We start from the raw sequence: 115,343 nt of genomic DNA, 5'->3' as shown, positions 1-115,343 counted from the left end.
CCGTACAACACCTATTTGGTGAATCTGGCTTTGGTTTTGGCGCAAACGCCACCGTAGTTGATGGCGACGTTGGTTTTAACAATGAAAGCCTCGAGCAACAGGCACCGCTGGTCGGTCTCAGTGACTCGGCCAACCTGCAGTTATTCTATGAAAACTATGGTTGGTCTGTACGGGCGACTTACGCGTGGCGTGACAGCTACTTATTGGGTGTCGGTCAAGCGCAGGGCTCTTCTGATGCACCACCGCAATACGCGCGTGCCTTTGGTCAGTGGGATCTGAGCGTTAACTACGACGTAACCGAACAACTGACGGTGTTCTTTGAAGGTATCAACCTGAACAACGAAACCGAGCAAGGCTACGGTCGTTATGAAGAGCAATTCCTGTTTGCTCGTCAGTACGGTCCTCGCTATGCATTAGGTGCACGTTACACCTTCTAATACAGCAAGCACTAAGGCGCTGCCTTTTCCCTGGGGGTAGCGCCCATTAAAAAGGGCCTACATCCAAGGATGTCGGCCCTTTTTTATAGCCTTAAGGGGGAAACTAGTTCCCCAAACAAATAACGTCCTGTTGTGGCTGTGCCTGCGTCATGCGAATGTCGCGAATGCGTACTTCGGCTTGTCCAGCCGTTTGCAGACGGAAGATCTCGCCAAGTTTGGCCACATCAACACCGTCATCGGCCAGACAGGAAACCGAAAAATCGAGCTGCTGCCACTCGGTTTGCTGCGGGTTAATACCATCTTCAGCCAGGTATTGACGAATATTGTATTGTCCCTGACAAGCATCAGCGCCACAATTAAAGGCAAGATCTAATGCCTCGTCATCGGCAAAGCTTGCATCAAGCGTTACCGACAGCACCCCTTGCTCGTTGGCAAAAGCCCGTAAATCACGCGGGAACGGACTGACAAAGGTGAAAAAGCCCGGCTGTTGCCCGTCAAAACGGAATAACCTTGCGTCTTCCTGCACACGATCATCGAAGGTTTCGGTGGTCACACCGTTCAATGACTGAATGCTGCTGGTGACTTCAGTGCGGCCTTCAGCGTGGCCAATATGCAAGCTCCACGGATCTTGCGGAGCGCGTTCAAACACCACCGCATCAGCCTGCGCTACGGCATCACCAAAATCCGTTGGCAAGGTATCTGAAACCTCAGTACTGTCGTCGTAGCTCAAACCATAACCCAGCTTAAACAGCGGATCATAGGGTTGCTGGTCGGCATTCAGGCGCCCTTGTGCTGGTGTTTTTGGCCAGGAGAACGGTAATTTTCCACGTACCGGATAACGGGCTTCGCCGTTTTCATCGGCAATGATCACGTCCGCGACACCCTGCCCTTCGGAGCCCGGTAACCAAGCCGCAACGAACGCATCTGACGCATTAAGTTCTGGATTAACGTACATCGGACGACCGCTGATAAACACCGAAACCACAGGGATCCCCTGCGCTTTCAATTGTTCCAGCAGCGCTTGGTCGGTTGGGTTACCGCGTTGATAATCAACGTTATCGATATCTCCGTTACCTTCCGCGTACGGCGTTTCACCGTAAACGACCACCGCGACGTCAGGCTTTTGCTGGTACTCGCCATCCACGGCCAACTCTACCGAGCCACCCATACCAGTGACCGCGTCGGCGATGCCCTGATAAATGGAAGTGCCGCCCGGAAAGTCATCGTTGCTGTTACCGGTACCCTGCCAACTGATGGTCCAGCCACCGGACTGCTGACCGATATTATCGGCTGCCGGGCCGGCCACCAAAATGCGCTGATTGGGATTGAGCGGCAACAAGTTTTCGTTATTTTTCAACAGTACTAACGACTCGCGAACGGCTTGACGCGCGATTGCTCGATGTTCTTCTGCACCAATTAACTCGGTTTTTCCGGACAACGGACGTTGCGCCGGGCTTGGCTTATCAAATAAACCAGCACGGATTTTAACCCGCAGGATACGGCGCACCGCATCGTCAACCCGGGCTTCGCTAATCGTACCGTCTTTAACCTGAGCAATCAGGTTCTCGTACAGCGGCTTCCACGCTTGGGTTGGCACCATGTACATATCCAGACCGGCATTTGCCGCCTGTGGACAGTTGTCATTGCGACAACCCTCAATTTGGCCATGACCGTTCCAGTCGCCAACGACGAAACCGTCAAAGCCCATTTTTTCTTTAAGTACGTCCGTTAACAGGTACTCATCACCATGAATTTTTTCGCCATTCCAACTGTTAAAGCTGGCCATGACCGTTTGTGCGCCGGCCTGCAAACCGCCGACGTAACCTTGTGCATGGTAATCGAACAACTCCTGTTCCGAAATCTCGGTGTTGCCCTGGTCGATACCGTCGGTGGTGCCGCCATCGCCAATAAAGTGCTTAACGGTACTGATGACATGGCGTTCATCAAGAAAGTTTTTACCGACCTCGCCTTGCAACCCTTTGACGATTGCTGCCGAATAATCGTGCACGATTTGTGGATCTTCCGAGTAGCTCTCGTAGGTGCGCCCCCAACGTACATCACGGGCAACGGCAACCGTCGGCGCAAACACCCAATCGATACCGGTTACCATCACTTCGGTTGCGGTGACACCGGCAATGTCTTCAATAAGATCCGGGTTGTTCGCAGCCCCTAAACCGATATTGTGCGGAAAAATCGTTGCGCCAATTACGTTATTATGGCCGTGAACCGCATCGGTGCCCCACATGGTCGGAATATCGATACCGTCAACGCTGTCATCGACCGACGCCTGATACATGGATTCAGCCAGTGCAATCCAATCTTGCGGTGTCGCGTACTTGTCGTTGTTCGGGAACGCTCCACCACCGTTAAGATAGGAACCAAAGCCATACTTACGCATGTCCTCGACCGTGATGTCACGGATCTCTGGCTGGATCATCTGCGCCACTTTTTGTTCCAGTGTCATTTTAGCCAGCATCTCATCGATGCGTTGTTCGACCGTTGGCTCTTGAGCAACCGGTAACTTAAGCTGCGGCCAAATGTCGTTGCCGGCGCTTTGGGTGTTGGTCGCGTCTGAGCAGCCGGCCACTGCCGTCGTTGCCAGGGCAATGGCCGAGTAAAGATACGAAAGCTTCATTAAGCCGTCTCCTTTTCATCCAGCATACGTTTGAAGGCACCCGGTCGATGGCCACGAAAACCGTAAAACGCAATGTAGACATAACACAGCAATGGCAGAATGAAGGCGAATTGGACACTGGTCATGTCCGCCAGCACACCCTGCAACAACGGCACAATGGCACCACCGACAATGGCCAGACACAAAATGCCGGAGCCCTGACTGGTGCTTTCTTTCAAGTTATGTAGCGCAAGACTGAAAATGGTCGGGAACATAATGGAGTTACACAAACCGACGAACAACAACGACCACATCGCCAGTGCACCGGAACTGTTCATGCTGATGGCAACCAATGCAACCGCGCAACTGGCGTTAAACAGCAGTACCCGATTACCGGCAAACTTCTGCATCACCGCAGCACCGATAAATCGGCCCACCATAGCGCCACCGAAATACCAGGAAATGTAATGCGATGCTTGTGAACTGGACATATTGCCGATATCTGACTGCGACAGGTAGATCGCCAGGAAGCTGCCGATACCGACTTCGGCACCGACATAAACAAAGATACCAATGGCTCCCAGCACCAAGTGCTTTTGTCCCCAGGCGCCGCCTTTTGTTGGTAACGCCGCGGCTTGGTCAACTTTGCCCATCTCCGGCAATTTTAATTTTACAAACACGATGGCCATCAATACCAGTGTCGCTGCCAGAATGAAGTACGGCAGGGATACCGTGTCCTTGCTAACGCCGGATACTTCCGGATCAGCAACACCACCAAAAATTAACCAGGCGCCAAAAAACGGTGCCACGGTGGTGCCCAGCGAGTTGAATGCCTGCGTCATGGTCAGGCGACTGGACGAGGTCTTTTCCGGCCCCAGTCGGGTCACGTATGGGTTTGCCGCAACTTGCAGAATGGTCACGCCGGAGGCGAGAATAAACAGCGCCAATAAAAACAGGCCATAAATTTCCAACATCGCAGCAGGATAAAACAGTACGCAGCCTGCACCGGCAATTAACAGCCCGGTGACAATCCCCATCTTATAACCAATTTTTCCGACCATTAACCCGGCCGGAATTGAAATAATGAAATAGGCTCCGAAGAAACAGAACTGGATCAACATCGACTGCGTGTAGTTCAGGTCGAACAATAAACGCAGGTATGGAATCAGAATATCATTGAGACAGGTAATGAATCCCCAAATAAAAAATAGCGAAGTGAGCGCAGTCAGAGCAAAACGATAGTTGTTATCGCTGCCCTCGCCTACTAGCGCCGAGGTTTGCGGCGTTGTCATAATTCCCTCTTAATATTATTTTATTTTTTTGACGATGGTTAAAACACCATCTACTATGATGTAAGCGCTTTCATGTATAGCATATTTGATTCGTTTCGCAATGAAAACCCGTTTATTTCGCAGGTGAATATGAAAAAAATAACGATTAATGATCGATCCCCCTTATTAACGTCCGATTTTGTGTTTGGGGTGGCTACGTCTTCCTTTCAAATCGAAGGCGACAGCGACGGGCGAGCCACCTGCATTTGGGATACCTTTTGTCGCCAGACCGGCACAATCAAAGACAACAGTAACGGTGATCACGCCTGCGAACACGTCAAATACTGGCAACAGGATGTCGAACTGATTGCCAGCCTCGGTGTCGATGCGTATCGCTTATCGATTGCCTGGGGACGAGTTATCAACGAAGATGAAAGCATAAATCAACAGGGGCTGCAATTCTATCGCAAGCTTGTACAAGCACTGGCCAGCCGCGGTATCAAAACCCACGTTACCCTATACCACTGGGACTTACCGCAGTATTTAGAGGATAGAGGCGGCTGGCTTAATCGCGAAACGGCTTATCGCTTTGCCGAATACGCCGAGGCGGTCGCACAAGCGCTTGGTAACTCGGTAGCCAGTTACGCCACCATCAACGAACCTTTTTGCAGTGCTTACCTGGGCTATGAAGCCGGTATTCATGCGCCGGGACCACAGCCCGGTAACCGTCGCAAGAATGGCCGCCAGGCGGCGCACCATATTCTGCTGGCACACGGCCTGGCCCTGCCCAAACTCCGTCAACACGCACCACAGGCGCAACACGGTATTGTGCTGAATTTCAGCCCCTGTCATGCGGCTTCCGCTGCTGAGCAGGATAAACGTGCCGCCAAACAGGCACACGCCTACCATAACCTCTGGTATCTACAACCGCTGTTACAGGGCAGCTACCCGGACCTGTTACAACAGTTACAGCCCGAAGAGCGGCCTGAAATTATCGACGGTGATATGGCGGTGATCGCCAGGCCGATCGATTTCCTCGGCGTTAACTATTACACCCGCACTACCTTCAAAGGCACCGAAAATGGCTGGTTCAAAGACATCCCGCCGAGCGGTGATGGACTTACCACCATGGGCTGGGAAGTCTATCCGCAGGGCTTGACAGAGATCCTGACAGAGCTTACAAAGACCTATGCGAATCTGCCTCCGATTTACATCACAGAAAACGGTGCGGCTTACCCGGATCCGGTCATCGATGGCAACATTCATGACCCACAGCGCATCGACTATTTCCAGCAGCATTTGACGGCAGTCGAGCAAAGTATGCAGCAAGGGGTTGATATTCGTGGCTACTTCATTTGGAGCCTGATGGACAATTTTGAATGGGCCGAGGGTTACACCCAGCGCTTTGGTATCGTGCATGTTGATTTTAAAACGCAACAACGACGCCTTAAAGACAGTGCAAAAGCCTGGCAACAACTCTTACTTGAGAGAAAACATAAGATGATTGCAACGGAACCATGTTAACGCGCCGCGAAAAAGTAGCCTACGGATTAGGCGACACTGCCAGCAACATCATCTTCCAGACGGTTATGTTGTTTCTGGCTTTTTTTTACACGGATGTTTTTGGTATCCCGGCGGCGGCCGTTGGAACCATGTTTTTGCTGGTACGGCTTCTGGACGCCGTCACTGATCCGTTAATGGGGCTGATTACCGACCGTACCCGTTCTCGCCATGGCCAATTTCGTCCTTACCTATTGTGGATGGCCTTACCTTTTGCTTTTTTCAGTGTGCTCGCGTTTACCACACCCGACTTTTCCACCAACGGCAAAATTGTCTATGCCTACGCCACCTATGGGTTGTTAATGCTGGCTTATACCGCCATTAATATCCCTTACTCGGCGTTAGGCGGCGTTTTAACCGCTGACCCACTGGAACGCGTTTCGGTGCAGTCGTATCGATTTGTGTTCGGTATGCTGGGGGGATTACTGGTGACAACCACCACCCTGCCGTTGGTCGAATGGCTGGGCGCCGGCGACAATGTCAGTGGTTATCAGCTGACCATTGCCGTACTCAGCGCACTGGGCGTGGTGCTCTTTATTCTGTGCTTTGCCGGTACCAAAGAACGGTTAACCGCGCGCCATACCGGCAATATGAAATTAACGGAAGGGCTGGCACTACTCTGGCACAACCCACAGTGGCGCCGCTTATCACTGGCAGCACTGTTGGTGCTGACCGGCATTGCACTAAAAAACACGCTGGCCATTTATTACGTCAAGTACTACCTGTTACGCGAAGACATGGTGACGATGTTTGTAAGTATTGGCATGGTCGGCAACATTTTAGGCTGCGCCAGTGCCCAATGGATAACCCGATACATTGACAAAGTGACAGCTTATATCAGCATTCAGGTTGTTTCCGCCATCATCTGCGCAGCCGCCTTCTGGGTACCGGCAGAGCAGTTCGTGCTGGCTACCGCACTGTACTTCTTCTGGGGCTTTTTCCTGCAAATGGGGACACCAATGCTGTGGGCCAAAATGGCTGACGTGGTTGATTACGGTTTCTGGAAATTTGGCGTCCGCGCCACCGGTATGGTGTATTCGTCGGTTATTTTCTTTATCAAACTCGGTCTGGCACTCGGTGGCGCCATTGCCGGCTGGTGGCTAGCCTTTTATAACTACGTACCCGATCAGCTACAACCCGTTGCCACGCAACAGGGTATTCTGATCGCCTTTGCCTTATTGCCGGCCTTAGCCTCGCTGCTTGTCGCTTATGTGATGCGCGGGTACACTCTTACCCAACCCAAGGTTCAGGAAATTAACCGAGTTCTGGATCTCAATGCAGGGGAGCAAAACTGAACATGGCGACCATTTACGAAGTATCCAAACTTGCCGGCGTATCACTCGCCACGGTATCGCGTGTGCTGAACAAAAACACGCCAGTACGCGAGGAAACACGACTCAAAGTATTAGCGGCCGTCGAGAAACTAGGCTATCAGCCAAATTCAGTGGCACAGTCACTGGCCTCAAATCGCTCAAACAGTATTGGTATTGTCGTACCTGAACTCAATGGTCCGTTTTTCGGTACCCTGCTCAGCGATATCGAGAACCGTTTTCGACAGGCGGGCAAACACGTCATTATTGCCGCCGGCCACAGTGACGAAAAACTCGAAAAGGACAGCATCGCGTTTTTACAAAGCCGTAACTGTGATGCCCTTATTCTGCATGTTGAGGCAGTCAGCGACGACTACTTGGTTGAATTAATGCAAAAGAAGGTGCGTTTTGTCTTGATTAACCGCTTTGTCGCTCCGCTTTACGATCGCTGTATTACCTTAAATAACCAACACGGCGGTTATCTCGCAACTCGGCATATCCTCGAGCACGGTCACCGACACATTGGTTATATTTCGGGGCCTATGTGGAAGCACGACGCCGACCAGCGTTACAAGGGGCATATTCGAGCCTTGACAGAGTTCGGCTTAGAACCCTCCGAACAACGGTTTTATGAGGGCGACTACCATGAGAAAAGCGGTGAAACCGGCGCCCGTATCCTGTTAGAGAATGATCCGTCAATTACCGCATTGGTTTGTGCCAACGACGAAATGGCGGCCGGTGCGCTGACAGCGGCACGCGAGCTTGGCCGTGAGTTACCGGCGGATTTGTCGATTATGGGTTTTGATAACGTGAACTTTTCACACTATACCCATCCAAAACTGACGACTGTAAATTATCCGGTCGGAGGTATGGGGGAAATGGCGGCGCAGTTAATCCTAAAACGCGTTTATGACCAAAAAGTAGACGCGATTCAAACGGTGTTTGAACCGCGTGTGATTGAGCGTTGTTCGGTAGGCCCCGCTCCAGACGAGGCCTAACCGTTAGTGGCTGTTTAAAGTGCCTTAAACATCAAAGCGATCGGCATCCATTACTTTCACCCAGGCTTTGACGAAGTCTTTTACAAACTTCTCCTGGTTGTCGTCCTGCGCGTACAGCTCCGAATACGAGCGCAGAATTGAGTTGGAACCGAACACCAGATCCACCCGTGACGCCGTCCACTTAACCTCGCCGGTCTTACGGTCGCGTACTTCGTAATGATCACCCGCTTTTTTCCAAACGTTATTCATGTCGGTTAAGTTAACAAAGAAATCATTGGTTAACACACCAACACGATCGGTAAACACGCCCTGTTTGGATTCACCGTAATTCGCGCCCAACGCGCGCATACCACCAATCAGCACGGTCATCTCCGGCGCCGTCAAGCCCATCAACTGAGTGCGATCGAGCAGTAGCTCTTCAGCCGGCACCTGATAGTCTTTCTGCAGGTAGTTACGATAACCGTCATGCAATGGCTCCAGCGGTGCAAAACTCTCGGCATCGGTCATCTCATCGGTTGCATCACCGCGTCCCGGCGTGAACGGTACTCGAATATCGTAACCGGCATCTTTAGCGGCTTTTTCCACCGCCGCCGTGCCACCGAGCACGATCAAATCAGCAATGCTGACGTCTTTATCGAGCGACTGGCGAACCTCTTCCAGTACCTGCAATACTCGTTGCAGTTTCTCCGGCTCATTACCGTGCCAGTCTTTCTGTGGTGCCAAACGAATACGTGCACCGTTAGCGCCGCCACGATAATCTGAACCGCGGAAGGTACGCGCGCTGTCCCAGGCCGTAGAGATCAATTCATATGAGCTGAGGCCACTGTCAAGCAACTGCTGTTTAATACCATCAACCTCGGTGTCGCTCAACTGATAATCGACTTTTGGAATCGGGTCCTGCCAGATTAAATCTTCCGCCGGCACATCCGGCCCCAAATAACGATCTTTGGGTCCCAAATCGCGGTGCGTTAACTTGAACCAGGCACGCGCAAACACATCAGCAAAGTAATCCGGATCGTTATAAAACTTCTCGGCTATTTTGCGATACGCCGGATCCACCTTCATTGCCATGTCGGCATCGGTCATGATCGGGTTATGCCGAATAGACGGATCTTCGACATCAACGGGCTTATCTTCTTCCTTAATGTCGATGGGTTCCCATTGCCAGGCTCCCGCTGGGCTTTTCTTCAACTCCCACTCGTAATTAAACAGCAAGTAGAAGTAGCCGTTATCCCATTGGGTTGGGTTGGTGGTCCACGCGCCTTCGATGCCGCTGGTCACGGTATCACGGCCCATACCTTTACCGCCGCTGTTGCGCCACCCGAAACCTTGCTCTTCGACATCGGCAGCTTCCGGTTCTGGTCCCAGATTTTCTTCCTTGCCGTTACCGTGACATTTACCGACGGTATGCCCCCCGGCCGTTAAGGCAACGGTTTCTTCGTCGTTCATGGCCATACGGGCAAAGGTCTCACGGACATCCTGAGCGGTTCTCATCGGATCCGGATTACCGTCAACGCCCTCAGGGTTCACGTAAATAAGCCCCATTTGCACGGCCGCTAATGGATTTTCCAGCGATTCACGTTGTTCATCCGAGCTGTAGCGATTTTTGGTTTCAGCCAACCATTCTTTCTCGCTGCCCCAGTAAATATCTTCTTCGGGATGCCAAATGTCCTCACGCCCACCGGCAAATCCAAAGGTTTTCAAACCCATCGACTCATACGCCATGTTACCGGCTAAAATAAACAAGTCGGCCCATGACAATTTGTTGCCGTACTTTTTCTTGATCGGCCACAGTAACCGCCGCGCTTTGTCGAGGCTGACGTTGTCCGGCCAACTGTTCAACGGCGCAAAGCGTTGGTTGCCGGTACCGCCGCCACCGCGGCCATCGGCCAATCGATAAGAGCCTGCCGAGTGCCAGGCCATACGAATCATTAGACCGCCGTAGTGACCCCAGTCAGCCGGCCACCAGTCCTGGCTGTCTGTCATCAGGTCTTTAAGGTCTTGCTTTAATTCTTCCAGATCGATTTTTTTAAATTCTTCAGCGTAATTAAAATCCTCGTCCATTGGATTTGCTTTTCTGTCGTGCTGCCGCAGAATTTCCAGTTTTAGCGCGTTCGGCCACCAATGGGTATTGCTTTTGCCTTCATTGGTCATGCTCCCGTGCATGATTGGGCATTTACCTGCACTCATATGATTCCTTCCTTTGTTGTTTAAATCGTTGTCTAAAATTCGTTGATGCTGACGATTAGCTACGTCAGTAAACCGTAATTAGATTTATAACAGCTGCTAAGCAATTGACCAAAGTAATTAAAGCGGTCGTTTTAATCGACTCAAGCGATGGATGAGTCAACGACAACGACTTCAGCGATGAACTCCGGCGCTGGCATCCACACGACCGCATGCTGATCAAACCCTCTGGCCAACACACTTAACGCCTCCATCGATAAATTAGCAACCAAAAACCCTCTTTCATCGGGCCATTGTTGATTTGGATCCTGTGCCACACTGGTCGCCATGATGTCAGCGCCGGGCACCGCATGGATTGCCGTTCGCAGGCGTTGGTGTGCAGCGGCATTAACCGCGTCGGAAACCCTATGACTGCGCGGGTTATAACCGGTAATGATACTGAGCGACCGAATAGCTGTTGCGCTTTTAAGTAGCGCACGCGCCGACTGACCGATGCGAACCGTAACCGGCGGTTGAGTGTCGATAACATAGTTGGTGGCTTGATAAGCCTGCATCAGCTGTTTATCCATTACCTATAACTCCGAACATTTATCACCGTTAGTTCGGTGATTATTTGTAAAAAATCGGTAAGACTCATTGGACAACGCCCACTTTCGCCTAAACTCAATGAGGCATAGCGGTAAAGTGTCATCCTTAAACAAGGCGAAACATGCGCGTTCAACAACGGTCAATCATTGTACTTTTTGTGCTCTCCTTGAGCTCGTGCGAGTTTCCGCGCGCGGCCGAGGATTATCTGCATAAGCTTGAACAACTGGCAAACAAAATTGAACAACTGGCCGACCAGCAGCGCATCTGTATGAGTGCCATTACCAAACTTGAACAACGCTACGATTATCTGGCTCCGGGCAAAAACAGTTACCTCGAATTTGACTTTACCGATCAGGAAGCGGAACGCTTCGAGCAGCTCAACCGCCGCATCGAACAGGCCAATCGGAAAATTGTTCAAAAAGGCAACGCTGACTGTTAAATGGGCTAGCGTTTTGTAAAAAATTCATTGAGATCTATCGGTCCCCCTCTATACTGAATTTGTAAACCTATGTAATCTATTTAGAATAGTTTGCGTAGTATTGTTTACACTTATTACAAAGGGGATAAGGAATGACCAAAAAAGAAGAAGAAGTGCTCGCCGGAGAAAAAGATCTGGAGCGCGAGCGCCAGGCAAATGACCCCATGATTCCGGACGGTGAGGTCAATCCCATCAACACCGACTACCAAGTAGGACAAGACAACGTGGTGATGAAAATCGGTCCGTTTGGACTGGACTTTCATAACCGAGTTTTCGCCATTTCCGGTTTAGCCATTGTCGCGTTCGTGTTGCTGACACTGATGTTTCAGAACAGCGCCGAACCGATGTTTACCGGCATGCGCAACTGGTTAACCGGTAACCTTGACTGGTTCTTTATTATTGCCGCCAATATTTTTGTCATCCTCGCTATCGTATTGATATTTACACCGCTAGGACGCGTGCGATTGGGTGGTACTGAAGCGACGCCGGACTTCTCATACCTTGGCTGGTTTTCGATGCTGTTTGCCGCCGGTATGGGTATTGGTCTGATGTTTTACGGTGTCTCCGAACCGATGTCACATTTTAGTACGGCATTGGGCGGCACCAGTATGGAAGACGGTGTGCGCACCGACTGGGCGCCACTTGGCGGTGCCGGCGGTAACGAAGCCGAAGCAATGCGGCTGGGCATGGCGGCCACCATTTTCCACTGGGCACTGCACCCGTGGGCCATTTATGCCATTTTGGCATTGGGACTGGCATTGTTCTCGTTCAACAAAGGTCTGCCGCTGACCATCCGCTCAATTTTTTATCCGATTCTGGGTGAGCGCGTATGGGGCTGGCCAGGTCACATCGTTGACATCATTGCCATCTTAGCAACGCTGTTTGGCCTCGCGACATCGCTTGGTTTGGGGGCATCGCAAGCCGCCGCCGGTCTTAACTTCCTGTTTGACCTGCCAAAAGGTGAAACCACTCAGGTATTACTGGTTATTGGTATTACCGCGGTTGCACTGATGTCTGTATTGGCTGGTCTTGAAGCCGGTGTTCAGCGTCTGTCGCAAGCCAACATGCTATTGGCGGCGCTACTGATGTTGTTCGTCATCATTGTCGGCCCTACCGTTGCTATTTTCATGGGCTTCTTTAACAACCTGGGCGCGTATTTAGTCGAGTTGCCGGCACTGTCAAACCCATTCGGCCGGGAAGATAAGAACTTTGTCACCGGTTGGACGGCCTTCTATTGGGCGTGGTGGATTGCATGGTCACCGTTTGTCGGTATGTTTATCGCGCGGGTTTCACGTGGTCGTACCGTGCGTGAGTTCCTGATATCGGTGTTGATCATTCCATCGGTTGCCTGTGTCTTCTGGATGACCGTGTTCGGTACCGCAGCCATGGATCAATTCCTGGCCGGCGCGAAAGAAATTGCTGATGCAGAACTGGCATTGCAATTGTTCGTCATGCTCGAGGGATTACCGTGGACCGGTATTACGTCGTTCATCGGTATCATTCTGGTCATGGTGTTCTTTATCACCTCGTCGGATTCTGGTTCACTGGTGATTGATACCATCAGTGCCGGTGGTAAAGTTGAAGCACCGGTACCACAACGCGTGTTCTGGTGTACTTTTGAAGGTCTGGTAGCCATTGCCCTCATCCTCGGTGGCGGACTGGTTGCCTTACAAGCCATGGCCGTGTCAGCGGGCTTGCCATTCACTATTGTGTTATTGGCCTCCTGTTTTGCGGTTGTTCAGGGCTTGCGTTCTGAACCGCGAGTTGGTAAAACCAGCAAATAATCGAAAAAGCGACACCCAGCGTTGGGTGTCGCACCTACTTAAGGTGCTTATATGGAAGCTGAGCACGTCGAAATCCTCAATTTTCTACGCCGATTTCCACCCTTTAATGAACTGCCCGAAGAAGAACTCAGCATTGTCGCTCAGCACACCAGCGTCGGCTACTTCAAAGCAGGAACACAGATACTGGAGTTCAATCAGCTGATTGACTCTTTGCATGTGATTCGCAGCGGTTCCATCGAAACCTATCAACGCAATGGCGAGTTATTTAACCGACTCACCGAGGGCGGTTTTTTTGGTGAAGCCGGGCTACTGCGTAAAGGGCGTGTCCGCTATCCGGTGAAAACCATTGAAGACACGTTAATCTACTACATTCCCGGCGAGCTGTTTAATCGCCTATACGACCAATACGATGCCTTTGCCGATGCCGTCGAGGTGGAAGAGCACCGTCGTGTCAGCCATGCCGTAAAAGAGCGTGAAAGCCGCAACAGTTTGCTGTCTGCCCGTGTCGAAAAGCTCATTGGTCGTGAACCGGTAGCGATCGATAAAAGTGCCTCTATTCGCGAAGCCGCTGTCAAAATGACCGACGAAAAAGTGTCATCACTGCTCATCTACGATGAGACTCAGCGCGATAAGCCGGTAGGTATCATTACCGACAAAGATCTGCGCAAACGCGTGCTTGCCAGTGACAAGGATCCTGCCGCGCCAGTTGCTGACATTATGTCCAGCGATTTGGTTTTCGTACAGCACGACCAACGGGTATTTGAAGCCCTGTTGACCATGCTGCGCACTAACTTACACCATTTACCGGTGCTTAACCGCAGCAAGGTCGCTGGGGTTATCGCCTTGTCCGACGTTGCCCGGCATGAATCGCAAAGCAGTCTATTTGTGGTATCCAGTATCTTCAAACAAAACAGTATTGAAGAGCTGTCGCAACTGGTTCCGGACGTGCACAGAAGTTTTGTGCGGATGGTCGAGGAAGATGCCAATTCGCGCATGATCGGCTCTGCCATGGCAACCATTGGCCGTAGTTTTAAACAACGCCTGCTGGAACTGGCGGAGCAGGAATACGGCCCTCCGCCGGTGCCCTACTGTTTTCTCGCGTTAGGTTCAATGGCCCGCGATGAACAAACGGTGGTGACCGATCAGGACAACGCCATGATTCTGGACGACCGGTTCGATCCCATCGAGCATGACGAGTATTTCCTGAATATCGCACAGTTCGTCTCCGACGGCCTCAATGCCTGCGGCTACACTTATTGTACCGGTGATATCATGGCGACCAACCGTGAATGGCGGCAGCCGCTCTCTCATTGGAAGCGTTATTTCACGGATTGGATTGAGAATCCGTCGCCGAAGAAGTTATTGCATTCTTCAATTTTCTTTGACTTAGACGGCGTCCATGGTGAAACCCAGTTCGCTGATGCATTAAACCGTTTAATTCGCGAGAAAGCACCGCGCAACAAACGTTTCCTCGGCTCAATGGCGAGAAACGCATTGAACCGTACGCCACCCCTCGGCTTTTTCAAAGATTTTGTCATGGAAAAGGACGGTAAACACCGCGACAGCATCAACACCAAACGTCGTGGAACCGGCCCGGTCGCGGATTTGATTCGGGTGCATGCACTGGCGATTGGCTCAGCCCAGCGCAACTCGTTCGCTCGTCTCGAAGACATTGTGAAAGCCAATATTTTACCCAAAGGCCGGGGCCCGGATTTGCGCGATGCGCTGGAGTTAATTTCTATGGTACGCATTCGCCATCAGGCGCTGGCACTTGAAGCCGGTGAGATTCCCGACAATAACGTCGCACCGGAAGACCTGTCCGATTTTGAGCGGAAAAACCTCAAGGACGCCTTCCAAATTCTCAGTAATGCGCAAAAATACCTGCGTTATCGCTATTCGGGGAACTAATATGCTGTATTTAGCCCCACAAAAGGATAAACAGCATGACCGCCAGCCGTTTAATTGGCCTAAACGCTTCGCTGATCTGGCTCAGCGCGCCAAACATCCGGCCTTAAAACGGTTTTATCAACAGGGTATCGCAGCCGCTGAAACACCGATCAAAGAGGTGCCAATGGTTGCGGTGGATTTCGAAACCACCGGTCTTGATCCCAGACAGCACGGCATCATCAGTATTGCCGTTATCCCAATGACGCAACAACGTATACACCTCAATGAGGCCCAACAATGGATTGTTAAACCGCGTCGTAGCCTTACCGAAGAGTCCATTACCATCCACGGTATTACCCACAGCGCCATTGCCGAAGCACCGGATCTCTCAAACATTATTGAACCGTTGCTGGAAGCCGTAGCCGGTAAAGTCTGGGTGGTGCATTACGCGGGCATCGAACGGCCATTTTTACAGGATGCTTTTGTCGAGCGCCTTAAGGAGACGATTCATTTCCCCGTCATCGACACCATGGCGATCGAAGCACGGTTTCACCGGACCCGGCGCAGCCTGTGGGATAAGATCACTGGTAAAAAGCCCGCCTCTATTCGACTGGCCGACAGCCGTGACCGTTATAACCTGCCATTTTACGCGCCACACGACGCCCTGACTGATGCCTTAGCCTGTGGCGAATTATTGCAGGCACAAATTGCCCACCATTACGACGCCGACACCCCACTCGGCCAGATTTGGTTACCCTAGTCTATACCTCCCTGGGGTTACCCACGAAACCTAAGTGACGCATTGAGATACCCTGTTGTATCCTATGGGGTCATTTAGTAACGCCAGAGCAAGAGGGACTATGAACTGGTTACGAAATCTTTCCATGCGCAATAAACTGCTACTGTTGGTATTGCCCACCCTGTTGCTTATGATCATTCTGGCCGCAAGCAATGTACTAACCACTTACAACCGTTACCAGGAAGCACAAACCGTCGAGCGCTTTGCCGATCTTACGGTGGCCAGCGCACCGGTGATTACCGCATTACAACGCGAGCGCGGCTTAAGCGCATTGACCATGGCGTCAGGCTTTGCCAGTGATAACGTCCAACAGTTGCGACAGCAACGCCAGCAGACTCGCGACGCCATCCAGCAGTTTATCGCCAGTGCACGACAAATAGCGCAGACGCTGGACTTAACCCCACAAACCCAGGCGCGTATCGATAAGTTACAAACCATCGCCCTTGATGACTGGCGCCGTCAAATCGACAGTGGTTCCATGCAACGCTCTGCCATGCTGCGTAACTACACTCAGCTGATCAGTTCCGTCATGGGTCTGATTGATGACGTTGTCAGCGCGTCAACGGACGCTCAGGTCGTCCGCCAACTGAGTATTTATTCGTTAATTGCCAACGCTGCCGAATCAGCCGGCCGGGAGCGCGCCAGTATTGCTGCGTACCTGGCGGGAAAACAATTTACCATTGACCACCTGACCGATTTGCAACACTATGCCGGTCAACAACAGGCGCTCATCGATAATGCCTATTACATCGCGAACGCCGAGTTACAGCAGACGATTGATGCACTGAGAACGTCGGCAGAACTTAACGCCGTGAATCAGCTCCGCGCGCAGCTCACCGATCGTCAGGTTTTTGAGCGTGTCGACAGCCGCCAGTGGTTTGACGCCAGCACCCGTTATATTTCGTTAATACACAGCAAAAATCAGCAGGTTCTCGCCAGTGTCAGCGCTCAGGTCAAGCAAACCGGCGAACAGACGCTGCAGTCATTGGTGATTATGTCGCTGCTGACCATCACCGTCATCCTGGTGATTATTGCGCTAACGGTATTAATTCTGCGTGGTATCTACAGCCAGGTGTCGGAACTACTGCGCGGTATCGATTTCGTCATGACTCACAAGGATTTGCGTCGTCGCGTGGAAAGTAAAAGCGCAGACGAGCTCGGCCGGATCGGTAAAGCATTTAACGAGTTGCTGGCTAAATTCAGCGATTCGCTGCAGAAAATTGACCAAATGAGTGTTCAGCTTGCCACCGCGACCGAGGAAACCAGTTCGACAGCGGAACAAAATGCCGAACAAATTGGCAAACAGCAAAAGCAGATTGAACAGGTTGCGACCGCGACCGAAGAAATGAGTACGACAGCAGAAGAGATCAGTGAACACATCCAACGCGTTGCTGATGCGGCGGACAATTCACTGCAGAGTAAAGAAAAAGGCGCTGCCGCAGTGCGCGAAAGCATCACATCAGTACGCGCGCTGGCACAGGCCATCGGCCATGTCGGAGAGGTCATTACGCAATTACAAACCCGTAGCGTTGATATCAACCGCGTCATCGATGTGATTAACAATGTGGCTGAACAAACCAATCTACTGGCCCTCAATGCGGCCATTGAAGCGGCCCGAGCCGGTGAACATGGTCGTGGTTTTGCGGTCGTTGCGGACGAAGTACGACAGTTAGCCAGCCAGACCCGTAACTCAACCAACGAGATTGCTGAGATGTTAGCAAGCTTCCGTTCACTGTCGGACAACGCTTATGACAGCGTTAACCAAAGCCAGTCAATTGCACAGGCAACCGAGGAGCAGGCGCGCGAACTGGATAATGCGTTCCAGATTATTGCCGCCGACATCACCAGTATTTCCGAGATGTCCACGCAGATCGCAACAGCCTCGGAAGAGCAAGTTGCGGTCACTAAAGACATTGCCAATAACATGGAATCGGTCAATGAGGTGTCGTTACTGACCTTAACCGGCTCTCAGGAAATCCAGGCAGTCACCCAGGATCAGGCCAAAGCCGCCCGCACCCTACAGGATTTGGCGATGGAGTTTAAAACGGCCGACGCTTAAGCAAATAATCCGTAAAAAAACTGGTCAGGTGCACGTGTTCATGTCAGCGTTAAACCGGTAACATGATTCAATCTACGATCAGCTATTGGGTTAAACATGAACAAATTGATATTGATGGCGTCTGCTTTGATTACTTGCGCGAGTCTGCCGGTCGCGGCTCAACAGGTGGTAAAGCCGGCTCCGCGAGTGACGACTCAGGCTCAGGCCGATTTTTTTGCGGCGATTAATCAACATTGTGGTAAAGCATTTGCCGGCGAAGTGACGGTCGATACGCCGGCCAGTGACGGCTTTGAAGGCCCGCTCATTATGCACGTACGCAAATGTGGTGACCAACGCATTGAAATTCCGTTTCACGTTGGTGATGATCATTCGCGCACCTGGATCCTCACGCAAACCGGTTCCGGCATCAGTCTAAAACACGACCACCGTCAGCCCGACGGTAATTACGATCCGCTGACCATGTACGGGGGTCATACGGTTGAGCGCGGCTACGCGAGCGCTCAATCGTTCCCGGCTGATGCTTATTCGAAAGAGCTGTTTATTGAACTGGGCGCACCGGAATCCAACCGTAATATTTGGCAAATGTACATTGCAGAAGATACCTTCACCTATCGGCTGATCCGTGAAGGGCGGGAATTCCGGGTCGATTTTGATTTGACCTCACCGGTCGACACACCACCTACGCCATGGGGTTACGCTGACTGAACATTATGGTGGGTTACTTTATTCTATCCTGCCAATGCGTATTTTTATTATCACGCTCCTCGCGTTCCATCAGCAGCAGTGTGAGATAAATTTTTGTCGGTAGCGAGAGAATAATCCCGACCGCATTCATAGCAGCACCCAGAATGTAACCACGAAAATCAATGTTGTCATTGCCAAACGTGACAATAAGAACAACATGACCCAGTAAAATCAGAGTGATACCGGTAATCATTGCTGTTTTCAGTAGTTTTATCTGGGTGCTTTGTTGCATTATTTTTTCATCAATACTCCGAATGGTCGCGCCAGAGCGCGACCTAGAGTACGTCACCGGGTATGCGCACATGGCCTTCCATCAATACCCGCGCGCTGCGGCTCATGATGGCTTTAACGGCTGTCCACTGCCCGTTTACCTGTTTACATTCCGCGCCAACCTGCAGCGTGCCCGACGGATGACCAAAATTAACCAGGGTACGATCGCCACCACCGGCGGCCAGATTAACCGTGGTTCCGGGAATTGCTGCGGCTGTGCCAATGGCTACAGCAGCGGTGCCCATCATCGCATGATGCAATTTGCCCATCGACATGGCACGCACCAGTAAGTCAATTTCGTTCGCTTCGACGACCTTGCCACTGGATGCGGCATAGCCTTTCGGTGGTGCGACAAACGCCACTTTCGGTGTGTGCTGCCGCGCCGCTGCCTCACTGACGTCGTTAATCAGCCCCATTTTAACCGCGCCATAAGCGCGAATGGTTTCAAAACGCTCCAGCGCAGCCTCATCACCATTAATGGCTTCCTGCAACTCAGTACCGCTGTAACCAATATCCTCGGCATTCAGGAAGATGGTCGGAATACCGGCATTAATCAGGGTCGCTTTGAGCTTACCGACACCCGGAACGTCCAACTCGTCGATCAAATTGCCGGTCGGAAACATCGACTCGCCGTCTGCTGACGGATCCATAAATTCAACCGCAATCTCGGCTGCCGGAAAGGTAACGCCGTCCAGTTCGAAATCGCCGGTTTCCTGAACTTCACCGTTGCTGATCGGAACCTTATTGACGATGGTTTTACCGATATTGGCCTGCCAGATACGAACCTCACAGATACCGTTTTGAGGGATTTTATCCGCATCAATCAAACCGTTTGCAATGGCGAAAGGCCCCACTGCTGACGACAGATTGCCGCAGTTACCACTCCAGTCAACAAAGGGTTTATCAATGGATACCTGACCAAACAGATAGTCCACATCGTGTCCGGGTTGAGTGCTTTTTGAAACAATCACCGTTTTACTGGTGCTTGAGGTGGCTCCGCCCATGCCATCGGTGTGCTTAGCGTAAGGATCCGGACTGCCGATCACCCGCAACAACACCGCATCACGGGCCGCACCCGGTTGCTGCGCTGCTTCGGGAAGATCCTGCAGCCGAAAGAATACGCCCTTGGAAGTACCGCCACGCATATAGGTGGCGGGAATCTTAATTTGCGGTTTATGTGCCATACGACGACTCCTTAAACAGCCTCGGCTTCTAAAAAGTCCTGGGCAAAGCGCTGCAGAACACCACCGGCTTCGTAGATAGAAACCTCTTCTTTGGTGTCCAGACGGCATTGAACCGGCACCTCCAACTGCTCGCCATTGGCACGATGAATAACCAAGGTCAATTCGGCACCGGCGGCAGGCGTGCCTTTCACATCAAAGGTTTCGGTTCCGTCGATGTTCAGCGTTTTACGCGTGGTACCCGCTTCGAACTGCAACGGTAGAACGCCCATACCAATCAGGTTGGTACGATGGATCCGTTCGAAGCCTTCCGCCACAATCACCTCGACGCCGGCCAGGCGTACACCTTTCGCCGCCCAGTCCCGTGAGGAACCCTGGCCATAATCGGCACCGGCAACAATGATCAGCGGTTGCTTCTTCTCCATATAGTGCTCAATGGCTTCCCACATACGCACCACTTGGCCTTCCGGCTCGATCCGCGCCAGCGAGCCCTGTATCACCTCGCCGTTCTCATCGCGAACCATTTCGTTAAACAGCTTCGGATTCGCGAAGGTTGCGCGCTGCGCGGTCAAGTGATCGCCACGGTGGGTGGCGTAGGAGTTAAAGTCTTCTTCCGGCACACCCATTTTCGCCAGGTACTCTCCGGCGGCGCTGTCGGCCATGATGGCATTCGACGGCGACAAGTGATCGGTGGTGATATTATCACCCAGTACCGCTAACGGTCTCAGTCCTTTCAGCGTGTTCTCACTGACAAATTCACCTTCCCAGTATGGCGGCCGGCGAATATAGGTGCTCATTGGACGCCAGTCGTACAGTGGGTTGGTCTTATCACCGTAGTCCACGCTCAGGTTAAACATCGGGTCATAAACTTTGCGGAACTGCTCCGGCTTAACGCTTTGTTTGACGATTTGGTCAATTTCTTCATCGCTTGGCCAAATATCTTTCAGCGTCACCGGATTACCATCGGGATCATAGCCCAGAACGTCTTTTTCGATATCAAAGCGAATGGTTCCGGCAATGGCGTAGGCGACCACCAAGGGTGGTGAAGCCAGGAAAGCCTGTTTGGCATACGGGTGAATACGGCCGTCAAAGTTCCGGTTACCCGACAGCACCGCCGTCGAGAACAAGTCACGGTCGATGATTTCCTGTTGGATGTTCGGATCCAACGCCCCACTCATACCATTACACGTGGTACAGGCAAACGCGACCACGCCAAAGCCCAGACTCTCCAGCTCTGGTAGCAGCTCCGCTTCTTCCAGGTACATTTTTACGGTTTTCGAACCCGGTGCTAACGAGGATTTTACCCACGGTTTACGGGTTAGTCCCAGCTTATTGGCGTTGCGGGCAATAAGGCCAGCCGCAATCATATTACGAGGGTTACTGGTATTGGTACAGCTGGTGATCGCCGCAATGATAACGGCACCATCAGGCATTTTGCCGTCTTCGGGCTGCTCGATGTGCTTGGCAACGCCACGAGCACTTAATTCAGCCGCCGGCAACAACGCGTGCGGGTTCGACGGTCCGGCCAGATTACGTTCAACCTTCGACAGGTCAAAACGCAGCACACGTTCGTACTCAACATGCTTCAGGCTGTCACTCCACAGACCCGTTTCTTTCGCAAATTTCTCAACCAGCGCAACCTGGTCATCATCACGACCCGTCAGTTTCAGGTAATCAATGGTCTGCTCGTCGATATAGAACATCGCCGCCGTTGCACCGTACTCCGGAGTCATATTGGAGATGGTTGCACGATCACCAACCGTCAGTGCGTCAGCACCCTCTCCAAAGAATTCCAGGTAGGCACCCACCACGCGCTCGCGGCGCAAGAACTCGGTTAATGCCAATACCAAGTCGGTACCGGTGATGCCCGGACGTAACTTCCCGGTTAATTCGACACCGACGATGTCCGGCAGGCGCATGTAGGATGCGCGGCCAAGCATCACGCTTTCAGCTTCTAAGCCGCCAACACCGACCGAAATCACGCCCAGCGCGTCCACCATCGGGGTGTGGCTGTCTGTACCAACACAGGTGTCGACAAACGCGACGTTATCGCGAACTTGCACCACCGGCGACATCTTCTCCAGGTTGATCTGGTGCATGATGCCGTTACCGGGCGGAATAACATCCACGTTTTTAAACGCGGTTTTGGTCCAGTTAATAAAATGAAAACGGTCGTCGTTGCGACGGTCTTCAATCGCACGGTTCTTTTCGAAGGCGTCTTTTTCAAAACCGGCGTGTTCAACGGCGAGCGAGTGGTCGACGATCAACTGCGTCGGTACTACCGGGTTCACTTTGGCCGGATCACCGCCCTTCTCAGCGATGGCATCACGCAGACCGGCCAAATCCACCAACGCCGTCTGACCTAAAATGTCATGACAAACAACGCGTGCCGGAAACCATGGAAAATCATGTTCGCGTTTACGATAAATTAACTGCTCGAGGGATTGTGTCAAAATTTCCGGTGGACAACGACGCACCAGATTTTCTGCTAACACCCGCGACGTATAAGGCAATTTATCGTAGGCGCCGGGTTCAATCGCTTCAACGGCTGCCCGAGTATCGAAATACTCGAGCGTGGTACCGTTTAGCGTTTTACGGTATTCAGAATTCATACAACTCTACCTGTTTGTTAACAGCAAATTAGCGATCGCCGATGGCCGGCACCGGACGGGCTTCTGGACCCGTGTAGTCCGCTGATGGACGGATGATACGGTTGTTGGCGCGCTGTTCTTTTACGTGCGCGGTCCAGCCGGTCACTCGTGACATAACAAAGATAGGGGTAAACAGTTTGGTTGGAATGCCCATGTAGTTGTAGGCTGAGGCATGGAAGAAATCCGCATTCGGGAACAGTTTCTTCTCGCGCCACATCACTTCTTCACAACGCACAGACACATCGTACAGGCGGCTGTCGCCAACTTCTTCAGACAGTTTCTTCGACCACGCTTTTATGATGTCATTGCGAGGGTCGAATTCACGGTAGATGGCATGACCGAAGCCCATGATTTTTTCTTTACGCTCCAGCATCCCCATCAGGGTTTTTTCAGCATCGTCAGCATCTTTCATGTTTTCGATCAGTTCCATCGCGGCTTCGTTTGCACCACCGTGCAAAGGTCCACGCAAGGAACCGATGGCACCGGTCACACAAGAATGGATATCCGATAGCGTTGATGCACATACGCGCGCGGTAAAGGTTGATGCATTAAACTCATGCTCTGCATAAAGAATCAACGAGGTGTTCATGACGTCGGCGTGCAACTGAGACGGTGCTTTGTCGTGCAACAGACGCAGGAAATGTGCACCAATAGAATCTTCTTCTGAGTCCGTGTCGATACGTACGCCGTCGTGGGTAAAACGGTACCAATACAGGACGATGCCAGGGAACGTCGCCAGCATGCGTTCAATATGGTCATCCGCCTGATCGAAGCTGGTTTCGGTTTCTAAGTTACCCAGCATCGAGCAACCGGTACGCATGACGTCCATCGGGTGGGCTGTTTTCGGAATCCGCTCAAGCACGTCTTTCACTTCTTGCGGTAACACACGCAGCGATTTCAAACGCTTGCGGTATTCATCTAACTGTGACTGAGTCGGCAGTTCGCCTTTGGCCAGAAGATAAGCAACTTCTTCAAAGCTGACCTTTTCTGCCAGTTCTTTGATGTCGTAACCACGGTAGGTTAAGCCCGAGCCGGTTTTACCGACGGTACATAATGCGGTTTCGCCTGCTGATTGTCCGCGCAAACCTGCGCCACTGAGTTTTTTATCTGCCATGATTTGATTCCTTCTTAATTTGTTATTGATGCTTGCGCCAAAGGCGCAAGCTACACTAGCTTATCGGGTGACTTATTTTTTAAATAACTGGTCGAGTTTTTGCTCGAAGTCATGATAGTTCAAGAAGTCGTAAAGTTCGGCACGCGTCTGCATGTCGTCCACCACGGCTTTCTGATCGCCGTGCTCTAAAATACTATTGTAGACATTCAGCGCGGCTTTGTTCATCGCGCGGAAAGCACTCAGCGGATACAACACGATTTCGACACCGACCTCTGCCAATTCCTGTTTATTAAACAGCGGCGTTGCACCAAATTCTGTAATGTTAGCAAGCACCGGCACATCCAGTGCGTCGGTGAAGGCTTTATACTGATCCAGCGTATGCACCGCTTCCGCAAAAATGGCGTCAGCCCCGGCTTCGACACAAGCTTGTGCACGTTCAATAGCTGCTTCAAGGCCTTGTTGTTGTAACGCGTCGGTACGCGCCATGATCAAAAACTGATCATCAATACGGGCATCCACCGCCGCTTTGACGCGATCAACCATTTCTTCTTGAGTTACGATTTCTTTGTTCGGGCGGTGACCGCAACGCTTCTGCGCGACCTGGTCTTCAATATGGAAACCCGCAGCACCGGCTCGTGTCATTTCTTTCACCGTGCGGGCAATATTAAACGCACCACCCCAGCCGGTGTCAGCATCAACTAACAACGGTAAATCACTGGCTCCGGTGATACGACGAATGTCTTCACACACATCGTTCAATGAAGTCATCCCCAGATCCGGTAAGCCGAAAGACGCATTGGCAACACCGGCACCGGACAGATAAAGCGCCTTATGACCGACTTTTTCTGCCATCATCGCTGTGTACGCGTTGATGGTACCAACGATCTGCAATGGCTTCTCATCGGCGATAGCGCGGCGCAATTTGGCGCCTGGACTGTGTAGTTGAGTCATGATACTTCCTTATGTGCTGATAGTTTTTGTTCAATGTTTTTACGTGACGCGCTAATGTGTCGGCGCATCAATAAATCGGCAAGCTCGCCATCTCGGTTGGCGATCGCGTTAATGATCGCTTTGTGCTCATCAAAGGCTCGTGACACACGTGGCCCATTCATGCCCAGTTGTACCCGGTACATACGCACCAAAAAATACAACTCATCACAGAGCATGTTGATGAGGTACTGATTCTTGCTCGCTAAGATGACGCGATAATGAAAATCGACATCACCCGCTTCCTGATAATAACTTTCACCCTCACGCACTCGCTGACTGGCCAGATGTTGCTCGAGTAATTTGGACAACGCCTCAATTTCTTCGTCCGCCATCCGCTCCGCGGCCAAACGACAGGCTAACCCTTCCAGTTCTTCACGTATTTGATAAAGCGCAATTAAGCCGTCATACGTTAGCGTAACAACACGGGCTCCGGCATTGGGTGTGCGTTCTACCAGGTGGCAGCGTTCCAGTCGCGCAAGCGCTTCTCGTAACGGCGCGCGGCTGACGTTAAACTGCTTGGCCAGTCCGGTTTCGGTAATTTTACTCCCGGCCGGCAGTTCGCCTTCTACGATAGCCTGTTGCACCGCGAGTAATACGCGATCGGCCGATGTCACCGGCTGATTCAGGTGGTGTTGTGGATCGTATACGAGATTCATGTTTGACGTCTGCCACCTTGCTTGTCGACAATAAGCATAAAGAATAGCCTTGATGACGGTTAATTTCAATCGCAACCCACAAGATTGTCGACAATTAAGAAGAATTGTCAGTATCAAACAACACGCCGCTTGTCGAACCCGCCGTTCAGTCGCATAGTATGCAACATCATCATTGGTTAACCACTTGTTAGGGATCGTTATGTTTGAATGGATTTATATGCCGGAGGCGTGGATTGCCCTTGCCACCCTGACCGCACTGGAAATCGTATTGGGTATCGATAACATTATTTTTATCTCCATTTTGGTTGGCCGTTTGCCGGAGTCGCAGCGTGACCGCGCCCGCACCATTGGCTTAACCCTGGCGATGGTATCGCGACTGTTGTTGCTGTTCTCACTGACCTGGATTATGACGCTGACACAACCCTTGTTCAGCGTGCTCGAACACGATATTTCCGGCCGCGATCTGATCTTGTTGTTGGGTGGTTTGTTCTTATTGGCAAAGAGTACGCTCGAAATCCATCACGCCCTGGAAGGTCCGGAAGACAACAAACAATCGGTTGTGGGCGCATCCTTTGTGTCAATACTGCTACAAATCACGCTACTGGATATTGTCTTTTCACTGGATTCGGTCATTACCGCCGTTGGCCTCGCTGACCATTTAAGCGTGATGGTGATTGCTGTTGTCATTTCGGTAGCCATCATGTTGTTGGCTGCTAAGTCGGTTAGCCAATTTGTCGAACGCCACCCGACCATAAAAATGCTCGCGCTCAGCTTTCTTATCTTAATCGGTATGACGCTGGTCGGCGAAGGGCTCGGCTTTCATGTACCTAAAGGCTATGTGTATTTTGCCATGGCGTTTTCACTGGCTGTCGAAATGCTCAATATTAATGTGCGTAAGCGCCGTAAAGACGAGCAACCGGTGCACTTACGGAAAGCAATACCCGGTGACAAACAACTCAAAAACGATTGATTTCGTCGTTTCCGGTTCCAAAATCCGGCGCTGGCTAGTAAAGTAAGGCGTCATTTTTCGGCTCCTACTTTAGTCGAATACATTGCTAGTTAGTTAAATAGTTGTTTTTAAATAACAAATTGGATAACAAGAATGGATCCTAAAAATATCGTTGATAAGGATGCAAGTTTCTTCGGTCAGCCGGGCGGCTTGCAAACCTTGTTTTTCACGGAGATGTGGGAGCGCATGAGTTATTACGGCATGCGCGCGCTGTTAGTACTATTCATGACGGCAAGCCTGCAGGAAGGTGGTTTAGCCTTAACGGTTGCTTCTGCGACCGCTATTTACGGTTTATACACCGGTGCTGTTTACTTTATGGGGCTGCCGGGCGGCTGGATTGCTGACCGTTTATTGGGTGGTCAACGAGCTACCTGGTATGGCGGCATCATCATCATGCTGGGTCACATCGTACTGGCGATTCCAAGCGAAGCCGGCTTTTTTATCGGTATGATCCTGGTGGTACTGGGTACCGGTCTGCTTAAGCCCAACATCACCGCGATGGTCGGCCAGCTATACAGCTCCGATGACGATCGTCGTGATGGCGGTTACACCCTGTACTACATGGGCATCAACATCGGCTCAATCATCGGTTACTTTGTTACCGGTTACCTACAGGAAACTGCCGGTTACCACTGGGGCTTTGGTGCAGCAGCCGTCGGTATGGCACTGGGTCTGATCCAGTACAAATTGACCCAACCAAAACTGAAAGGGGTTGGTGCCGAGCCACCGAAACCGTTGAGCCCTGCCGCCGCCAAACGCAGTTGGGGCATCATCGTTTCGTTGTTGATCATGCTTGCCGTGGTCACTTTCATGGCGCTGACTGATGCCATCGTGATCGACCCAACCGCGGTCGCTGAAAACGTTGCCATTATCTTTACGGTTATTTTCTTTGCCTATTACCTGAGCATTTTCGTGTTCGGCAAACTGACGCGCAGCGAGATGAAGCGTCTCGGAGCCTTGTTTTTGGTGTGTATTGCCTCAACCATGTTCTGGGCCGGTTTTGAGCAGGCAGGCTCTTCCTTTAACCTGTTCGCCCGTGATTTAACCGACCGCATGATTGGCGATTTTGAGATCCCGACGACTTGGTTCCAATCGCTTAACTCAATCTTCCTGGTCACCCTTTCGCCGTTCTTCGCAGCGCTTTGGATTAACTTAAGCAAGCGCATGATCAACCCGTCTTACGGCTTCAAGAGTGCCCTGGGTCTGATCATTATGGCAACGGGCTTTATCGTGATGTTTTTCGCGTCACAAGCGGCTGCCAGTGGCCTCAAGGTTGCGCCCTACTGGCTGGTTGCGGTTTACTTTATCCACACCGTGGGTGAATTATGCTTAAGCCCAGTTGCACTAAGTGCGGTCAGCAAACTGTCACCGAAACGGATGGCCGGTCAGCTGATGGGTGTGTTTGTGTTAACCTACGCCATGGGCAACGTCATTGCCGGTTTGTTGGCGGGTGGCCTCGACCCTGAAAACCCTCAGGCAATGCCTGAACTGTACTGGACCATTTTTGTGTTCGGAGTCAGTGTCGGTGCGGTGGTCTTTGTATTGGCGCTGTTTACCCGTAAATGGGAAAAACTGGCACCGGACGATGGTGAAGATGACCATCCGGGCGCCGTCATTGACGCGAATGAACCGGTCGGCAAACCTTAACGAGTTGACCCTCATCACGCAAAAGGCCAGCATCATGCTGGCCTTTTTTGTGCGTCGTTGATGCCGCCGGCTAGCGCGGTTACTTTTTAGCCGAAATATAAATAATGATCTGACCTTTAGCCACCAAGGTGCCGTCATCTCGACGTGCTTCTACCGTAATCGGTTGATCCCCGACTTGCCAGGTAGCAGGGGTGGCTGTCGCTTCCACCGTTACATCGGAAGTGGTTTTTGCCAGATACTCGACATTCATCCCCTTCGGCAACCAGCGTAACGAGGCAGGAATCGATGCTTCTGCCAGCGCCCCCATTGCCATTTCCATGCCATTACACACCGCAATGGCATGCACGGTACCAATATGATTTTGTACCGCTCGGCGTTTTTTAAAGGTCAATCGGCAATAATTGGGCCGTAACTCCTCGATATAGGGTTTAATCGACGCGAAGTACGGTGCTTTGCGCGCAAACATAACCGAAAACAACCATTTACCCGCCGGGTATTTGGTGCACTTGTGGTACAGCTTTAGCAAATAGTTATCGCTCATTGTTGCTCCATCACGACGGCATAATGTCGCAGGGTATGGTCATACGTTCATCGTCGCTTTCAAACGGGATGGTTCCGTGCCAGCAAAAGCTCGGAAAAATCACACACATTCCCGGTTGCGGACACACCGCCAGATCAATCGATTCTTCATCCCCCAGGTTAAGTGACGTCTGGCCAAACTTAATCCAGCCTTTGCGCTCGGGATCATCCTCACGAACGTCGTTGGGCACCGTCAGATAGGTACACATCGACAGCCAGCCCTGCGGATGAACGTGGTTGGTATGAAAGCCCTGACTCGATAACTTCACCGACCAGCTTCCACTGAAATGATAGCGACCGGTATGCCGGGCAGTCACCGGATGTTTGGTATCCGCAGGAAGGTTAGCGAGGTAATCATCAATGAACTGTTGCAAGCTCTCTTTATAGGCCTGAATAACCGGATCCTTCATCGACAATAACGCGCCGACCGTCTGCGTTCCCCCGCGAACCGATTGATCCAGCGGCTGATGTTCGGTTTTATGCAAAGCCTTAATGCGAGCGACCAGCCGTTCCCAAAACTGCTCCAGTGAATCATAGCCCGGCGGTGTTGGTAACTGCCCCACTTTGATGTAAGTGTCATAGTCATTTAAATAACCGGCTTTTTCGGTGTCCCCTTTTAGTTTCCAGCATAACCCTTTGAAGGCGTGCACTTCCTGATCCAACGGGCGATTTTCATGCGCCCGATCCAGCAACGCCAACGCCTCATCGTAGCGCGCCTGACGCAGATACACATTAGCCAGGTCGATCAGATAACGCGGGTGTCGTGGTTGTTGTTGCACAGCCTGCTCTAGTTGCTCCTCAGCAGCTTTCAGATCGCCCGCTCGCAAGGCCATCGATCCTCGCATATGGATAAGACTGTGGGTGTTACCAAACTGATCCAAATAATCGTTTAGCAAGCTATCGGCTTCTGATGTACGTTCTGCCCGGTAAAGATGTGAAAGATACGAATAGACTAAAGCAAGTGACTGTGGCTGTTTTGCCAACGACTGCTTAAACGAGCTCAGAAACTGAGCTTGCCGACCATGTTCCCAATAAAGCTTATTCAGCGCCTCGTGCGCCGGGACAAAGTCATTCTGCTGTTCAATCGCCTGCTGCATCAATTGTTCGGCATCATCAAGCTGTTCTTCGTCATAGGCAAGACAGCCAAGCTGAAATAACCGCTGCGCTTCGTTAAACTTCCCTTTCAGCGCTTGTTGGATGCTACGGGCCTGGTCAACCTCTTCGGCGTAACGATGCACCAGTGCCTTGTTGAAAAGTAACGTCGGTTCATCAGGCCACTGCCGCAGCGCCTCCGTGAACGTCTGCTGCGCTTGCGGATAGAGCTTGTACTCAAGTTCGGCGCGACCTTTTAGAATCCATGCCTTCAGATAGTCGCTTTTCAGCGCTAATGCCTTAGCTGCGGCATGTTTGGCCGCTAAATAATCCTGGCATTGATAGTGAACGGAAGCCAGGTTATACCAAGCGTCGATCAAACCGTCATTAAGTTTTAGCGCGCGCAGATAATATTGCTTAGCTGCCCTCAACTGCTGACTCGACTGCAAAAAGTTTGCAAAATTGGACAACACAGACGGTTGATTAGGGTTAATTGCCAGGCTGCGCTCGAAGTAATCCAGCGCCCGACCCGGATCGGACTGTTTCGTTGCTAGCGCGAGTAAATGCAAAATATCAGGGTGATTGGGTGACTGTTGATCCAGCTGCGAAGCAATGCGTTCAGCTTGTGCAAATTGCATCTGTTGCAGCGCAGCAACGGCTTGTTGAAACTGCTGTGCTAATTGAGACATAGAGAAATTGTTATCGTTGTCGTGACTTCTTGTTAACAATAACATAATTTCTACAAAAAAAGGGGCAGTAAAACTGCCCCTCTTGTTACGTCATTTTCGGCAACCCAGTTACAGGCTCGCCAACGCCTCGTTCAATACCTTACAAGGACGCATTGCAGCCGATACTTTTTCCGGGTTTGGCTGGTAGTAACCTCCGATATCGACTTTAACGCCCTGAACACCATTCAGCTCGTCGATGATCGCCTGCTCGTTAGCGGCTAACTGATCAAACAATTTACCGAATCGTTCTTTCAGCTCGGCATCATCATTTTGATTCGCCAACGCTTCAGCCCAATACATCGCCAGATAGAAGTGCGAACCACGGTTATCAATCTCACCCACCTTACGAGACGGTGATTTGTTCTCTTCCAGGAACTTCGCCGTAGCTACATCAAGACTGTCTGCCAGAATTTGCGCACGTTGATTATCAAACGTACGGCTTAGGTGCTCCAGCGATGCCGCCAATGCCAGGAATTCACCCAGTGAATCCCAACGCAGGTGATTCTCTTCAACAAACTGTTGCACGTGCTTCGGTGCTGAACCGCCGGCACCCGTTTCGAACAGACCACCACCGTTCATTAACGGCACAATCGATAACATTTTAGCCGAGGTACCCAGCTCTAAAATCGGGAACAAATCGGTCAGGTAATCACGCAGTACGTTACCGGTAACAGAAATGGTGTCTTTACCCTCTTTCACGCGTTGCAGTGTATGACGCGTAGCTTCAACCGGAGCCATAATCTGGATATCCAGGCCATCGGTATCGTGCTCTTTCAGATAAGCTTCAACTTTCTTGATCAACTGAGCATCGTGAGCGCGATTGCTGTCCAACCAGAATACCGCAGGCATACCGCTTAAGCGTGAACGGTTCACCGCCAGCTTAACCCAGTCGCGAATCGGTGCGTCTTTCACCTGACACATACGCCAGATATCACCCTGACTTACATTGTGTTCAAACACCACGTCGCCAGCCTGGTTTAGAACTTTCACCACACCGTCAGCAGGAATTTCAAAGGTCTTATCGTGCGAACCGTATTCTTCGGCTTTTTGCGCCATCAAACCAACGTTCGGTACCGTGCCCATGGTCGCTGGATCAAACGCACCGTGTTCTTTACAGAAATTGATGGTTTCCTGATAAACACCGGCATAGCAACGATCAGGAATCATGGCTTTAGCGTCTTTCTGACCGCCGTCGGTGTCCCACATCTTACCTGAATCACGGATCATCGCCGGCATCGATGCGTCGATGATGATGTCACTTGGAACGTGCAGGTTGGTGATACCTTTGTCTGAGTTGACCATCGCCAGTTCTGGCTGTTTTGCGTACACGGCATTTAAGTCAGCTTCGACAGCATCACGTTGTTCCGGCGTCAGTTTGTCCAGTTTGTTGTACAAATCGCCAATGCCGTTGCTTGGATCAAACTCGATGTCTTTCATCAAGTCAGCATGCTTTTCCAGTACGTCTTTAAAGTAAACACGAACCGCATGACCAAACATGATCGGATCAGATACTTTCATCATGGTTGCTTTTAAGTGCAACGACAACAGCACGCCCTGCTCTTTCGCCGCAGCCGTTTCTTTTTCAAAAAACGCCTGTAATTGCTTTTTGCTCATGACAGCAGCGTCAACCACTTCGCCGGCCAATACCGGCACCGCATTCTTCAATACCTGCTGTTGACCGTTGGCTTCCAGCACGATCTTAAAGGTATCGTCCTTAGCCGAGGTCAGCGACTGTTCACTGCTATAAAAATCACCATCGTTCATGTGTGCGACGTGAGACTGCGAGTCCTTTGACCAAGCGCCCATACGATGCGGGTGTTTTTTCGCATAGTTTTTAACCGCAGCTGGCGCACGGCGATCAGAATTACCTTCACGTAAAACTGGATTTACCGCGCTGCCTTTTACTTTGTCGTAACGCGCACGAATGTCTTTTTCTTCGTCAGTTTGCGGGTCAAACGGGAAGTCTGGCAGTTTATAACCTTGTGCCTGTAACTCTTTGATGCAGGCTGTCATTTGCGGGATTGACGCACTGATGTTTGGCAGCTTGATGATGTTCGCTTCTGCGGTTTTCGCCATTTCGCCTAATTCCGCCAACGCGTCTGACTGACGTTGTTCTTCGGTCAGGTACTCGGGAAACTGCGAAATAATACGACCTGCCAAAGAAATATCACGGGTCTCTACGGCAACGCCGGCTGCCTTGGTGAAGGCTTTAATAACGGGCAACAGCGAGTAAGTTGCCAGGCGGGGTGCCTCGTCCGTTTCGGTATAAATAATCTTTGCTTTATCAGTCGACATAGTCATTCCTATTGATTGGACCAAAGTAAAAATCGTAAAAAAGTGGCGCAAATTATAGAGGATTTAAGGGTTAATTACCATTCACCCGTATTTTCCATCGACGCCCAAGGCTCTTGTGGCGCAAGATGTTCGCCTTCTTGCAGCAGCTCGATCGAGATATTATCCGGCGAGCGCACAAACGCCATATGACCGTCACGCGGCGGGCGATTAATGACCACGCCATTGTCCATCAGCCGTTGACACAACTCGTAAATATTCTCTACCCGAAAGGCTAAATGGCCAAAGTTGCGACCGCCATCATAGGTTTCCGGATCCCAGTTATAGGTCAGTTCGAGCAGCGGAGACTTGGTCTTCTCAGCCCGCTCTGCATCGTCGGGAGCGGCCAGAAAAACCAAAGTAAAACGGCCTTTCTCGTTATCTTTACGGTACATTTCTTTTAAACCGAGCAGATCACAATAAAAATGCAACGACTGCTCTAAGTCGTGAACGCGTACCATCGTGTGTAAATAACGCACAGTTTACTCCTTAAATTGTTCAATTCGCTTTACAGCTCCGCGTTGAATAAGATCAACACAAGCCTCAAATCCCGCTTGTCCGCCAAAATACGGATCCGGCACCTCTTCAGGTTCACTTCGATTATCGCGATGTAACGCCTGTAAAAACAATTCGACTTTATGCGCATGCTCAGGTGCGCATTGTTCTGCCAGTGACGTTAAGTGAGCGAAGTTTGACCCGTCCATCGCATAAATGTGATCAAACCGCTCGAAGTCGGTGGCGTTTACCTGTCGCCCCCTAAGCGCACTGATATCAATTCCCCGACTGAGCATTACCTGTTGCATGCGCGGATCTGGTGCTTCGCCGATGTGATAATCAGACGTCCCGGCCGAGTCCACATCAATCGGCAACCGGTGTTCCTTTATCAAGTGCCGGAAAAAGCCCTCGGCCGCCGGCGAGCGGCAAATATTACCCAGGCAGACCATTAATACGTTTTTCAACTTATTCGCCTTTTATTGATCTGAATTAAAAATGCATTTAAGATGAACCTATTAAACATACATATGGAATGTTTATTATGAAACCTCATACCTTATTGCGTGCCTCAAATACATCAATGGTGGTGTTTTTGTTGCTTTCAATCATTGTTTTTTATTTGGCCTGGTTTCAAGAGCAAAATTTACCGCTAATGCTACTGGTCTTCTTGCATTTGTCGCAGGTCATTCTCGCCGGTTTATTTAAGGTGGCTTATGTATTCCGCCTAATTGCCCAAAGCCAGTTGGGCCAAGAGCTGCGCTAACGCAACTTGCGCATGACCGCACGCGCGCCGATACGAAGCTTCTGACCCAACGGAAAACGTTTGAAGGTTGATTTCGCCGTACCGGAGGTAAAGGCCGTTTGTTTGCTGTAATCAATGGCAACGTCGACAATCACCGGCTGTCCCTTGTTGGCGTATTTTATCGCCTGCTCAATGCCGTCATTAAGCGCCTCATCTGACGAGATCGCGACGTACTGAGCGCCAACCCCCTTTGCGATACCCTCAAAATCGGCTTTGCCGAGCGTGGTGCAGGGTTTGCGGTTGTATGGCATTGCCTGTGCTTGCGCGATTTGCGAAAGCTCACCGTCGTTAAAGACAAAATACATCACACCGAGCTGGTGTTTGGCGGCGGTCAGAATTTCCATACAGGTCATCATAAAACAACCATCGCCAACGATAGCAAACACTTGTTTGTGCGGCTGCGTAAACTTCGCACCAATCGCAGCCGGCACGGCATAGCCCATCGCATTAAAATCCGTCGGCGTTAGCAGCGTGGCAGGCTCGGCCAGTGGATAAAGTTCCGCCGTCAGAAAGGTGTGATTACCGTCGTCCAGCACGGTCACGGCATCATCGTCCATATGCTGGCGTAGATGACTGAAAAAACGCGCCGGATTGACGCGGCCTTTACTGTCATGCTGCAACCATTGCTGCAAATAGTCCGCTTTGCGCTTTTCGATACCGCTGATCAAGCTGGTATGTCTGGGCCGATCCGGTTTCTCCTCTAATTGTGCCAGCAACTCATCCATAAAGACTTCGGCATCCGCCGCAATGGCAACTTTTGCCGGATAGTTTTGATTGAATACGCTGCCGTCAATGTCGACATGAATGAGCTTGTCGGGTACCTCAGCACTGTAACTGCCGGTGGGAATTTCTGAAAACCGGGTGCCTATCGCCAGCAGCACATCACAATCGTCAAACGCGTACTGTGCGGCAGGTACCGCTGAGGGACTAAAACCAAAACCGGCGTGCAGATGATGTTGATGAGGAAAGGATGATAAGCCCTGCAAGGTTGTCGCCACCGGCATTTGCAGTTTTTCGGCCAGCTGGATCAATTGCGGTTTCGCTGCACGGGCTCCCCAGCCGACGAATAACGCGGGACGTTTCGCCGAATCCAGCAGCTCGACCACTTGTGCCACCAGCTGCGCTAATCCTTCATCTTCTTCGACCGGCTGCTGTTCAAGATAATCCGCATAGGGTAATGGTGTCGGGACCACATCGGTAAACAATTGCAAATTGACGGGAATCTCCACCAACACCGGTCCCGGTTTACCCGTTGTTGCTTTTTGATAAGCGCGATAAATGGTTTCCACCACTTCATTTTGATGACCAACCCGGTACGCCGCTTTGGTCAAAGGTTTCGCAAGATCCAACTGATCAATACCATGCAATTGAAAACGGTTATTGGTGTCGGTACGGACGCCGCCGGACAGGATCAGCATCGGAATCCCATCAAGGAACGCCTCACCGATACCACTCGCCGCATGAGTAAAGCCGGCTGCGGGAACAATCGCCAATACACCAATTTCGCCACTATGTCGTCTTGCCGAGCGGCTTACCCCATCGGCCATGAAGGCGCCTCCGCCTTCATGGGTAACCAAAATAGGCTCGATGACTTCACTGTTATTGAGCGCGTCATACAACTCGGTATTATGGACACCCGGAATGCCAAACGTGTGACGAATACCCAGTTGTTCTAATGCATATACGGCCAATTCAGCAGCATTTTTCTTCATAGGTTATGCTCCCAGCTGTCCAAATTATCGGTTCCCAGTTCGCTCAGCCGGGTAACCCCCATCAGTGCCATCGCTACCGTCAATTCATTCTCAAGCCGCGCTAACAACTCACGCACGCCCCGCTCGCCACGGGCCGCTAAAGCAAACGCCCAAGCTCTGCCGAGTAAACAACCGTCCGCTCCCAGAGCCATAGCCTTGGCGACATCTAAGCCACTGCGAACGCCACCGTCAAGCCAGATTTCTGGCGGCGTTTTGGTCTGCTCATCAACCACCTTTCGAATCTCGGCGAGCTTAGTGATGCTTGGCGCAACACTATCAAGTTGCCGTCCGCCGTGGTTAGAAACGATAATACCATCGACATCACAGGCCACTGCCCGCTTTGCGTCGTCAGCATCCATTACGCCCTTAATAAATAACCGTCCCTGCCACTGCTGACGCAGCCAGCCAAGGGTTTGCCAGTTGACTGACGCATCGAACTGACCATCAACCCACTGCTTAAAGTCCGGCAAGCTACTTGCGTCCGGCACCGCTTCACTCAGGTTTCCAAAAACCAGCGGTTTACCCTTAACCGCAACATCCCAAACCCAGCCCGGATGGCTGGCAATGTCTTTAATACGTGCCCAACGTTTTGCCAGTGACTGTGGTCCATCAAAGCCGTTCCGAATATCCCGGTAACGGCTGCCTAAACGAGCGAGATCGACGGTTACCACCAGCGTTTCTACACCACTGTCAGAAGCCCTTTGCAACAGTCGTTTAACGTAGTCACGATCTTTCATTAAATATAACTGAAACCATGGCGGTCGTTGCGGATGAGCCCGGGCTATTTCTTCAACGCTGCACAAAGATACCGTCGATGCACAAAAACTGATGCCTTTTGACGCCGCAGCGCGATGAGCCTGCACTTCGCCACGTCGAGCCATCAATCCGGCTAACCCGACCGGGCCGAGCGCGATGGGCAAAGCAAAGGGTTGCCCGGCACGCTGACAACTCAGATCAATCGAACTAACATCGGTTAACACACGCTGTCGCAGCCGAATGGCCGCAAATGCCGACTCATTATTAAACCGCGTCAATTCCTGATAAGAGCCTCCATCAAGGTAATCGAAGATTTGACGCGGCAGGCGCCGACGAGCGAGCTCACGGTAATCCTCGGCCGTTGCCGGTTCAATAAACTTACTCATAATGATTCAGGCGCTTGCGTCGCACTCTCCAGTCTGGCAGAAATTTATCCATCAAAGCATAAAATCGCGCATTGTGGTAGCGCTCGTAAAGATGGGTTAACTCGTGGACGACAACGTATTCGAGGCTTTGAGGCGACTTTTTAATTAAGTCAAAATTAAGCCAGATTTTTCCGGTACGGGTATTACAGCTGCCCCAACGGGTCTTCATTTTGCGCACGCCAAAGTCACTGGCTGCTACGTTCATGACCGGCTGCCAGACCTGCAATAACTGCTGGATGCGTTGTTTCAACTGGGTGCGGTACCAGCTGTCCAGTAGCTTAATGGCGGCATTGATGTCGTCGGGTTGAGGCAACTTTAGTTCGATGCAGGCGTCTTTCAGGCTGGCGTTACGGCGACCTGTCGTCTGGGTTAATACCACGGTGTAAGATCTGCCCTCGAAGGGAATGCGGGTACCGTTTTTAAATGACGCGGGTTGAGGCTGTGGTTTGGTGGCCAGTTTCTGTTGTTGCTCAGTGATCCAGTCGCTGCGTTCAGCAACGATGCTACGAATGTGGTTTTCTGGCCAGTGTCGAGGTGCGGACACCTCGACCTGATGCGCAGATTTAACCCGTAAATACAAATGCTTGATGGATTTTCGGGTTACCACAACCTTGTGTTTACCCACTTGCATAGCGACTCCTAGTGTCGTTGGTCGCGCTGATTTGACGCCTGCAGTAACTGTTTTAATTCGGCAATTTGGCGCTGCAAATCGGCCAGTGAGGGTTGCGGTTCCTGCTCTGCTTCTAACTCATCGCGCAACCGCTCAGCTTCCTTGCGGCTCTCCTTATCCATCACATTAACGACAATGCCGATCACCATATTCAGGAACGCAAAAGCGGTCAGGAAAATAAAGGTCATATAGAACAACCAGCTCCACGGATAGACTTCCATGGTTTCGTACTGAATATCGGTCCAGTCTTCGAAAGTCATCACCCTGAACAGCGTTAACATGGAGGTGGCGATGTTATCCCATAAAAACGGGTTGATTTCAGCGAACAAATAACTGCCAATGGCCGCATAGATGTAGAAGATAATAAACATCAGCAACACCACATAACCCATTTGTGGCAAGGCCTTAAGCAACGACGTAATTAACGTGCGTAACTCAGGAATGATCGAGATCATCCGCAACACCCGGAATATTCTGACCAGACGCGCCAGCAACGCCAATTCCGAATCGTTAACTGGGACCAGACTGACCACGACCACCAAGGTATCGAACACGTTCCAGCCGTTCTTAAAAAAGCGACGTTTATCGTCGTCAGCAATGTAGCGAATGCTGATTTCGACAACAAAAAATAACGTAATAAACCAGTCCAGGCCAACCAACAGCTGGTTTATGACACCCGGCAATTCGTAGGTCTTCGCACCAATTTCCAGCGCCGATATAATAATGACACTGATCACCGCAAATTCGAAAATACGATTACTCTTTAACGCGAACAGACGTTGTTTAAGCGTTTCGTACATAGCCTAGCGATCCTTAAAAGAACATCCAGTACAACACCACAGCCAACACCAGTCGGTAGATAACATAAGGCCACATACCAAACTGATTAAGCCATTTTAAAAACAGATGGATGGCGGTTATCGCGGTGATGAATGACGCAACGCCGCCAATCGCAAAACCCAACCAGTCGACGCTGATACCGTCATTCCATATGCTCAATAGCTTTAACGATGCGGCAGCCAGCGTAATCGGGATAGCCATGTAAAAAGAGAACTTTGACGCCGTTTCACGATCCAGCCCGAGAAACAAGCCAGCGGTTATGGTGGCTCCTGAACGCGAGGTTCCGGGGATCAGTGCCAGCGCCTGAGCTATACCGACAATGATTGCATCGACGATGCCGATATCCGTGAGTTGCCGACGCCCCCGCCCCCAGCGGTCAGCGGCGGCCAACAGTACGGCAAATACCACGGTCGTCGTGATAATCACCCCCACCGCGCGCAATGCCGAGTCGATGTAATCCAGCAATAATACGCCAGCGATACAGGCAGGAATCGTTGCCACCACAATTGACCAGCTAAGCTTGCTCTGACCAACAGACTGACCCGCAGGAATGCTTTTAAGTCCATCGATCAGCAACCCGGCAACATCCTTACGGAAGTAAATTATCACCGCCAGCAGGGTGCCCACATGAACGGATAAATCAAAGCCAACGCCCTGGTCACTCCAACCGGTTAGCGCTGGCATCAGAATCAGGTGAGCAGAACTTGAAATGGGAAGAAATTCCGTGATGCCCTGCACTATCCCTAAAATGATCGCTTGCCATAAATCCATTGCACGACTCTTTTATGTCATTAACCCACTAAAATAAGCCGAGCATTATAGACTGATTTACCGCTCTGCGTCACAGCTTTGCATGGAGTTTTTTAACGATGTTATCGGCGTCGTCATCCGCCACCAGAAAACAAAGATTATGACGGCTGGCACCCTGACAAATCATGCGAATGGTTGCTGGTGATGCGGATTCCAGCACCTTGGGCGAAATATCACCAAAATGGCCAATATCATTACCGATCACCGCGACCAGTGTCAGTCCTTGCTCGATATTAACTTTGGCAAAGGCACTTAACTCTTCCAACATAGCGGCCGGCAACAGCGATTGACCATTCGCCTGCGAGCCTTCCTCATCCAGCGTCAGAGCAATACTCACCTCGGACGTGGTGACTAAATCGACGCTGATATCGTAACGCGCAAGAATATCGAACAGCCGCGCCAGGAACCCTGTTGCATGAAGCATGTCGACACTGTTAACCGTCAATAACGTTTGGTTGCGTCGCAGCGCGATGGCTCGTATCGACGGCCGCTGCTGTGGTTTGGCCGAAACCAGTGTGCCCCCCAGTTGCGGCTTACGGCTGTGCCCGACAAACACATCAATACCATGTTCAATCGCTGGCTTAAGGCTTTTGGGGTGTAACACTTTGGCGCCAAATGTGGCTAACTCAGCCGCTTCTGCAAAACTGATTTCCTGTAACGGTCGAGCATCATCACAAACCCGGGGGTCGGTGGTGTAGATACCGGCAACATCAGTCCATATATTCAATCGCTCAGCCTGCAACGCGGCTGCGAATAAGGCTGCACTGTAGTCACTACCGCCCCGTCCCAGAGTGGTTGTGTAACCTTGCGGACAAGTACCGATAAAGCCTTGAGTCACTAATTTTTCGCCGGCCTGCAGTCGTTCACCGAGTGCTTTGCAAAGGTTGGCGGTCTGAACGAAATCCGGTTCAGCCTGACCATATCGATCATTAGTCTGTAAAAACGAACGTGCATCGACCACGCTGGCATCGTCATGATGATGACGCCAGAAAAAACTGAACAACAGACTTGAGCAACGCTCACCAAAACTGACGATCTGGTCACGACGGCGAGCTCGCTCAGCTAAGGAGCTTGGGATCTCGCTGTCTACGACTTGCCATAATTGCTGATGGAGCTCATCAAGCTGTTGCAAGCAAACCTCGGCTGCGGTGGTCGCTCTGGCGATGCCATTATGTTTGTCCTTAATTTCTGTAAACAAGCGCTGTTTTTCGACCGACGTCTGCGAATCAGCAAGACGGATAAGTAGGTTGGTAACGCCGGCACAGGCACTCACCACAACCAGAGTCGGGTTTTGTGTCTGTTCAACGACTTGAACACAGGCTTGAATGGCGTCGGCGTCGGCCATACTGGTGCCGCCGAATTTAGCTACATGAATGGGTGTCATAGATTCCCCTGAACTTAACACTACAACGTTCAGAGAGCTTAAATAGGATTGGACTCCAGAAGCTCTCCACCTGACGGTGACAGCCGCGGGTGTTCAAACCCTACGGCCGATAACAGCCATACCATGCACTGTTATCTCGGCAATGACTCCCCTGATTCAGCCCCTGGGTAGGTTTAATTAGCTGAACGACCTGAGTATTGCGCCTCTTCCTGGAACGAAGTTAACCACAGTTTGGCCGTAAAAATCAATCTTCACTTTGAACGATGGTATTGCGCCCCTGCGTTTTTGCCCGATACAACACCCGATCTGCTGTCCCCAGCAGCTCTTCTCCGGAACAGCCGGGACGCCAGCCGGCAAGGCCACCACTGATGGTTACTGAATGGCCGCACAGATTCGCGTCTGCTACCTTCTTTCGCAGCCGTTCTGCCAGTGTCATGGCCGTCGTTATCGGCGTAGCTGGCATCAAAACCGCAAACTCTTCGCCTCCCCAACGCGCAATAACGTCGTGACTGCGAAGGTTGGTCGACAACAAGCTGGCAAGTTCTTTTAAAACGCGGTCGCCGAATAAATGCCCATGCTCGTCATTAATGCGTTTGAAATGATCAACATCCAGCAGTAATAAGGTCAATGGCCGCCGAGTCGTTTGAGCATCGCTAACCTGCGCCATTAACTCACGGTCAAATTGCTGACGGTTATTAATGCCGGTCAGTTTATCGGTGCTAGCCAGCCGTTGCAGCTTTGCTCTGCTCGCCTGCAGTTCGGCCATGGCGTCGGCTCGGGTACGATCATAAAAACGAAACAGCATGATTTGCGCGATCAGCACTTCGACCACGTTGAGAATGCCTCCCAGTGACAACTGATAGCGCACGCCTGCTTGTACGTGGCCGTAGACAATATAAGTGGCATAACTGAAAAACACGATTGATAGCAATGTTCCAACGCTTCGGCCTAATAAAAAGAACGCTATGGGCGGTATCACCGTGGCCCAGATGATGCCGAAATTATTGCCGCCCCAGACACTTAAATAAGCACTCAGAACGGCAATAAATATCAATGTCACCGCCCAACCGGCAACCGCAACGTTACCGCTGTGTCGAAAATAAAAATAGATACCCAGTGCCAGGAAAAAGCCAATCGCATCAATAACGGCTATTAAGCCGGCATTTAATAAGAAGACATTCAGTGCCGTGACAACACCAGCGAGCACACAAACAAACAACAGCAGGTGATAAATTAACTGAACTCGATGAAAGTCTGGGTGATGGACGGGAATGTGGGAAAAATTTTTGTACCAAAATTTAAACATGGGATGTTGGCATCGGCCTGCGATACCAACATCTTTTCCTGTTTTGGTGATTAAGTCAACGCTCTATCTAGCGCTGTTTTAGTGATTGCATATCAATCACAAACCGATACTTAACATCACCCTGTTTCATCCGTTCATAAGCTTCATTGATGTTTTTGATGTCCAGCATTTCGACATCACAATGAATATCATGTTCGGCACAGAAGTCGAGCATCTCCTGAGTTTCCGGCAAGCCACCAATCAATGAGCCCGCCAACACGCGCCGCTTCATCACTAATGCACCGGCTTCCAGCGCCGGTTCAACCGGTTCTAATAAGCCCACGATAATGTGCGTACCATCGTATTTTAGACAGTTTAAATAAGGGTTTAGGTCATGTTTTACCGGTACCGTATCCAGCATAAAGTCAAACGTCTCAGCAACCGCTTGCATTTGCTCGGCATCGGTAGAGATCACCACATGGTCGGCGCCTTGTTTTTTCGCTTCTTTCACTTTCGCTTCCGAACGGGTAAAAATGGTCACTTCGGCACCCAACGCTTTGGCAAATTTAACGCCCATGTGACCGAGTCCACCCATACCGATGACCCCCACTTTGTCGCCTTTCTTGACACCATAATGACGCAGCGGTGAATAAGTGGTGATACCGGCGCACAGTAACGGAGCCGCCTTGGCCGGATCGAGGGCATCCGGTACTTTGACCACAAAACGGTCACTGACCACAATACGCTCTGAGTAACCACCATAAGTGATACTGCCGTCGTGGCGATCCTCACCGTTGTAGGTTGGCACCATGCCGTTCAGGCAATACTGTTCAAGCCCCTCATCACAGGCAGAACAACTGCGGCAGGAATCAACCAGACAACCAACACCCACCACATCGCCGGGCTTATACTTGCTTACCTTAGGGCCTACTTCGGTTACTCGCCCAATAATTTCGTGCCCTGGAACCACCGGATAAACGGTGCCCCCCCAATCGTTCTCAACATAATGAATGTCGGTATGACAGACGCCACAATATTCAATATCGATGGCGACATCATCATCCCTTAACGTGCGTCGTTCGATGGCATGCTCAGCCAGTCCTGATGTTGCTGACTTTGCTGCGTAGGCTTTAACCATTAGTCGCTCTCCTGTTTCACGAATTAAGATAGTTTGGAACGTAACAAGGTTTACTCTGCAATAACGAATTTGGATCCGTCCGAAGCAAGCGTTGCATCTACCGTTTTGCCAGCATACTATTGAACTTATAACAAAATCCCAACGGGCACTGTACTATATGCGTCGCTTTTTGCTCCATCTCTGTACAATTATCGGGTTTGTGATACTCAGCCCGGCTGCAACTGCAGCATCAGATACCCTGCCGAACATAAAACAAGCCAATTCACTGCGCCACTTTGTCCGTGAAATCTGGACCACCCGGGAAGGTTTACCGCATAACTCAGTCAACGCCATGGCTCAGGATCAAAATGGGTATCTTTGGCTGGGAACCTGGCAAGGCCCCACCCGTTTCAATGGCCGCGAATTCGAAATTTTTGACGATGTCCGGGTAACGGGTCTGCCAGACATTGGCATCTACACGGTGGCGTTGAACCCTTGCAATGGCAGCCTATACGTCGGCGGGGCACGAGGCGGCATCAGTCGGTACGATGACGGACACTGGCTCGAGTTACAACCGGCACCGCCGTTTATTAACCAATTGTCGGTCGACAAGCAATGTAATCTTTGGGTGGCCAGTAGTGAACAAGGGTTGTTGTTTTACGAAAATGATCAGCGTGTTGCAACCTTTACCACCCAACATGGGTTACCGTCGAATGCGGTCTATCAAAGTCTGGTCGATAACGACGGTCACTTGTGGGTAGCAACCAATAAAGGCCTGGCGGTTAAACGCGCTGACAATACCCGATTTGAGCGCATTGACAGCGTGCCCGGCCACCTCATTCGTGAATTAAAACTCACACCTGACGGCAAGCTCATCATCGGCACGCAACAGGGTCTTTATATTCAGACCGATGACGGCCAGTTCGAGCGTTACTTAACAGAACTTGAAGCCAGCATCAGCACCATCCACTACACGCCGGATGGCGATTTATGGCTGGGCACCTTCCGTCAAGGAGTTTGGCGCTATACCGGCAACCGCTTCGAATCATTAACGGTTGCGACAGGCCTGCCCAACAACCATGTGCTTGATATCCAACACGATCATGAGGGTAGCATCTGGGTATCAACGCACGGCGGGCTGGTGCAATTCCGTGATGCGCTGTTTAAAACCTACACCACCGAGCATGGTCTAAGCGGCAATTATGTCCGCAGTGTCTATCAATGGAATGGCGCAATCTACGTAGGCTCCAGTAATGGCGTGACCCGTATTGATATCAACGGTGTCGAGACGGTCGGTGCCAACACACCGCTAGCGGAACAGTCGGTACTCTCGTTTGCGGAATACCAGGGTAACCTTGTCATAGGCACTTATACGGGCGGCGCCTTCGTCTGGGATGGTGAGCAAATTGTTAAGCAGTACAACCAAAGCAATGGCTTATCCGGTGATGAAGTCAGACAAATTGCCGTACACCCGACGTTCGGGTTATTTCTTGGTGGCCCCGGCGGTATCACGCATATTGCCGCTGATGAAACGAATTATTTAACCGCCACCGACGGTCTGAAAAACAACTACACCACGGCCCTGGCATTCGATGATGACGATACCTTATGGGCAGCGTCCGTTAGTGGCCTGGTTGCAATTAAGGTCAAGTCAACGCGGTCCGGGTTCTCCTATGACATCCGCGACATCGATCTGTCCGGACTGAATGACGCCGAGTTGATATTTCAAATCCAGCACTACAACGATTATTTGTGGTTCGCCAGCGACAGAGGACTTATCGCGCATCATTTACCGAGCAAGAGCTGGCGTATTTTTAACCGTGATCAAGGTTTACCCTTTGATAACTTTTTATCGGTCGAATTTGATGGTGAAGCGAACCTGTGGCTGGGTTCGAACCGCGGTGCTATTTTTATCGCGCATGATGCCATCACCGAAGCCTTAAAAAGGCCTGAACAGCCGTTATCTTTCCAACGCTACACCGAAGTTGACGGCATGAGCAACTCACAGGTCAACAGCGGTGGACCGGCCTTATTCCAATCCAGCGCCGGCAATGTCTGGTTTGCTACCGCCAGCGGGGTTTCCGTGATTGACCCCAATGCACTGACGTCTATGGCGGCAACGCCTCCGCCGACCGTCATTGCGGCGGTCACCGCGGATGGCAACGCACTTGAGTACGGCCAGGAAGTTGCCGCTGACACACAACGTATTGCGTTCGATTATGCAGGGTTGGGCTATTTAATGTCTGACCATATCCAATATCAAGTGCGGCTCGTTGGCTTTGACGAACACTGGGTGGACAAAGGCAAATTTACGACCGCCGAGTATACAGCACTCCCGGCTAACGATTACTTGTTCCAGGTGAGAGCCTCCTATCCGGGGGGCGAATGGAGTGAGCCGGCCAACTTTGCCTTCAGTCGATCTGAGCATTTTTGGCAACAGCCAAGTACCTGGTTGTTCATTCTCATCGCGCTCGCATTAACGGCATTTTTGCTGGTGCGTGCACGTATTCGTTTCTTAAACCGCAGCCGCCGGCAACTGGAAAAAATGGTCAGCGAAAAAACCGCCGAATTGGAAACCATCGCTCGTCAGGATCCGTTAACCGGACTGGGTAACCGCAGAGCATTTGATGAACGCCTCCGACTCGAGATGAAACGCAGCAGTCGCTCCGGCGCTGATTTGTCATTGGCCATTATCGATGTGGACTTTTTCAAGCAAATCAATGACGAATTTCTCCACACCGTGGGCGACCAAGTGTTGGTGGAGTTGTCGAAACTGTTACGCCGGGTGCTACGAGATATCGACTATGCCGCCCGCTGGGGGGGTGAAGAATTTGCTATTTTATTACCTGATACCGACCTGGAGCAGGCAATTGATGCCGCAGAAAGAATGCGGGTGGCGGTTGAAAACCATGATTTCTCAGCCTTACTGGGTGATACCGGACTCACCATCAGTATCGGCGTTGCCAATAATCAATACTATCCTGACCACAGCAGCCTGCTGGTTGCTGCGGATCAAGCACTGTACCAGGCAAAAGAGCATGGCCGTAACCGAACGGAGCATAAATAATGATCAAACCGACACTTATTGCACTAACGATCACCGCGTTGCTGACAGCTTGCAGCGATAACCCGAAAACCGGCAGTCAACAAAACACGGCCGACCGCGAACGCGTTGCCATAACGCAAGTATCACCGAGTGAAAAACTTGAGCAGATTTATACCGACTTTTTTCAACAGCAGTTGCAACTCGACCCGTTATTAGCAACCTATATTGGCCGTAACGACTATAACGACCAATTGCCCAACTTCCTCTCCCCTGACTACCTGAAGCAGTTGCGAGCGTTTGAACAGAGCTATCTGGACAAGGTAAATGCTATTGACGTTTCCGGGTTAACCGACTCCGCGCTGATGAGTTATAAGATCTTCAAGCGTGACCGTGAAATGGCACTACGAGGACTGTCTTTCCCGGAGCACTTGATACCCATTAACCAGTTTTACAACATTGCCAGTCAGTTTGCGATGTTGGGTTCGGGGACATCAGCACAACCCTTTAACTCCGTTGAAGATTATAAAAATTGGGCAGCCCGCATGCAGCGGATTCCAGTGATCTTTCAACAGGCTCGCGAGAACATGCGTAAAGGCGTTGATCAGGGCATCGTGCAGCCCCGTGTTTTGATTGAAAAAGCCATTCCACAAATCGAGGCCCACCTTGTCGACAACGTCGAAGACAGTATTTTTTGGCGACCAATAAGTTCTATGCCCGACGCTATTTCAGCGACAGAACAGCGGGCCTTAAAGGAACAGTACCGCGATCTTATCAGCAATACGGTACTGCCGGCCTACCAACAATTACGTGATTATCTGGCCAATGATTATTTACCACACACGCGCACCGACTCGTTCGGGATTGGCCAGTTACCGGGTGGTCGCGAGTGGTATCAATACCGAATTGAGGCTAATACCTCGACCACATTGACGGCTGATGAGATCCACCGTATTGGCAAGTCCGAGGTTGCCCGTATTCATGATGAAATGCGCGACATCATGGAACAAACCGACTTTGACGGTAGCTTGGCGGAGTTTTTCGATTTTATGACCAACGATCCGCAGTTCATTTATCCCAGTCGGGACGCCATGCTCGACGATTACCGGGCGTTGCGCAGCACCGTTGATGAACGGGTACCGCGGTTGTTTGACGTCTTTCCGCAAGCGGATTACGAAGTGCGTAAAGTCGAGGCCTTTCGTGAGCAGTCTGCCAGTTCAGGGTCTTATCAGGCGGCACCGACCGACAATTCCCGACCCGCTGTCTTTTACTTAAATACGTATGATTTAGCGTCACGTCCGACTTGGGCTAAAACCGCACTGTTTTTACATGAAGCAGCCCCCGGGCACCATTTCCAAATTTCAATTCAGCAAGAGCTTGATGATTTACCGGAGTTTAGAAAATTTGGTCGCGAAACCGCCTACACCGAGGGCTGGGGCTTGTACGCAGAATCCTTAGGCCACGATCTGGGATTGTATGACGACCCCTATCAATATTTTGGTGCACTGGCAGCGGAATTATGGCGTTCAATCCGATTGGTGACTGACACCGGTATTCACAGCAAAGGCTGGAGCCGCCAGCAAGTGCTCGATTATATGTACGACAATGCGCCGGTTGCTGAGGCTCGCGCCGTATCGGAAGCGGAACGTTTTATGGCCCTACCGGGACAAGCGTTGGCCTACAAAATAGGTCAGTTAAAAATCGCTGAGCTACGTCGCGAAGCGGAGAAGAAATTGGGTGATAAATTCGATATTAAGGCGTTTCACCGGGTCGTACTGGAAGACGGCGCTGTGCCATTAATTTTATTGGAGCAAAAGGTGAAGCGCTGGATCATCGAGCGGCGCTCATAGTCACAACAAATAATCACAGCAAATGTTCGACCGGCAGGCGCGCCGTTAACCAGACAATGATCCGGCGCGCCAGACCTGCGTTTGGTTCCTTGTACAGACGACGGGCCGGCACTTTGCTTTTATCCAGCCAATACAGTTTGTAAAAGCGATTAAGCCTTGGCTGATAGCTTTTTAGCGGCAGTTCATGTTCGAATATCGCATTGATGCGCTTGGCAATTTGCGGTGAGTCGATGATCAACCCCGCCTCAGTATTAATTTGAGCTGAGCGCGGATCGAAATTAAACGAACCGACAAATACGCGAGCCTCATCCACAGTGATGGTTTTCGCATGTAAGCTGGTTGCTGATCGGCGAAAATAAGGGCGAACCGCTTTTTGTTCTGTGGTGTCCTCAAGCCGGCGTAATTCGAACAATTTCACTCCGGCCATGAGTAAACGCCGTCTGCTGCGCTGATAGCCCGCATGTACAGCCGGAACGTCAGTCGCCGCCAGAGAGTTGGTCAGTACCTGCACATCGACGCCCTTTTCAGTGAGTTGTTCCAACTCGCGGACACCGTTAGACGTTGGCACAAAATAAGGCGACACCATACGCACCTGCTGCTGCGCACGGCCCAGAATACGAGTCATCTGTTGTGTCATAAGCCGTTGAGGCTTGCGGGAAACACTGGCTTTTTGCGGATCATCACTGATCCAAACCGCTTTTGCCGTTATCCAGTCCTCTTCTGAATGTTCCGTTTTTATCGGCTCTTTGATGACAAAATCACGCAGTTGCTGAACCTGTTCCTGTTGTTGCTGCCGTCGCCAGCGTTGAATAAAAGCTTCGGTCGGGCTACGCCCACGAATATGGCTCAACTCAACCGCCAGTTCACAATTCCAGTAGCTTAGCCAGTCGCGGTTAATTTCGTTGACCAATTCACCACTGACCGCCACGTCTAGGTCTGAGAACAGTTCCCCGGCATGAGTGCCAAAATATTCATCACCGACGTTACGACCTCCGACAATCGCGATGCGATTATCCACAATCATCGCTTTATTGTGCATACGCCGGTTAACGCGTTTAAAATCAAGAAAGTAGTTAAGCCAGCGTAAACGCCGATGGCGCAGCGGGTTAAACAGCTTAATGGAGAAGTTCGCCCGCCGTTGTAAATCTCGGAGCAATAGCTCGACGCTTCGACTTTGGAAGTCATCCAGCAGCAACTTAACCTGCACGCCCCGACGGCTGGCTTTGACCAGCTCGTTCATCAGTGTCAGACCACTGATGTCGTCACGCCAAATATAATATTGTAAATGGATGCATTGCTGCGCCTGACGGCAAAGCTTAATGCGCTCGAGTAAGCTATCGTGAGCTTCTTCAAGTAACAGAAACTTAGCCGTCGTTGCGTTCACTATTTGATCACCTCAATCGCTTGCTGCAGACCGCTTAATGTCAATGGCTGCATCCGCTCTGAGAGAATTTCCTGAATCATGCCAACGGACGGGTAGTAGCGCCAATGCGCCTGCGGTTGCGGATTAAGCCACACCGCCTTCGGAAATTTACGCAATAATCGCTGCAACCAAACTTGCCCCGGCTCTTGATTCCAGTGTTCGACGCTGCCGCCTGGATAGGCAATCTCATAAGGCCCCATGGTGGCATCACCGACAAAAATCAATTTGTAGTCCTCACCGTAGGTCTGGATCACCTGTTCGGTCGGGATCTGCTCAGTACGACGGCGACGGTTACTCCGCCAAAGCCCCTCATAAGGACAGTTGTGAAAGTAATACAGCTCCAGATGCCGAAACTCTCCTTTGAGCGCGGTAAATAGCTGCTCTACTTGATAAATGTGATCGTCCATCGAGCCACCAACATCCAGCAACAAGAGGATTTTTATGGCGTTGTGTCGCTCTGGTTGCCATTGTAGGTCGAGCAGCCCTCCCTGACGCGCCGTTGCCGTGAGCGTCGCATCCATATCAAGTTCAGTGGCTGCTCCTGTGCGCGCAAACTGACGGAGATTACGCAACGCAATCTGGAAACCGCGCTGTTCGAGCCTGGCGTCATCATCCAAATCGGCAAACTCGCGCTTATCCCAAACTTTCGCCGCACTGCGGTTGCGATTACCGTGCTGGCCAATGCGAATACCACCGGGATGATACCCGTAGGCGCCAAACGGGGAAGTACCGCCGGTACCAATCCACTTGGAGCCCCCTTGATGGCGTTCCTGCTGCTCTCGCAGGCGTTCCTGAAAGGTTTTCAATAGCTCTTCAAGGCTACCCAATTGCTTGATACGGGCTTTGTCTTGCTCTGAAAGCTCGCGTTTTAACGCATTTTCCAGCCATTCTTTAGGAATTTTGTCCGCGACATCGGTCGCTGCAACACGCTCGACATACTGTGCAAACGCACGATCAAAGCGGTCATAAAGGCTTTCATCTTTTACCAGAATCATTCGGCTGAGATAATAAAACTCATCGACATCGGCAAAAATCACTCGTTGCTTAAGCGCTTCCAGTAAATCCAGCCACTCAGTGATGGTGGTCTTAACGCCCTGCTCACGCAGCAACTGAAAAAACTCAATTAACACGGCGTAACCTTTCAACCAGCTCGATGTCCTGCTCGTGTTTTAGTAGCGCCCCGGTCAGCGGAATGGCGCTGTTGCGTTGGCGTGATTGCTGCAATTGTTCGGCACTGATGTCTTCTGCCACCAATAGGCGAATCCAGTCCAACAGCTCCGAGGTTGACGGCTTTTTCTTAAGACCCGGCGTGTGGCGTAAATCAAAGAACAATTCCAATGCCTGTTCCAGCAGTTGCTGATGCAAATTCGGATAGTGTACCTGCGCAATTTGCGCCAGCGTTTCCGCATCAGGAAACTGAATAAAATGAAAAAAACAGCGCCGCAAAAACGCATCCGGTAAGGCTTTTTCATTATTCGACGTAATGATCACAATGGGTCGTTGTCGAGCCTCTATGTGCTCACCGGTTTCGTAGACATGAAACGCCATTTGATCAAGTTCATGCAGCAAGTCATTAGGAAACTCAATATCGGCTTTATCGATTTCATCGATCAACAGTACGGGTCGTTTTTCGGCCGTAAACGCTTGCCACAGCTTACCGGGTTTTATGTAATTACTGATGTCATGAACTTTGTCACTGCCAAGCTGACTGTCACGCAAACGCGACACGGCATCGTACTCATAAAGTCCCTGCTGAGCTTTGGTGGTGGACTTTATCGACCACTGCAGCAGCTCGGTATTTAATGAGTCTGCCAACTCCTGCGCCAGCCGTGTTTTGCCGGTGCCCGGTTCGCCTTTTATCAGCAGTGGTTTTTGCAGCGTTACAGCGGCGTTTACCGCACTTGCCAGTTGTTCTGATACGATATAGCTATCAGTACTATTAAATGCCATGTTTCTTCCTTTGTGTTTTCACATTAATGCGATTAAGTACACGTGCCAAATCTTCTTTAACAAACGGCTTCGTCACGTAATCGTCCATACCGGAACGCAGCGCCTGCGTGCGAGTTTCCGGGAACGCGTTAGCGGTCAGAGCAATGATATAGGGTTGCTTGATGGCACTATCCTGGCGGATCTGTTTGGTGGTTTCCATGCCATCCATACCCGGCATATGCAGATCCATAAATACAGCGTCAAATAATGATTGTTGCAGCGCTTCCAACGCCTTTTGGCCACTGGTCACCGACTCTACCTGCTGGCCCAGACTCAACAGCATTTCTGTCACGATCATCTGGTTAATGCTGTTATCGTCGACCACCAGTACGCGGTGTTGACCAAGTTCCGGCAATAGCAGTTCGGACAGTTCTTCATCACTCGGGGCATTGCCGGTATGCACGGTCATCGGTAAGCAAACGGTAAAACAGGAGCCTTCGCCCATTTCACTGTCTACCTGAATGGTACCACTGAGCAGTTGCACCAAGTTTCTGACAATAGCAAGCCCCAAACCACTGCCTTGCTGCGAGCGCGTCAGTCCGTCATCTTCCTGCTCAAACAGTTGCCAGATGCGCTGCGTATCACGGATACCGGCACCACTGTCAGTCACGCTGATTTCAAGCTCGCCTTTGCGTTCATTCTCTGCCAACCAACGGGCTTTCACCTGAATCTTACCGTGTTGGGTAAACTTTATCGCATTGCTCACTAAGTTACTGACGACTTGTATCACCCGCGAATGATCCATGATGACTTGTCGTGGGAGGTCATCCGCAATATCAAACTCGAACGCCAGGCCTTTTTCTTCCGCCCGTTGTTCAAACAAAGAATGGATGTGCTCAAGAATATGCACAATGCTGTGCGTGCCCAGTTTTATTTTCAGTTGACCTTCTTCGGCACGGGTAAGATCAAGCAGATCATTCAGTGTATTTAACAGATAGTCACCGCTGTTTTTGATCGTTCTTAGCAGCCGTTTCTGATAATCACTGACGTCGGTGTTCTCGAGTACCGACGCTAAACCGAGAATACCATGCAACGGTGTGCGGATTTCGTGGGACATATTGGCTAAAAACACATTTTTAGCGTGTGCCGCTCGACGAGCATCAAGTTCTGCCTGTTTCTGCTCCGTTACATCCGTTACTGTGCCCGCATAGCGGGTTGCTCGACCTTGAGCATCACGTTCGATGATTCGTCCGCGGTCCAGCACATAAACCCAGCGACCAGAACGGTGCAAAATTCGGTGTTCGCTCTCGTAAAAAGGTGTTACCCCATCGAGGTGGTCCTTTATCGCCTGCCAGGCCTTGTCATAATCGTCAGGGTGCAAACGGCTTGACCAGGTTTCGACATTATCTTCAAGTTCGCCCGGCTCATAACCGAACATCCTCGCCCAACGCTCGTTAAAAGACGTTTTATTGGTTTGCGGATTCCACTCCCAGGTTCCCAGTCGTGTTGCATCTAACAACAGACTCAGGCGGTTGCGCTCAGTTTCAAGCTTAAGTTCCAGCTCTTTGCGCTCGGTGATGTCGATCAGATAACCGAACAACAAATTCACACCGGTTTTTTCGTCGTACTTAACGACCGTGGTATCTGTCACCCAAACGTAATGACCGTCTTTGTGACGTACCCGGTAGTCCTGATGCGTCAGCCGATAACCGGTTTTGCCGGATTTCAGCAGCTCTACCTCGTCGTTTACGCGCGCCGTATCGTCCTCGTGGATAAGGAACTTGTAGTGCACTTCGCGACGAATGAATTCCTCTTTCGTGAAACCAAAAACCGCAGCGACATTGTCGGATACATAACGAACGGGCCATAGCTCGGAATCTTCCCAGACAAATAAGGTAAGCCCGGTGCCGGCATTAATCAGCTGTTCGAGGTTACTGTTGGTTACTGCTTCTGGCTTTACATCGGGTGTTGTCATAAGTGATTTGTTACTTTACTCAACCGTTGAGCTAAGGGTACACTCAGATTAACAATAAAAATAATTTTCATACAGCGTACGGCTTAATTTCATGGCGACGGATGTCAATCAGTGGCAAAGTCGGCTGCTTGAGCAGGTCGATAAGCTCATTGCAGTCGCACAACAACAACTCCTGCAAGCTGAGCAACCGGGTGATGCTAAAATTCGCGGGCCGGAATACTGGCAGCGCTACGCTAAGCATCACTACGTTAAGGCAGCCGAGCTTATTAAGCACACTCCATTTGAAGCAGCCAAGCATTTTCGTCGCGCGGCGCTGTTCGGACATGGCAAAGCCATGTTGTATCTGGGCCAGATGTTTTTGCAAGGTAAGCACTTACCTGCCAGTAGCTTTCACGCCTGTTGCTGGTTAACGCTGGCAGAAAAAGCCGGCCAGTCGCAGGCCACCGAACTGTTACAACAGTTACAGCCGCAACTTACTGCGCATGAAATTAACCTTGCCCGGCGGCTGGCGGCTGAACGTTTCGAGCAACTTTGTGATGCCAGTTTCAGCCAAAGCTCCCGATAACCTCATTACTGCCACAAGCTAACCCGCTCACGAATCGCTCCTGACTCAATCACTTCGCGCAACTCATCTCCCATGCGTTGACCCGCCGCGATGGCCTTACGCCAATACTCAATCCGTTCCTTTGCCGGTAGTTTCTGAAAATCAGTACGATCGGGGATTTTGCCATAGGGTAATGACTTCACAAACTGTTCCGACGGCGACACAAACACCACGTTGGGCCAGTCACTACCGGTTGTCCGGCGACGCTTCATGCGTTTATCAAACCAGCCGGGGATCACTTCCTGGTGAAAGTGCGGGTACAGTACCAAGCCATCGACTTTCGATAGATCAACGTCGAAGTGATAGTCCGTGATACCGCCGTCACGATACATACCAGGCGGAGCACCGGGAATGTCGCGAACGCCTTCCAGTACCATTGGGATTGAACCGGTTGCCAATAACGCCGGAGCAAAGTTCGAACGGTCCAGCTCTACAAAACGAGTCGGCAAGTCATGCCAATGACGGCAAAAGGATAACGACGAGTGCGGATGATGAAACATCACACGTTCATAATAGCGTCCTAAGTTTGCTCGGTTTAATGAATTAGCAAATGCCGATGATAATAAGCCCAGCACCTGACGTTTATTTTCTGCCGCCGTGCTACGCAGACAGCGCGCTACGATAAAATGATGGTGCACCCTATCCTGCGTGAGTATTTGCTCGATGGCGGTTGCCGGCACATAGCGCTCCAGCAGTTTCTTCGCTTCGCGGGTAATTTCATGCCGATCAGGATGCTCACTGTAGGTTTGCGTGCTGTACAGGCGCGCAAACAATTCACTGGCCGCAACCGGGTCGTCCTGTCCCAGGGCGGCAAATCGCCACGCACCGGCTGAAGTTCCCAGGGTATTCAACGGCTGACTCTTGCTACTCAGGAAGTCCCCAAACAAGTAACGATCCATGCCTTGCAACACAAACCATTTAGGTCCGCCTGAAGCGCCCAGTAACAAATCAACATCGTCCGCCCGTAAGCCCTGCTCACGAACCTGTTGGTAGGCAGTAGCGCCCGCTTTAATAGTTAGCAACGAAGTGGTCATAATGTCCTTATAATTGTTTTTTCCGTTCCGCCAATAAACCTAGCACCATTACGATCACCAGTGTTGCCGGCGCAATTAAATGCAGTGGAATTTGATGCAACCAGGATGACAGGATGGGCGTAAAACCAACCAACAAATAACCATAACCAAACGCACAGACCAATACGAAAATGATCGCGCGCAACAAAAAATGCAAACCGGCGATTTGTCGCCGAATGAGCTGATTGAGCTCATTACCATATATGACCAGCAAGGTAGCCACAATCATGGTCGCGATTTGATAAATATGCGGGCGAACCATCAGCCCAAGTTCGTTAAGCAACTGCAACACTCGACACCTATGTTATGTTTATTGTTTTGGCCAAGGCCCATGATAACCCGTGAGTATACGGATTTTCACGCGCTATCGCACCCCTATCCTGTCGCGCCGTGCGGTCGACTTTGGTATGATGGTGCTCATCAAACGCTAACTCAATAACACAGCAACGCTATGAAATTTATCTCTTTCAATATAAATGGTATTCGCGCACGACTTCATCAATTGCAAGCATTGATTGACAAGCATCAACCGGACGTGATCGGGTTGCAGGAAACCAAAGTGCATGACGATCAGTTTCCAAAAGCTGACGTTGAGGCGATGGGCTATCACGTCATTTATCATGGTCAAAAAGGCCATTACGGCGTGGCGCTGCTCAGCAAAGTGCCATTAACGAACCCACAGTTTGGTTTTCCAACCGACGACGAAGACGCTCAACGCCGTATGATTATGGGTGACTATCCGATGCCCAATGGGCAAACGGTGCGGGTTCTGAATGGTTACTTTCCCCAGGGCGAGAGTCGCGACCACCCGGTTAAGTTCCCCGCCAAGGAAAAGTTTTATCAGGACTTGATGAACTATGTTGAGAACGAACTGAGTCCATCGGATCCGGTCGTCATCATGGGTGACATGAATATTTCTCATCAGGACATCGATATCGGTATCGGCGAACAGAATGCCAAACGCTGGCTGCGCACGGGTAAATGCAGTTTCCTGCCCGAAGAGCGGGACTGGTTAAACCGTTTATTGGACTGGGGACTGCTGGACACCTATCGACAACAACATCCGGAAGCGACCAACGAATACAGCTGGTTTGACTATCGTTCACGCGGTTTTGATGATAACCGCGGTCTGCGCATCGATTTGATACTGGCCACTAAGCCATTAGCGGACCACTGCGTTGATAGTGGCATCGATTACGAACTGCGTGGCATTGAAAAACCGTCAGATCACGCGCCGATCTGGAGCGCGTTCAAACCACAGTAAGGTAGCAATGGTGGGTTCATGAATCTCATGTTACATGCGGCAGCACTGTTGGTGTTGCTGCTGTGTATCCAGCAGACAGACTGGAAGCTGTTCCGGCAAAGCACACTGCTCCAGCATTTAAGTTTGGGCGGTATCGCGGTACTGACCTTCATCTGGAGTCTGTCGGCAAAACTTGATTATGGCCTCAGCATTCATTTTCTTGGCATTACCACACTCACACTGATGCTCGGCTTACGCCGGGCTTTGCTGGCCGGCGCGGTGGTGGTGTTGCTCAATCAATTCATTAACGACTACGACGCTTACATGGTGTCGACATTGTACTTAAGTCACGTTGTCGTGCCGGCGCTACTGACCTTCATCAGTTATGCCGTTATTTATCATCGCCTGCCACGGCATCCGTTTGTCTATATTTTCGTCAACGCGTTTTTAATCGGCGCGCTGGCCATGGCTTTCACACACCTTGCACACGGCAGTTGGGCGTTACTCAGCGGCTATCTTAGTTGGGACAATATCTGGCAAAACTACGGTGTAATTACGCCACTATTGATGTTTCCTGAAGCGTTGTTAAACGGCATGGCTGTCACGTTAATGGTGGTGTACCGGCCGCACTGGCTGAAAACCTTCAGTGATGAAGTATACCTGGATAACAGTTAATCAGTGCTGGTGTGGCGGCAGTGTATCCAGAGCCTGCCGAACAATAACCGCAAGATCATAATAATCAGGGCCTGACGTTCCCTGTGGGTAACAGGGTTTGCCACTCGCCTTGAGTTTGTCTTGTAGCTCTTTATACCAAGCCCGTAACCGCGGGGACAGTGGCTGTCTGGCTCGCCAACCCAACCAGTAGAGCCCCTGCAGCGGCAATGACAACATGATCAGTGACAACAACATCCCCTGCGCCAGTTGTTCGGTGGGCATAAACTGATAAAACAATGCTGCATTAAGCACCGCGATAGCCGGCGTCCAGCGCTCACCCAGACGCGTGACCGGAATGACCCGCGACTCGGTAAAGGCTGCTGTCACCGAATGGTGCGGCCAGGTCTTCGCGTACTCCCTGCCCTCACTGATGACTTTTAAAAAATTACGCCGCATAACATCTCCACTTCCGTCTGTTGCTATTATAACCAATTACGGGCTTGTTGTACGTTTACTGTCCAAACAACTTTTTCATTATATTTCAATAACATAATGAGTTACATCCGTGTAGTGCACAAAGATATCCACAGATAATGTGGATACAGTTGCATGAGTTAACAAGGTTTGCCAAGATACACCTATTCCCAGACATTGAGTGTTAACCGTCGTGTCCGATTTATTCCCAATTAGTGCCCCGGCAAGCGGCCGCCTCTGTTGTTTAGACGATCAACACCCAGCATTTGTTCATAACAGGATCTTCGGCAATGGTCCCTTACTTGACGTTGCCGGTAACCAAATTGTTGCCCCCTTTAGTGCTGTCGTCGACGACATCAGCGCCAGTGGCGATTATATTCGGTTGCGCCACCCCTCAGCCAGTGTCCTCACGTTGATATTGGGTGATGGTCGTTGCTTTCAGCAACACCCCGCACTGGTGCGTCAGGTAAAGCGGCATCAACAGGTACAAAAGGGTGACGTATTACTCAACCTTAATCAATCGTTGTTGCGCGCCTCTGACCCTCAACAACGGCGCTTAGCGGTACTGCTTGAGCCCGCGCCGACACTACCGGATAGCTTTCACTGGGCTGAATCAGGCGCCATCAGTCTGTTAGATTCTATTATTTTTGACGATAAACAGGAAAATTCATGATTACCGTTCACGGCATTAGTAATTGCGATACTGTAAAAAAAGCGCTGCGCTGGTTGCAGCAACAGAATATAGCGTTTGAATTTCGCGATGTGCGCAAACAACCGCTAACCGAAGCCGAGGTGGTGCACTGGCTGCAACAGCTTGGTGCCGAAAAGCTGATCAATAAACGCAGTACCAGCTGGCGTCAGTTGGATGAGCAGCAAAAGCAGCTACAGGACGATGCGGCCATTGCCGAGCTGATTGTTACCCAGCCGACCTTATTCAAACGGCCGTTGGTGGAAGATACGCAGGGCGTTCATGTCGGCTTTAACGAAAGCACCTGGCAGCAACGGTACCTTTGATATGAGCAGCGAAACATTATCTTTAGCCAAACAGCTGATTTCACGCCCGTCCATTACGCCGGCCGACGAAGGTTGCCAGCAATTATTAGGTGAGCGTCTGGCGGCACTCGGTTTCGAGCTGGAAACGCTGGTGTTTGAGGACACCACCAATTTATGGGCGCGGCTGGGCCGTGGCAAACCGGTCTTCTGTTTTGCTGGCCATACCGATGTGGTGCCGCCGGGCGATCCCAGTGACTGGTCATCACCACCGTTTGAGCCGACCATTAAGGATGGCTACCTGTTCGGCCGGGGCGCAGCGGATATGAAAGGCAGTCTGGCGGCCATGATCGTTGCTGTCGAAGCGTTTTTAGAGCACAACCCGCAACCACTGCCCTTTGATCTGGCGTTTCTTATCACCAGTGACGAGGAAGGCCCTTTTATTAACGGAACCAAACGCGTCATCGAAACCCTCGAGGCACGTGACGAAAAAATCACCTGGTGTATCGTCGGCGAGCCGTCCAGTACCGAGCGCTTGGGTGATGTGGTGAAAAACGGCCGCCGTGGCAGCCTTACCGGCGACCTTGCCGTGCATGGTGTCCAGGGGCATGTTGCCTACCCACACCTGGCTAAGAATCCGGTCCACGACGCTGCCGCAGCGTTGCATCAGTTAGCTCAGCAGCGCTGGGACGATGGCAATGAGTATTTTCCGCCGACCACCTTTCAAATCTCTAATATCCATGCCGGCACCGGCGCCGGTAACGTTATTCCGGGACGGCTCGATGTGCAATTTAACTTCCGTTTCTCAACCGAACTTACGGCGCAACAACTCAAACAGCAAGTAGAGGCCATTCTTACCGAGCATAACTTGGATTATCATCTAAACTGGACATTAAACGGGCCGCCTTTCCTAACCGAACCTGATATTTTGGTTGACGCGGTGCAAACGGCCCTGACACGCTGCTGTGGTGAACCGGCGCAGTTGTCCACTGCCGGTGGTACGTCTGATGGACGCTTCATTGCTCCGACCGGCGCTCAGGTGATCGAACTCGGCCCGGTCAATGCCACCATTCATAAGGTTAATGAGTGCGTACGAGTCAGCGACTTGGAGCAACTGACTGAGGTTTACCAAGCAACATTAGAGGAGTTGCTGAGTTTATGCCAGAGCAACTGAGTATTGCTCAACTGACCGGCCAAACGGACAGCCACTTAACCACGCTGGCGGGCGAGCAGGCGAAGCTTCACCCGCTGGCTGCTGAGGCTTACCTGAAAATGCGCGCGGCAGCAGAAGACGCGGGCATTTCGCTGGCAATTGCCTCGGGGTTTCGTTCGCTGCAACGGCAATTGTCGATCTGGAACCGTAAATGGCAAGGCCAGCAAAGCGTACTGGATAAAAACGGTCAGCCTCTGACGGTCACGGCCTTAGAGCCCGCCGCACTGATGCATGCCATTTTACATTGGTCCGCCCTGCCCGGCGCCAGCCGTCATCACTGGGGAAGTGATTTTGACGTGTTCGACCCGCGACCGTTTCGCGATGGCAGCAACACGTTACAACTGGTGCCGTCGGAATACTGCGATCCCAGTGGCCCTTGTTTTCATGTCTGGCAATGGCTTACAGAGCACGCACACGAGTTTGGCTTTTTCTTTCCTTACGCACGTTATCAAGGTGGCGTAGCACAGGAACCATGGCACCTGAGCTATCGTCCGCTGGCAACTCAGTTACAACAGCAGTTAAGCTTAACGGTGCTCACGGAGTTACTGCAATCACTGCCGTTAGAGGGCAAAACGACGGTGTTGGAACAGTTGCCGCACATCCAAAAACAGTACATCAACAACATAAGCGAGGATAACGGATGGACCAACACTTGGTGTGGCTACTCATCCTTTTAGTGATCGGTGTCGTGGTCAGTAATTTAATGGTGCTGAAATACACCAGCAAATTCAAATGGCCAACCAACAAGGACACCAACGAGGACAATAGTACAGACAAAAAAACACCGGACAATGAAACATCATCCGGTGCGGAGAACAACAAACCTTCGGCGTCGGATCGCTCGCAGTAGCGAGCGAAACCTCATCAGGACAGCTGCACACCTAAGCGTTGTGCGACTTCGCGATAGGCCTCAACTACACCGCCTAAGCCTTGACGGAAGCGGTCCTTATCGAGTTTCTCACGGGTCTTAGCGTCCCATAAGCGACAACCATCTGGGGTAAATTCATCGCCCAGTACCAATTCGCCGTCGCAGACACCAAACTCCAGTTTGTAATCAACCAAGATCAGACCCGCCTGCTCAAACAACGACTTGAGTACGGCATTAACCTTGAAGGTCAGGGTTTTCATTTGCTCAATTTGTTCTTTGGTCGCCCAGCCAAAGGCTTGAATGTGATATTCGTTAACCATTGGGTCATGCAATGCATCATTCTTCAGGAAAAACTCAAAGGTCGGCGGATTTAACGCTTTCCCTTCTTCAACGCCCAGACGGCGCACCAGCGAGCCTGCAGCAACGTTGCGAACCACACATTCTACCGGGATCATATCGAGCTTCTTAACCAGCGATTCGTTGTCACTGAGCAAACGATCCAACTGAGTTGGAATGCCAGCCTCTTCCAGCCGTGTCATGATGAAGTGGTTAAAACGATTGTTAACCATACCTTTATCATCTAACTGCTCGACTTTTTCACCATCAAAGGCAGACGTATCGTTACGAAACTCAAGTATCAGCCGATTAGGATCATCGGTTTGATAAACGGTTTTCGCTTTACCGCGGTACAACTCACTGCGTTTTTCCATGACTGGGCAAACCCTTATATTAACGTTGATTTTGCTCTTGCAAGGCGTCTGCAAAAGCGTTTTCGATGGCTTTTAACCAAGCTTCACTAACCACTTCGCCGTCGCGTAATACGGTCATTGAGGTGTCATCATTATACTCGACCAAACGGACTTCGTATTCCCCTTCTTCAATATCAAGCGCCTCATAATCATCGCCGCCCATGAATAGGAAGCCACTGTCAGGCTTGCTGTACTCAACAAAATAAGTACCAGCGTCACGGTTAAGATCGTCGACAATCAGACCAATTTGATCCAGCGCCAGACCCGTCAATGGCCACGCATTCTCAAACGACATACCGATAATAAAGGCAGGCTGCTGCTTGTTGTTCGTTGCCAGGGTCAACGGTACCACTTGGTTACCCTCCGCAATAACACCCTCCTGCTGCAGACGGTTAACTTCGGAGATCACCGCATTGAGTAACGCCACCTCAGTGTTGGTTTGCAACAACTCCGACATTGGTTGAGCCTTGCCGTCGCGCTTTTCTGTTACATCTTTAAGGTCGATGGTTAACGAGGTGGTGCGGCCATGAGACGCAGGGTCCTGGCTTAACTGATAACGATAGCTGCGTTCCAGGCGACGTGTGCTGTTTTCACCAAAATCCCAAAAACTGCTGTCTTCAGCTTCCAGTTCCATCGCACGCGTTACCGGCTCGCTCAACCAGGTAGTTTGATCAACTTGTTGCCACTGAATGTTTCGACGTTGCAGGACATTCTCTGCCGCACGCCAAACAAAATCGACAACCGCTCCACCCATACCGTCAACCACATCAAAATAAACCGTGGTCTGCTGTTCATTTTCCAGTACTCGACTGCCCAGCGCAACGGGACGTACCAGCCGCGGTGACATGACATTGACGTCAGCCCCAACGTTTCCGGCCGCGATCTGATTGGCTGGCACCTCGTAATCACTTTCGGTTTCCGGCGCTTCAAGTTCTGAAGGCACGACCAATGCGGAAGGTTGGTTCATCTGCGCGTAGTCAAAATCTCCACTGGCCTGCTCTTTCGGCCCGCTGGAACATGCCGACAAGGCGGTGGCTGCGGCTACCACTGTAGCAACGCGAGTTAATTTCATTACGACTCCTGAGAATTTAATAAATCCAGTTCGGCTAACACCGCTTCGATTTTTTCTTGATGATGAAGTTCCGGCGGGGTTAACGGTAACCGATAATTTGCACTGCACCAACCCATCAACGCCAATGCCCATTTTACCGGGATAGGGTTTGACTCAATAAACAACACCTGGTGCAACGCCTCTAGTTGCTTGTCAATCGCTTCAGCTTCTGCGCGCAGACCTTGAGTAGCTGCTTCAACGAGCGCTTTCATCTGTGCCGGTACAACGTTAGCGGTAACACTGATCACGCCATCACCGCCGGCCAGCATAAACTCCCGGGCGGTCGGGTCATCACCACTTAACAGGATGAAATCATCACCGCAACGACGCCTCAAATCCGCGACGCGGCTAATGTCGCCGGTTGCTTCTTTGATACCAATAATTCCGTCAATGGCCGCCAATTGCTCAATCACATCCGGGGTCATATCCAGTGCGGTGCGACCTGGCACGTTATAAAGAATTTGAGGTATGTCACTGACTTCAGCGCAGGCTTTGTAGTGAGCAATAAGGCCTGCCAGCGAGGGTTTGTTGTAGTAGGGGGTAACGTTGAGGAAACCGTCGACACCGAGGTGACTCATTTTTTCGGTCAACTGCACCGCTTCACTGGTTGAATTTGAACCGTTACCACCAATCACACCTATGCGGCCATCCGCCAATTCCACCATCGCACTGACAACGTCAATGTGCTCCTCATGGCTAAGTGTGGTAGATTCGCCCGTGGTTCCTACCGCGACGATAGCGTCAGTTCCAGCCTCTACGTGACGGTTAACCAAATACTCTAATTCGCTATAATCGATATTGCCGTATTTGGTAAAAGGCGTAACTAACGCAACAATACTACCCTTTAGCATATCTACTCCGTATAAAAAATTGCGGCTTACAATGGTAATGGCACACCAATATAAAGACAAGACTAGGAACATAGTTGCGTGCAATGGTTCCATCAATTTTTAATCCAAACCGCACTAAGGTATTCTATAACTCATTAGCTTTCATCAAATCATCAAGGGAGATCCGAATGGAACGTTTACAAGCTGGCGATAAAGCCCCTATGTTTGAACTGGCTGACGCCAATGAAAATACCGTTAAACTGGCCGAGTTACTGCAGCAACACCGGGTGCTGGTCTATTTTTATCCAAAAGCAATGACCCCGGGTTGTACGGTACAGGCGCAAAACTTGCGGGACCAAAAAGATAAGCTGGCCGAGCACAACGTCATCTCAGTTGGCATCAGCCCGGACGCACCTAAGCGTTTGGCTAAGTTCACCGAGCGCGACGAATTAAACTTCACACTGTTGAGTGACGAGGATCACCAGGTCGCCGATCAATTTGGCGTCTGGGGACCGAAAAAATTCATGGGTAAAGAATACGACGGCATTCACCGCATCAGCTTTTTAATCGAGCAGGACGGCACCATCAGCCAGGTATTTGATAAGTTCAAAACCAAGAACCACCATGAGGTGGTCCTCGACGCTCTGAATGATAACAACTAACCGGCGTTAGTTTGTTGTTCAACCCCACTGGACCAGGCGGTTAATACGGCTTTGACCAGACTGGCCAGTGGGATTGCGAAAAACACCCCCCAAAAGCCCCAGATACCACCAAAAACCACCACTGCAGCAATGATATAAACGGGATTTAAACTGACCGCCTCCGAAAACAAAATCGGCACCAGCAAGTTACCGTCCAACGCCTGAATAATAAAGTAGGCAACCGCTATCCAGGCGAAGGTTGAGGTTGGACCGAATTGAAAAAAGGCCACCAACAACACCGGGATGGTCACAACAGCCGCACCAATATAAGGAATTAATACGGAAAAACCGACCATAATCGACAACAACGCCGCGTACCGCAGGTCGAACGCAAAGAAAGTGATAAAACTGACGACCGCCACCACCACCACTTCAATCGCTTTACCGCGAATGTAGTTCATGATTTGTAGGTTCATTTCCTGGCCAACCTGACTGATTAATTGGCGGTTAGACGGCAGCACGCGATTCAGGTGCGACATCAGCTCATCGCGATCTTTCAACATAAAGAACACCAGCAGAGGCACCACAATCAGATACACCATAATGGCCATCACGTTGGCAATCGAGCTCAATGACAACGTCAGCAATTGTTCGCCCATGGCAACCGCCCGACGGCGCAGGCTTTGCATCAGTTCGTTGATCTGTGCCTGATCGATAATGTTAGGGAACAGTTCGGGTAGCTTGTGCAGCCAAATCTGCACATTCGTCAACATTTCCGGCAGTTCCGTAACCAGTGTCGTGCTTTGCTGCCAGATAACCGGCACCAGTGTTACCACCAGGATAAGCGCCAGCGCCACAAACAGCGTAAAAGTAACAATACTTGCCAACAGCCGTGATAAACCGAGGTGCATCAGTCGGGTAACCGGCCAGTCCAACAAGTAGGCCAGCGCGACAGCAATAAGGATGGGCGCCAGTAAATTGCCAAAAAAGACGATCAGAGATACCCCAAATACCAGCAACAAAAATAGTGTTACGGCGTTAGGGTCAGAAAACTTACGGTTATACCATTGTTTTAGGTAATCCAGCATGTCGTTAATACCTCGGAGCTACTGCTATCATCATATCAGCCCTTGCAATCTTTCCATAACCCCATAGAGTAAAAAGGAACTATTTTTTAATTACTAACTCATAGCAACAGCAGGTTGTTAACTCAAGAGCCGTACATGCCATCCTTTCGTCATACATTAATCACAATTTGTAGTGTTGCCCTGCTAACCGGGGTAAGTTCGGTATCTGTGGCGCAAGATCATTCGCGTCTGCCACAAATGGGAACCACCGGGGCCGGCTTTATGAGTGTCGAACGGGAACGACTGATTGGCGATTATTATATGCGTCAGGTACGAGCCCAGGCACCCATTATTGCCGATCCGGCACTGGACAGTTATTTAGCCGAACTCGGCAACAGCTTAGTGCGCCACGCCGACAGTGTTCGTTACCCGTTTAATTTTTTCTGGATCAATAATCCCGAAATTAATGCCTTTGCGTTTTTCGGAGGCTATGTTGGTGTGCATACCGGGCTGATCCAGGAAGCCCGTAACGAATCGGAACTTGCGGCCGTACTCGGCCACGAGATTGCTCACGTAACCCAGCGTCATATCGTGCGCCGAATGCAGGAACAGCAACGCAGTATGCCGATGACCATCGCCGGACTGGTGGGTTCGATCTTGCTCGGCATGGCCAATGCCGAAGCCGGTGCCGCCGGGCTGTATGCCACCATGGGTATGTCGCAGCAATCACAAATCAATTATACCCGTTTGTACGAACAAGAAGCTGACCGAATTGGTATGGGCGTATTGGCCAATGCGGGCTACGATCCGGCCGGAGCGCCTAACTTTTTTGGTCGCTTGGCGGAAAAATATCGGTATGTCAGCAAGCCGCCGGAGATGCTAATGACGCACCCGCTGCCAGAATCCCGTATCGCCGATACCCGCGCTCGGGCAGAAAGTATGCAACGCCGCAACGTCGCGCCCAGCCTCGATTTTCATTTAGCCAAGGCGCGAGTGGATGCCCGTTATACACGGTCCAGCACCGAATCTGAACTGCAGGCGCTCAGCAACAGCACTGACCCGTTCGCGCGTCAATATGGCTTGTACGCCCTAGCTATAAGGGCTTTGGACGATGGCAATGCCGAGCGCGCCGCTGAACATCTGGCGCCGTTGTTAGCCCAGACTCCACGCAACCGTTTTTATCTCGACGTGCAAACGGATATTTTGCTGCAGCAACAACGCTACGACGAAGCACTCAACCTGCTGAGAGATGCCTACCAACGCTCACCCAATGAGCCGGTGGTAACCCTTAACTTTGCCAACGCAGCCATCGAAGCCGGTGAGATTTCACTTGCCATCGACTTGTTGCGCCACTTCTTACTGGAAAATAACCATCATATATTGGCGCTGGACCTGCTCACCAACGCCTATGAACGCAGTGCTAACCGTGCCGCGATGTACGAAACACGCGCTGAGGCATTAGCGTTGCGCGGTAACTTCAAACTGGCCATTGACCAGTTGCATACCGCACACAATCACACCAATAACGACGTAACCTTAAAGCGCCTGAACGCCCGTATCGACCAATTAAGGGCGCAACTGGAACAGGCACAAAACCTAATGTGACTCCGACACCGCTGCGCGCAGTGAAGTCAGCGTCTGCTCTCCCATCATCGGCCCTTTCACCCGGCCGTCAGGGAACACGACATAAGTTGCCGGCAACATTTTCGGACGTTCGAACGGATAATTTGCCGGCGGTTGTGCCAACGCTAATGGGTAGTCGATGCCATGCCGTTGGGCCAGAGCCCTTATTTGCTCATTATCAAGCGGATCAAAACTCACCCCTATCAACTTAAGCTCGGGGTTGTTGGCCACATCCTGATGATAAAACTCATTCAACTCAGGCAATTCGCGAAGGCAAGGGGCACACCATTCAGCGAAATAATTAATTACGACGGTGGCGTCTTGCTGTTGCCAACTGACGTTGTCATCGGCGGTTGTGGCAATGTCAGGTTGTGGCGAGCACGCGCCGAGCAGCAGCACGGCTAGCCATGACAAATATCTATGTTTCATTTTTATTGTCCTGTTTTTATCGAGATTTTTGCCTTCATTTAACGCTTTGCGGTAACATGAAGCTACCTTTATCGAATATCACGCAAGAGTCAATCGCATGAGTGAATTAACCATCTATCATAACCCCCGCTGTTCAAAATCTCGCCAAACACTGGCGCTTATCGAAGAACGTGACGCTCAGCCTACTGTGGTTGAATACTTAAAAACGCCACCGAACGCCGCTGAATTAACGCGCATTCTGGAATTATTACAATTACAGCCAAAACAACTGATGCGCACCAAAGAAGACCTGTATAAAGAACTGGGTCTGGCGGACGTCGATGATAACGATACCTTGATTACCGCCATGGTTAATAATCCCAAACTGATTGAACGACCGATCGTGATTAACGGCGATAAAGCAGTGATTGGCCGTCCTCCGGAAAACGTACTCGATATCCTATGACAACGTCCTCTACTCAGGTCATTATTTTGTATTTTAGCCGTGGCGGCGCCACTCAACGGCTCGCTGATGCCATTGCTGAAGGTGTAACCGCCGCCGGGGGGGAAGCGCTGTTGCGCACGGTTAACAGCGATGCTGACGCAGCCAGCGCCCGCGATATGGTGATTGAACGCGACGAACTGACGCGATGCGATGCGCTGTTGTTGGGTAGCCCAACCCGCTTTGGTCACATGGCGTCGGCGTTGCAAAAGTTTTGGGAAAGCACCAGTAACGACTGGCTTAAAGGTGTCTTGATCAACAAGCCCGGCGCGGTGTTTACCTCGACCTCATCATTGCATGGCGGTCAGGAAACCACCCTACTGTCCCTGGCACTGCCACTGCTTCACCACGGTATGTTGTTAACCGGTGTGCCTTACTCACAGCCCAGTGTGCATGGTCGCGATGGTGGAGGCTCTCCTTATGGTGCCAGTTTTTTGAATGATCGCACCAGCCTGACCAGCAGCGAACAACAAACCGCTTTTGCGCTCGGTCGCCGGGTCTGTCAAATTGCAACCGCCTGCCGTCACGCAACCATTGAGGACTGAACCGTCATGATGCCCAGACAACCGCGTTTCTATCGCGTTTTAACCCAGCTTTGCTACTGGCCTTTACTGCTTTTTGTGGTGCTTTGGCACACACTTTTGCAGGATCCCGACAGTGTCAGCTTACCCTTACCTCTAGCGTTACTGTTTTGGGTACTGCCGCTGTTATTCCCGTTACCGGGTCTGGTAAAAGGTAAAGCCTATACCCACGCCTGGTTCAACTTTATTCTCATGTTTTACTTTTTGCACGCACTGACCACACTGTATACCCATCCGAGCGAATTCTGGTTGGCGCTGGTGGAATTACTGTTAACCAGCGGTGCGTTTGTCGGCGCGACCGGCTATGCCCGTTATCAGGGACGCGCTCAAGGACTTGGCTTAAAGAAACAACGGCAGGATTAAATCGACAGCGTTTGTTTAACAAAGGGAATGGTTAAACGACGCTGTTGCGCCATCGACGCCGTATCAAGTTCATTTAAATAACGTAATAGCTCGCGCATATCGCGCCCCAGCCGGTGCAACATAAATTGTGCGACATCAGCCGGCAGTTGCAGACCTCGCCAACCCGCTCGCAACGACAGCGCCTTGGCTTTATCAGCGTCATCCAGCGGCGTTAACTGGTAAGCCGTTGACCATTGCAGGCGCGACTTTAAGTCAGGCAGCGTAACCTCGGTTTGCGCTGCCGCCTGGGACGCGGTCATCACCATGCGCACGGTCTTTTCATCGGTTATCCGGTTTATCAGCGCAAACAGCTCAAAACACCAGTCCGCGCGATCTAATACCGCATCCACATCGTCAATACACAACAGATCAAAGTGATGCATTCCCTCAAGCACAGCAGCCGCATCTTCGATGCGTTGCAGTTCATTAAACGGCAGATACATCACCTTTTTATTGGCGTGATTGGCCGCTGCTAAGGTTGCATGCAACAAGTGGCTTTTGCCGCTGGCGGCAGGCCCGGAAATCCAGGTAAAGCGGTCGGTTTTGCCCGGCCCCGCATGACGTTGCGCCATTTGCGTCAGCCAATCAACGGCTTCACTGTTCTGTCCGCGATAAAACGTCGCAAACAGTTCGTCATCCGGTAATTGTACCTGTAAGGGCAGTTGCTGAGGCATCGGTTGTTGCTGTGGCATTAATTGGCTACCCAACGATAAACGCTTTGTTGCTGACGCTTAGGTTCAATAAACGGGCTGACGTCCTGAGAAACCAGGCGACCGTCTAGCTGAATGGTTTGCAATAAATGATCCTCACTACCACGCACCACCACAGTAAACTGCGCGCGTTCGGTGCTGTATTGTTGTAGTCGCACCGACTCTACCGATGCCACTGAACTGAGAAACTGCTCCAGCGCCAGCACATCCTGCCAACGTTGCAACTGCTGCACTTCCAGCGCTACCTCGATTAACTCCTGCTGATCCGAGCTCACCACGCTGTAAGTTTTCGCCAACTGTTGCAGTAAATCATTAACAAAAGGTTCTGCTAACCAATCCTCACTTTGTGCGTACACCACGCCATTCAGGCGTCGAGACTCGACATCAACAGACCAGTCAAGACGGTAGGTCTGATCCGGGTTCTCAGGATTTTCAAGGCGGGTAATACGTGCCATCAGGTACCCATCGGACGCATAGCGACGGCTCGCCTTGGCAACGGGTTGCGTGAAGCGCCCCCAGACATCGGTGGGGCTAACGGTCATCGCATCGGTTAAGTCCAATAACGGTAACTGAATAGGAATACCGGCAGCACGGGCAAAGGTTCGTAATTGTTGAGTAAAGATCGACTCATCGCCGCTGCCAATCAACTGACGGCGGTTGTTATCCTGTTCATGGGCAATCCACAATAACAATTCCGGTCGGCGGCTTCCCCAGTAAGGCAATTCATTATCCGCCAACAACTGCCTCAGTTTACGCCCGTCAAAGGTCGCTTCCAGTTGTTGTTGCGAACCCTGCCGCTGGTAACCATATTGCAGCAAATAATCGTTAACATTCCGACGCGCTGATTGCACCGCCTGGTGTTCCAACAGAGCCGACTGACCGGTGACCTTAATGATCACCTGATCAAACGCGGCACGGATTGCCTGCTGACGTTGCTGACTGGCCTGAGAACTTACATCGACTCGCGCGCTGTAAAGATCCTCGATCAATTTAGCCGCCGTCGAACCGCTCCACGGCAATGCAACCATGCAGATGATCATCAGTGCAACTAAACGAGTTTTACAATTCATGCTGCTGCTTCGTTTTTAAGGTGTTGTGTGCATCTTAAACAGCCGTATTCGTAACAGCAAGTGACAACTTGTGGATAAGCCTGTGGGAATCGTAAAAGCCTGCTAGTCAAACCGACTTATGACCGCTAGAATAGCGGAAAATTCTAGCAATCAGGGTCGGCCATGCTTAAAAAGCAACTTCGAGGGATCAGTTCACTTTTATCCAGCATCAGTTTGATTGGTGTTTGTGTGGGCATGACCAGTACCCTACTCAGTTTACGCGCAACCATCGAAGATTTCGGTACCCTGGTCACCGGTTTTATCATGTCAGCCTATTTTATTGGCTACCTGTTCGGTTCAACCCGCGCGCCCAAAGACATTCGCCGAGTCGGCTACATCCGATCCTTCGGCGGCCTCGCGGCATTGGCCGCATTCAGTGTGTTGGTGCAAGCCATCTGGGTTGATCCCATTGTCTGGTTTGTGATGCGCTTTATTACCGGTTTTGCGATTTCCGGCATCTTCGTGATCGCCGAGAGCTGGCTTAATACCATGGCCGATAACCGCAGCCGCGGCACGCTGCTGTCCGTCTATCTGGTTATTATTTATACCGGCCTGATCGCCGGCCAGCTGATTTTGGGGGTTGCCGACCCGGCTGGCTTTATTGGCTTTGCCATTGTCGCGTTATTAATCAACCTGTCACTGATCCCTATTTTGGTCAGTGTTACGGTCGAGCCAACCACCCACGAAAACAAAAAAGTACCGATTAAAATGTTGTTCAAAACCGTGCCGTTAGGCGTGGTGAATGCCTTTATCATGCAAGCGTGCTATGCGATGTTCTATGGCATTGGTCCAATGTACGCGTCATACATCGGTTTGAGTGTGGTACAGATCACCTTCTTTATGTCGGCGTTTATCGTTGGCGGGCTTCTGTCTCAGGCACCGTTTGGCTTGCTGTCTGACCGCATCGACCGTCGTTTTGTGATCACCATTTGTGCCGGTGGCGGCGCCGTCAGTGCCATCATCCTGTCACAACTCGGTGCCGGTAATGCCTTGTTGATTTATCTGGCGGTCGCGGTATTGGGTGCTTTTATTCTGCCACTGTATTCACTGGGCATGGCTCACACCAACGATTATCTGGAACGTGATCAGATGGTCGGCGCAACCGGTGCCATCATTAAAATTGGTGGTGCGGGCTCCATCATCGGTGCGCCAGCGGTTGCGGCGCTGATGCAATTTGGCGCGATTAACTTTTTCTTCTTACTGTTGGGCGGACTGACGGCGTTTGTGGGGCTTTATTCCCTGTACCGTATTACTCGTCGTGCCAAGGCCGAAGACCAGTTGCACAGCAGCTTTGCGGTATTGGCACCATCACAGACATCGGATGAACTACTGACATCAATGGCGGAAGAATTGCCGGAAGATGAAGAGCAACAGAGCGACGACGTTGATGGCAACGCCGTCCTCAAACGTTAATTTACTCGTTGCTGAGAAGCCCGGAAACCCATTGCTGGGCTTCTTCAATGATGGCGGTAAGATGCTCATCACTGTTAAAGCTTTCGGCGTATATTTTATAAACGGGTTCGGTGCCTGACGGTCGCGCAGCAAACCAGCCATTAGCGGTGGTCACTTTAATACCACCAAACTGAGCGTCATTACCTGGCGCTTTCGTCGCGATTGAGGTTACCGCTTCGCCAGCCAATTGTGGCAATTTCACCTTATAAGCGCGGATACCGGCAAAGGCTTTGTTCTGCTCGGTAGAAGACGCTGTATCCACTCGGCGATAATACGACGTGCCATGTTGCTGACACAGTTGGTCGTAGTATTGACCCGGGTTTTTACCCGTCTTGGCAAGTATTTCTGCCGCCAGCAGTACCATCACAATCCCGTCTTTATCGGTCGTCCAGACCTCGCCGTTACGATCCAGCAAGGTTGCACCAGCGCTTTCCTCGCCGGCAAAGCCGATAGTCTGCGCGGCGAGGCCCGGAGCAAACCATTTGAAGCCAACCGGAACTTCCAGTAACGGTCGTCCGTTATGAGCAACAACACGGTCGATCATGGCACTGGACACCACTGTTTTACCAATCGCCACTTGCTCGTTCCACTGACGCGTCTGGCACAGATAGTCAATGGCAACCGCTAAGTAATGATTGGGGTTAAGTAGACCGTGCGTTGGCGTGACAATGCCGTGGCGGTCGTAATCCGGATCATTGCCACCGGCCAAATCATACTGGTCTTTGTATTGCAGCAGACCGGCCATCGCTGCCGGTGACGAACAGTCCATGCGGATCTGACCGTCTTTGTCCAGCGTCATAAAGCCAAAAGCAGGATCCACGTGTGCGTTGTGCACGGTGATGTCCAACCGGTAGTGCTCGGCAATCTGCCGCCAGTATTTTGCACCAGAACCACCCATCGCATCGATACCAAGTTTGAGCTTGGCGGAGGCAATCGCGTCCATATCGATCACTCGAGTGAGGCTCTCGATGTAGTCGCGACGCCAGTCGCAAAAGACTAACGCTGGATGCTCCAGGACGTCTTCTGATTCACAGGTGTTAACCCCCTGCAAACCGGAGGAAAGCAGCGCATTAGCGTATTTTTCAATGGTTTTGGTGGCGTCGCTGTCGGCCGGCCCACCGTGTGGCGGGTTGTATTTAAAGCCGCCGTCCTGGGGAGGGTTATGCGACGGCGTAATCACGACCCCATCGCAAACATCCTCATGCTCCTTGTTGTAGGTTAAAATGGCGTGTGATATCGCCGGTGTCGGGGTGTAATCGTGCTCCGTTTGCACCCGCACTTCCAACCCATTACCTAAGAACACATCCAGCGCACTCAGATACGCCGATTCGGATAACGCGTGAGTATCCTTGCCAACCAGGATCGGTCCGCGGATACCCTGCTCTTCGCGGTAGGCACAAATCGCTTGCGCGATCGCCAGAATATGCGCTTCGTTAAAGCTACGCTTGAGCGCGCTGCCGCGATGACCCGAGGTACCAAAACTCACTTTCTGGGCCGGATTGCGCGGATCCGGCTCATAAACATAGTAAGCACTGGTCAGTTGCGCAATATTGATCAAATCCGCAGGTGTCGCCTCCTGCCCGGCACGTTCATGCATGGCCATTATAAAAAGTCCCTTATTTTTTCCGCTTCGGCAGCACTGTACCCCAATTGCTCAGCAACTTGCGTCAGCATGGATTTTTTCTTGGTCGTATTGTTGTTGGTTACTACCCAGTAAGGCGAACCCGGGATGGCTTTCGGGTTAGTGCTATTACCGCTGGTGAGCAGTGCCTCCTCGGAGCGGGCAAAATACTGGCGATCACGCCCGCGAATGGTCAGTACTTGCTCAAATTGTTGCGGATGCGATCGATGCAACATGCTGAGAATGTACAGAAACCGTGCGACCACGCTTTTTTGCACATTAACATCCTGCTGGTTGAGGCGGTTAAAGACACTTTCGGTCGCTTTTTCCGGACTCTGTTCAGCGGTTTCGGTGGCAGCGTCCAGCCCGAGCAGACGGCGCAAAATATCCGATGCGCTCTCGCCTATTTGCTGGGTGTGACTTGCTATGTATGCGTACAAATCGTCTTCTACTTCAATTCGTTTCATGAATGGTATTACCTCATCGCCCCTGGTTTTGACCAATGGTTTGCCTAATTCGCTTGCAAGGCAGGCATAAACTCCCGAAAATGATGGCAAAGTTTACCATTAAAGGCATCCAGATGGCAGAGTCAGTAACATTGGAATATCAAACCCTTGGCCAACAGCAACACCCGACGGTGGTGCTCATCCATGGTTTGTTTGGTGACAAAGACAACTTAAAAAGCCTCGCCAGAGCGCTGGAAGACGCGTATTACTGTGTCATGATTGACGCCCGCAACCACGGCGATTCGCCGCACTGCGAGCACATGAGTTACGGTGAAATGGCCGCCGACGTCATCGCCACCTGCGACAGTCTGGGCATCGACGACTTTGCAGTCGTCGGACACTCGATGGGCGGCAAAATTGCGATGCAACTGGCAATGGATTACCCGCAGCGGGTCACTCGTGCCGTGTTTGCTGATATCGCGCCTGCTCAGTATGACGGCACTCATGACGACATTTTAACGGCATTGAAAAACCTCGATCTCAGTCAGGTCAATAGCCGCAGTGATGCCGACAGCGAACTGGCAAACACCGTCAAAAATAAGGGCGTGCGCCAGTTTTTGCTGAAGAATCTGCGGAAGAGCGACGACGGTTACAGTTGGCGGCTCAATATTGATGCCTTAATTGCCAACTACACGACGCTGGCCGGTAACGTCAGTGAGGGCCATTACGCAGGTCCGGTGCTGTTTATCAAGGGCGGTGATTCCAATTATTTAACCGAGGCGCATCGCGACCAAATAAATCAGCGTTTTGATGACGTCGAGGTTAAAGTTATCGAAGGCACAGGGCATTGGTTACATGCAGAAAAGCCGCGTATTTTTAACCGCTTGGTGCGCGAATTCTTAAACCCTTGAGCGACACAGGGTCGTCAGCCGAAGCGCGCTATGGTAGACTATGCGCGATATTAACCAGCCTGAGGTGTACATAATTCATGTTGGCTGAATACTACGAACAAATCGAGATACTGGCGACCAACATTACGCTTGGCATCTTATTTTTATTAATAGGCCTTGCTATTCGCGATGTGTTAAAGCGATCGGCAGTGCCCAAATTCGGCCGTTTCATCGTCTGGCTGGTGTTGTTTCTTGGCTGTTTTGGATTTATCGCCAAGGGCATTATCCAGGTGTATTGGGAATCGGGACTTTGATAAAAGCACCTGCATAGCAATTCACAACACACATGGCAAAAGCAAACAACGATAAAGTAACCATCGACTTATTTGTCGATCAGCCCCGGCGCGGACGTCCCCGCACGAACCCGTTGCCGCGCAGTGAACAGTTGCGCATCAATAAACGTAAACAATTGCTGCGTGACAAACAGCAGGGCAAAAAACGTATTGAGTTAAAAACCGATCGGCAGCTACACCAACAATTAACCGATTTGGCGGAGTCTTTGAACTGTAGCCGAGGGGAATTGGTCGAAGCTGTTGTTAAAGTCGCGTTGGCACGAGAAGACACCTTCCTGCCAGCAGTCATTAACCTTATCAAATCAGGTGAAAATTGATTTATGGCAACCGTAGGAATTTTCTTTGGTAGTGATACAGGCAATACCGAAGCTGTCGCACAAATGATCCAGAAAGAACTGGGTAAAAAGTTAGTCGATGTTAAAGACATCGCGAAGTCCAGTAAAGAAGATATTGCCGGCTATGATTTGTTGCTTTTCGGTATTCCAACCTGGTACTACGGCGAAGCGCAATGCGATTGGGATGACTTTTTCCCAGAACTTGAAGAAATCGACTTCACCGATAAATTGGTCGCTATTTTTGGCTGCGGTGATCAGGAAGATTACGCCGAGTACTTCTTGGATGCGATGGGTATGGTGCGTGACATTGTTGAAGCACGCGGTGCTGTGATTGTGGGTCACTGGCCGACCGAGGGCTATCATTTCGAAGCCTCGAAAGGATTGGTTGATGAAAACCACTTTGTCGGGCTGGGTATTGATGAAGATCGTCAACCTGAACTGACCAAAGAACGTGTGACTAAGTGGTGTCAGCAAGTTTACCAGGAAATGTGCCTGGCGGAGCTGGCAAACGACTAGTAGTTCAGGGTATGCTGAACCCTTGAACTTAATTACGATAACTGATTGGCGACTGATATTATGGCAACAAACGACGAGCAGTTAAAAAAAGCGGGCTTAAAAGTCACTTCTCCGCGCATGAAGATTCTGGAAATTCTGAAAAAACCGGAAAATCAGCATATCAGCGCGGAAGATGTCTACAAGATCCTGCTTGAGCAGAAAGACGAAATTGGTTTAGCAACCGTTTATCGGGTTCTTAATCAGTTTGATGACGCCGGTATCATCACTCGCCATCATTTTGAAGGCGGCCGTTCGGTATTTGAGCTGAGTGCAAAAGAACATCATGACCATCTGGTGTGCTTAACCTGTGGGCATGTGTTTGAGTTTGAAGATGACATCATCGAAGAGCGTCAAGTTCGCATCGCAGAACAGAACAAAATCAAACTGACCAACCACAGCCTATACCTTTACGGTGAATGTCAGCGCGGTGACAACTGCGAGTATAAGCTCGCTGCTGAGGCCGATTAGCATGGCATTGCGCTGGATGATATACGGCGCATACGGGTACTCGGGCAAGTTAATTGCCCGACAAGCCAAAAAGCGTGGTTATTCTCCTATTCTGGCCGGCCGAAACGGCGTTACTCTGGCCGAGTTTGCCCGACATCTGGAATTGCCTTTTCGCGAGTTTTCGTTGCAGGACGTCAACAGCATTAAGCAACAATTAGCGGATGTCGACCTGGTGGTCAATTGCGCCGGCCCTTTCAGCCACACCGCAGCCCCCCTCATGCATGCCTGCATTGCCAGTAAAACCCATTACCTGGACATTACCGGCGAAATTGATGTGTTTGAATACGCTCACAGTCTCTCTGCCAAAGCGGCTGAGGCGGGCATCGTTTTGTGTCCCGGAGCTGGCTTTGACGTTATTCCGACTGACTGTGTGGCTGCGCGATTAAACGCGCAAATGCCCGATGCAACACACCTTGCACTGGGTTTTGATTCGGCCTCACGAATGAGCCGCGGCACTGCCAAGACCAGCGTAGAACGTCTGGGTCAGGGTGGCGCAGCGCGCATTAACGGTACCATAGAAACGGTGCCATTGGCCTGGAAAGCTCGCGAAATCGACTTTGGAGCGGGAAAAAAAATGGCCATGACCATTCCCTGGGGCGATGTTGCGACGGCCTACTACACCACAGAAATACCGAATATCGAAGTCTATATCCCGGCCAGTCCACGCTTGGTAAAACGCTTACGGCGACTTAACCCATTTCGACGCGTGTTTAACTGGCAGTGGGTACAACGCAAACTGAAAGCAAAAATTGAGGCCAACAGCGAAGGCCCGGACAGCAAGGAGCGCGATCGCAATCCAACCTATGTTTGGGGAGAAATTCGCAATGCGCGTGGCGAACATCGAGAGATGCGGGTAAAAGTGAAGAATGGATATTCACTGACCGCCGAAGGCGCGGTAGAACTGGCTGTTTATACGCTGGAGCATCCGCACCCCGGCGGCTTTTATACACCTTCGCGCCTTTACGGCGCGAAGCTACTCGACAAATACATCATCAAATCATAACAAAGCGGCCTAACTGGCCGCTTTGTCGTCTTGTTGTTGTTCGATTTTAGCCCAACTGTCGCGCAGACCAACCGTCTGGTTAAAGATCAAACGCCCTTCTTGCTCGGCGTCCTGATCCAGACAGTAATAGCCTAAACGTTCAAACTGATAGGCTTGTTGCACCTTTGCCTGTGCCAGGTTCGCTTCGACAAAGCCATTTTTGATAACCAATGACTCCGGATTAAGAGCGGCAAACAGATCCTCTTCCGCAGCCGGGTTAGGCACCTGGAACAACCGGTCGTAGACACGGAACTCAGCAGGCACAGCGGTTGCTGCTGAAACCCAGTGAATCACACCTTTGACTTTACGGCCATCGGCAGGATCTTTACCCAAGGTATCCGCATCATAACTGCAGTACACGGTGGTGATGTTGCCGTCCGCATCTTTTTCAACACGATCCGCACGGACCACGTAAGCGTTACGCAACCGGACTTCTTTATCCAACACCAAACGCTTGAACTTTTTATTAGCCGATTCACGGAAGTCCTCACGTTCAATGTACAACGTTTTACTGAAGGTCACCTGACGAGTTCCCATCTCGGGTTTGTTCGGGTGATTTGGCGCTTCTAACGATTCTGTTGCATCATCCGGGTAGTTTTCAATCACCAGCTTAATCGGATCCATTACCGCCATTGCCCGCGGTGCATTCTCGTTTAAGTCATCACGGATACAGGCCTCGAGCATACTCATTTCGACCTGGTTATCCATCTTGGTGACACCGATACGGCGACAAAACTCACGAATGGAAGCCGGTGTATAACCACGGCGACGTAAACCAGCAATGCTCGGTACGCGCGGATCATCCCAGCCACTGACTTTGTGCTCTTCCACCAGCGTATTGATGATGCGTTTACTCATCACCGCATACTGCAGATTCAGACGCGAAAACTCAATTTGCTGTGGATGACAGTCAATGCTGATGTTATCCAACACCCAGTCGTACAAACGGCGGTTATCCTGGAACTCCAACGTGCACAGTGAGTGGGTAATACCTTCCAGCGCATCCGAGATACAATGAGTAAAGTCATACATCGGATAAACACACCATTTATCACCGGTTTGGTGATGATGAGCAAAGCGCACACGGTAAATCACCGGATCGCGCATACACATGAACGGCGAGCTCATATCAATTTTTGCCCGTAACGAACATTCGCCTTCTTTAAATTCACCGGCGGTCATGCGCTGGAACAATGCCAGGTTCTCCGCCGCAGGCGTGTCCCGATAAGGGCTGTTTTTGCCCGGCTCTTTCAGTGTGCCACGCATTTCGCGCATGGTTTCTTGATCAGAGAAGTCAACGTAGGCTAGGCCTTTCTCAATCAACTCAACCGCATAGGCGTGCAACTGGTCAAAGTAATTGGATGAGTACTTAGGCTCACCATCCCACTCATAACCTAACCAGGCAACGTCCTTTTTAATCGACTCGACATAGTCGACCTTCTCTTTCAGCGGGTTGGTATCATCAAACCGTAAATTACAGGTACCGTTATAGTCTTCAGCAATACCGAAATTCAGGACAATCGACTTCGCATGACCTATATGCAAAAAGCCGTTCGGCTCAGGGGGAAAACGTGTTTTCACCGAGTCATGCTTACCCGAAGCCAAATCTTTATCAATAATTTGACGAATAAAATTACTCGGCCGGTGTTCGGTATCTGCCATTAGATTAGAATCTCCAACTACAAGCTACATTCAGAATGATAAGTATCGCGCTATGATCGCAGTTTCTAGGCGTTCTGACAAGCTAGCTGCACATCAAAAAAGCGGTAGTAACGCGCTAATTGTTGTTGCACCTGCTCTATCGTCACGCGGGTGAAGCGCACCTGATCGCCGGGCCGACATTGCGCCAACCGGCTGACATCCAGTGGACTGATGGTACCAAGCTTGGGATAGCCGCCGAGCGTCTGACGATCACATAACATAATGATCGGTTCGCCGTTGGGCGGTACTTGCACAGAGCCGATGTTAATGCCCTCGGACACAATGCCTTTGCCCTGATAGCTTAAGCTATGGCCTTTCAGTCGCACGCCCATGCGATTACTGCTGCTGTCTACGGTAAAATCGTTATAACAAAACGCCTCGCGAACGGTATCCGGAAACTGCTCATACTGATTGCCGGGAATCAGTCCCAACGTTGGTGTTTTCGAATAGTCGGGACGATACTGCCAAGGCACCCGCCGATCAATATCCGCCGTGCTCTTTTCGGTGTTCAAGGTTGCGCCGGATCCAAGTGGCTGGCCATTTTGATGAATGCCGCCGATTTTCTCCCGTACCACGGTTGCGACACTGCCCCACTGCGGTTCCGCCTGAAACCCGCCGGCAACCGCCAGATAAATCCGCAACCCCGCCTGTGCCTGCCCGATGTGCAGAGTTTGACCAGCGGTTGCGCTGTGACTTTGCCAACTATTAAGCGGTTGTTCGTCCAGGCTTAGTTTGGCATCGGCACCGCAAACCGAAAAATGCGTTGGCTCAGTAAAGCGTATGCGGGCGCCACCCAGGGTGATCTCCAGTTGTGCCGCGTCAAAGCGGTTACCCACCAATTTGTTGGCCCATAAAAACGCGTGTTCATCGGCCGGCCCGCCACGGGTCAAGCCTTTGCTGAGATACCCGAAGCGACCAAAATCCTGCAGCGTCATGTACAGACCGGGTTCAATCACTTCAATCATGCAGCGCCTCCGGATTTCCCCCCTGCTCAATAAACTGCTGTCGGGATATCGCTCGAAACTGCACGTAGTCACCAACCTCGAAGGCACTCAAAATACCTTGTTCCGGTTGATACAAGGGGGTTGCTGTGCGGCCGATGATGTTCCAGCCACCGGGCGAGTCGACCGGATAAACGGCGGTTTGCTGCTCGGCCACAGCGACGCTGCCCGCCGGTATTTTTTCACGTGGACGTTGCAACCTCGGAGTCACCAAAGCCTCAGGAAGAATGCCCATGTAACCGAACCCCGGCGCGAACCCGAGTGCAAACACCCGGAACGGCTGAGCGGTGTGTTTTTCGATCAATTCCTGTTTGCTAAGATGATGTGAATCCATCACCCGCTGCCAGTCCGGACCAACGTCATCCCCATAATAAACGTCCAGAGTGTGCAGGCTGCCCTCCGCGCTTGGCGCGTCGTTGACATCCTGCAACATGGGTTCGAGCGCTTGGCGTAGCGCCGCTTCTGACAGCTGTGTCACATCATAGTACAGCATCAGGGTCGAGTAAGCCGGCACCATATCGGTTAGCGGTAACGCACTGTGCAGTAATTGTTGCTGCAATGCCGTTACCCGCTCATTCGCGGCCTCTTCAATACGATCACTGAAGCAAACCATTACCGCGTCAGCACCGGCGTTCAATACCTTAGGGTAAGACGACTCAGTCATGTCAACCGCGCTCCTGTGACTCGTCTCCGTGAATCAGTGTGCGAAGTTTTTCGATGGTGTTAATGGCGCTCGGATTATCCCCATGCACGCACAACGAATCGATGCGGATGTTGAGGGGTTTACCGGTGATGCTGACGATAGCTTCACCTTGGCTAAAACGCCGTCCCTGCTCCAAAATTTGCTCATCATTTTGATACACGGCATCACTGAACTGGCGTGAACGCAAGCGTCCGTTATCGTCATAAGCGCGATCCGCAAAGCCCTCAAAAATCAGCGTAATTCCCTGAGTCTCTGCCCGTTGTTGCCACGCATGATTCTCCGGTGTTGCCATGATCATCAGTGGCAGCGGTTCGCTGCGCTGTTGTTGTAAGGCTGCAACGGCGGCGCAGACGGCATCAAAAGTCTGTCCGTCACTCAGCATGTCGTTATACAGCGCACCGTGGGGTTTGACGTAGTCAACCGTGGTCCCCTGACCGGCCGCTATCGCTTGCAACGCGCCTACCTGGTATTGCACCATGGCGGTAATTTCATCGGGCTTGCAGGCCATATGCCGCCGTCCGAAGCCGACCAAATCCGGATACGCCGGGTGCGCGCCAATGACCACCTCGTGCTGTTTCGCCAGCTTAACCGTATTGAGCATGGTCAGCGGATCGGACGCGTGAAAACCACAGGCGATATTGGCCCAGTCAATGTGTGGCATGAGTAAATCATCAGCGCCCATTTGCCAGGCGCCGAAACTTTCACCAATGTCGGCGTTTAACGCAATCTTTGTCGTATTCATGTCAGCCAGTCTAGCACAAATCAAGAGCCTTTTTTACGCGCTTCGACATCGCCGAGCAGGCGCGTAAAACTGACACAAAACAGGTACAGACCGATACCGATGGTGGCAATTTGCAACGATGGTAGCATCAACACCAACAACTGGTGCTTGGCGAAAATGGCTGCCGCACCGGTCAGTCCCATCGTCGTAATGCCCTGCGCAACCAAGGTTATGGGTCCAAGCCAGGATTCCAGCCGCTGCAACTTTAATAAGGCAAATAAGCCCCCCAACACCAATCCCCAGGCGATGGGTACGCCAAGCTTATACCAACCCAGTTGATAATCGGCGATAGAGGCCACCAACTGATCCTGTGTGGCGGTGTAAAAAAACAGGCCGACAGCGCCGGCTAATATCACAATACGTTTCGATAGATTCATTGTAAGCTGGGTCCTACAGTGCCAAGCTGATTAAAAATAAAACAATAGCGATGATCGGGAGCCACAATAACGGTGATTGATACCAACGCAGCGGCGGGATATCCCCCGAATGCTGTTTGGAAGGCAGTGGTTGTCGATATAACCAGATAACACCTGCCAACATAATCACCGCACCGATAATTCGGATGCTCGAGTCGTTTTCACTGACTACGCCCAATACGGCCATCAGTAAGCCAATGATGGTAATTAAGATGGCGGATACACGTTGCCACATAAAGACTCCTTGTTGTTATTGTTCTTTGGTCGTAGCATTACGATAGCGTCTTTTCCATTACCATAAAAGTTTTACAACACATGAGCCTGATAAAAAAAGTTGCCCTAATTTTGCTCGCTGCCGGTGCAACCTTTGCACTTATCGTGACCAGCGTCATCGTATACCAGTACACGGCGATGGAACCGCCGCTGCCCAACGACACCGACTGCAGTATGCAACGCTTGCTGCAAACCGAGGAAAACGCGGCCGAAATTCATCACTATTATTGTCAGCGAGGCAGCAACAAAAGCTGGCAGGGACATGAGCTTTGGCTGGTTGAACCGGCGTCGGATCGCTGGCAACGAATGCTGACCACCACCTCACCGCAGTGCCTGCAACTGACGTTAGAGCGGCAGACACTGCATGTGGCACACGATGGTGATAAGGGCGAAATGAATTTGGCCGAGCCGGTCTTTATTTACAAAGACCTGAATGGCCAAAGCCAGACACTGGCGGTCGATATTGACAACCAACCCAGCGCCAGCTGCCGCAGCGATTAAGTCAGTTTTAGCACCCACTTAAGCGGCAGCCGCTTCATTAAAAAGGCCATCAACGCCCATGGCCAGCGCGGCACATAGGCTTTAACCGGTTCCTTATTAATGGCCGCAGCCAGCAGTCGGCAACCGGTTTCGGTGTCGACCATGAAGGGTGTGTTTTTCACCTTTTCATTGATTTCCGAACGAATGTAGCCCGGATAAATGGTACTCACTTTGATTGGGCTGTTACTGCCATAACTTTTCATCAAGTCTGCCCGAATGCCTTCGGTCAGTGACGCCAGTCCGGCTTTGGTCGCGGCATAAACGGTCATAGCCCGCGGCATACCTCGAAACGCGCTCATCGAAGAAATGGTGACTAAGTGCCCCTGCTGCTGGTCCCGCAGTATGGTCATAGCAGCTTCGCATTGTGCCAAGGCGGCAACAAAATTGGTTTCTGCGGTTGCCTTATTGGCCTGAAAGTAACCGGTTCCGAGCGCCGCCCCCTTGCCCATTCCGGCATTGATGATAAAACGGTCAATTTGACCAAATTCCTGTTTAAATTCATCAAACACACGAAACACGTCGTCGTGTTGATTCACATCCAGCACCTTTATCCCGACCTTGATGGCAGGATAGCTCTGCTGCAGTTCAGTTTGCAGTTGTTGCAGACGGTCAATGCGGCGGGCGCACAGGCACAGATTTTTTCCCTGTTTGGCGAATTCCCGCGCCATGCCCTCGCCCAACCCCGAACTGGCTCCAGTAATCAAAATGGTGTTACGCTGTTGTTCCATATCAGTCCATGTCTCTTTTAATTGTTATTATTTTGGCTGTTGTGCAATCCGTCGACGACACCGCCACAGCAAGTAATTCACTAAAAACCAAAAGTTTTTAAAGGTTTTGTTGCGAGTCTGTTTGTGGTGGTAACGGTAATAGATCTGCTGTGCAATGACCGCTAAACGAAACAGTCCGAAGACTTCATAAAACGCGAAATCATCAACGTTAACCCCGGTTTTCTCGCAATAGTATTCAATGATTTGCTGACGAGTCAGCATGCCGGGATAATCACTTGGCTGACGTTTTGTCGCCCGTGCGATACGATCGTCACCGGCCTCAATCCAGTACGCAAGCGCATTACCAAGATCCATCAAGGGGTTGCCCAGAGTTGCCAGCTCCCAGTCGAGAATACCGATGATGGCAGTGGGCTGCTGTGGATCCAAAATCAGGTTGTCTAAACGAAAATCATTGTGAGTCAGACAAATGGTCTCCGTCGCCGGCTTGTTGTCCTGCAACCAGCGCATAACCGGCTCGGCGCCAAACACATTCCAGGTTTTCGCTTTTTGATAGCGTCCGCACCAGCCATTAATTTGTCGTTCGGTGTATCCAGCCCCTTTCGCAATACTACGCAATCCGGTGCTGTCTAAGTCAACCTGATGCAGTTCAATCAGCTTATCCAGCGCGTTCAGATTTAACTGTCTGGCCTGCTCCGGCGACAACTCAAGACCCTTTGGGAAGCGCCGGCGCGGGATAATGCCACTGACGTGTTCCATCACGTAGAATTCGGCTCCAATCACCGACTCATCGGTACAATGCGCCAACATGTTCGGCACATAAGGAAAGGCCGGACGCAATTTTTTCTGCAATCGATATTCGCGCCCCATGTCATGGGCTGATTTTGCCTTGGTACCGGCCGGCGGGCGTCGTAACACCAACGCCAGTCCATCATAGTCAAGCCGGTAGGTCCAGTTCGATGCACCGCCTGTGTATTGAGTAACCTTCAGCTCACCGCGCGGTTGCGGCAACTCGTCCTTGATATGTTCTACCAGCCAGGCATCCAGTGCCGCCACCGGCAGTGTTTCCTCGTCTCTGACTTCGCTGGCTTTGTCCAATACATCAACTGTCATGTTGTCGTCCCTGCCATTGTTTCAGTTCGGCTTTGGCGATGGTTGCCCGATGCACCGCATCCGGGCCGTCGGCAATACGCAACGATTTCGCCACCGCCAGCAGTCCGGGTAATGGCGTATCGTGGCACATCGACGCACCGCCATACAGTTGCATGGTTTCATCCACCACCTTTTGCAGTACCGAAGGTGCAATCAATTTAATCGCCGAAATCTCCTTAATCGCTTTTAGTGCGCCGATATTGTCGATTTGCCAGGCGGCATAAAGTGTCATTAAACGAGCCTGATCGATAGCTACCCGTAAATCGGCCAAACGCTCCGTGTTGCCGCCCAGTTTTAACAGCGGTTGACCAAAGGCGATGCGTGACACGCCCCGCTCAATAAACAATTGCAATGCCCGTTCGGCGGCGCCAAGCGCTCGCATGCAATGGTGGATGCGACCCGGACCAAGGCGCCCTTGAGCAATTTTGAAACCAGCGCCGGGGCCAACAATGATGTTATCTTTTGGTACTCTGACCTGATCAAATACCACCTCACCATGACCATAGGGGGCATCGTATTCGCCCAATGCCGGTAACATACGTTCAATGGTGACGCCGCTGCTGTTGAGCGGTACCAAAATCATAGAATGACGCTGGTGCTTATCCGCCTCTTCGTCGGTTAATCCCATGACGATGGCGATCTCTGCGTTAGGATGCCCCAGGCCGGTGCTCCACCACTTACGCCCGTTAATCACCCACTCGTCACCATCAGCGACGATGGTGGTCTGCATATTGGTGGCATCCGACGACGCCACATCCGGCTCGGTCATACAAAATACTGACCGTATTTCGCCGTCAAGTAGAGGTTGTAACCAGCGTTTTTGCTGCGCTTTATTGCCAAAGTGATAAAGCACTTCCATATTGCCGGTATCGGGTGCATTACAGTTAAAAATTTCAGGTGCCAGCAGGCTGCCGCCCATGCGTTCTGCCAGCGGCGCGTATTCCAAGGTTGACAGCCCGGCACCCAGTTCTTCGTCCGGCAGAAACAAATTCCAGAGCCCTTGCTCGCGGGCCATTTGTTTGAGTTCTTCAACCCGTGGGGGAACTTGCCAATCGCGCCAGTTTGGCGAGGCATTTAAGCGGTAGTTTTCTTTTTGATACTGACTTTCATAAGGCTCTACAAACTCGCGCATGAAGCGGTCGAGTCGTTGCAGATAATCTTTGGTTTTCTGACTGTAGGAAAAGTCCATGATGCTGATCCCAATGAGTAACGATAACCCATTCTAGACAGCTAATTGGATTTCAAACAAGTGTTTAATCGGCTTTCCCCCACCATTCGTCGTCTGTTACTGACCATGATCAGGGGCGACCGCTTTGCGCACCTGGTTTCTGCCACTTTCCTTAGCCTCGTAGAGTGCCTTGTCGGCCGCCTCCAGCCATTGTTCAGGATCTTTGTATGCACGGCTGAATTCAGCAACCCCAAGGCTAATGGTCACGGACAGACTTCCCTGCTCACCGTCCACCTCGTACTCAAAGGTGGTTTGCTCTACCCGTTGGCGTAACCGTTCGGCAACCGAGCAGGCATCATCAATCGTTGTATGCGGTAACAAGATGGCAAACTCCTCACCCCCATATCGTCCACACAAATCTGTTTCACGGTAGGTTTCACGAATCTGCTGGGCAATCAGCTGAATTGCCTTATCGCCAACCGGGTGCCCATAGTTATCATTCACCGCCTTAAAGTGGTCGATGTCCAATAGAATAATGGCTGCCTTGTCGTTATAACGACGACAGCGAGCGTACTCCTGCTCGAACAAGCTTTGCCAGTGGCCACGATTAAACAGTTCCGTTAACGCATCGGTACGGCTTAATGACTGTAACTGCAACATATTGGTTGCTTCTTCGCTCACGTCATAAATCACCGCACATACCCGCTCGACCTCTTTATCGGAGGAAAACAGCGGAAACAGGGTGATGTTCTGGAACATCAATTCTGACTGCGACGTGAATGGGCGAATATGCTCGAACCTCATACTATGCGGCTCCTGCTGCCAATTGCAGTGTGCCTGCACGCCCAGCTTGAAAACCGATTCGGTTTTATAGCTAAACCAGGTTCTGGGTAACGCCGGAAGTAGCTCAAACAGCGTTACGCCTTTGGCTTTACTGCTGCTGATACCACTATGGTTTTCCATAAAGCCATTCCAGACTTCGACGCGGTAGTCACGGTCGAACACCACCAAACCAACTTCGATGTTCTGCAGAATCTGTAAGATCCAGTGTAAACTGTTGACGGACAGCTCGGTTTTACGCATCAATTAAATACCCCGCTCGCTCTTCAAGTACAGCCCCCGAAGCCTCACTAAAGATAACCAGCAAGTCGCAACTGAATTCATAGGCCGGGATGTGATAGTCGATATCGATGAACAGCACCCGTTTATCTTTGACGGACGCCTTAAACACGTCATAAAGTGGGCAATTCAGTGCGACAATCGCCGGCTGACTGGTATTCAGTTCGAGATCCAACTGCAACGAGAAGCGTTGTAAAAAACCGGCGATCATTAACGAGGCTGCATCAAGCAGTAAACTCTGGTATTCGTCGCTAAAACGGTGTTGATGATAGTCAGCCAACTTTTCCGGTAACTGATGGTAGGTGCGGTTATTAACGAACAGTATCGCTTCGCCGGCGATGGCATTGCCAACAAAGCCTTCGGATACCGCATTGACCCGGGCTTGCGCGTTCATGCCTAAATTTTGCAACAGTTCGCTGTAGTCACTGAACGCCACCTTGGGCACCGGCAGTTCGACTTCAGTACCAAGCATTTCTGACAACAGGCTACCGGCTTCGCCTAACGCCACGTTAGACACTTCACTGATAACATCAAGCGCATCCAATCGCTGCGTAGCTTTTAATTCGCGGGCGTGGCCCTCGCCAAGTAACTCCTGAATGAGGCCATATTCCGTCAGTAGCGCGGTCAATTCACTGGCATTAATGGGCTTTTTGATGAATCCCAGCGCCCCCAATTGTCTCACTCGTTGACGTGAACTAGCCTGCACATCGCCTGACACCACAATGGTTAAACAATTAAAATCGTTATCACGAATGGCTTCAAGCACGGCGAAGCCGTCCATCACCGGCATGGTTAAATCCAACAATAATAATTCGCACAGACCCTGCTCGATCAGTTGCAGCGCCTCAGCTCCGTTCTCAGCAAAGCGAATATCCACATCCCAGTAATCCGGCAGCGCCCGCTCGAGGCTTTTGCGTGCTAACTTGGAGTCATCACATATAACGAGTTTCATGACCGTTCTTTGTTTTAAAAATGAGCATCTTGGGGTGGCTAAAATAGCATTATTTACAGCATCTTAACACTTTTACGTTGCATGAATTTTGATCTTCTTGAGGAACTCTCGCAGCATCCTGATGAGCAGCCAATAAAAAACCCGGCGTAAACGCCGGGTTTTTAGTACTCTGAATGAGTGCTTACCAACCGGTTTTTTCTGCAACCGCTTTACCGATATCGGCAAGGCTACGTACCGTTTTAACGCCTGCCGCTTCAAGCGCAGCAAACTTCTCGTCTGCCGTACCTTTACCGCCAGCAATGATGGCACCAGCGTGGCCCATACGTTTGCCCGGAGGTGCAGTAACACCAGCGATGTAAGACACAACCGGCTTAGTAACGTGGTTTTTGATGTACTCAGCCGCTTCTTCTTCCGCAGTACCGCCGATCTCACCGATCATCACGATAGCTTCAGTTTCTGGATCTTTTTCGAACAGTTCCAGAATATCGATGAAGTTTGAACCAGGGATCGGGTCACCACCGATACCAACACAGGTAGACTGGCCAAAACCAGCGTCAGTCGTCTGCTTAACCGCTTCGTACGTCAATGTACCTGAACGTGACACGATACCCACTTTACCTTTCTTGTGGATGTGGCCAGGCATGATGCCGATTTTGCACTCGTCCGGCGTGATAACACCCGGACAGTTTGGACCGATCATGCGCACGCCTTTGTGCGTCAGGTATTCTTTAACGTACAGCATATCCAACGTAGGGATACCTTCGGTAATACAAACAATCAATTCGATACCAGCGTCGGCGGCTTCGATGATTGAATCTTTACAGAACGGTGCCGGTACGTAGATAACTGATGCCGTTGCGCCAGTTGCTGCTACCGCTTCTTTTACGGTGTTGAATACAGGCAGGCCTAAGTGCTCTTGACCGCCTTTACCCGGTGTTACACCGCCAACCATTTGCGTACCGTAAGCAATTGCTTGCTCAGAGTGGAACGTACCCTGACCGCCAGTGAAACCCTGGCAGATTACTTTGGTGTTTTTATCGATCAAAATGCTCATTATTGACCTCCTGCCGCAGCAACCACTTTATCAGCAGCGTCAGACAAGCTTTCTGCCGCGATAATGTTAAGGCCACTTTCGTTCAATTTCTGTGTACCCAGTTCCGCGTTGTTACCTTCAAGGCGAACAACTACTGGTACTTTAACGCCGACTTCTTCAACCGCGCCGATGATACCTTCTGCGATCATATCGCAACGTACGATACCACCGAAGATGTTAACCAATACGGCTTTCACAGAGCTGTCAGACAGGATGATTTTGAACGCTTCAGAAACACGTTCTTTGGTCGCACCGCCACCAACGTCAAGGAAGTTAGCAGGCTCGCCACCGCTCAGTTTAACGATGTCCATGGTACCCATTGCCAGGCCGGCACCGTTAACCATACAGCCGATGTTGCCATCAAGTGCTACGTAGTTCAGTTCCCATTTCGCCGCTTCAGCTTCACGCGCGTCGTCCTGTGAAGGATCGTGCATTTCGCGGATCTTAGGCTGACGATACAGCGCGTTGCTGTCGATTCCGACTTTCGCGTCCAGACAGTGCAGGTTGCCTTCGTCCGTGATAACCAATGGGTTGATTTCTAACAACGCCAGGTCGTATTTTTCGAACATTTCAGCAAGACCCAGGAAGATCTTCGTGAACTGCTTCACTTGATCCGGGGTCAGGCCCAATTTAAAGCCCAGTTCACGACCTTGGTAAGGCTGTGCGCCTACGGTTGGGTCGATTTCCGCTTTAAGAATTTTTTCCGGCGTTTCTTCTGCAACTTTCTCGATTTCTACGCCGCCTTCTGTTGACGCCATGAACACGATTTTACGTGAACCACGGTCAACCACTGCACCCAGGTACAGTTCGTCAGCGATGTCGGTGCAGCTTTCAACTAAAATCTTAGCAACCGGCTGACCTTTTTCGTCGGTCTGGAAAGTTACTAAGTTTTTACCTAACCACTGCTCTGCAAACGCACGTACGTCATCCAGGCTCTTAACCAACTTCACGCCGCCCGCTTTACCACGGCCACCTGCGTGAACCTGACATTTTACAACCCAAGTGTCACCGCCAATACGCTTTGCTGCTTCGACAGCTTCATCAGCTGTGTCACAGGCAAAACCTTCAGATACTGGCAAACCAAACTCTTTAAAGAGTTGCTTACCCTGATACTCATGCAAATTCATGATGCTCTTCCGATTCGTTGAAACAACAAAAGCAGCTTACCTGCTGCTTACCCGAATACCGCGCCGAATTTTAACGAAAACGGCACAAAAATAACAGCCGCAAGTCAAAATTGACGTTGCGGCTGCGGCTCAGCGTCTTTAGATATCCAGGATAAGACGTTGAGGATCTTCTAGTAGCTCTTTAACGGTGACCAGGAAGCCTACCGATTCTTTACCGTCGATAATACGATGGTCATAAGACAGAGCTAAGTACATCATTGGCAAGATTTCGATCTTACCGTCCACCACCATTGGACGCTCCTGGATTTTATGCATACCCAGAATCGCGCTTTGTGGTGGGTTAAGAATAGGTGTCGACAACAATGAGCCAAACACACCACCGTTAGTGATGGTGAAGTTACCGCCTTGCATTTCTTCCAGCGTCAACTTACCGTCACGGCCTTTAATGGCCAGATCGCGAATACCGTTTTCCATGTCCGCAATGGACATTTTGTCGGTGTCGCGCAATACCGGCGTTACCAGGCCACGTGGCGTTGATACCGCAATACTGACGTCAAAGTAGTTGTGGTATACGATGTCGTCACCGTCGATGGATGCGTTAACGTCAGGGAAGCGTTTCAGTGCTTCGGTTACCGCTTTCACGTAAAAGCCCATAAAGCCAAGACGCGTACCGTGTGTTTCTTCAAACACGTCTTTGTACTTTTTACGTAAGTCCATGATCGGCTTCATGTTGATCTCGTTAAAGGTCGTCAACATGGCGGTGTCGTTCTTAGCTTGCAATAATCGCTCAGCAATCCGCTTACGCAAACGCGTCATTGGTACACGTTTTTGATCACGATCACCGGCTGTCGCAGGCTGTGCCTGTGGCTTGCTGCTTTGCTCTGATTTCGCCGACTGACCTTTGATGTGTTTTTCAACATCTTCTTTGGTCACACGACCACCTTTGCCCGTGCCCTTAACGTCACTTGGCTTAAGTCCGTGCTCACCCAATAAACGGCGTACCGCCGGACCGGCAACTTCGCTGTCGCCTTCGTCAGCGTCTTTATTGTCCGCTGATGTGTCCGCTTTCGCGTCCGCTTTGCTGTCGGAACTGCCAGCGCTGGCTCCCGCTTCAACGATACCAATAACATCATCAGCGCCAACGGTTGCGCCTTCATCGTGTTTGATTTCGACCAATACGCCGTCAGCGGGTGCAACCACTTCCAGCACCACTTTATCGGTTTCAATATCAACCAGATTCTGATCACGTTTAACCGCATCGCCTTCTTTCACATGCCATGCAGAGATGGTCGCGTCGGAAACCGATTCCGGCAACTGAGGTACGGTTACGTTCAGCTTCTCGCCACTGCCTTTGTTGTCGGAGCCGCTGTCAGCTTTGCTGTCTTGCTGTGCCGATTTTTCGTCTGATTTAGCGTCAGACTTAGACTCGTCGGCAGCAGCTGCGTCGCCTTCTTCAATTTTACCAATCACTTCCTCTGCCGTCACCGTGGTGCCTTCGTCGGCAATAATTTCGCCTAACACACCGTCAGCTTCTGCAACAACTTCCAGCACTACCTTGTCGGTTTCGATGTCAACCAGATTCTGGTCACGCGACACTTTATCGCCAGGTTTTACGTGCCATGTTGCGATGGTGGCATCGGCAACAGATTCGGGTAATTGAGGAACTTTAATATCAATCGCCATGGTTCATCTTCACCTATTTAATGGTTAGCGCTTCGTCAACGAGTTTTTGTTGTTGCTTGTTGTGCTCGGATAAGTAACCGACAGCCGGTGCCGCAGATGCTTCACGACCTCGGTAAGTTAATTGAGCACCAGACGGAATGGCCGCCCAGAAATGATGCTGGCTGCTATACCAGGCACCCTGGTTCTGAGGCTCTTCCTGACACCAAACAAAATCTTTGACGTGCTGATAATCTTTCATGATCTCGGCCACTTCTTCAGCCGGGAACGGATACAGTTGTTCAATACGGATAATGGCAACATCATCCTGTTCGCGATTACGACGCTCTTGCAACAGATCGTAGTACACCTTACCTGCACACATCACAACGCGTTTTACCTTCTTCGGATCTAAATCGTCGATCTCGGCGATGGCGTTCTGGAAACCGGTATTTGCCAAATCATCCATTTCAGAAATCGCTAATGGATGACGCAACAAGGATTTCGGTGTCATCACAACCAACGGACGACGTACCGGCCGTAACTGCTGACGACGAATCATGTGGAATACCTGTGCCGGCGTTGTCGGCACACAAACAGACCAGTTATGATCCGCAGACAACTGCAGGAATCGCTCCAACCGCGCGGACGAGTGCTCAGGTCCTTGACCTTCATAGCCATGTGGCAACAATAACGTTAAACCACACAAACGTCCCCACTTTTGCTCACCGGAGCTCAGGAATTGGTCGATAACCACCTGGGCGCCATTGGCGAAGTCACCAAACTGTGCTTCCCACATGATCAGTGATTTCGGTTCCGCGGTTGCATATCCGTATTCAAACGCCAATACCGCCGCTTCTGACAGTACTGAATCGTAAATTTCAATTTTGCCCTGATCGTCTTTGATGTGATTCAGCGGCATATAAGTACTGGCATCGTCTTGGTTGTGCAACACCGCGTGACGATGGAAGAACGTACCACGCCCCGAGTCCTGACCCGTCAAACGAATATGAATGTTGTCATTCACCAGTGTCGCGTAGGCAAGACTCTCAGCAAAGCCCCAGTCCATTGGCTTTTCGCCTTTGGCCATTTTTTGGCGTTCCTGATAAACCTTCGCCACGCGCGAGTTCAGCTTGTGTTCCTGCGGGTACGACGCGATTTTCTCGCCTAATTGCTTGAGCGTATCGCTATCAACTTTGTAGTCGTACTCAACATCCCAGTCATTGCCGATGTATGGCGTCCAATCAACCGAGTGCTGACGCATTGGGCGATGCTCGTCAACCACCACTTCGCCTTTATCTAAGGCATCACGGTAATCCTGAACCCACTGCTTAGCATCGTCTTGAGAAACAGCGTTACTCGACGCCAGTTTTTCCGCGTACAATTCGCGCGCAACCGGGTGTTTCTTAACTTTGGCGTACATCAATGGCTGTGTTGCGCTTGGCTCATCAGCCTCGTTGTGACCATGACGGCGGTAACAGACCAAGTCAATCACAACGTCACGTTTGAAGGTGTTGCGATAATCCAAAGCCAATTGCGTAACAAACACAACCGCTTCGGGGTCATCAGCATTAACGTGGAAAATTGGCGCCTGCACCATTTTCGCAATATCCGTACAATACTGCGTCGAACGCGCATCTTCGCGTTTCGAGGTGGTGAAACCAACCTGGTTATTGATGACGATTCGAACCGAGCCACCGACCTGATACGCACGGGTCTGTGACATGTTAAAGGTTTCCTGCACCACACCCTGTCCGGCAATGGCGGAATCGCCGTGGATGGTAATCGGCAGGACTTTCTTGCCCTCTGGATCCTGTAACCGATCCATACGCGCTCGCACCGAACCCATTACTACCGGGTTAACAATTTCCAGATGCGACGGGTTAAAAGCAAGAGCCAAGTGGACATCGCCGCCCGGCGTTTCAAAGTCAGACGAGAAGCCCATGTGATACTTAACATCACCCGAGCCTTTGTTATTGCTGTGTTTACCGGCAAATTCGTCAAACAGATCCTGTGGCTTTTTACCCAGCACGTTAACCAATACGTTGAGGCGACCACGGTGTGCCATACCAATGACAACTTCCTTGGCGCCCTGCTCGCCCGAACGGGTAATCAGAGCTTTAAGCAACGGCACCAGGCTATCGCCACCTTCCAGTGAAAAACGTTTCGCGCCCGGGAATTTAGAACCGAGGTATTTTTCCAGACCATCGGCAGAAATCAGTTCGCGAAGAATTTTTACCTGTTGATCTTTGCTGAATTTAGGCTGTCCACGCACACCTTCTAGGCGTTGTTGAATCCAGCGCTTCTCTTCGGTCGATACAATGTGCATGTATTCGGCACCGACAGAACCACAGTAGATTGACTCCAGCGCGCTGTGGATGTCTTTCAACTTCATGGTTTCGCTGCCAACGGCCAACGAACCCACGTTAAATTCGCGTTCCAGATCGTCTTTGGTCAAACCATGAAAATCAAGCGACAAATCAGGAACATTGTCTTGCTTCCACAATCCAAGCGGGTCGAGATTTGCGTGTTGATGACCGCGGAAACGATACGCGTTTATCAGCTGCAGGACTTTGACTTGTTTTTGATCGGCTGAAGCACTGCCAGTGCCTGTTTGCTTAAGCTTGTTTTTCGCAAGTGTTCGAAACTCATCACGAACATCACTCAGCTTAACATCAACTGCACTGTCAGTTTTTGGTAACGAATCAAACAGTTTACGCCACTCATCACTCACTGCAGTTGGATCATCGAGGTACGCCTCGAACAGTTGTTCGATATAAGCGACGTTGCCTCCGGCTAGATGCGAAGATTCTAGCCATTCACGCATTACACCCTCTTGCATTGCGTTTCCTTTCCACTCATTCTGCTCAAACTATGAAAGAATAGCCACCCGACTTGGGATGGCTATTCACAACATCAATCGTTTGTTCCTGTTAAACCGCTCGGCTCAGCAACATCGATTTGATGTGACCGATCGCCTTGGTTGGGTTAAGACCTTTAGGACAAACATTGACACAGTTCATGATACCGTGACAACGGAAGACGCTAAAGGCATCGTCCAATTCATCGAGGCGCTCTTCAGTAGCCGTATCACGACTGTCGATCAAGAATCGATAAGCGTGTAATAGGCCGGCCGGACCTACGAATTTATCCGGATTCCACCAGAACGATGGGCATGAGGTTGAACAACATGCACACAGGATACATTCATACAGTCCATCAAGCTTAGCACGGTCTTCCGGTGACTGCAGACGCTCACGCGCAGGTGGCGTTTTGTCATCGTTGATCAAATACGGCTTAATCTTCTCGTACTGCTTGTAGAACTGGCTCATGTCCACGATTAGGTCACGAATAACCGGTAACCCTGGTAATGGACGGATAACGATCTTATTCGATTTCAACTCGGACAGATGCGTAATACAAGCCAGGCCATTTTTACCGTTAATGTTCATACCGTCAGAGCCGCATACGCCCTCACGGCAAGAACGACGGAAGGCTAACGTCGGATCTTGCTCTTTTAATTTGATCAGTGCTTCAAGCACCATCAAATCCTGATTATCTTCAACTTCCAACGTGTACTCCTTCATATGAGGAGCGTTATCGACGTCAGGGTTGTAGCGATAAATTGAAAATGTATACGTTTTCATATCACCCTCCAACTTAGTAGGTACGAGCTTTCGGAGGGAAAGCCTCACGCAACTTCGGTGCCATATTGACTTCGCGAGTCACCATGTCTTCTTTTTCCGGACGATAAATGGTGTGAACCAACCAGTTCTCATCATCACGATCCGGATAATCAGCACGGCTGTGTGCGCCACGACTTTCAGTACGGAAGCTTGCAGCCACGGCGGTTGAGTAAGCCGTTTCCATCAGGTTATCCAGCTCTAAGCACTCAACGCGTTGCGTGTTGAATTCTTTCGACGTGTCATCCAGACGTGCATTTTTCAGACGCTCACGGATTTCACGTAGCTCGGTTAAGCCCTCTTTCATCGCTTCGCCTTCACGGAATACCGAGAAGTTCATCTGCATGCACTGCTGCAAATCTTTCTTGATTTGTGCCGGGTCTTCACCTTTCTGCGTGTTTTCCCAACGGTTGAAACGTGCGAGTGCTGCATCGACATCGTCGGCACTGGCTTCGCGGGCTTCAACATTCGCCGCCAGGTTTTCACCCAGGTGCATACCGGTAGAACGACCGAATACCACCAGGTCCAGCAACGAGTTACCGCCAAGACGGTTAGCGCCGTGTACTGATACACAGGCGATTTCACCACAGGCAAACAAACCTTTCACGTGTGAGGTCTGGCCGTTATCATCCACCGTCAGTACCTGACCGTGGATATCTGTTGGAATACCACCCATCATGTAGTGACAGGTTGGAATAACCGGAATCGGTTCTTTCACTGGGTCAACGTGTGCAAACGTACGTGACAGGTCACACACGCCCGGTAGACGGCTTTCTAAAGTTTCTTTACCTAAGTGATCCAGCTTCAGTTTAATGTGCGTGCCCCACGGGCCTTCACAACCACGGCCTTCGCGGATCTCGGTCATCATTGCACGCGAAACAACGTCACGTGACGCCAAATCTTTTGCGTTCGGCGCATAACGCTCCATGAAGCGTTCGCCGTCTTTGTTCAGCAAATAGCCACCTTCGCCACGGCAACCTTCGGTTACCAGAGAGCCCGCACCGGCGATACCGGTTGGGTGGAACTGCCACATTTCCATATCTTGCACCGGAACCCCGGCACGCAACGCCATACCAACACCGTCGCCGGTATTGATGTGCGCGTTAGTGGTCGACGCATAAATACGACCGGCACCACCGGTTGCCAGAACGACCGCTTTGGCTTTTACGAAGTAGACTTCACCCGACTCTATATCCATTGTGGTTACACCAACAACGGCGCCGTCCTGGTTTTTAACGATATCCAGTGCATACCACTCAGAGAAAACGGTGGTTTTGTTTTTTACGTTTTGCTGATAGAGCAAGTGCAGCAACGCATGGCCGGTACGATCAGCGGCAGCTGCAGTACGTGCTGCCTGCTCGCCACCGAATTCTTTCGATTGGCCGCCAAACGGACGCTGGTAAATTTTACCGTTTTCAAAACGAGAGAACGGTAAGCCCAGGTTTTCCATTTCCAGGATGGCTTCAGGACCCGCTTTACACATATACTCGATGGCATCTTGGTCACCGATATAGTCTGAACCTTTGACGGTATCAAACATGTGCCATTGCCAGTCGTCTTCGTGCGCGTTACCCAGCGCAACCGTAATACCACCCTGCGCAGAAACGGTGTGAGAGCGCGTTGGAAACACTTTCGACATCAACGCACAGCTCAAACCTTCTTGTGAAATTTGCAGCGCTGCACGCATGCCAGCACCGCCGGCACCGATCACCACTGCATCAAATTCTAAAGTTTTAACGTTCACTTAAGCACCCCACAGTACAAACAAGCCAGTGAGCCAAACGACGATCAAACCGACGCTGAACACGAATTGAATGAAAGCACGTACGCCTGACGCCTTAACGTAGTCGGTCAGTACCTGCCAAATTCCAATCCAACCATGGATCAGCACCGCCGTCAGGGTTAACAAGGTGAACACTTTCATCCACACATTGGCAAACAATCCACTCCAGTTTTCGTAAGTGACGTCCGCGGTAGCAGCGAAAAAGCCAACCATGAACAGAGTGAATAGAAAAATAATGATCGAAGAAGCGCGCAACAAGATGTAGTCATGCGAGCCGCTACGTCCAAAAGTTCCAGCTGCTTTTACCATAACCAAACTCCTACCAGTACAGCCCAGATGATCGACAGAACGATGAAAATATTGGCGCTGGCACGGCCTGACTCAAGCTCTTCCCAGTGACCTAAATCCATCACCCAGTGGCGAACACCGATGATTAGGTGGAATCCTAACGCTGTCAAAATACCCCAGCCAATGAACTTAGCGACAAAGCTGGTCATCAGGCTTTCGACGTGTGCAAAACCTTCGGGGCCAGATAAAGATGTAGCAAAAGCCCAAATCAGGAAGGCCAGTGCAATCAACATAACCACACCAGAAACACGGTGAATAATGGATGCTTTGGCAGCGGCAGGAAGTTGAATGGTTGATAAATCTAAATTTACAGGTCTTTCTTTTTTCACGATAGATTGCCTTTTAATAAAGCACTAAAGAAATGTAAAAGATTGCTCGGGGCATTTGCAGTATACTTCAATGCCACCTCGACGGCAGTGAGTATATCTAGCCTGATGAGCAATTACAATGACAAAACAAGGAACGTAAACGCACAAGTTTTGGATTTATTGAGGTAAATAAGACTAAAGTCTAACTCGGTTAATTTTCCCACGGTAACTGTAATCTTGTTTTCATGTCTGCACCGTATAAAGGTTGTCTATTTGATCTAACCGCCTTTACAAAAATTGACATTTGGCACCAGTTTCGAGTTAAATTAGCGCACTTTTTCAAAAGTAGAAGCAAGGAGAATTCCTTATGGCTGATCGTAAAGCCACCTTACAGATTGATGGACAGTCAATCGAACTGCCGGTGTTATCACCTACTGCCGGTAAAGATGTAGTCGATGTCCGCACTCTTGGAAAACATGGTTATTTCACCTTTGATCCAGGCTTTCTGGCAACAGGCTCTTGCGAGTCGGCTATCACCTATATCGACGGCGAACAAGGCATGTTGTTACACCGCGGCTACCCAATCGGTGAGCTGGCAACAAAAGCAGATTACCTGGAAGTCTGCTACATGTTGTTACACGGTGAAGCGCCAACCTCAGACGAATACCAGAAGTTTAAAAAGACCATCACCAAGCACACCATGGTGCATCAGGGCTTACACAACTTCTTTAACGGTTTCCGCCGCGATGCGCATCCAATGGCAATGCTGTGTGCGGTTACTGGCGCATTGTCATCGTTCTATCACGATGATCTGGACATTCATGATGCGGACCAACGCCTGCGCAGTGCTTACCGCCTGATCGCAAAAATCCCGACGATTGCTGCGATGGCTTACAAATTCAGCATCGGTCAACCGTTTGTTTACCCACGTAACGACCTGGGCTACGCCGAGAACTTCCTTAACATGATGTTCTCAGTACCGGCTGAAGACTATGAAATCAGCCCAGCCGTTGCCAAGGCCATGGATCGTATCTTCATCTTGCATGCTGATCACGAACAAAACGCGTCAACCTCGACCGTTCGTTTGGCCGGCTCTTCAGGCGCTAACCCTTACGCGTGTATCGCCGCTGGGGTGGCATCACTGTGGGGACCAGCTCACGGTGGCGCTAACGAAGCCTGCCTGCGTATGCTGGCAGAAATCGGCTCGGTTGAAAACATTCCGAAGTACATTGAGAAAGCCAAAGACAAGAACGACCCGTTCCGTCTAATGGGCTTCGGTCACCGTGTTTACAAAAACATGGATCCGCGTGCAACGGTTATGCGCGAGTCATGCCACGAAGTACTGAAAGAACTGAACCGCGACGATCCATTGTTGGACGTAGCCATGGAACTGGAGCGCATCGCGCTGGAAGACGACTACTTCGTCGAGAAGAAATTGTTCCCGAACGTCGACTTCTACTCAGGCATCGTGCTGAAAGCGATTGGTATCCCAACCAACATGTTCACGGTAATCTTCGCATTATCGCGTACCGTCGGCTGGGTATCACACTGGCACGAGATGATGAGCGAAGAAAGCCAGAAAATCGGCCGTCCTCGTCAGTTGTATACCGGTCATACCGAACGCACGTTCAACCCGATCAAAAAGTAATCTGCTGAGATTCCCAAAAAGCGCCCCTGCGGGCGCTTTTTTTATGTCCTTTTTTCATGCCGGCGGTAGAAACGATATGGCGATAAGGGGATTTGATGGCTCTGTTTGAGAAAGTGTCTGGCGCCATGCTAACCGGTCATCACGCCCCTACTCGTTCGACCTCGAACGATTATATTCCTTTGTTTTCGTGCAATATCGACTCATTTTAATTATAATACAGCGCAATTTTCGCGAACAACGAACAGAGAGGCTTATGCAGCAAGTAGTCAACGTACAAGAACCCGTCATTACTCCGCGCCGCTTCAAAGTTTACCAACATCGCCAGTTGGACAAGATTGAAGCGCTGAACCGAGTCCCTGAAGACATGCGCTTCGAAATGAAAGTGGTGGCTAATGTGCTGCCCTTCCGTGTGAACGAATATGTCTTCAACGAACTGATTGACTGGGAAAATGTGCCAAACGATCCGCTGTTTCAGCTAACATTCCCACAAAAAGATATGTTGGATCCGAGTGCCTTTCAGCGTATGGCGGATTTGATGTCCGGCAAGCACACCACCAACGAAGTATTTGATCTGGCCACTCAGTTGCGGCAAGAAATGAACCCGCATCCGGCCGGACAAATGCAGATGAACGTGCCTCACGTTGACGGCGAGCCACTGCCCGGCATGCAGCATAAGTACCGCGAAACGGTCTTGTTTTTCCCGGCTCAGGGTCAATATTGTCACTCGTACTGCACGTTCTGCTTCCGCTGGGCGCAGTTTGTCGGCAAGGCAACGCGTTTCAACTCTAATGACGCCGATCAATTACATCGTTACCTGGCTCAGCACAAAGAAGTGACGGACTTGCTGGTTACCGGCGGTGACCCTATGGTGATGCGTACGCGCAAGTTGCAGCACTATCTTGAGAACCTGTTGAAGCCGGAGTTTGATCACATTAAAACCATTCGTATCGGCACAAAATCACTGACCTTCTGGCCGTATCGCTTTATCACCGATCCGGACGCCGATGACTTACTGCGTTTACTGGAAAAACTGGTGGATGGCGGTAAACACGTTTCGATCATGGCGCACCTCAATCACCACAATGAGCTGCGCACGGAAGTTTGCCAGGAAGCCATTCGTCGATTGCGCAGTACGGGTGTTCAAATTCGTTGCCAGGCGCCATTATTACGCCACATTAACGACGATCCGGATGTCTGGGCAACCATGTGGCAGAAACAAGTCAGCCTGGGCATGATTCCTTACTATATGTTCGTTGAACGTGACACAGGAGCTAAGCGCTACTTTGAGGTGCCCTTGGAACGCACCTGGGAGATTTTCCGTCAAGCTTATCAACAGGTGTCAGGTATCGCTCGAACCGTTCGTGGTCCGTCAATGAGTGCCGGTCCGGGTAAGGTAGAAGTTCAGGGGGTTACTGAGATCGCCGGTGAGAAGGTGTTTGTCCTGCGCTTTATTCAGGGTCGCAATCCGGACTGGGTACAACGCCCGTTTTTCGCTAAATATGACCCGGATGCAACCTGGTTACATCAACTGAAACCGGCGTTCGGCGAAGAGAAGTTCTTTTTCGAAGACGAATACGCACAGATGGCAGCGATGGACTAACGTCCATCACTGCGTCGTCACTTACACCCGACGCCGGGCGGCGGCTAAGTCGTCTGGCGTATCAATACCTGCCATAGGTGTCTTAATCGCTTCAGCCACGTGAATGCGTTCGCCGTGCCACAACACCCGCAGTTGTTCCAATGATTCCAGTTGCTCCAGCGGCGATACCGGCCAATCAACATAACGCCGCACAAAGCCGGCACGGTAAGCATAAAGTCCGATATGGCGATGATACACGTCGCTGCGTATGACAGCATTGGTACGTTGCGCATTAAAATTGTCACGATCCCAGGGAATCGCAGCACGGCTAAAGTACAACGCATAGCCGGCAGCATCACGCACGACCTTAACCACGTTGGGATTAAAAATGTCCTCATCTTCGTCAATTGGCACGGATAGCGTTGCCATCGGCGCCTGCCGCTGATTGGCAAGGTTATCCGCCACCTGACGAATGATTTCGGGCGGGATAAAGGGTTCATCACCCTGCACGTTAACAACGATCTCATCTTCCGCCAGCGCCAGATACTCTACCACTTCGGCGAGCCGCTCCGTCCCTGATTGATGATGGGCCGCCGTCATCATTACCCGTCCACCGAAGTGTTCGACGGCCTGTTTCACGCGTTCGTCATCGGTCGCCACAATCACTTCCGCGGCACCGCTGTGTTCGGCGCGTTCGACCACGTGTTGGATCATCGGCTTACCGCCGATATCCGCTAATGGCTTACCCGGCAATCGAGATGATTGATAGCGTGCCGGAATAATGACGGTAAAACTCATGCGGTTAATTTCTCCATTTCTTCACTATCCAGCGTCCGTGCACGTTCCGCCATCAATACCGGAATACCACTATCAATGGGATAGGCAAGTCGTTCGCCGCGACAAATCAATTCATTAGCCTGTTCGGCATAGGTGAGTTTGCCCTTACAATTAGGGCAGGCGATCACTTCCAGTACACTCGGGTCAATAGTCATGGTGTTATCCTCAAGCACTCAATTTGCGCAGTTGCTGAGTCAGCTTTGCGCTCAAATCATCCGGTAGTTGTGCCGCTATTGGCTGATAAAACCAATTATCCGCTGCGAATTCCCGACATTTTGCGGCATCTTTTTCCGTCATTAGTATCGTCTTGCCGGCGGCTTCAGCAAAGTCTGCCGGCGTAAACTTATGGTGGTCAGGAAATTCAAGACAACGTTCCGGCTCGATTCCCTGTTGTCGTAAGCCATGGAAAAAACGGTGCGGATTCCCGATACCAGCAATCGCATAACAGGGTGTCGGCGGTGCCGCTACCGATTCATTGTCGATGACTCGTCGCCACGGCTGTGGCGTCACTTCAACCACATATTGGGCAAACGGATGCTGCGCATACAGTGAAAGGACCCATTCTGCCCCTTTTAACCGCCACGGGCCTTCTCGCAAGGGTCCACAGGGCAACAACCAACCATTACCGATACCGCGCTCGGCATCAATCAATATCAACTCGATATCACGGTGCATCGCATAGTGCTGGAGCCCGTCATCACTAATGATCACATCAACATCGGGGTACTGTTGTCTCAACGCCTGTATTGCTTCTACCCGGCGCGGTGATGTCACCACCGGACACTCGCACTTACGGCGCAACATCAATGGTTCATCACCCGCGGTGGCGGCATCATCATCGACGCTAACCGTATGTGGAAAGTTCGCTTGCGCGCCATAACCACGGCTAACAATACCCGGCCGGTAACCCTGTGCTTTTAAACACTCGACCAACGCTATCGTCAGCGGTGTTTTGCCGGTGCCGCCAACGCTGATATTGCCAACCACAATCACCGGCACATCGCTCTTGTGCGTGCGCAACAAACCAAAGCGGTACAGCGAGCGGCGCAGGTTGGTCAACAACCAAAATAATAACGATAATGGCGCCAACAGATACAGCAGCGGGTGCAATCTTTTATCGTACCAGCGACGCTGAAGCCACATGGCTATACCCCGCTGAATTGCAGGTTGTACAGCTGATAATAAGCGCCTTCTTGCTGCAGTAATTGCTGATGATTGCCGCGTTCGATAATACGACCATTGTCCATCACCAGAATTTCATCGGCGTTTTCGATGGTCGACAAGCGGTGCGCAATCACCAGTGACGTACGATCTTTGCGCAACGCTCCGAGCGCTTGCTGAATATGCCGTTCGGACTCCGTATCCAACGCTGAGGTTGCTTCGTCAAGAATCAATATTGGCGCATCCTGCAATAATGCCCGGGCAATCGCGATTCGCTGCCGTTGTCCACCGGAGAGCATGACGCCGTTTTCACCCACGATAGTATCCAGGCCATTTGGCATATTATCGGTGAATTCGGTCACGTACGCCTGCTCGGCCGCCTTAATGATGTCCTCCCGGGACACGTCACCGGCGGCACCATAGGCAATATTATTCGCGATGGTGTCGTTAAACAGGGTCACGTGCTGCGAAACCAGCGCATACTGGCGACGCAAACACTTCAATTTGTAATCCTGGATGTTGCGACCATCGAGCAGAATTTCACCGTCTGAAATGTCGTAAAAACGCGTCAACAAACTCGAAATTGTCGACTTACCGCTGCCCGAGCGCCCTACCAAAGCAACGGTTTTGCCTTCGTGCAGATCGAAGCTGATGTCCTGTAACGCGGGTTCATCGTGTTGATTATAGGCAAAGGTAACGTGATTAAATTTAATGTCACCGCGCGCCCGATCCACCAGTAAGGTGCCCTTGTCCACTTCGATCGGCTCGTCCAGTACCGAAAAGACACTGGCTGCTGCGGCAATACCACGCTGAAAGTCACTGTTAATATTGGTTAGCTGCTTTAACGGGCGCAGCAACATGATCATCGCGGTTAATAACGTGGTAAAGGCGCCCGGCGATAGCTTTTCCAGCATTTCCGGGAAGCTTGCCAGGATCAGTACCATCGACAAACTCAGCGAGGCAATAAACTGAATCACAGAGGTACTTATCGCGCGGGTGTTAACCAGTTTCATGTTCTGGTTACGAGTATTGTTATTAATCGCCGCGAAGCGTTTCGATTCAACCTTCTGACCTTCATGCATGACCACGACTTTATGGCCATTGATCATTTGCTCTGCGGTGGTGGTAACATTACCCATTGCGGTCTGAATGCGACTGCTGACGACACGGAAGCGCTTCGACACAATCCCAACAATTTTCGCAATGATAGGCCCCACCACCAAAAAGACCAGTGATAGCTGCCAACTTTGGTAAAACATCAAACCCAGCAGACCAATAACAAAAGCGCCGTCTTTCACTAAGACCAGCACTGCACGACTGGTTGCCTCGGCCACCTGCTGCGTGTCATAGGTAATTTTCGAGATCAGCTCACCGGTGGAATGTTGGTCGTGAAACGACACCGGTACTTTCATTAAATGGTCAAACAGTTGTTGACGCATCCGTGTGACCACTTTAAAACCAACGTAATTCAGAAAATAATTACTGGCAACATTAAACAGTCCGCGTATGACAAAAAACACCGGTACAATCAGGCCACCGATAAACAAGATGCGGGAATTGCCCTTGCCGAGACCATCGTCAATCAAGGTCTCTATTTGCGAAAAGAACCAGGTATCGATTGCGGAAAAACCCACCATGCCCAGGATGGCAATAGCGAAGGTCAGCTTGTAGGGCTTAATGTAGCCAAGTAAACGTCTAAACGTTTTTTTCTTTAAACTCGGAGAGTCCATGCAGTCTCGATAAGTTGCTAAATACCCGCGCATTCTACCTGTTTTATACCGCGTATGGCTAGTCACCCAAATGATAGAGTTTACGCAGTCGCTTTTGCGCCATAGGTAACAGCAGTTGCCAGCCTTGGCCGTCACTGACCACCGACAGTTGACCGTGATCCTTAGTATTAAACCAGCGCCGCTGCAGATGCCGATAGCGTTGCGTTGTGTAACGGTGCGGAAAGTTAAACCCTTTATGCTCACCATTGCTGATCAGAATCAATGACGGCCGCACCTGCTTCAACATCAACCAACCACTGGATGTTTTACTGCCATGGTGGGGTGCAACCATAACGTCGGCCGGTCGAAAGCCGTTTGCCTCGGCGATGTGGCGCTCAGCACCGAATTCAATGTCGCCAGGCAATAAAAACGTGAATTGACCGTATTGGAACCACAGTACACACGACGCATTGTTGCTACTGGTATGTTGTGGTGCCACTCGCGGTGGCCATAATACCTTCCAGTTTATCTGGTTCCAGCGCCCTTCCATACCCTCCTCACAGGGTGTCGGCGTCAACGCACCAAACCAACTGATGTGCGGGTATTTTCGTTGCAGATAGCTTACCCCGCCGCTGTGATCGCGATCGCGGTGACTCACCCACACGGCTTCAAGTTGCAGTTGCCGGCTTTGTAGGAAGGGTTCAATCACCGTTGCCGCCAGATTGTAGCCGGAATCATAGCCCATCGCGGTATCCACCAACCAGGCGCGGCCAGCACGTTCGATCACCAACGCTTGCGACTGCCCGACATCAAGCACGTGCAGGTAAAGATCATCCGCGCGCGGCCGGCTGACCTGCCAGGCACTGAGCGCCAGCGGCACCGTCAATAACAAAACCGCTTTCAACAGTCGCTGCGAGAGCGGTAACAACACTACCAGCATCACGGCCAATAACGCCGTCAATGGCAACTTGAAGGGCGGCTGCCACCAACTCCAGGAAAACTCAGCTGTCCAGCTCAAAAACGGCGCGATAACATGCATGGGCAACGCGGCCAGATACCAAAGGTTATCAGCAAAAGTATGTGCGTAGCTCAGTTCGGCCACCACACCCAATAAGGTCAGCGGTAGCAACCACAGACTGATGACCGGCAGTACCAGCACATTAATCGCCGGGGCTATGACTGACACACCGCCAAACCAATGCAACGACAACGGCGCCATCACCGCCAAAAACATACCCTGTAGCCTGAGCAACCCTTGCCACTTGCCGACAGCACCTTTGCTACGCCAGCGCCATAAGGTCGTGAAGATGGTCACTAGTGCTGTCACTGACAGCCAGAATCCCGCATCCAATAACGCCAGCGGGTCGAGCAACAGCAACACCGCAACGGTGCGTAATAGCAGTTGCCAGGCGCTGACATTCAACGCCAACACGCGATGCACAACAATAACAGCGAACATAATTAAGGCACGCAGGGTCGCTATCGAAAAATCGGCGAGCCAGGCATACCCGAACGCGATACTTAACGCCACCAACAAACTTAACGGGTGAATGCTTCGCTGCTCTAGGCCCGCATTTGAGCAACGTTGACCCAACAACCTTGCCACCAATACCCGACCAATCATCAATCCGGCCCAGCCAACCAGGCTTAAATGCAACCCCGATATCGCCAACGCATGGGTGAGACCATTGTGCTGCCAATCACGCTGTTGTTCGGCACTGAGCAACTCTCGCACACCGATGCCCAGTGCCGCCAGTATGCCCTGATGACCATCGTCGCGCTGTTCAAACACCCGCACCAACCGCGCCCGTAAACCGTTTTTTTCAGCCAATAAGTGACCTTGACTGACCGTTGCCCGGGCGACAATGCCCCGCCGTTGCATGGTCGCAAGATAATCACGACTGCCCTCGTTCCAGTAGTTGCGAAACCCCTTCAGTGCAACTTCAGCCCGCCAGCGCTGTCCAAGTTGTATCTGTTCAGCATCATCGCCATACCAGGACAATTGCAGTTTAGGTTGTGCCAGCACGGCGGGGAAAAATCCGTTCTGCGGTACTTCGATGGATGCAATAAAACGCGTGTGGTGGGAGAAAACCTGTGGAATTTCAACCACGGTAACATCAAGCCATTGCTTGGTGCCTGAGTTGAGCAGTCGCTCAGCCTGTGTTGCCTGCCAATTTAGTGTTGCAGTTGTCACGCTAATCCCGCAAAATATCGCCACAACAGCGGTAGCAACGGCTCGCGCTCGCGGTACCCAATAGCCGACCAGCACGGCCCAGGCACTGATGCTCAATAGGATCAGGTTGTCGTTGGTGATCGGTAGCAACAAACTGATACCGATTCCCACAATAAAAGAGAGTAAACAACGGTCCATCGTTGCTCCTGACCAGGGGTCATAATCAATTAGCAGGTAGTTTTATGGCGCGACGTGTCATTAAAAAGTTGATGCCGGATCACGACAAAATTAAGCAAACTCGGCTTATACGGCTGTTCGGCAGTTTATTGCACGACGCAAATCTTTGGCATTTAAACCGCCGCTCCGCTTCGGGAGCATTCGCTGTTGGCCTGTTTACCGCCTTTATTCCGGTTCCTTTTCAGATGGCGCTGGCGGCCGCTGCAGCTATTCCATTTCGGGTAAATTTGCCGCTCTCCGTTGGACTAGTCTGGGTTTCCAACCCCATCACCATGCCCCCCATGTTTTACCTGTGTTACCGAGTCGGCAACTGGTTGCTCTCGGCGCCGCCACAGCCGTTCAGCTTTGAACTCAGCTGGGACTGGCTGTTCAGCAGTATTTCAACCATTGGTCCGTCATTGATTACCGGTTGCCTGGTACTGGGTACCGTGGCCAGTATTATCGGCTATCTCGGCATTCGATTTTTATGGCGGCGCTCCGTGGTTAAGGCCTGGCGCCGGCGTCCCGGTTCACGCCACCACAACAAATAAGCAGCAACTAGTGCGAGCCGTGCAATGCACGCGCCGGTTCAACCCGGGTCGCCCGCCACGCCGGATAAAGTGTGGCCAATAAACTCATGCTCAAGGCGACCGAACACACAAGGGTCACGTCCTGCCAACGTAAGGTCGAGGGAATACGGCTGACAAAGTAGATATCGTCATTAAGTACCTGCACGGCAAACAACGCCTCCAGCGCCGCTATGGCATCCGGCAGCAACCACGCTAAGCCCATGCCGGCAAGCGCGCCCCAAAAGACACCTAATAAGCCGTTTTGCAGACCTTGCCAAACGAACACCAGGATGATCTTCCAGTCCGCCAAGCCCATGGTTTTCAGCATTGCGATCTGTGCCTGCTTTTTTGTCACCGTCAACACCAGCGTCGAGACAATGTTGAAACAGGCCACCGCCATAACCAGGACTAACACCAGATAGATCACCGTACGCACCAACTCAATATCGCGGTACAAATGCCCGTGGGTGCGCATCCAGTGGTTAACATAAACCAGACTTGGCAGTTGATTACCGACTCGTTGTGCCACTGCATCCGCGCTAAAAACATTGCGAACACTCAGTTGGATACCGGTTACGCCACTTTCGATGCCGGCCAATGCGCGCGCCGTAGCCAACGACGTGTAAGCGTTCTGGTGATCAATTTCACCACCAAATTCAAATAATCCGACGACCTTCAGACGATGCCGCTTAGGTGCCTGAAAGGCATCCTCACCCCGTTCGGCAATCAACAGCGTAACCGTATCACCAACCGTTACCGCCAAGTCTTCTGCCAAACCGGCACCAAGCACTACGGTGTTACTGCCCTGCTGTAATTGCTGCAACGCATCGGCGGCGATAAAATCAAACACGTCATGACCGTCAGCCTGCGTGGCAATCCCCTGTAGCAGCACGCCTTTGAATTCAGCGCCGGCCTGCACCATTGCCGTTTGCTTTATCACCGGCCGCACAGAGCTAACGGCTTCATCTCGATAGGCAATTTCTGCAATCGCCTGCCAATCATCGAAGGTTCCGTCAACCCGCTGATACTCAACATGGGGAACCACGCGCAACAACTGATTTTGCAACGCTCCCTGAAAGCCGTTCATCATCGACAGTGCCACGATCAATACCGCGCACCCCAATACGATACCCAACGTCGATGACGCCGAAATAAAGCTCAAGAAGCCGGTGTGACCACGTTGCCGGCGAAATCGTCTGGCAATACTCCAGGTCAACACGAGCCGCTACTCCCCTGCAAATGTCCCCGTTGCAGTCGCTCGGTTCGTTGCAACTGAGCCGCCAAATGTTCGTCATGGGTGACAATAATAAAAGCGGTTTGTTGTTCGCGGTTCAGTTCCAGCATTAGCTGATAAACGGATTCGGCGGTTTCGCCATCGAGATTCCCTGTTGGCTCATCGGCTATGATCAATTTGGGCTGGTTAGCGAAAGCTCGGGCAATAGCAACCCGCTGACGTTCGCCACCGGACAGTTGTGCCGGACGATGGTGCATACGCTGTTCCAGCCCAACCCGCCGCAACAGCTCGGTTGCACGGCGGCTGGCAGTGGCTTTATCACAACCGCTAATCAGTAACGGCATCGCCACATTTTCTAACGCATTGAATTCGGGTAACAAATGGTGGAATTGATAGACAAAACCAAGGTTTTGATTGCGCCATTGTGCCAGTTTGCTCGCTGACCAACCGGTAATATCTTCACCGTTAAACAACACCTTGCCCTGGGTTGGCCGATCCAGCCCCGCAAGTAAATGCATTAACGTACTTTTACCCGAACCGGACGCGCCGACAATAGCCACCATTTCCGCGGGTGCCACGCTAAAATCTACGGCATCGAGCACGGTAACCTGGCCACTGCCATCATCGTACACTTTACTGAGCTGCTGCCCCTGCAACAATGGCTTAGTCATAACGTAAGGCCTCCGAAGGTTGTGTTTTTGCTGCCATTAGGGCGGGATATACGGTGGCGACCAGGCACAATATCAGTGATGCAAGAGCAACCATAATCACCTGCCCAGCGTCGATCAACACCGGCAGCCCAGCCGGACTTATCGCCATCAGATTGACTCCCAACAGGGATAACAACGGGTTCAAAAAGAGACTGATCAGCAATCCCGCCAACACCCCGACAGCCGTGCCGATAATGCCGTTATAGCTGCCCTGTAATAAGAACACTCTGCGGATTTGCGGCTGCGTCAGGCCGATGGTTTGCAAAATGGCAATATCATGACGCTTCTCATTAATCACCATTACCAGTGCCGACAGGGTATTAAAGGCGGCCACCGCAATGATCAGCGCCAGCATTAGCCACATCATGCGTTTTTCCATCGCTACCGCATTAAACAGTTGACCAAATTGCTGCCGCCAGTCGTCCACCTGATAATCGGTTTGCTCACGATAGGCTGCCGCTACCCGCGGTGCGTCAAAGGCATCGGTCAATTGCAACTGGAACCCCTGAATGGATGCCGCCGGCTGCCGCATCAATCGATTGAGATCCGCTGCGGCGGTAACAACCAGGCCGCTGTCAATTTCCGATTCCAGCGCAAAAATCCCCACCACGTCAAAGCGTCGCTGCGCCGGTACCATGCCAAAGGGCGTATAGACCGCGCCCGCCGCAGTAATCATTCGCACCGAGTCGCCCACCGTAACGCCGAGCCGCTGCGCGACAGCCTGCCCCAGTATCACCCGAAACGTACCCTCATTAAGTAGCTGCCATTGGCCAACCCGCAAGGCATCACGCAAACGTGGCGGTAAACCATCACTGCTATCATGGCTAACCCGACCACGCGCCATCGCCACCACCATTTCGTCACGTCCCTGAATAACCGCTTGGCTTTGCACTAACGGCAGTGTAGATGCGACTGCCGGATGCTCGGGCAGTTCCATCAACTGCTGTTGCCAGTCGCTGAGTGGTTGCTTCGCGGTCAGCGTCACCTGGGGCACAGCACCAAGAATGCGTTGTTTCAGTTCGTGCTCAAAGCCATTCATCACCGACATCACCACGATCAATGCCATGATTCCCAGCGCGATACCGCCCAACGCGAACCGATTAATGAAACGCGTGAAGGCAGAACTTTTTTGTGCACGGCCATAACGTATGGCAATGAACAGCGTAACGGGTTGAAACATTACCCTCTCAAAAATTAATGTTGCTAATTAATAACGAGCAAGGATAATGAGTTGTGACAGGCCTGACAACTAAAAGGGCGGAATATGGCGGATTCCCCAATATCTCAGACACAACAAATCGGCGATTTCTTTACCGTTGCTGAGCAATTTCCGGTTAATCTGGAAGTGCTTGCTGACGATTTTGAGGTGCCCGACCGGTTTGATTTCGAGCAGGAAATGCCGGAACTCTTCAAAGTCGCGTCGAACATGGTCGGCAGCGACCAGGATCTGCTGCAAAAATTAAAGATGGACAGCCAGCATTCGCCGGTTCTGGTGACATTACTTGAGCAGATGAACCAACGTATGGTGATGATGCTCGGTTACCTATTGCGTTATGAAGACGACCCGCAGCAACGTTATGATGGTATTGAATATGGCGGTGGCGGCTTACGCGTGCTATCAAACCGACCCTTTGAGGCCGGCCAGTTATTTCGGGCGAAATTATTTTTTAAGGAAGAATCACTGGCGGTTTACTGTTATTTGCGCTGCGACAGCTGTGATTATGATGACGAACGTCAGCAACAGATACTGACCCTGGCATTTGCGCAAATTCTTGAACAGGATCAGGAACACCTCATCCGTGCCAGCTTGCATGCGCAAAGCCGCCAATTAAAGCGCCGGGCGCAACAACGCCAACAGCAGTCAAAGCCAACCACAGACGACGCATAAACGGATAAAAGCGCACAAGATTAACCGCATAAGTCATCCAAATCCGTTGCCAAATCGGTATAATGCCCACGTCTTTTAATGGGTAGTTGGATCCTCATGGCTGAAGTATCTGTTTTACAACCTCCGTTCCCGACCACAAGTGAACGTGACATCAGTTGGGTTAATCTGCGTGGTAGTGCCGAAGCCCTGGCCTTGGCAAAACTTATCGATCGCACGCCCGGCCGAGTGTTAATCGTTACTGCCGACGCCAATCAAGCGCATAGGCTGGAGCAAGAAGTTCGCTACTTTGCCGGCGAACACACTGAGTATCATGACGACATTACCTTGTTTCCCGACTGGGAAACGCTACCCTATGACAGCTTTTCACCGCATCAGGACATCATCTCTGAGCGTTTGAGCGTACTGGCGCGATTGCCAAGTGCCAAACGCGGGGCACTGATTGTCAGCGTCAATACGCTGATGCAGCGTATTGCCCCCACTCATTTTGTAAAAAGCCAGGCGATGTCTTTCCGGGTAGGTCAGCAATTGGATCATCTGGCGCTCCGTACCGAACTCGAACAGGCTGGTTACCGCTCCGTCAACCAAGTCATGGAACACGGCGAGTTTAGTGCCCGCGGTTCCATCCTCGACTTATTCCCGATGGGCAGCAACAGCCCCTATCGACTGGACTTTTTTGATGATGAACTGGACAGCATTCGACCCTTTGATCCGGAAACACAGCTATCACAGGATCCGGTTGAGGAAATCCGCCTGCTGCCGGCACATGAGTTTCCGCTAACCAAAGCCGGTATTGACCGTTTTCGTGCACAATTCCGGGAACGTTTTGACATCACCACCGAACGCGATTCCGTCTATCAGCAGGTCAGTAAATCTCAGTTACCCGGCGGCATCGAGTATTACCTGCCGTTATTCTTTGAGCAGACTGCAACGCTGTTTGACTACCTTCCTGACGACACCGTACTGGTCAGTTTCGGTGATATTCAGGGGGCGCTCGAACGGCTCTGGACTGACATTAATCACCGCTATGAACAGCGCCGTCACGACACGCTACGGCCATTGTTACACCCCAATGAACTGTTTTTACCGGCCAACGAAATTCACTCCGGCTTTAAACAGTTGCGCCGCATCCGCACGGCAATCCCCGCGGATAAACCGACGCCAGGAGCGGTAACGTTCGACACCGAAATCGTGACCGATATTGCCGCCGATCACCACAGTAAGAACCCCTTTGCAAAACTGGCGCGGCGCATCGATGAAGCGCTGAGTAACGGCGAACGGGTGCTGTTTTCTGCAGAGAGTGCCGGGCGCAAGGAGACGTTGCGGGAATTGACTGCGCGGCTGGGCTGGCAGTTAACGCCGGTTCGCAGTCTGGACGATTTTCTGAACCGTTCTGAGCCACTGGGGCTACTGGTCAGCCCGGTGGTTAATTCGTTTCATTTGCTGAATGAAAAGCTCTGGTTTATCACTGAAACCGAATTGTTTGGTAACAAGGTGGCCCAGCGCCGGCGGCGCGAACAAAAAGCAACCGTCAGTCCGGACACGCTGATTAGAAACCTGGCGGAACTGCAAATTGGCCAGCCGGTGGTGCATATTGAACATGGCGTCGGCCGTTACCAGGGATTAACCACCCTCGATGCCGGTAATGTCACTACGGAATTCGTTACCATCGAGTACGCGGGTGGCTCCAAGCTTTATGTACCGGTTGCCTCACTCGACGTATTAAGCCGTTACAGCGGTGGCGAAGACAATCACGCGCCGTTGCACAAGCTCGGCAACGACACCTGGGAAAAAGCCAAAAAACGAGCCGCGGAAAAAATTCGCGATGTCGCGGCCGAACTGCTGGATGTCTACGCGCGCCGGGAAGCCAAGCCCGGCTATCCTTTCACCATCGTCGAAGAGGATTATCAACGCTTTGCCGACGGTTTTCCGTTTGAAGAAACCATCGACCAACAACAGGCCATCGCTGCAGTGACTGCTGATATGCGAGCTCCGCGGGCAATGGATCGGTTGGTTTGCGGTGACGTTGGCTTCGGCAAAACCGAAGTGGCCATGCGCGCGGCCTTTATCGCGGTCAACGACGGCAAGCAGGTAATGGTGCTGGTGCCCACCACGCTGTTGGCACAACAACATTATGAAAACTTTAAAGACCGCTTTGCCGATTGGCCGGTGCGGGTTGAGGTACTGTCGCGCTTTAAAACCGCAAAGCAGTCCAAACAAATTTTGCAGGATCTGGAAAACGGTCAGGTTGATATCATTATCGGTACCCACAAACTGTTGCAGGAGAACATTAAGTGCAACGATCTGGGGCTGTTGATTGTTGATGAAGAACACCGTTTTGGCGTGCGTCAAAAAGAAACCATTAAGCGTATGCGCGCCGACGTGGATATCCTGACCCTGACGGCGACACCAATACCGCGCACGTTGAATATGGCGATGAATAACATTCGTGATCTGTCCATTATTGCAACCCCTCCGGCCAAGCGGCTGGCGGTTAAAACCTTCGTCCGCCAGTACGATGACGCCACCGTGCGGGAAGCTATTTTGCGGGAGATTCTGCGGGGTGGACAGGTGTATTTTCTGCACAACAACGTCGACACCATCGAGAAAACCGCGCGCGACATTGAACAACTGGTACCGGAAGCGCGTATCACCGTCGCTCATGGTCAAATGCGCGAACGCGAGCTGGAACGCATCATGTCGGACTTTTATCACCAGCGCTTTAATGTGCTGGTGTGTACCACCATCATCGAAACCGGCATCGATGTCCCCAGCGCTAACACCATTATTATGGATCGTGCCGATCACCTCGGACTGGCACAAATGCATCAGCTTCGCGGCCGGGTCGGACGTTCGCATCACCAGGCCTACGCCTACTTGCTGACCCCTCACCCGAAGCGGATGACCAAAGATGCGCTAAAACGTCTGGAAGCGATCGCTCAATTAGAAGATCTTGGCGCTGGCTTCATGCTCGCTACCCACGATCTGGAAATTCGTGGTGCCGGCGAACTGTTGGGTGATGAACAAAGCGGACAGATAGAAAGTATCGGCTTTTCATTGTACATGGATATGCTGGAGCAGGCGGTGCAGGCTCTGAAAGACGGCAAAGAACCGTCACTGGAAGGATTAACCCGCTCACGGGCTGAAGTCGACTTACGCATACCGGCACTCCTACCGGACGATTACATCCCGGATATCAATAATCGCTTGAGTCTATACAAACGCATTGCCAGCAGTGACAGCGAACAACAGCTACAGGACATCCAGGTCGAACTGATCGATCGCTTTGGCTTGTTACCGGATGCGGCGAAAAACTTAATCCGTCAAACAGCGCTTCGCAATCAGGCCGAACGGTTAGGAATTCGAAAAATCGATATGGGAAATCAAGGCGGTGTGCTTGAATTCGCAGATGACACTAAGGTAAAACCCGAGGCTATTATTCGTCTGATGCAAACAGCACCAAGTCACTATAAGCTCGACGGGCCAAATCGATTGCGTATCAGTCAGTCGCTTGAGGA

107 protein-coding genes and 1 riboswitch (2 of these 108 cut by a window edge) are annotated in these 115,343 nt (G+C 51.2%); of the genes, 41 read left to right on the top strand and 66 right to left on the bottom strand.

Translation table 11 applies throughout. The features are described 5' to 3' along the window. Positions 1-437, top strand: the final stretch of a protein-coding gene (locus CWE23_RS08515) for a TonB-dependent receptor (RefSeq protein ID WP_105306551.1). It extends 2,545 nt beyond the left edge of the window; the window shows 437 of its 2,982 coding nt (coding positions 2,546-2,982); its start codon lies off the left edge, out of view; it ends in the stop codon at positions 435-437. A 103-nt stretch (positions 438-540) separates the two neighbouring features. Here CWE23_RS08515 and CWE23_RS08510 read toward each other — a convergent pair whose 3' ends face one another. Both CWE23_RS08510 and CWE23_RS08505 read right to left on the bottom strand, forming a co-directional pair. Further along, on the bottom strand, positions 541-3,072 hold the full coding sequence (locus CWE23_RS08510; RefSeq protein ID WP_126820007.1) for a glycoside hydrolase family 3 protein: 2,532 nt from the start codon (positions 3,070-3,072) through the stop codon (positions 541-543). Beyond that, positions 3,072-4,343: a sugar MFS transporter gene (locus tag CWE23_RS08505; protein ID WP_105306553.1), complete on the bottom strand. Its 1,272-nt coding sequence runs from the start codon at positions 4,341-4,343 to the stop codon at positions 3,072-3,074. Before CWE23_RS08505 ends, CWE23_RS08510 begins: the two co-directional genes overlap by 1 nt. A 129-nt stretch (positions 4,344-4,472) precedes the next feature. Between CWE23_RS08505 and CWE23_RS08500 the strand changes: the two genes are divergently transcribed. From CWE23_RS08500 to CWE23_RS08490, 3 genes are read left to right on the top strand one after another with little or no spacing between them, the layout of a single operon-like run. Then, entirely contained in the window at positions 4,473-5,846 is a 1,374-nt protein-coding gene (locus tag CWE23_RS08500) for a GH1 family beta-glucosidase (protein WP_105307740.1), read from the top strand. Further along, the gene (locus tag CWE23_RS08495; protein WP_105306554.1) at positions 5,840-7,177 is read left to right on the top strand and encodes a glycoside-pentoside-hexuronide (GPH):cation symporter; all 1,338 of its coding nucleotides are present in this window, start codon (positions 5,840-5,842) and stop codon (positions 7,175-7,177) included. The genes CWE23_RS08500 and CWE23_RS08495 overlap by 7 nt, the downstream gene beginning before the upstream one ends. Before the next feature lie 2 nt (positions 7,178-7,179). Further along, on the top strand, positions 7,180-8,190 hold the full coding sequence (locus tag CWE23_RS08490) for a LacI family DNA-binding transcriptional regulator (RefSeq protein ID WP_105306555.1): 1,011 nt from the start codon (positions 7,180-7,182) through the stop codon (positions 8,188-8,190). Between the two features lie 24 nt (positions 8,191-8,214). Here the strand turns inward: CWE23_RS08490 and katG are convergent, their stop codons facing one another. Together katG and CWE23_RS08480 are read right to left on the bottom strand one after the other, a co-directional pair. Further along, positions 8,215-10,380 carry a catalase/peroxidase HPI gene (gene katG, locus CWE23_RS08485; protein ID WP_126820006.1) on the bottom strand — a complete coding sequence of 722 codons (2,166 nt, stop codon included), beginning with the start codon at positions 10,378-10,380 and terminating at the stop codon, positions 8,215-8,217. A gap of 140 nt (positions 10,381-10,520) precedes the next feature. Beyond that, positions 10,521-10,946, bottom strand: a complete 426-nt coding sequence (locus tag CWE23_RS08480; protein WP_126820005.1) for a DUF3293 domain-containing protein — start codon at positions 10,944-10,946, stop codon at positions 10,521-10,523. Positions 10,947-11,086: 140 nt separating this feature from the next. Here CWE23_RS08480 and CWE23_RS08475 point away from each other — a divergent pair, with 140 nt between their 5' ends. The 6 genes from CWE23_RS08475 to CWE23_RS08450 all read left to right on the top strand — a co-directional run bounded on the left by CWE23_RS08475 (position 11,087) and on the right by CWE23_RS08450 (position 18,677). Next, positions 11,087-11,404 carry a hypothetical protein gene (locus CWE23_RS08475; protein WP_105306558.1) on the top strand — a complete coding sequence of 106 codons (318 nt, stop codon included), beginning with the start codon at positions 11,087-11,089 and terminating at the stop codon, positions 11,402-11,404. A gap of 203 nt (positions 11,405-11,607) precedes the next feature. Next, positions 11,608-13,227, top strand: coding sequence for a BCCT family transporter (locus CWE23_RS08470; RefSeq protein WP_241970609.1), 1,620 nt, complete (start codon positions 11,608-11,610; stop codon positions 13,225-13,227). A gap of 51 nt (positions 13,228-13,278) precedes the next feature. Further along, on the top strand, positions 13,279-15,135 hold the full coding sequence (locus tag CWE23_RS08465) for a DUF294 nucleotidyltransferase-like domain-containing protein (RefSeq protein ID WP_105306560.1): 1,857 nt from the start codon (positions 13,279-13,281) through the stop codon (positions 15,133-15,135). A gap of 1 nt (position 15,136) precedes the next feature. Further along, positions 15,137-15,874 carry a 3'-5' exonuclease gene (locus CWE23_RS08460; protein ID WP_105306561.1) on the top strand — a complete coding sequence of 246 codons (738 nt, stop codon included), beginning with the start codon at positions 15,137-15,139 and terminating at the stop codon, positions 15,872-15,874. A 100-nt stretch (positions 15,875-15,974) separates the two neighbouring features. Further along, the gene (locus CWE23_RS08455) at positions 15,975-17,972 is read left to right on the top strand and encodes a methyl-accepting chemotaxis protein (RefSeq protein WP_126820003.1); all 1,998 of its coding nucleotides are present in this window, start codon (positions 15,975-15,977) and stop codon (positions 17,970-17,972) included. Positions 17,973-18,068: 96 nt separating this feature from the next. Continuing rightward, complete coding sequence (locus CWE23_RS08450; RefSeq protein ID WP_420809959.1) at positions 18,069-18,677, top strand: hypothetical protein; 609 nt, start codon at positions 18,069-18,071, stop codon at positions 18,675-18,677. Positions 18,678-18,690: 13 nt separating this feature from the next. On the opposite strand, the gene CWE23_RS08445 is transcribed toward CWE23_RS08450, so the two are convergent. From CWE23_RS08445 to CWE23_RS08420, 6 genes are all read right to left on the bottom strand, one after another. Next, positions 18,691-18,948, bottom strand: a complete 258-nt coding sequence (locus CWE23_RS08445) for a hypothetical protein (RefSeq protein ID WP_105306564.1) — start codon at positions 18,946-18,948, stop codon at positions 18,691-18,693. Positions 18,949-18,991: 43 nt separating this feature from the next. Next, positions 18,992-20,170, bottom strand: coding sequence for a 2-methylaconitate cis-trans isomerase PrpF (gene prpF, locus CWE23_RS08440; protein ID WP_126820002.1), 1,179 nt, complete (start codon positions 20,168-20,170; stop codon positions 18,992-18,994). Between the two features lie 11 nt (positions 20,171-20,181). Then, positions 20,182-22,779 carry a Fe/S-dependent 2-methylisocitrate dehydratase AcnD gene (acnD, locus tag CWE23_RS08435; RefSeq protein WP_105306566.1) on the bottom strand — a complete coding sequence of 866 codons (2,598 nt, stop codon included), beginning with the start codon at positions 22,777-22,779 and terminating at the stop codon, positions 20,182-20,184. Positions 22,780-22,807: 28 nt separating this feature from the next. Further along, positions 22,808-23,932, bottom strand: a complete 1,125-nt coding sequence (prpC, locus tag CWE23_RS08430; protein ID WP_105306567.1) for a bifunctional 2-methylcitrate synthase/citrate synthase — start codon at positions 23,930-23,932, stop codon at positions 22,808-22,810. 72 nt (positions 23,933-24,004) lie between these two features. Then, on the bottom strand, positions 24,005-24,883 hold the full coding sequence (prpB, locus tag CWE23_RS08425; protein ID WP_126820001.1) for a methylisocitrate lyase: 879 nt from the start codon (positions 24,881-24,883) through the stop codon (positions 24,005-24,007). Further along, entirely contained in the window at positions 24,880-25,578 is a 699-nt protein-coding gene (locus CWE23_RS08420; protein WP_105306569.1) for a GntR family transcriptional regulator, read from the bottom strand. Before CWE23_RS08420 ends, prpB begins: the two co-directional genes overlap by 4 nt. Positions 25,579-25,777: 199 nt before the next feature. Here CWE23_RS08420 and CWE23_RS08415 point away from each other — a divergent pair, with 199 nt between their 5' ends. Beyond that, positions 25,778-26,548 (top strand): TerC family protein, encoded by a 771-nt coding sequence (locus tag CWE23_RS08415; RefSeq protein ID WP_105306570.1) that lies wholly within the window; start codon positions 25,778-25,780, stop codon positions 26,546-26,548. 132 nt (positions 26,549-26,680) lie between these two features. Continuing rightward, complete coding sequence (locus CWE23_RS08410; RefSeq protein ID WP_105306571.1) at positions 26,681-28,234, top strand: peptide MFS transporter; 1,554 nt, start codon at positions 26,681-26,683, stop codon at positions 28,232-28,234. Between the two features lie 79 nt (positions 28,235-28,313). Here the strand turns inward: CWE23_RS08410 and CWE23_RS08405 are convergent, their stop codons facing one another. The 5 genes from CWE23_RS08405 to CWE23_RS08385 all read right to left on the bottom strand — a co-directional run bounded on the left by CWE23_RS08405 (position 28,314) and on the right by CWE23_RS08385 (position 33,923). Continuing rightward, positions 28,314-28,775: a hotdog fold domain-containing protein gene (locus tag CWE23_RS08405; protein WP_105306572.1), complete on the bottom strand. Its 462-nt coding sequence runs from the start codon at positions 28,773-28,775 to the stop codon at positions 28,314-28,316. 10 nt (positions 28,776-28,785) lie between these two features. Further along, entirely contained in the window at positions 28,786-30,594 is a 1,809-nt protein-coding gene (locus tag CWE23_RS08400; protein ID WP_158682673.1) for a tetratricopeptide repeat protein, read from the bottom strand. 108 nt (positions 30,595-30,702) lie between these two features. Beyond that, complete coding sequence (locus tag CWE23_RS08395; RefSeq protein WP_126820000.1) at positions 30,703-32,928, bottom strand: NADP-dependent isocitrate dehydrogenase; 2,226 nt, start codon at positions 32,926-32,928, stop codon at positions 30,703-30,705. A 74-nt stretch (positions 32,929-33,002) separates the two neighbouring features. Further along, positions 33,003-33,443, bottom strand: a complete 441-nt coding sequence (gloA, locus tag CWE23_RS08390; protein WP_105306575.1) for a lactoylglutathione lyase — start codon at positions 33,441-33,443, stop codon at positions 33,003-33,005. 3 nt (positions 33,444-33,446) lie between these two features. Then, complete coding sequence (locus tag CWE23_RS08385; protein WP_241970590.1) at positions 33,447-33,923, bottom strand: low molecular weight protein-tyrosine-phosphatase; 477 nt, start codon at positions 33,921-33,923, stop codon at positions 33,447-33,449. A gap of 77 nt (positions 33,924-34,000) precedes the next feature. On the opposite strand from CWE23_RS08385, the gene CWE23_RS08380 reads away from it, so the two are divergent. Further along, positions 34,001-34,222: a hypothetical protein gene (locus tag CWE23_RS08380; protein WP_126819999.1), complete on the top strand. Its 222-nt coding sequence runs from the start codon at positions 34,001-34,003 to the stop codon at positions 34,220-34,222. On the opposite strand, the gene CWE23_RS08375 is transcribed toward CWE23_RS08380, so the two are convergent. From CWE23_RS08375 to CWE23_RS08340, 8 genes are all read right to left on the bottom strand, one after another. Then, positions 34,219-35,973, bottom strand: a complete 1,755-nt coding sequence (locus CWE23_RS08375; protein WP_126819998.1) for a thiamine pyrophosphate-binding protein — start codon at positions 35,971-35,973, stop codon at positions 34,219-34,221. The two genes, CWE23_RS08380 and CWE23_RS08375, sit on opposite strands and share 4 nt — an antisense overlap. After that, entirely contained in the window at positions 35,970-37,154 is a 1,185-nt protein-coding gene (locus tag CWE23_RS08370; protein WP_126819997.1) for an L-lactate dehydrogenase, read from the bottom strand. Before CWE23_RS08370 ends, CWE23_RS08375 begins: the two co-directional genes overlap by 4 nt. Continuing rightward, a complete protein-coding gene (locus tag CWE23_RS08365; protein WP_126819996.1) occupies positions 37,147-37,824 on the bottom strand; it encodes a M48 family metallopeptidase in 678 nt (225 codons plus the stop codon). Before CWE23_RS08365 ends, CWE23_RS08370 begins: the two co-directional genes overlap by 8 nt. An 8-nt stretch (positions 37,825-37,832) precedes the next feature. Further along, positions 37,833-38,663 carry an ion transporter gene (locus tag CWE23_RS08360; RefSeq protein WP_105306580.1) on the bottom strand — a complete coding sequence of 277 codons (831 nt, stop codon included), beginning with the start codon at positions 38,661-38,663 and terminating at the stop codon, positions 37,833-37,835. Between the two features lie 13 nt (positions 38,664-38,676). Beyond that, positions 38,677-39,474, bottom strand: a complete 798-nt coding sequence (locus CWE23_RS08355; RefSeq protein ID WP_105306581.1) for an undecaprenyl-diphosphate phosphatase — start codon at positions 39,472-39,474, stop codon at positions 38,677-38,679. Between the two features lie 70 nt (positions 39,475-39,544). Beyond that, on the bottom strand, positions 39,545-40,897 hold the full coding sequence (gene lysC, locus CWE23_RS08350; protein ID WP_126819995.1) for a lysine-sensitive aspartokinase 3: 1,353 nt from the start codon (positions 40,895-40,897) through the stop codon (positions 39,545-39,547). Between the two features lie 51 nt (positions 40,898-40,948). Next, positions 40,949-41,113: riboswitch (Lysine riboswitch) on the bottom strand. Positions 41,114-41,141: 28 nt separating this feature from the next. Then, entirely contained in the window at positions 41,142-42,203 is a 1,062-nt protein-coding gene (locus CWE23_RS08345) for a GGDEF domain-containing protein (protein ID WP_126819994.1), read from the bottom strand. A 67-nt stretch (positions 42,204-42,270) separates the two neighbouring features. After that, positions 42,271-43,320, bottom strand: coding sequence for an NAD(P)-dependent alcohol dehydrogenase (locus CWE23_RS08340; RefSeq protein WP_105306584.1), 1,050 nt, complete (start codon positions 43,318-43,320; stop codon positions 42,271-42,273). Between the two features lie 199 nt (positions 43,321-43,519). Between CWE23_RS08340 and CWE23_RS08335 the strand changes: the two genes are divergently transcribed. Together CWE23_RS08335 and CWE23_RS08330 are read left to right on the top strand one after the other, a co-directional pair. Next, a complete protein-coding gene (locus CWE23_RS08335; RefSeq protein ID WP_198678818.1) occupies positions 43,520-46,366 on the top strand; it encodes a ligand-binding sensor domain-containing diguanylate cyclase in 2,847 nt (948 codons plus the stop codon). Continuing rightward, positions 46,366-48,192, top strand: a complete 1,827-nt coding sequence (locus CWE23_RS08330; RefSeq protein WP_126819992.1) for a DUF885 domain-containing protein — start codon at positions 46,366-46,368, stop codon at positions 48,190-48,192. Before CWE23_RS08335 ends, CWE23_RS08330 begins: the two co-directional genes overlap by 1 nt. Before the next feature lie 13 nt (positions 48,193-48,205). On the opposite strand, the gene CWE23_RS08325 is transcribed toward CWE23_RS08330, so the two are convergent. The 4 genes from CWE23_RS08325 to CWE23_RS08310 are packed head-to-tail and all read right to left on the bottom strand — an operon-like array spanning position 48,206 to position 53,519. Further along, entirely contained in the window at positions 48,206-49,576 is a 1,371-nt protein-coding gene (locus tag CWE23_RS08325; protein ID WP_241970589.1) for a phospholipase D family protein, read from the bottom strand. After that, positions 49,576-50,745 (bottom strand): vWA domain-containing protein, encoded by a 1,170-nt coding sequence (locus CWE23_RS08320; protein WP_105307742.1) that lies wholly within the window; start codon positions 50,743-50,745, stop codon positions 49,576-49,578. Before CWE23_RS08320 ends, CWE23_RS08325 begins: the two co-directional genes overlap by 1 nt. After that, positions 50,735-51,565 (bottom strand): AAA family ATPase, encoded by an 831-nt coding sequence (locus tag CWE23_RS08315; RefSeq protein WP_105306588.1) that lies wholly within the window; start codon positions 51,563-51,565, stop codon positions 50,735-50,737. Before CWE23_RS08315 ends, CWE23_RS08320 begins: the two co-directional genes overlap by 11 nt. Continuing rightward, entirely contained in the window at positions 51,555-53,519 is a 1,965-nt protein-coding gene (locus CWE23_RS08310; protein WP_126819990.1) for a PAS domain-containing hybrid sensor histidine kinase/response regulator, read from the bottom strand. The genes CWE23_RS08315 and CWE23_RS08310 overlap by 11 nt, the downstream gene beginning before the upstream one ends. Before the next feature lie 91 nt (positions 53,520-53,610). Between CWE23_RS08310 and CWE23_RS08305 the strand changes: the two genes are divergently transcribed. Beyond that, on the top strand, positions 53,611-54,084 hold the full coding sequence (locus tag CWE23_RS08305) for an SEL1-like repeat protein (RefSeq protein WP_105306590.1): 474 nt from the start codon (positions 53,611-53,613) through the stop codon (positions 54,082-54,084). Between the two features lie 5 nt (positions 54,085-54,089). On the opposite strand, the gene CWE23_RS08300 is transcribed toward CWE23_RS08305, so the two are convergent. After that, the gene (locus CWE23_RS08300; protein ID WP_105306591.1) at positions 54,090-55,157 is read right to left on the bottom strand and encodes an alpha/beta hydrolase; all 1,068 of its coding nucleotides are present in this window, start codon (positions 55,155-55,157) and stop codon (positions 54,090-54,092) included. Between the two features lie 7 nt (positions 55,158-55,164). After that, the gene (locus tag CWE23_RS08295; RefSeq protein ID WP_105306592.1) at positions 55,165-55,488 is read right to left on the bottom strand and encodes a DUF3392 family protein; all 324 of its coding nucleotides are present in this window, start codon (positions 55,486-55,488) and stop codon (positions 55,165-55,167) included. Between the two features lie 159 nt (positions 55,489-55,647). On the opposite strand from CWE23_RS08295, the gene xthA reads away from it, so the two are divergent. Both xthA and CWE23_RS08285 read left to right on the top strand, forming a co-directional pair. Continuing rightward, the gene (gene xthA / locus CWE23_RS08290) at positions 55,648-56,460 is read left to right on the top strand and encodes an exodeoxyribonuclease III (protein ID WP_105306593.1); all 813 of its coding nucleotides are present in this window, start codon (positions 55,648-55,650) and stop codon (positions 56,458-56,460) included. Between the two features lie 18 nt (positions 56,461-56,478). Then, positions 56,479-57,114 (top strand): energy-coupling factor ABC transporter permease, encoded by a 636-nt coding sequence (locus CWE23_RS08285; protein ID WP_126819989.1) that lies wholly within the window; start codon positions 56,479-56,481, stop codon positions 57,112-57,114. On the opposite strand, the gene yfbV is transcribed toward CWE23_RS08285, so the two are convergent. Then, on the bottom strand, positions 57,115-57,549 hold the full coding sequence (gene yfbV / locus CWE23_RS08280) for a terminus macrodomain insulation protein YfbV (RefSeq protein ID WP_105306595.1): 435 nt from the start codon (positions 57,547-57,549) through the stop codon (positions 57,115-57,117). 211 nt (positions 57,550-57,760) lie between these two features. Here yfbV and CWE23_RS08275 point away from each other — a divergent pair, with 211 nt between their 5' ends. The 5 genes from CWE23_RS08275 to CWE23_RS08255 are packed head-to-tail and all read left to right on the top strand — an operon-like array spanning position 57,761 to position 60,620. Beyond that, the gene (locus CWE23_RS08275; RefSeq protein WP_157982919.1) at positions 57,761-58,240 is read left to right on the top strand and encodes a PTS glucose transporter subunit IIA; all 480 of its coding nucleotides are present in this window, start codon (positions 57,761-57,763) and stop codon (positions 58,238-58,240) included. Further along, positions 58,237-58,581 carry an arsenate reductase gene (locus CWE23_RS08270; RefSeq protein WP_126819988.1) on the top strand — a complete coding sequence of 115 codons (345 nt, stop codon included), beginning with the start codon at positions 58,237-58,239 and terminating at the stop codon, positions 58,579-58,581. Before CWE23_RS08275 ends, CWE23_RS08270 begins: the two co-directional genes overlap by 4 nt. 1 nt (position 58,582) lies before the next feature. Continuing rightward, positions 58,583-59,731: a succinyl-diaminopimelate desuccinylase gene (gene dapE / locus CWE23_RS08265; RefSeq protein WP_126819987.1), complete on the top strand. Its 1,149-nt coding sequence runs from the start codon at positions 58,583-58,585 to the stop codon at positions 59,729-59,731. Continuing rightward, positions 59,716-60,447, top strand: coding sequence for a M15 family metallopeptidase (locus tag CWE23_RS08260; protein ID WP_126819986.1), 732 nt, complete (start codon positions 59,716-59,718; stop codon positions 60,445-60,447). The genes dapE and CWE23_RS08260 overlap by 16 nt, the downstream gene beginning before the upstream one ends. Then, entirely contained in the window at positions 60,411-60,620 is a 210-nt protein-coding gene (locus CWE23_RS08255) for a DUF2897 family protein (RefSeq protein ID WP_105306600.1), read from the top strand. Before CWE23_RS08260 ends, CWE23_RS08255 begins: the two co-directional genes overlap by 37 nt. Before the next feature lie 14 nt (positions 60,621-60,634). On the opposite strand, the gene purC is transcribed toward CWE23_RS08255, so the two are convergent. From purC to dapA, 3 genes are read right to left on the bottom strand one after another with little or no spacing between them, the layout of a single operon-like run. After that, positions 60,635-61,348, bottom strand: coding sequence for a phosphoribosylaminoimidazolesuccinocarboxamide synthase (purC, locus tag CWE23_RS08250; RefSeq protein ID WP_105306601.1), 714 nt, complete (start codon positions 61,346-61,348; stop codon positions 60,635-60,637). Between the two features lie 19 nt (positions 61,349-61,367). Continuing rightward, positions 61,368-62,459, bottom strand: a complete 1,092-nt coding sequence (bamC, locus tag CWE23_RS08245) for an outer membrane protein assembly factor BamC (RefSeq protein WP_105306602.1) — start codon at positions 62,457-62,459, stop codon at positions 61,368-61,370. Then, on the bottom strand, positions 62,459-63,349 hold the full coding sequence (gene dapA / locus CWE23_RS08240; protein WP_105306603.1) for a 4-hydroxy-tetrahydrodipicolinate synthase: 891 nt from the start codon (positions 63,347-63,349) through the stop codon (positions 62,459-62,461). Before dapA ends, bamC begins: the two co-directional genes overlap by 1 nt. Before the next feature lie 167 nt (positions 63,350-63,516). Here dapA and bcp point away from each other — a divergent pair, with 167 nt between their 5' ends. Further along, positions 63,517-63,990 (top strand): thioredoxin-dependent thiol peroxidase, encoded by a 474-nt coding sequence (bcp, locus tag CWE23_RS08235; RefSeq protein ID WP_157982918.1) that lies wholly within the window; start codon positions 63,517-63,519, stop codon positions 63,988-63,990. Here the strand turns inward: bcp and CWE23_RS08230 are convergent. Continuing rightward, the gene (locus CWE23_RS08230; RefSeq protein ID WP_126819984.1) at positions 63,987-65,057 is read right to left on the bottom strand and encodes an AI-2E family transporter; all 1,071 of its coding nucleotides are present in this window, start codon (positions 65,055-65,057) and stop codon (positions 63,987-63,989) included. The two genes, bcp and CWE23_RS08230, sit on opposite strands and share 4 nt — an antisense overlap. 135 nt (positions 65,058-65,192) lie before the next feature. Here CWE23_RS08230 and bepA point away from each other — a divergent pair, with 135 nt between their 5' ends. Further along, the gene (gene bepA / locus CWE23_RS08225) at positions 65,193-66,641 is read left to right on the top strand and encodes a beta-barrel assembly-enhancing protease (protein WP_126819983.1); all 1,449 of its coding nucleotides are present in this window, start codon (positions 65,193-65,195) and stop codon (positions 66,639-66,641) included. Here bepA and CWE23_RS08220 read toward each other — a convergent pair. Then, entirely contained in the window at positions 66,633-67,088 is a 456-nt protein-coding gene (locus CWE23_RS08220) for a TlpA family protein disulfide reductase (protein WP_126819982.1), read from the bottom strand. The genes bepA and CWE23_RS08220 overlap by 9 nt on opposite strands. Before the next feature lie 97 nt (positions 67,089-67,185). On the opposite strand from CWE23_RS08220, the gene arsC reads away from it, so the two are divergent. From arsC to CWE23_RS08205, 3 genes are read left to right on the top strand one after another with little or no spacing between them, the layout of a single operon-like run. Next, positions 67,186-67,533: an arsenate reductase (glutaredoxin) gene (gene arsC / locus CWE23_RS08215; RefSeq protein ID WP_126819981.1), complete on the top strand. Its 348-nt coding sequence runs from the start codon at positions 67,186-67,188 to the stop codon at positions 67,531-67,533. Beyond that, a complete protein-coding gene (locus CWE23_RS08210; RefSeq protein ID WP_105306609.1) occupies positions 67,530-68,114 on the top strand; it encodes a flavodoxin domain-containing protein in 585 nt (194 codons plus the stop codon). Before arsC ends, CWE23_RS08210 begins: the two co-directional genes overlap by 4 nt. Before the next feature lie 6 nt (positions 68,115-68,120). Then, positions 68,121-68,513: a DUF2069 domain-containing protein gene (locus tag CWE23_RS08205; protein ID WP_198678817.1), complete on the top strand. Its 393-nt coding sequence runs from the start codon at positions 68,121-68,123 to the stop codon at positions 68,511-68,513. Here CWE23_RS08205 and hda read toward each other — a convergent pair. Continuing rightward, complete coding sequence (gene hda, locus CWE23_RS08200; protein ID WP_241970588.1) at positions 68,510-69,244, bottom strand: DnaA regulatory inactivator Hda; 735 nt, start codon at positions 69,242-69,244, stop codon at positions 68,510-68,512. The two genes, CWE23_RS08205 and hda, sit on opposite strands and share 4 nt — an antisense overlap. Next, on the bottom strand, positions 69,244-70,332 hold the full coding sequence (locus tag CWE23_RS08195; RefSeq protein ID WP_126819980.1) for a DUF2066 domain-containing protein: 1,089 nt from the start codon (positions 70,330-70,332) through the stop codon (positions 69,244-69,246). The genes hda and CWE23_RS08195 overlap by 1 nt, the downstream gene beginning before the upstream one ends. Positions 70,333-70,494: 162 nt before the next feature. Here CWE23_RS08195 and CWE23_RS08190 point away from each other — a divergent pair, with 162 nt between their 5' ends. Continuing rightward, positions 70,495-71,784, top strand: a complete 1,290-nt coding sequence (locus tag CWE23_RS08190) for an MFS transporter (RefSeq protein WP_105306611.1) — start codon at positions 70,495-70,497, stop codon at positions 71,782-71,784. A gap of 1 nt (position 71,785) precedes the next feature. On the opposite strand, the gene pgm is transcribed toward CWE23_RS08190, so the two are convergent. Both pgm and seqA read right to left on the bottom strand, forming a co-directional pair. Beyond that, a complete protein-coding gene (pgm, locus tag CWE23_RS08185; RefSeq protein WP_126819979.1) occupies positions 71,786-73,426 on the bottom strand; it encodes a phosphoglucomutase (alpha-D-glucose-1,6-bisphosphate-dependent) in 1,641 nt (546 codons plus the stop codon). After that, the gene (gene seqA, locus CWE23_RS08180) at positions 73,426-73,911 is read right to left on the bottom strand and encodes a replication initiation negative regulator SeqA (RefSeq protein WP_105306613.1); all 486 of its coding nucleotides are present in this window, start codon (positions 73,909-73,911) and stop codon (positions 73,426-73,428) included. Before seqA ends, pgm begins: the two co-directional genes overlap by 1 nt. Positions 73,912-73,991: 80 nt before the next feature. Here seqA and CWE23_RS08175 point away from each other — a divergent pair, with 80 nt between their 5' ends. From CWE23_RS08175 to CWE23_RS08150, 6 genes are all read left to right on the top strand, one after another. Next, positions 73,992-74,801 (top strand): alpha/beta fold hydrolase, encoded by an 810-nt coding sequence (locus tag CWE23_RS08175; protein ID WP_241970587.1) that lies wholly within the window; start codon positions 73,992-73,994, stop codon positions 74,799-74,801. A gap of 77 nt (positions 74,802-74,878) precedes the next feature. Next, positions 74,879-75,094, top strand: a complete 216-nt coding sequence (locus CWE23_RS08170; protein WP_126819977.1) for a DUF2788 domain-containing protein — start codon at positions 74,879-74,881, stop codon at positions 75,092-75,094. 32 nt (positions 75,095-75,126) lie between these two features. Further along, a complete protein-coding gene (gene ybfE / locus CWE23_RS08165; RefSeq protein ID WP_126819976.1) occupies positions 75,127-75,450 on the top strand; it encodes a LexA regulated protein in 324 nt (107 codons plus the stop codon). A gap of 3 nt (positions 75,451-75,453) precedes the next feature. Further along, a complete protein-coding gene (fldA, locus tag CWE23_RS08160; protein ID WP_105306616.1) occupies positions 75,454-75,984 on the top strand; it encodes a flavodoxin FldA in 531 nt (176 codons plus the stop codon). Positions 75,985-76,044: 60 nt separating this feature from the next. Further along, positions 76,045-76,491: a ferric iron uptake transcriptional regulator gene (gene fur / locus CWE23_RS08155; protein WP_105306617.1), complete on the top strand. Its 447-nt coding sequence runs from the start codon at positions 76,045-76,047 to the stop codon at positions 76,489-76,491. Position 76,492: 1 nt separating this feature from the next. Then, positions 76,493-77,533 carry a saccharopine dehydrogenase family protein gene (locus CWE23_RS08150; protein WP_126819975.1) on the top strand — a complete coding sequence of 347 codons (1,041 nt, stop codon included), beginning with the start codon at positions 76,493-76,495 and terminating at the stop codon, positions 77,531-77,533. A 9-nt stretch (positions 77,534-77,542) separates the two neighbouring features. On the opposite strand, the gene glnS is transcribed toward CWE23_RS08150, so the two are convergent. From glnS to CWE23_RS08120, 6 genes are all read right to left on the bottom strand, one after another. Further along, the gene (gene glnS / locus CWE23_RS08145) at positions 77,543-79,234 is read right to left on the bottom strand and encodes a glutamine--tRNA ligase (protein WP_126819974.1); all 1,692 of its coding nucleotides are present in this window, start codon (positions 79,232-79,234) and stop codon (positions 77,543-77,545) included. A gap of 65 nt (positions 79,235-79,299) precedes the next feature. Then, positions 79,300-80,238 carry a 5-oxoprolinase subunit C family protein gene (locus tag CWE23_RS08140; protein ID WP_126819973.1) on the bottom strand — a complete coding sequence of 313 codons (939 nt, stop codon included), beginning with the start codon at positions 80,236-80,238 and terminating at the stop codon, positions 79,300-79,302. Continuing rightward, positions 80,231-80,938 (bottom strand): 5-oxoprolinase subunit PxpB, encoded by a 708-nt coding sequence (gene pxpB / locus CWE23_RS08135; protein WP_105306627.1) that lies wholly within the window; start codon positions 80,936-80,938, stop codon positions 80,231-80,233. The genes CWE23_RS08140 and pxpB overlap by 8 nt, the downstream gene beginning before the upstream one ends. Before the next feature lies 1 nt (position 80,939). Beyond that, on the bottom strand, positions 80,940-81,719 hold the full coding sequence (locus tag CWE23_RS08130; RefSeq protein ID WP_198678816.1) for a 5-oxoprolinase subunit PxpA: 780 nt from the start codon (positions 81,717-81,719) through the stop codon (positions 80,940-80,942). 20 nt (positions 81,720-81,739) lie between these two features. Then, positions 81,740-82,135, bottom strand: a complete 396-nt coding sequence (locus CWE23_RS08125; protein WP_126819972.1) for a hypothetical protein — start codon at positions 82,133-82,135, stop codon at positions 81,740-81,742. Between the two features lie 13 nt (positions 82,136-82,148). Then, entirely contained in the window at positions 82,149-82,409 is a 261-nt protein-coding gene (locus tag CWE23_RS08120; protein ID WP_105306629.1) for a hypothetical protein, read from the bottom strand. Between the two features lie 80 nt (positions 82,410-82,489). Here CWE23_RS08120 and CWE23_RS08115 point away from each other — a divergent pair, with 80 nt between their 5' ends. Continuing rightward, positions 82,490-82,948 carry a hypothetical protein gene (locus tag CWE23_RS08115; RefSeq protein WP_126819971.1) on the top strand — a complete coding sequence of 153 codons (459 nt, stop codon included), beginning with the start codon at positions 82,490-82,492 and terminating at the stop codon, positions 82,946-82,948. On the opposite strand, the gene CWE23_RS08110 is transcribed toward CWE23_RS08115, so the two are convergent. The 13 genes from CWE23_RS08110 to sdhC all read right to left on the bottom strand — a co-directional run bounded on the left by CWE23_RS08110 (position 82,945) and on the right by sdhC (position 98,125). Beyond that, entirely contained in the window at positions 82,945-83,715 is a 771-nt protein-coding gene (locus CWE23_RS08110; protein WP_126819970.1) for an SDR family oxidoreductase, read from the bottom strand. The two genes, CWE23_RS08115 and CWE23_RS08110, sit on opposite strands and share 4 nt — an antisense overlap. A 27-nt stretch (positions 83,716-83,742) precedes the next feature. Then, on the bottom strand, positions 83,743-84,825 hold the full coding sequence (locus tag CWE23_RS08105) for a phosphotransferase family protein (RefSeq protein WP_126819969.1): 1,083 nt from the start codon (positions 84,823-84,825) through the stop codon (positions 83,743-83,745). Next, positions 84,815-86,053, bottom strand: a complete 1,239-nt coding sequence (locus CWE23_RS08100; protein WP_126819968.1) for an acyl-CoA dehydrogenase family protein — start codon at positions 86,051-86,053, stop codon at positions 84,815-84,817. The genes CWE23_RS08105 and CWE23_RS08100 overlap by 11 nt, the downstream gene beginning before the upstream one ends. 96 nt (positions 86,054-86,149) lie before the next feature. After that, entirely contained in the window at positions 86,150-87,115 is a 966-nt protein-coding gene (locus CWE23_RS08095) for a GGDEF domain-containing protein (protein ID WP_126820097.1), read from the bottom strand. After that, positions 87,108-88,103, bottom strand: coding sequence for a response regulator (locus tag CWE23_RS08090; protein ID WP_126819967.1), 996 nt, complete (start codon positions 88,101-88,103; stop codon positions 87,108-87,110). Before CWE23_RS08090 ends, CWE23_RS08095 begins: the two co-directional genes overlap by 8 nt. A 181-nt stretch (positions 88,104-88,284) precedes the next feature. Then, entirely contained in the window at positions 88,285-89,157 is an 873-nt protein-coding gene (gene sucD, locus CWE23_RS08085; protein WP_105306636.1) for a succinate--CoA ligase subunit alpha, read from the bottom strand. Beyond that, a complete protein-coding gene (gene sucC, locus CWE23_RS08080; protein WP_105306637.1) occupies positions 89,157-90,323 on the bottom strand; it encodes an ADP-forming succinate--CoA ligase subunit beta in 1,167 nt (388 codons plus the stop codon). Before sucC ends, sucD begins: the two co-directional genes overlap by 1 nt. 138 nt (positions 90,324-90,461) lie before the next feature. Further along, on the bottom strand, positions 90,462-92,006 hold the full coding sequence (gene odhB, locus CWE23_RS08075; protein WP_126819966.1) for a 2-oxoglutarate dehydrogenase complex dihydrolipoyllysine-residue succinyltransferase: 1,545 nt from the start codon (positions 92,004-92,006) through the stop codon (positions 90,462-90,464). Between the two features lie 13 nt (positions 92,007-92,019). After that, positions 92,020-94,824 carry a 2-oxoglutarate dehydrogenase E1 component gene (locus CWE23_RS08070; RefSeq protein ID WP_105306639.1) on the bottom strand — a complete coding sequence of 935 codons (2,805 nt, stop codon included), beginning with the start codon at positions 94,822-94,824 and terminating at the stop codon, positions 92,020-92,022. A 91-nt stretch (positions 94,825-94,915) separates the two neighbouring features. After that, positions 94,916-95,629: a succinate dehydrogenase iron-sulfur subunit gene (locus CWE23_RS08065; protein ID WP_105306640.1), complete on the bottom strand. Its 714-nt coding sequence runs from the start codon at positions 95,627-95,629 to the stop codon at positions 94,916-94,918. Between the two features lie 13 nt (positions 95,630-95,642). Beyond that, entirely contained in the window at positions 95,643-97,409 is a 1,767-nt protein-coding gene (gene sdhA, locus CWE23_RS08060; RefSeq protein ID WP_105306641.1) for a succinate dehydrogenase flavoprotein subunit, read from the bottom strand. Beyond that, positions 97,410-97,757 (bottom strand): succinate dehydrogenase, hydrophobic membrane anchor protein, encoded by a 348-nt coding sequence (gene sdhD / locus CWE23_RS08055; RefSeq protein ID WP_105306642.1) that lies wholly within the window; start codon positions 97,755-97,757, stop codon positions 97,410-97,412. Beyond that, positions 97,751-98,125 carry a succinate dehydrogenase, cytochrome b556 subunit gene (gene sdhC, locus CWE23_RS08050; RefSeq protein ID WP_105306643.1) on the bottom strand — a complete coding sequence of 125 codons (375 nt, stop codon included), beginning with the start codon at positions 98,123-98,125 and terminating at the stop codon, positions 97,751-97,753. The genes sdhD and sdhC overlap by 7 nt, the downstream gene beginning before the upstream one ends. Before the next feature lie 346 nt (positions 98,126-98,471). On the opposite strand from sdhC, the gene gltA reads away from it, so the two are divergent. Together gltA and CWE23_RS08040 are read left to right on the top strand one after the other, a co-directional pair. Further along, complete coding sequence (gene gltA / locus CWE23_RS08045) at positions 98,472-99,752, top strand: citrate synthase (protein ID WP_105306644.1); 1,281 nt, start codon at positions 98,472-98,474, stop codon at positions 99,750-99,752. Between the two features lie 253 nt (positions 99,753-100,005). After that, a complete protein-coding gene (locus CWE23_RS08040) occupies positions 100,006-101,352 on the top strand; it encodes a KamA family radical SAM protein (protein ID WP_105306645.1) in 1,347 nt (448 codons plus the stop codon). A 21-nt stretch (positions 101,353-101,373) separates the two neighbouring features. On the opposite strand, the gene kdsB is transcribed toward CWE23_RS08040, so the two are convergent. Genes kdsB through CWE23_RS08015 form a run of 5 tightly spaced genes read right to left on the bottom strand, consistent with a single transcriptional unit; the run spans position 101,374 to position 107,409 of the window. Beyond that, positions 101,374-102,129, bottom strand: a complete 756-nt coding sequence (kdsB, locus tag CWE23_RS08035) for a 3-deoxy-manno-octulosonate cytidylyltransferase (RefSeq protein WP_105306646.1) — start codon at positions 102,127-102,129, stop codon at positions 101,374-101,376. Next, on the bottom strand, positions 102,126-102,323 hold the full coding sequence (locus CWE23_RS08030; RefSeq protein WP_105307747.1) for a Trm112 family protein: 198 nt from the start codon (positions 102,321-102,323) through the stop codon (positions 102,126-102,128). Before CWE23_RS08030 ends, kdsB begins: the two co-directional genes overlap by 4 nt. Before the next feature lie 10 nt (positions 102,324-102,333). Further along, complete coding sequence (gene lpxK, locus CWE23_RS08025) at positions 102,334-103,311, bottom strand: tetraacyldisaccharide 4'-kinase (protein ID WP_105306647.1); 978 nt, start codon at positions 103,309-103,311, stop codon at positions 102,334-102,336. Between the two features lie 2 nt (positions 103,312-103,313). Further along, entirely contained in the window at positions 103,314-105,059 is a 1,746-nt protein-coding gene (gene msbA, locus CWE23_RS08020) for a lipid A export permease/ATP-binding protein MsbA (RefSeq protein WP_105306648.1), read from the bottom strand. A 58-nt stretch (positions 105,060-105,117) separates the two neighbouring features. Next, positions 105,118-107,409: a DNA internalization-related competence protein ComEC/Rec2 gene (locus CWE23_RS08015; protein WP_126819965.1), complete on the bottom strand. Its 2,292-nt coding sequence runs from the start codon at positions 107,407-107,409 to the stop codon at positions 105,118-105,120. 44 nt (positions 107,410-107,453) lie between these two features. Between CWE23_RS08015 and CWE23_RS08010 the strand changes: the two genes are divergently transcribed. Next, complete coding sequence (locus tag CWE23_RS08010) at positions 107,454-107,978, top strand: DUF2062 domain-containing protein (RefSeq protein ID WP_105306650.1); 525 nt, start codon at positions 107,454-107,456, stop codon at positions 107,976-107,978. Between the two features lie 7 nt (positions 107,979-107,985). Here CWE23_RS08010 and CWE23_RS08005 read toward each other — a convergent pair whose 3' ends face one another. From CWE23_RS08005 to CWE23_RS07995, 3 genes are read right to left on the bottom strand one after another with little or no spacing between them, the layout of a single operon-like run. Next, positions 107,986-109,215: a lipoprotein-releasing ABC transporter permease subunit gene (locus CWE23_RS08005; protein WP_126819964.1), complete on the bottom strand. Its 1,230-nt coding sequence runs from the start codon at positions 109,213-109,215 to the stop codon at positions 107,986-107,988. After that, positions 109,209-109,901, bottom strand: a complete 693-nt coding sequence (gene lolD / locus CWE23_RS08000; RefSeq protein WP_105306652.1) for a lipoprotein-releasing ABC transporter ATP-binding protein LolD — start codon at positions 109,899-109,901, stop codon at positions 109,209-109,211. The genes CWE23_RS08005 and lolD overlap by 7 nt, the downstream gene beginning before the upstream one ends. Beyond that, positions 109,894-111,120, bottom strand: coding sequence for a lipoprotein-releasing ABC transporter permease subunit (locus CWE23_RS07995; protein ID WP_126819963.1), 1,227 nt, complete (start codon positions 111,118-111,120; stop codon positions 109,894-109,896). Before CWE23_RS07995 ends, lolD begins: the two co-directional genes overlap by 8 nt. An 84-nt stretch (positions 111,121-111,204) precedes the next feature. Between CWE23_RS07995 and CWE23_RS07990 the strand changes: the two genes are divergently transcribed. Beyond that, positions 111,205-111,828, top strand: coding sequence for a PilZ domain-containing protein (locus CWE23_RS07990; protein WP_105306654.1), 624 nt, complete (start codon positions 111,205-111,207; stop codon positions 111,826-111,828). Between the two features lie 96 nt (positions 111,829-111,924). Next, positions 111,925-115,343: the 5' portion of a transcription-repair coupling factor gene (gene mfd, locus CWE23_RS07985; RefSeq protein ID WP_105306655.1), read on the top strand. Its footprint extends 67 nt past the window's final position; 3,419 of the gene's 3,486 nt are visible here — the first part of the coding sequence; its start codon is at positions 111,925-111,927; its stop codon lies off the right edge, out of view.

The organism is Idiomarina aquatica (genome assembly GCF_003987185.1).
Lineage (GTDB): Bacteria > Pseudomonadota > Gammaproteobacteria > Enterobacterales > Alteromonadaceae > Idiomarina > Idiomarina aquatica.
The sequence above is the reverse complement of the archived record's forward strand: the minus strand, read 5'-3'. Positions and strand labels throughout refer to the sequence as shown.

Bases quoted from the DNA above. Each gene is read 5' to 3' on its own strand.
- CWE23_RS08065 (WP_105306640.1), bottom strand. From the start codon at position 95,629: ATGAAAACGTATACATTTTCAATTTATCGCTACAACCCTGACGTCGAT.
- CWE23_RS08450 (WP_420809959.1), top strand. From the start codon at position 18,069: ATGAACAAATTGATATTGATGGCGTCTGCTTTGATTACTTGCGCGAGT.
- CWE23_RS08505 (WP_105306553.1), bottom strand. From the start codon at position 4,343: ATGACAACGCCGCAAACCTCGGCGCTAGTAGGCGAGGGCAGCGATAAC.
- CWE23_RS08380 (WP_126819999.1), top strand. From the start codon at position 34,001: ATGAAACCTCATACCTTATTGCGTGCCTCAAATACATCAATGGTGGTG.
- prpB (WP_126820001.1), bottom strand. From the start codon at position 24,883: ATGACTCAACTACACAGTCCAGGCGCCAAATTGCGCCGCGCTATCGCC.
- prpC (WP_105306567.1), bottom strand. From the start codon at position 23,932: ATGGCAGATAAAAAACTCAGTGGCGCAGGTTTGCGCGGACAATCAGCA.
- CWE23_RS08495 (WP_105306554.1), top strand. From the start codon at position 5,840: ATGTTAACGCGCCGCGAAAAAGTAGCCTACGGATTAGGCGACACTGCC.
- CWE23_RS08415 (WP_105306570.1), top strand. From the start codon at position 25,778: ATGTTTGAATGGATTTATATGCCGGAGGCGTGGATTGCCCTTGCCACC.
- CWE23_RS08465 (WP_105306560.1), top strand. From the start codon at position 13,279: ATGGAAGCTGAGCACGTCGAAATCCTCAATTTTCTACGCCGATTTCCA.
- CWE23_RS08110 (WP_126819970.1), bottom strand. From the start codon at position 83,715: ATGGAACAACAGCGTAACACCATTTTGATTACTGGAGCCAGTTCGGGG.
- seqA (WP_105306613.1), bottom strand. From the start codon at position 73,911: ATGAAACGAATTGAAGTAGAAGACGATTTGTACGCATACATAGCAAGT.
- gltA (WP_105306644.1), top strand. From the start codon at position 98,472: ATGGCTGATCGTAAAGCCACCTTACAGATTGATGGACAGTCAATCGAA.
- CWE23_RS08510 (WP_126820007.1), bottom strand. From the start codon at position 3,072: ATGAAGCTTTCGTATCTTTACTCGGCCATTGCCCTGGCAACGACGGCA.
- CWE23_RS08355 (WP_105306581.1), bottom strand. From the start codon at position 39,474: ATGGATTTATGGCAAGCGATCATTTTAGGGATAGTGCAGGGCATCACG.
- CWE23_RS08255 (WP_105306600.1), top strand. From the start codon at position 60,411: ATGGACCAACACTTGGTGTGGCTACTCATCCTTTTAGTGATCGGTGTC.
- CWE23_RS08315 (WP_105306588.1), bottom strand. From the start codon at position 51,565: ATGGCATTTAATAGTACTGATAGCTATATCGTATCAGAACAACTGGCA.
- CWE23_RS08375 (WP_126819998.1), bottom strand. From the start codon at position 35,973: ATGAAGAAAAATGCTGCTGAATTGGCCGTATATGCATTAGAACAACTG.
- bepA (WP_126819983.1), top strand. From the start codon at position 65,193: ATGCCATCCTTTCGTCATACATTAATCACAATTTGTAGTGTTGCCCTG.
- ybfE (WP_126819976.1), top strand. From the start codon at position 75,127: ATGGCAAAAGCAAACAACGATAAAGTAACCATCGACTTATTTGTCGAT.
- CWE23_RS08090 (WP_126819967.1), bottom strand. From the start codon at position 88,103: ATGAAACTCGTTATATGTGATGACTCCAAGTTAGCACGCAAAAGCCTC.
- dapA (WP_105306603.1), bottom strand. From the start codon at position 63,349: ATGCTAAAGGGTAGTATTGTTGCGTTAGTTACGCCTTTTACCAAATAC.
- CWE23_RS08360 (WP_105306580.1), bottom strand. From the start codon at position 38,663: ATGTACGAAACGCTTAAACAACGTCTGTTCGCGTTAAAGAGTAATCGT.
- arsC (WP_126819981.1), top strand. From the start codon at position 67,186: ATGAGTGAATTAACCATCTATCATAACCCCCGCTGTTCAAAATCTCGC.
- glnS (WP_126819974.1), bottom strand. From the start codon at position 79,234: ATGGCAGATACCGAACACCGGCCGAGTAATTTTATTCGTCAAATTATT.
- CWE23_RS08305 (WP_105306590.1), top strand. From the start codon at position 53,611: ATGGCGACGGATGTCAATCAGTGGCAAAGTCGGCTGCTTGAGCAGGTC.
- CWE23_RS08230 (WP_126819984.1), bottom strand. From the start codon at position 65,057: ATGCTGGATTACCTAAAACAATGGTATAACCGTAAGTTTTCTGACCCT.
- CWE23_RS08490 (WP_105306555.1), top strand. From the start codon at position 7,180: ATGGCGACCATTTACGAAGTATCCAAACTTGCCGGCGTATCACTCGCC.
- bamC (WP_105306602.1), bottom strand. From the start codon at position 62,459: ATGAAATTAACTCGCGTTGCTACAGTGGTAGCCGCAGCCACCGCCTTG.
- yfbV (WP_105306595.1), bottom strand. From the start codon at position 57,549: ATGCGGCGTAATTTTTTAAAAGTCATCAGTGAGGGCAGGGAGTACGCG.
- purC (WP_105306601.1), bottom strand. From the start codon at position 61,348: ATGGAAAAACGCAGTGAGTTGTACCGCGGTAAAGCGAAAACCGTTTAT.
- odhB (WP_126819966.1), bottom strand. From the start codon at position 92,006: ATGGCGATTGATATTAAAGTTCCTCAATTACCCGAATCTGTTGCCGAT.
- CWE23_RS08460 (WP_105306561.1), top strand. From the start codon at position 15,137: ATGCTGTATTTAGCCCCACAAAAGGATAAACAGCATGACCGCCAGCCG.
- CWE23_RS07990 (WP_105306654.1), top strand. From the start codon at position 111,205: ATGGCGGATTCCCCAATATCTCAGACACAACAAATCGGCGATTTCTTT.
- fldA (WP_105306616.1), top strand. From the start codon at position 75,454: ATGGCAACCGTAGGAATTTTCTTTGGTAGTGATACAGGCAATACCGAA.
- CWE23_RS08220 (WP_126819982.1), bottom strand. From the start codon at position 67,088: ATGAAACATAGATATTTGTCATGGCTAGCCGTGCTGCTGCTCGGCGCG.
- CWE23_RS08395 (WP_126820000.1), bottom strand. From the start codon at position 32,928: ATGTCGACTGATAAAGCAAAGATTATTTATACCGAAACGGACGAGGCA.
- CWE23_RS08445 (WP_105306564.1), bottom strand. From the start codon at position 18,948: ATGCAACAAAGCACCCAGATAAAACTACTGAAAACAGCAATGATTACC.
- fur (WP_105306617.1), top strand. From the start codon at position 76,045: ATGGCAACAAACGACGAGCAGTTAAAAAAAGCGGGCTTAAAAGTCACT.
- xthA (WP_105306593.1), top strand. From the start codon at position 55,648: ATGAAATTTATCTCTTTCAATATAAATGGTATTCGCGCACGACTTCAT.
- CWE23_RS08455 (WP_126820003.1), top strand. From the start codon at position 15,975: ATGAACTGGTTACGAAATCTTTCCATGCGCAATAAACTGCTACTGTTG.
- lysC (WP_126819995.1), bottom strand. From the start codon at position 40,897: ATGACACCCATTCATGTAGCTAAATTCGGCGGCACCAGTATGGCCGAC.
- CWE23_RS08340 (WP_105306584.1), bottom strand. From the start codon at position 43,320: ATGGTTAAAGCCTACGCAGCAAAGTCAGCAACATCAGGACTGGCTGAG.
- CWE23_RS08170 (WP_126819977.1), top strand. From the start codon at position 74,879: ATGTTGGCTGAATACTACGAACAAATCGAGATACTGGCGACCAACATT.
- hda (WP_241970588.1), bottom strand. From the start codon at position 69,244: ATGCCACAGCAACAACCGATGCCTCAGCAACTGCCCTTACAGGTACAA.
- CWE23_RS08205 (WP_198678817.1), top strand. From the start codon at position 68,121: ATGATGCCCAGACAACCGCGTTTCTATCGCGTTTTAACCCAGCTTTGC.
- prpF (WP_126820002.1), bottom strand. From the start codon at position 20,170: ATGGCACATAAACCGCAAATTAAGATTCCCGCCACCTATATGCGTGGC.
- CWE23_RS08095 (WP_126820097.1), bottom strand. From the start codon at position 87,115: ATGCGTAAAACCGAGCTGTCCGTCAACAGTTTACACTGGATCTTACAG.
- kdsB (WP_105306646.1), bottom strand. From the start codon at position 102,129: ATGAGTTTTACCGTCATTATTCCGGCACGCTATCAATCATCTCGATTG.
- msbA (WP_105306648.1), bottom strand. From the start codon at position 105,059: ATGGACTCTCCGAGTTTAAAGAAAAAAACGTTTAGACGTTTACTTGGC.
- lpxK (WP_105306647.1), bottom strand. From the start codon at position 103,311: ATGTGGCTTCAGCGTCGCTGGTACGATAAAAGATTGCACCCGCTGCTG.
- CWE23_RS08405 (WP_105306572.1), bottom strand. From the start codon at position 28,775: ATGAGCGATAACTATTTGCTAAAGCTGTACCACAAGTGCACCAAATAC.
- CWE23_RS08175 (WP_241970587.1), top strand. From the start codon at position 73,992: ATGATGGCAAAGTTTACCATTAAAGGCATCCAGATGGCAGAGTCAGTA.
- CWE23_RS08100 (WP_126819968.1), bottom strand. From the start codon at position 86,053: ATGGACTTTTCCTACAGTCAGAAAACCAAAGATTATCTGCAACGACTC.
- CWE23_RS08070 (WP_105306639.1), bottom strand. From the start codon at position 94,824: ATGCAAGAGGGTGTAATGCGTGAATGGCTAGAATCTTCGCATCTAGCC.
- CWE23_RS08120 (WP_105306629.1), bottom strand. From the start codon at position 82,409: ATGTGGCAACGTGTATCCGCCATCTTAATTACCATCATTGGCTTACTG.
- CWE23_RS08015 (WP_126819965.1), bottom strand. From the start codon at position 107,409: ATGGACCGTTGTTTACTCTCTTTTATTGTGGGAATCGGTATCAGTTTG.
- lolD (WP_105306652.1), bottom strand. From the start codon at position 109,901: ATGACTAAGCCATTGTTGCAGGGGCAGCAGCTCAGTAAAGTGTACGAT.
- acnD (WP_105306566.1), bottom strand. From the start codon at position 22,779: ATGAATTCTGAATACCGTAAAACGCTAAACGGTACCACGCTCGAGTAT.
- CWE23_RS08190 (WP_105306611.1), top strand. From the start codon at position 70,495: ATGCTTAAAAAGCAACTTCGAGGGATCAGTTCACTTTTATCCAGCATC.
- CWE23_RS07995 (WP_126819963.1), bottom strand. From the start codon at position 111,120: ATGTTTCAACCCGTTACGCTGTTCATTGCCATACGTTATGGCCGTGCA.
- CWE23_RS08105 (WP_126819969.1), bottom strand. From the start codon at position 84,825: ATGACAGTTGATGTATTGGACAAAGCCAGCGAAGTCAGAGACGAGGAA.
- CWE23_RS08475 (WP_105306558.1), top strand. From the start codon at position 11,087: ATGCGCGTTCAACAACGGTCAATCATTGTACTTTTTGTGCTCTCCTTG.
- CWE23_RS08130 (WP_198678816.1), bottom strand. From the start codon at position 81,719: ATGAATACGACAAAGATTGCGTTAAACGCCGACATTGGTGAAAGTTTC.
- dapE (WP_126819987.1), top strand. From the start codon at position 58,583: ATGAGCAGCGAAACATTATCTTTAGCCAAACAGCTGATTTCACGCCCG.
- bcp (WP_157982918.1), top strand. From the start codon at position 63,517: ATGGAACGTTTACAAGCTGGCGATAAAGCCCCTATGTTTGAACTGGCT.
- sucC (WP_105306637.1), bottom strand. From the start codon at position 90,323: ATGAATTTGCATGAGTATCAGGGTAAGCAACTCTTTAAAGAGTTTGGT.
- CWE23_RS08480 (WP_126820005.1), bottom strand. From the start codon at position 10,946: ATGGATAAACAGCTGATGCAGGCTTATCAAGCCACCAACTATGTTATC.
- CWE23_RS08370 (WP_126819997.1), bottom strand. From the start codon at position 37,154: ATGAGTAAGTTTATTGAACCGGCAACGGCCGAGGATTACCGTGAGCTC.
- CWE23_RS08285 (WP_126819989.1), top strand. From the start codon at position 56,479: ATGAATCTCATGTTACATGCGGCAGCACTGTTGGTGTTGCTGCTGTGT.
- CWE23_RS08365 (WP_126819996.1), bottom strand. From the start codon at position 37,824: ATGCAAGTGGGTAAACACAAGGTTGTGGTAACCCGAAAATCCATCAAG.
- CWE23_RS08040 (WP_105306645.1), top strand. From the start codon at position 100,006: ATGCAGCAAGTAGTCAACGTACAAGAACCCGTCATTACTCCGCGCCGC.
- CWE23_RS08400 (WP_158682673.1), bottom strand. From the start codon at position 30,594: ATGTCTCAATTAGCACAGCAGTTTCAACAAGCCGTTGCTGCGCTGCAA.
- CWE23_RS08310 (WP_126819990.1), bottom strand. From the start codon at position 53,519: ATGACAACACCCGATGTAAAGCCAGAAGCAGTAACCAACAGTAACCTC.
- CWE23_RS08125 (WP_126819972.1), bottom strand. From the start codon at position 82,135: ATGAATCTATCGAAACGTATTGTGATATTAGCCGGCGCTGTCGGCCTG.
- katG (WP_126820006.1), bottom strand. From the start codon at position 10,380: ATGAGTGCAGGTAAATGCCCAATCATGCACGGGAGCATGACCAATGAA.
- sdhD (WP_105306642.1), bottom strand. From the start codon at position 97,757: ATGGTAAAAGCAGCTGGAACTTTTGGACGTAGCGGCTCGCATGACTAC.
- CWE23_RS08030 (WP_105307747.1), bottom strand. From the start codon at position 102,323: ATGACTATTGACCCGAGTGTACTGGAAGTGATCGCCTGCCCTAATTGT.
- CWE23_RS08140 (WP_126819973.1), bottom strand. From the start codon at position 80,238: ATGATTGAAGTGATTGAACCCGGTCTGTACATGACGCTGCAGGATTTT.
- CWE23_RS08420 (WP_105306569.1), bottom strand. From the start codon at position 25,578: ATGAATCTCGTATACGATCCACAACACCACCTGAATCAGCCGGTGACA.
- CWE23_RS08210 (WP_105306609.1), top strand. From the start codon at position 67,530: ATGACAACGTCCTCTACTCAGGTCATTATTTTGTATTTTAGCCGTGGC.
- pgm (WP_126819979.1), bottom strand. From the start codon at position 73,426: ATGGCCATGCATGAACGTGCCGGGCAGGAGGCGACACCTGCGGATTTG.
- CWE23_RS08330 (WP_126819992.1), top strand. From the start codon at position 46,366: ATGATCAAACCGACACTTATTGCACTAACGATCACCGCGTTGCTGACA.
- CWE23_RS08345 (WP_126819994.1), bottom strand. From the start codon at position 42,203: ATGTTTAAATTTTGGTACAAAAATTTTTCCCACATTCCCGTCCATCAC.
- CWE23_RS08300 (WP_105306591.1), bottom strand. From the start codon at position 55,157: ATGACCACTTCGTTGCTAACTATTAAAGCGGGCGCTACTGCCTACCAA.
- pxpB (WP_105306627.1), bottom strand. From the start codon at position 80,938: ATGACTGAGTCGTCTTACCCTAAGGTATTGAACGCCGGTGCTGACGCG.
- CWE23_RS08260 (WP_126819986.1), top strand. From the start codon at position 59,716: ATGCCAGAGCAACTGAGTATTGCTCAACTGACCGGCCAAACGGACAGC.
- sucD (WP_105306636.1), bottom strand. From the start codon at position 89,157: ATGAGCATTTTGATCGATAAAAACACCAAAGTAATCTGCCAGGGTTTC.
- CWE23_RS08010 (WP_105306650.1), top strand. From the start codon at position 107,454: ATGGCGCGACGTGTCATTAAAAAGTTGATGCCGGATCACGACAAAATT.
- CWE23_RS08115 (WP_126819971.1), top strand. From the start codon at position 82,490: ATGAGCCTGATAAAAAAAGTTGCCCTAATTTTGCTCGCTGCCGGTGCA.
- CWE23_RS08150 (WP_126819975.1), top strand. From the start codon at position 76,493: ATGGCATTGCGCTGGATGATATACGGCGCATACGGGTACTCGGGCAAG.
- CWE23_RS08195 (WP_126819980.1), bottom strand. From the start codon at position 70,332: ATGAATTGTAAAACTCGTTTAGTTGCACTGATGATCATCTGCATGGTT.
- CWE23_RS08500 (WP_105307740.1), top strand. From the start codon at position 4,473: ATGAAAAAAATAACGATTAATGATCGATCCCCCTTATTAACGTCCGAT.
- CWE23_RS08410 (WP_105306571.1), top strand. From the start codon at position 26,681: ATGGATCCTAAAAATATCGTTGATAAGGATGCAAGTTTCTTCGGTCAG.
- CWE23_RS08270 (WP_126819988.1), top strand. From the start codon at position 58,237: ATGATTACCGTTCACGGCATTAGTAATTGCGATACTGTAAAAAAAGCG.
- CWE23_RS08470 (WP_241970609.1), top strand. From the start codon at position 11,608: ATGATTCCGGACGGTGAGGTCAATCCCATCAACACCGACTACCAAGTA.